100 protein-coding genes, 1 pseudogene and 1 riboswitch (1 of these 102 only partly in view) are annotated in these 114,597 nt (G+C 73.8%); of the genes and pseudogenes, 56 read left to right on the forward strand and 45 right to left on the reverse strand.

Annotated features, from left to right (window positions below):
* Positions 1-252 precede the first annotated feature (252 nt).
* Positions 253-1,068, reverse strand: coding sequence for an MBL fold metallo-hydrolase (locus tag AB0O40_RS04270; protein ID WP_365035449.1), 816 nt, complete (start codon positions 1,066-1,068; stop codon positions 253-255).
* Positions 1,069-1,148: 80 nt separating this feature from the next.
* Between AB0O40_RS04270 and AB0O40_RS04275 the strand changes: the two genes are divergently transcribed.
* Positions 1,149-1,880 (forward strand): PIG-L family deacetylase, encoded by a 732-nt coding sequence (locus tag AB0O40_RS04275; RefSeq protein ID WP_365035451.1) that lies wholly within the window; start codon positions 1,149-1,151, stop codon positions 1,878-1,880.
* Between the two features lie 79 nt (positions 1,881-1,959).
* Positions 1,960-2,793, forward strand: a complete 834-nt coding sequence (locus AB0O40_RS04280) for an enoyl-CoA hydratase/isomerase family protein (protein WP_365035453.1) — start codon at positions 1,960-1,962, stop codon at positions 2,791-2,793.
* Between the two features lie 15 nt (positions 2,794-2,808).
* On the opposite strand, the gene AB0O40_RS04285 is transcribed toward AB0O40_RS04280, so the two are convergent.
* Positions 2,809-3,774: an SDR family oxidoreductase gene (locus AB0O40_RS04285; protein WP_365035455.1), complete on the reverse strand. Its 966-nt coding sequence runs from the start codon at positions 3,772-3,774 to the stop codon at positions 2,809-2,811.
* A 348-nt stretch (positions 3,775-4,122) separates the two neighbouring features.
* Here AB0O40_RS04285 and AB0O40_RS04290 point away from each other — a divergent pair, with 348 nt between their 5' ends.
* From AB0O40_RS04290 to AB0O40_RS04310, 5 genes are all read left to right on the forward strand, one after another.
* Positions 4,123-5,091, forward strand: a complete 969-nt coding sequence (locus AB0O40_RS04290) for an NADPH:quinone oxidoreductase family protein (protein WP_365035457.1) — start codon at positions 4,123-4,125, stop codon at positions 5,089-5,091.
* Positions 5,088-6,272 carry an acyl-CoA dehydrogenase family protein gene (locus tag AB0O40_RS04295; RefSeq protein ID WP_365035459.1) on the forward strand — a complete coding sequence of 395 codons (1,185 nt, stop codon included), beginning with the start codon at positions 5,088-5,090 and terminating at the stop codon, positions 6,270-6,272. Before AB0O40_RS04290 ends, AB0O40_RS04295 begins: the two co-directional genes overlap by 4 nt.
* A complete protein-coding gene (locus AB0O40_RS04300; RefSeq protein ID WP_365035461.1) occupies positions 6,269-7,381 on the forward strand; it encodes an acyl-CoA dehydrogenase family protein in 1,113 nt (370 codons plus the stop codon). Before AB0O40_RS04295 ends, AB0O40_RS04300 begins: the two co-directional genes overlap by 4 nt.
* A 142-nt stretch (positions 7,382-7,523) precedes the next feature.
* Positions 7,524-7,970, forward strand: coding sequence for a tyrosinase family oxidase copper chaperone (locus AB0O40_RS04305; RefSeq protein WP_365035463.1), 447 nt, complete (start codon positions 7,524-7,526; stop codon positions 7,968-7,970).
* 39 nt (positions 7,971-8,009) lie between these two features.
* A complete protein-coding gene (locus AB0O40_RS04310) occupies positions 8,010-8,873 on the forward strand; it encodes a tyrosinase family protein (protein WP_365035464.1) in 864 nt (287 codons plus the stop codon).
* A gap of 69 nt (positions 8,874-8,942) precedes the next feature.
* Here the strand turns inward: AB0O40_RS04310 and AB0O40_RS04315 are convergent, their stop codons facing one another.
* A complete protein-coding gene (locus AB0O40_RS04315) occupies positions 8,943-9,215 on the reverse strand; it encodes a chaplin (protein WP_365035466.1) in 273 nt (90 codons plus the stop codon).
* 92 nt (positions 9,216-9,307) lie between these two features.
* Positions 9,308-9,634, reverse strand: coding sequence for a hypothetical protein (locus AB0O40_RS04320; protein WP_365035468.1), 327 nt, complete (start codon positions 9,632-9,634; stop codon positions 9,308-9,310).
* A 153-nt stretch (positions 9,635-9,787) separates the two neighbouring features.
* Between AB0O40_RS04320 and AB0O40_RS04325 the strand changes: the two genes are divergently transcribed.
* Both AB0O40_RS04325 and AB0O40_RS04330 read left to right on the forward strand, forming a co-directional pair.
* Positions 9,788-10,909 (forward strand): alpha/beta hydrolase-fold protein, encoded by a 1,122-nt coding sequence (locus AB0O40_RS04325; RefSeq protein ID WP_365035470.1) that lies wholly within the window; start codon positions 9,788-9,790, stop codon positions 10,907-10,909.
* Positions 10,910-10,967: 58 nt separating this feature from the next.
* The gene (locus AB0O40_RS04330; RefSeq protein ID WP_365035688.1) at positions 10,968-12,374 is read left to right on the forward strand and encodes a carboxylesterase family protein; all 1,407 of its coding nucleotides are present in this window, start codon (positions 10,968-10,970) and stop codon (positions 12,372-12,374) included.
* A gap of 13 nt (positions 12,375-12,387) precedes the next feature.
* Here AB0O40_RS04330 and AB0O40_RS04335 read toward each other — a convergent pair whose 3' ends face one another.
* The 4 genes from AB0O40_RS04335 to AB0O40_RS04350 are packed head-to-tail and all read right to left on the reverse strand — an operon-like array spanning position 12,388 to position 16,428.
* Positions 12,388-13,188, reverse strand: a complete 801-nt coding sequence (locus AB0O40_RS04335; RefSeq protein WP_365035472.1) for an alpha/beta hydrolase — start codon at positions 13,186-13,188, stop codon at positions 12,388-12,390.
* A 23-nt stretch (positions 13,189-13,211) separates the two neighbouring features.
* Positions 13,212-14,243 carry a TolB-like translocation protein gene (locus AB0O40_RS04340; protein WP_365035474.1) on the reverse strand — a complete coding sequence of 344 codons (1,032 nt, stop codon included), beginning with the start codon at positions 14,241-14,243 and terminating at the stop codon, positions 13,212-13,214.
* A complete protein-coding gene (locus tag AB0O40_RS04345) occupies positions 14,240-15,532 on the reverse strand; it encodes an MFS transporter (RefSeq protein ID WP_365035476.1) in 1,293 nt (430 codons plus the stop codon). Before AB0O40_RS04345 ends, AB0O40_RS04340 begins: the two co-directional genes overlap by 4 nt.
* A 2-nt stretch (positions 15,533-15,534) precedes the next feature.
* A complete protein-coding gene (locus tag AB0O40_RS04350) occupies positions 15,535-16,428 on the reverse strand; it encodes an alkaline phosphatase family protein (protein WP_365035478.1) in 894 nt (297 codons plus the stop codon).
* A gap of 1,155 nt (positions 16,429-17,583) precedes the next feature.
* Between AB0O40_RS04350 and AB0O40_RS04355 the strand changes: the two genes are divergently transcribed.
* From AB0O40_RS04355 to AB0O40_RS04365, 3 genes are all read left to right on the forward strand, one after another.
* Entirely contained in the window at positions 17,584-18,564 is a 981-nt protein-coding gene (locus AB0O40_RS04355) for an alpha/beta hydrolase-fold protein (protein WP_365035690.1), read from the forward strand.
* A gap of 68 nt (positions 18,565-18,632) precedes the next feature.
* Entirely contained in the window at positions 18,633-20,042 is a 1,410-nt protein-coding gene (locus AB0O40_RS04360) for a PLP-dependent aminotransferase family protein (protein ID WP_365035480.1), read from the forward strand.
* Positions 20,043-20,176: 134 nt separating this feature from the next.
* Positions 20,177-21,433, forward strand: a complete 1,257-nt coding sequence (locus AB0O40_RS04365) for an MFS transporter (RefSeq protein ID WP_365035481.1) — start codon at positions 20,177-20,179, stop codon at positions 21,431-21,433.
* Positions 21,434-21,453: 20 nt separating this feature from the next.
* Here the strand turns inward: AB0O40_RS04365 and AB0O40_RS04370 are convergent, their stop codons facing one another.
* Complete coding sequence (locus AB0O40_RS04370) at positions 21,454-22,086, reverse strand: TetR/AcrR family transcriptional regulator (RefSeq protein ID WP_365035483.1); 633 nt, start codon at positions 22,084-22,086, stop codon at positions 21,454-21,456.
* Positions 22,087-22,161: 75 nt separating this feature from the next.
* Between AB0O40_RS04370 and AB0O40_RS04375 the strand changes: the two genes are divergently transcribed.
* The gene (locus tag AB0O40_RS04375; RefSeq protein WP_365035692.1) at positions 22,162-23,814 is read left to right on the forward strand and encodes an ABC-F family ATP-binding cassette domain-containing protein; all 1,653 of its coding nucleotides are present in this window, start codon (positions 22,162-22,164) and stop codon (positions 23,812-23,814) included.
* Positions 23,811-24,713 (forward strand): virginiamycin B lyase, encoded by a 903-nt coding sequence (locus AB0O40_RS04380; RefSeq protein ID WP_365035484.1) that lies wholly within the window; start codon positions 23,811-23,813, stop codon positions 24,711-24,713. Before AB0O40_RS04375 ends, AB0O40_RS04380 begins: the two co-directional genes overlap by 4 nt.
* Positions 24,714-24,732: 19 nt before the next feature.
* On the opposite strand, the gene AB0O40_RS04385 is transcribed toward AB0O40_RS04380, so the two are convergent.
* Complete coding sequence (locus tag AB0O40_RS04385; RefSeq protein WP_365035486.1) at positions 24,733-25,890, reverse strand: helix-turn-helix domain-containing protein; 1,158 nt, start codon at positions 25,888-25,890, stop codon at positions 24,733-24,735.
* Positions 25,891-26,031: 141 nt separating this feature from the next.
* Between AB0O40_RS04385 and AB0O40_RS04390 the strand changes: the two genes are divergently transcribed.
* The gene (locus tag AB0O40_RS04390) at positions 26,032-26,928 is read left to right on the forward strand and encodes an alpha/beta fold hydrolase (protein WP_365035488.1); all 897 of its coding nucleotides are present in this window, start codon (positions 26,032-26,034) and stop codon (positions 26,926-26,928) included.
* Between the two features lie 33 nt (positions 26,929-26,961).
* Here the strand turns inward: AB0O40_RS04390 and AB0O40_RS04395 are convergent, their stop codons facing one another.
* Positions 26,962-27,531: a TetR/AcrR family transcriptional regulator gene (locus AB0O40_RS04395; protein WP_365035490.1), complete on the reverse strand. Its 570-nt coding sequence runs from the start codon at positions 27,529-27,531 to the stop codon at positions 26,962-26,964.
* Positions 27,528-27,890: a DUF1304 domain-containing protein gene (locus AB0O40_RS04400; protein WP_365035492.1), complete on the reverse strand. Its 363-nt coding sequence runs from the start codon at positions 27,888-27,890 to the stop codon at positions 27,528-27,530. The genes AB0O40_RS04395 and AB0O40_RS04400 overlap by 4 nt, the downstream gene beginning before the upstream one ends.
* A 116-nt stretch (positions 27,891-28,006) precedes the next feature.
* On the opposite strand from AB0O40_RS04400, the gene AB0O40_RS04405 reads away from it, so the two are divergent.
* A complete protein-coding gene (locus AB0O40_RS04405) occupies positions 28,007-28,498 on the forward strand; it encodes a VOC family protein (RefSeq protein ID WP_365035493.1) in 492 nt (163 codons plus the stop codon).
* Between the two features lie 8 nt (positions 28,499-28,506).
* Here AB0O40_RS04405 and AB0O40_RS04410 read toward each other — a convergent pair whose 3' ends face one another.
* Positions 28,507-28,749, reverse strand: a complete 243-nt coding sequence (locus tag AB0O40_RS04410; RefSeq protein ID WP_365035495.1) for a DUF6158 family protein — start codon at positions 28,747-28,749, stop codon at positions 28,507-28,509.
* A 125-nt stretch (positions 28,750-28,874) separates the two neighbouring features.
* On the opposite strand from AB0O40_RS04410, the gene AB0O40_RS04415 reads away from it, so the two are divergent.
* A complete protein-coding gene (locus AB0O40_RS04415) occupies positions 28,875-30,038 on the forward strand; it encodes a low temperature requirement protein A (protein ID WP_365035497.1) in 1,164 nt (387 codons plus the stop codon).
* Between the two features lie 22 nt (positions 30,039-30,060).
* Here the strand turns inward: AB0O40_RS04415 and AB0O40_RS04420 are convergent, their stop codons facing one another.
* Complete coding sequence (locus AB0O40_RS04420; protein ID WP_365035499.1) at positions 30,061-31,281, reverse strand: saccharopine dehydrogenase C-terminal domain-containing protein; 1,221 nt, start codon at positions 31,279-31,281, stop codon at positions 30,061-30,063.
* Positions 31,282-31,441: 160 nt separating this feature from the next.
* Between AB0O40_RS04420 and AB0O40_RS04425 the strand changes: the two genes are divergently transcribed.
* From AB0O40_RS04425 to AB0O40_RS04470, 10 genes are all read left to right on the forward strand, one after another.
* Entirely contained in the window at positions 31,442-32,164 is a 723-nt protein-coding gene (locus AB0O40_RS04425) for a TetR/AcrR family transcriptional regulator (protein WP_365035501.1), read from the forward strand.
* 18 nt (positions 32,165-32,182) lie between these two features.
* On the forward strand, positions 32,183-32,947 hold the full coding sequence (locus AB0O40_RS04430) for a MerR family transcriptional regulator (protein WP_365035503.1): 765 nt from the start codon (positions 32,183-32,185) through the stop codon (positions 32,945-32,947).
* 139 nt (positions 32,948-33,086) lie between these two features.
* On the forward strand, positions 33,087-33,740 hold the full coding sequence (locus AB0O40_RS04435) for a DUF6230 family protein (RefSeq protein ID WP_365035505.1): 654 nt from the start codon (positions 33,087-33,089) through the stop codon (positions 33,738-33,740).
* A 1-nt stretch (position 33,741) separates the two neighbouring features.
* Complete coding sequence (locus tag AB0O40_RS04440; RefSeq protein ID WP_365035507.1) at positions 33,742-34,155, forward strand: DUF6114 domain-containing protein; 414 nt, start codon at positions 33,742-33,744, stop codon at positions 34,153-34,155.
* An 81-nt stretch (positions 34,156-34,236) separates the two neighbouring features.
* Entirely contained in the window at positions 34,237-34,899 is a 663-nt protein-coding gene (locus tag AB0O40_RS04445; RefSeq protein ID WP_365035509.1) for a hypothetical protein, read from the forward strand.
* 146 nt (positions 34,900-35,045) lie between these two features.
* Entirely contained in the window at positions 35,046-35,738 is a 693-nt protein-coding gene (locus tag AB0O40_RS04450) for a (2Fe-2S)-binding protein (RefSeq protein WP_365035511.1), read from the forward strand.
* A gap of 237 nt (positions 35,739-35,975) precedes the next feature.
* Positions 35,976-36,380 (forward strand): hypothetical protein, encoded by a 405-nt coding sequence (locus AB0O40_RS04455; RefSeq protein WP_365035513.1) that lies wholly within the window; start codon positions 35,976-35,978, stop codon positions 36,378-36,380.
* Positions 36,377-37,168 (forward strand): transcriptional regulator, encoded by a 792-nt coding sequence (locus AB0O40_RS04460; RefSeq protein ID WP_365035515.1) that lies wholly within the window; start codon positions 36,377-36,379, stop codon positions 37,166-37,168. The genes AB0O40_RS04455 and AB0O40_RS04460 overlap by 4 nt, the downstream gene beginning before the upstream one ends.
* Positions 37,169-37,214: 46 nt before the next feature.
* Positions 37,215-37,661, forward strand: a complete 447-nt coding sequence (locus tag AB0O40_RS04465; protein ID WP_365035517.1) for a roadblock/LC7 domain-containing protein — start codon at positions 37,215-37,217, stop codon at positions 37,659-37,661.
* A gap of 132 nt (positions 37,662-37,793) precedes the next feature.
* Entirely contained in the window at positions 37,794-38,168 is a 375-nt protein-coding gene (locus tag AB0O40_RS04470; RefSeq protein WP_365035519.1) for a hypothetical protein, read from the forward strand.
* A gap of 91 nt (positions 38,169-38,259) precedes the next feature.
* Here AB0O40_RS04470 and AB0O40_RS04475 read toward each other — a convergent pair whose 3' ends face one another.
* Complete coding sequence (locus AB0O40_RS04475; protein ID WP_365035521.1) at positions 38,260-39,930, reverse strand: sigma-70 family RNA polymerase sigma factor; 1,671 nt, start codon at positions 39,928-39,930, stop codon at positions 38,260-38,262.
* A 289-nt stretch (positions 39,931-40,219) separates the two neighbouring features.
* Complete coding sequence (locus AB0O40_RS04480; RefSeq protein ID WP_365035523.1) at positions 40,220-41,617, reverse strand: cation:dicarboxylase symporter family transporter; 1,398 nt, start codon at positions 41,615-41,617, stop codon at positions 40,220-40,222.
* Positions 41,618-41,756: 139 nt separating this feature from the next.
* On the opposite strand from AB0O40_RS04480, the gene AB0O40_RS04485 reads away from it, so the two are divergent.
* From AB0O40_RS04485 to AB0O40_RS04495, 3 genes are all read left to right on the forward strand, one after another.
* Positions 41,757-43,355 (forward strand): sensor histidine kinase, encoded by a 1,599-nt coding sequence (locus AB0O40_RS04485; RefSeq protein WP_365035525.1) that lies wholly within the window; start codon positions 41,757-41,759, stop codon positions 43,353-43,355.
* Positions 43,352-44,044 carry a response regulator gene (locus AB0O40_RS04490; protein WP_365035527.1) on the forward strand — a complete coding sequence of 231 codons (693 nt, stop codon included), beginning with the start codon at positions 43,352-43,354 and terminating at the stop codon, positions 44,042-44,044. Before AB0O40_RS04485 ends, AB0O40_RS04490 begins: the two co-directional genes overlap by 4 nt.
* Positions 44,045-44,191: 147 nt before the next feature.
* On the forward strand, positions 44,192-44,977 hold the full coding sequence (locus tag AB0O40_RS04495; RefSeq protein WP_365035529.1) for a VOC family protein: 786 nt from the start codon (positions 44,192-44,194) through the stop codon (positions 44,975-44,977).
* Between the two features lie 32 nt (positions 44,978-45,009).
* Here the strand turns inward: AB0O40_RS04495 and AB0O40_RS04500 are convergent, their stop codons facing one another.
* Positions 45,010-45,450 carry a hypothetical protein gene (locus tag AB0O40_RS04500; protein WP_365035531.1) on the reverse strand — a complete coding sequence of 147 codons (441 nt, stop codon included), beginning with the start codon at positions 45,448-45,450 and terminating at the stop codon, positions 45,010-45,012.
* Between the two features lie 201 nt (positions 45,451-45,651).
* Between AB0O40_RS04500 and AB0O40_RS04505 the strand changes: the two genes are divergently transcribed.
* The gene (locus AB0O40_RS04505; RefSeq protein ID WP_365035532.1) at positions 45,652-46,254 is read left to right on the forward strand and encodes an ATP-dependent DNA ligase; all 603 of its coding nucleotides are present in this window, start codon (positions 45,652-45,654) and stop codon (positions 46,252-46,254) included.
* 93 nt (positions 46,255-46,347) lie between these two features.
* Positions 46,348-46,713 (forward strand): cupin domain-containing protein, encoded by a 366-nt coding sequence (locus AB0O40_RS04510; protein ID WP_365035534.1) that lies wholly within the window; start codon positions 46,348-46,350, stop codon positions 46,711-46,713.
* Between the two features lie 57 nt (positions 46,714-46,770).
* On the opposite strand, the gene AB0O40_RS04515 is transcribed toward AB0O40_RS04510, so the two are convergent.
* Complete coding sequence (locus AB0O40_RS04515; RefSeq protein WP_365035536.1) at positions 46,771-48,591, reverse strand: S8 family serine peptidase; 1,821 nt, start codon at positions 48,589-48,591, stop codon at positions 46,771-46,773.
* 186 nt (positions 48,592-48,777) lie between these two features.
* Positions 48,778-49,218 (reverse strand): MarR family transcriptional regulator, encoded by a 441-nt coding sequence (locus AB0O40_RS04520; RefSeq protein WP_365035537.1) that lies wholly within the window; start codon positions 49,216-49,218, stop codon positions 48,778-48,780.
* Between the two features lie 55 nt (positions 49,219-49,273).
* Between AB0O40_RS04520 and AB0O40_RS04525 the strand changes: the two genes are divergently transcribed.
* Positions 49,274-49,663, forward strand: a complete 390-nt coding sequence (locus AB0O40_RS04525; protein ID WP_365035539.1) for a VOC family protein — start codon at positions 49,274-49,276, stop codon at positions 49,661-49,663.
* A 13-nt stretch (positions 49,664-49,676) separates the two neighbouring features.
* On the opposite strand, the gene AB0O40_RS04530 is transcribed toward AB0O40_RS04525, so the two are convergent.
* Positions 49,677-50,411, reverse strand: coding sequence for a tyrosine-protein phosphatase (locus tag AB0O40_RS04530; protein WP_365035541.1), 735 nt, complete (start codon positions 50,409-50,411; stop codon positions 49,677-49,679).
* Positions 50,412-50,543: 132 nt separating this feature from the next.
* Between AB0O40_RS04530 and AB0O40_RS04535 the strand changes: the two genes are divergently transcribed.
* The gene (locus AB0O40_RS04535; RefSeq protein ID WP_365035543.1) at positions 50,544-51,314 is read left to right on the forward strand and encodes a 3-hydroxybutyrate dehydrogenase; all 771 of its coding nucleotides are present in this window, start codon (positions 50,544-50,546) and stop codon (positions 51,312-51,314) included.
* A gap of 58 nt (positions 51,315-51,372) precedes the next feature.
* Positions 51,373-52,473: an ABC transporter substrate-binding protein gene (locus AB0O40_RS04540; RefSeq protein WP_365035545.1), complete on the forward strand. Its 1,101-nt coding sequence runs from the start codon at positions 51,373-51,375 to the stop codon at positions 52,471-52,473.
* 26 nt (positions 52,474-52,499) lie between these two features.
* Here the strand turns inward: AB0O40_RS04540 and hemC are convergent, their stop codons facing one another.
* From hemC to lpdA, 5 genes are all read right to left on the reverse strand, one after another.
* Entirely contained in the window at positions 52,500-53,435 is a 936-nt protein-coding gene (gene hemC, locus AB0O40_RS04545; protein ID WP_365035547.1) for a hydroxymethylbilane synthase, read from the reverse strand.
* A 111-nt stretch (positions 53,436-53,546) separates the two neighbouring features.
* Positions 53,547-54,089 carry a hypothetical protein gene (locus AB0O40_RS04550; protein ID WP_365035549.1) on the reverse strand — a complete coding sequence of 181 codons (543 nt, stop codon included), beginning with the start codon at positions 54,087-54,089 and terminating at the stop codon, positions 53,547-53,549.
* Positions 54,090-54,831: 742 nt separating this feature from the next.
* Entirely contained in the window at positions 54,832-56,253 is a 1,422-nt protein-coding gene (locus tag AB0O40_RS04555) for a serine hydrolase domain-containing protein (protein ID WP_365035551.1), read from the reverse strand.
* Between the two features lie 94 nt (positions 56,254-56,347).
* Positions 56,348-56,872 (reverse strand): hypothetical protein, encoded by a 525-nt coding sequence (locus tag AB0O40_RS04560; protein ID WP_365035553.1) that lies wholly within the window; start codon positions 56,870-56,872, stop codon positions 56,348-56,350.
* A gap of 161 nt (positions 56,873-57,033) precedes the next feature.
* A complete protein-coding gene (gene lpdA, locus AB0O40_RS04565; protein WP_365035555.1) occupies positions 57,034-58,443 on the reverse strand; it encodes a dihydrolipoyl dehydrogenase in 1,410 nt (469 codons plus the stop codon).
* Between the two features lie 163 nt (positions 58,444-58,606).
* Between lpdA and AB0O40_RS04570 the strand changes: the two genes are divergently transcribed.
* Positions 58,607-60,625 (forward strand): protein kinase, encoded by a 2,019-nt coding sequence (locus tag AB0O40_RS04570; RefSeq protein WP_365035557.1) that lies wholly within the window; start codon positions 58,607-58,609, stop codon positions 60,623-60,625.
* Positions 60,626-60,722: 97 nt separating this feature from the next.
* On the opposite strand, the gene AB0O40_RS04575 is transcribed toward AB0O40_RS04570, so the two are convergent.
* Positions 60,723-62,768, reverse strand: a complete 2,046-nt coding sequence (locus tag AB0O40_RS04575) for a TerD family protein (RefSeq protein WP_365035559.1) — start codon at positions 62,766-62,768, stop codon at positions 60,723-60,725.
* A 254-nt stretch (positions 62,769-63,022) separates the two neighbouring features.
* Between AB0O40_RS04575 and AB0O40_RS04580 the strand changes: the two genes are divergently transcribed.
* Positions 63,023-63,250 carry a hypothetical protein gene (locus tag AB0O40_RS04580; protein WP_365035561.1) on the forward strand — a complete coding sequence of 76 codons (228 nt, stop codon included), beginning with the start codon at positions 63,023-63,025 and terminating at the stop codon, positions 63,248-63,250.
* A 15-nt stretch (positions 63,251-63,265) separates the two neighbouring features.
* Here AB0O40_RS04580 and AB0O40_RS04585 read toward each other — a convergent pair whose 3' ends face one another.
* Both AB0O40_RS04585 and AB0O40_RS04590 read right to left on the reverse strand, forming a co-directional pair.
* The gene (locus tag AB0O40_RS04585; protein WP_365035563.1) at positions 63,266-63,691 is read right to left on the reverse strand and encodes an acyl-CoA thioesterase; all 426 of its coding nucleotides are present in this window, start codon (positions 63,689-63,691) and stop codon (positions 63,266-63,268) included.
* Between the two features lie 144 nt (positions 63,692-63,835).
* Positions 63,836-63,994: riboswitch (cobalamin riboswitch) on the reverse strand.
* A 68-nt stretch (positions 63,995-64,062) separates the two neighbouring features.
* Positions 64,063-64,917, reverse strand: a complete 855-nt coding sequence (locus tag AB0O40_RS04590) for a helix-turn-helix domain-containing protein (RefSeq protein WP_365035565.1) — start codon at positions 64,915-64,917, stop codon at positions 64,063-64,065.
* A gap of 236 nt (positions 64,918-65,153) precedes the next feature.
* Between AB0O40_RS04590 and AB0O40_RS04595 the strand changes: the two genes are divergently transcribed.
* Positions 65,154-67,193 (forward strand): putative Ig domain-containing protein, encoded by a 2,040-nt coding sequence (locus AB0O40_RS04595; RefSeq protein WP_365035567.1) that lies wholly within the window; start codon positions 65,154-65,156, stop codon positions 67,191-67,193.
* A gap of 301 nt (positions 67,194-67,494) precedes the next feature.
* On the forward strand, positions 67,495-71,097 hold the full coding sequence (locus tag AB0O40_RS04600) for an RICIN domain-containing protein (protein WP_365035568.1): 3,603 nt from the start codon (positions 67,495-67,497) through the stop codon (positions 71,095-71,097).
* Positions 71,098-71,206: 109 nt separating this feature from the next.
* On the opposite strand, the gene ligA is transcribed toward AB0O40_RS04600, so the two are convergent.
* Entirely contained in the window at positions 71,207-73,270 is a 2,064-nt protein-coding gene (gene ligA, locus AB0O40_RS04605; RefSeq protein WP_365035694.1) for an NAD-dependent DNA ligase LigA, read from the reverse strand.
* A 103-nt stretch (positions 73,271-73,373) separates the two neighbouring features.
* Positions 73,374-74,513 carry a helix-turn-helix domain-containing protein gene (locus tag AB0O40_RS04610; protein ID WP_365035570.1) on the reverse strand — a complete coding sequence of 380 codons (1,140 nt, stop codon included), beginning with the start codon at positions 74,511-74,513 and terminating at the stop codon, positions 73,374-73,376.
* 99 nt (positions 74,514-74,612) lie between these two features.
* Between AB0O40_RS04610 and AB0O40_RS04615 the strand changes: the two genes are divergently transcribed.
* Complete coding sequence (locus tag AB0O40_RS04615; RefSeq protein WP_365035572.1) at positions 74,613-75,668, forward strand: ferredoxin reductase; 1,056 nt, start codon at positions 74,613-74,615, stop codon at positions 75,666-75,668.
* A 7-nt stretch (positions 75,669-75,675) separates the two neighbouring features.
* Entirely contained in the window at positions 75,676-76,794 is a 1,119-nt protein-coding gene (locus AB0O40_RS04620) for an acyl-CoA desaturase (RefSeq protein ID WP_365035573.1), read from the forward strand.
* Positions 76,795-76,876: 82 nt separating this feature from the next.
* On the opposite strand, the gene AB0O40_RS04625 is transcribed toward AB0O40_RS04620, so the two are convergent.
* Both AB0O40_RS04625 and AB0O40_RS04630 read right to left on the reverse strand, forming a co-directional pair.
* Positions 76,877-77,107 (reverse strand): hypothetical protein, encoded by a 231-nt coding sequence (locus tag AB0O40_RS04625; protein WP_365035575.1) that lies wholly within the window; start codon positions 77,105-77,107, stop codon positions 76,877-76,879.
* A gap of 2 nt (positions 77,108-77,109) precedes the next feature.
* Positions 77,110-77,916, reverse strand: coding sequence for a TIGR02452 family protein (locus AB0O40_RS04630; protein WP_365035577.1), 807 nt, complete (start codon positions 77,914-77,916; stop codon positions 77,110-77,112).
* A gap of 255 nt (positions 77,917-78,171) precedes the next feature.
* Here AB0O40_RS04630 and AB0O40_RS04635 point away from each other — a divergent pair, with 255 nt between their 5' ends.
* Both AB0O40_RS04635 and AB0O40_RS04640 read left to right on the forward strand, forming a co-directional pair.
* The gene (locus AB0O40_RS04635; RefSeq protein WP_365035579.1) at positions 78,172-80,457 is read left to right on the forward strand and encodes a hypothetical protein; all 2,286 of its coding nucleotides are present in this window, start codon (positions 78,172-78,174) and stop codon (positions 80,455-80,457) included.
* An 80-nt stretch (positions 80,458-80,537) separates the two neighbouring features.
* The gene (locus AB0O40_RS04640; protein WP_365035581.1) at positions 80,538-86,630 is read left to right on the forward strand and encodes a hypothetical protein; all 6,093 of its coding nucleotides are present in this window, start codon (positions 80,538-80,540) and stop codon (positions 86,628-86,630) included.
* A 1,254-nt stretch (positions 86,631-87,884) separates the two neighbouring features.
* Here the strand turns inward: AB0O40_RS04640 and AB0O40_RS04645 are convergent.
* Together AB0O40_RS04645 and sulP are read right to left on the reverse strand one after the other, a co-directional pair.
* The gene (locus AB0O40_RS04645; protein ID WP_365035583.1) at positions 87,885-88,205 is read right to left on the reverse strand and encodes a hypothetical protein; all 321 of its coding nucleotides are present in this window, start codon (positions 88,203-88,205) and stop codon (positions 87,885-87,887) included.
* A 1,089-nt stretch (positions 88,206-89,294) separates the two neighbouring features.
* Positions 89,295-90,986, reverse strand: a complete 1,692-nt coding sequence (gene sulP, locus AB0O40_RS04650; protein ID WP_365035585.1) for a sulfate permease — start codon at positions 90,984-90,986, stop codon at positions 89,295-89,297.
* Between the two features lie 207 nt (positions 90,987-91,193).
* On the opposite strand from sulP, the gene AB0O40_RS04655 reads away from it, so the two are divergent.
* The gene (locus AB0O40_RS04655) at positions 91,194-92,945 is read left to right on the forward strand and encodes a GAF domain-containing protein (RefSeq protein ID WP_365035587.1); all 1,752 of its coding nucleotides are present in this window, start codon (positions 91,194-91,196) and stop codon (positions 92,943-92,945) included.
* Between the two features lie 27 nt (positions 92,946-92,972).
* Here AB0O40_RS04655 and AB0O40_RS04660 read toward each other — a convergent pair whose 3' ends face one another.
* Positions 92,973-93,389, reverse strand: coding sequence for a pyridoxamine 5'-phosphate oxidase family protein (locus AB0O40_RS04660; RefSeq protein ID WP_365035696.1), 417 nt, complete (start codon positions 93,387-93,389; stop codon positions 92,973-92,975).
* Between the two features lie 273 nt (positions 93,390-93,662).
* A complete protein-coding gene (locus tag AB0O40_RS04665) occupies positions 93,663-93,986 on the reverse strand; it encodes an STAS domain-containing protein (protein WP_365035589.1) in 324 nt (107 codons plus the stop codon).
* Between the two features lie 250 nt (positions 93,987-94,236).
* On the opposite strand from AB0O40_RS04665, the gene AB0O40_RS04670 reads away from it, so the two are divergent.
* Complete coding sequence (locus tag AB0O40_RS04670; protein ID WP_365035591.1) at positions 94,237-94,941, forward strand: response regulator transcription factor; 705 nt, start codon at positions 94,237-94,239, stop codon at positions 94,939-94,941.
* Between the two features lie 65 nt (positions 94,942-95,006).
* On the opposite strand, the gene AB0O40_RS04675 is transcribed toward AB0O40_RS04670, so the two are convergent.
* Positions 95,007-95,873, reverse strand: a complete 867-nt coding sequence (locus AB0O40_RS04675) for a universal stress protein (protein WP_365035593.1) — start codon at positions 95,871-95,873, stop codon at positions 95,007-95,009.
* A gap of 205 nt (positions 95,874-96,078) precedes the next feature.
* Here AB0O40_RS04675 and AB0O40_RS04680 point away from each other — a divergent pair, with 205 nt between their 5' ends.
* The gene (locus tag AB0O40_RS04680; RefSeq protein ID WP_365035595.1) at positions 96,079-98,433 is read left to right on the forward strand and encodes a phosphoketolase family protein; all 2,355 of its coding nucleotides are present in this window, start codon (positions 96,079-96,081) and stop codon (positions 98,431-98,433) included.
* Between the two features lie 110 nt (positions 98,434-98,543).
* Positions 98,544-99,008 carry a cyclic nucleotide-binding domain-containing protein gene (locus AB0O40_RS04685; RefSeq protein ID WP_365035597.1) on the forward strand — a complete coding sequence of 155 codons (465 nt, stop codon included), beginning with the start codon at positions 98,544-98,546 and terminating at the stop codon, positions 99,006-99,008.
* Between the two features lie 648 nt (positions 99,009-99,656).
* Here the strand turns inward: AB0O40_RS04685 and AB0O40_RS04690 are convergent.
* The 6 genes from AB0O40_RS04690 to AB0O40_RS04715 form a co-directional block, all read right to left on the reverse strand.
* Positions 99,657-100,478, reverse strand: a complete 822-nt coding sequence (locus AB0O40_RS04690; RefSeq protein ID WP_365035599.1) for a hypothetical protein — start codon at positions 100,476-100,478, stop codon at positions 99,657-99,659.
* Positions 100,475-101,392 (reverse strand): ABC transporter ATP-binding protein, encoded by a 918-nt coding sequence (locus AB0O40_RS04695; RefSeq protein ID WP_365035601.1) that lies wholly within the window; start codon positions 101,390-101,392, stop codon positions 100,475-100,477. Before AB0O40_RS04695 ends, AB0O40_RS04690 begins: the two co-directional genes overlap by 4 nt.
* A gap of 58 nt (positions 101,393-101,450) precedes the next feature.
* The gene (locus AB0O40_RS04700) at positions 101,451-102,311 is read right to left on the reverse strand and encodes a universal stress protein (RefSeq protein WP_365035603.1); all 861 of its coding nucleotides are present in this window, start codon (positions 102,309-102,311) and stop codon (positions 101,451-101,453) included.
* Complete coding sequence (locus tag AB0O40_RS04705; RefSeq protein ID WP_365035605.1) at positions 102,308-103,207, reverse strand: universal stress protein; 900 nt, start codon at positions 103,205-103,207, stop codon at positions 102,308-102,310. Before AB0O40_RS04705 ends, AB0O40_RS04700 begins: the two co-directional genes overlap by 4 nt.
* Positions 103,208-103,309: 102 nt before the next feature.
* Positions 103,310-104,743: a HAMP domain-containing sensor histidine kinase gene (locus tag AB0O40_RS04710; protein ID WP_365035607.1), complete on the reverse strand. Its 1,434-nt coding sequence runs from the start codon at positions 104,741-104,743 to the stop codon at positions 103,310-103,312.
* The gene (locus AB0O40_RS04715) at positions 104,740-105,480 is read right to left on the reverse strand and encodes a response regulator transcription factor (protein WP_365035609.1); all 741 of its coding nucleotides are present in this window, start codon (positions 105,478-105,480) and stop codon (positions 104,740-104,742) included. The genes AB0O40_RS04710 and AB0O40_RS04715 overlap by 4 nt, the downstream gene beginning before the upstream one ends.
* A gap of 170 nt (positions 105,481-105,650) precedes the next feature.
* Between AB0O40_RS04715 and AB0O40_RS04720 the strand changes: the two genes are divergently transcribed.
* From AB0O40_RS04720 to AB0O40_RS04740, 5 genes are all read left to right on the forward strand, one after another.
* On the forward strand, positions 105,651-106,160 hold the full coding sequence (locus AB0O40_RS04720; RefSeq protein WP_365035611.1) for a DUF2231 domain-containing protein: 510 nt from the start codon (positions 105,651-105,653) through the stop codon (positions 106,158-106,160).
* 172 nt (positions 106,161-106,332) lie between these two features.
* The gene (locus AB0O40_RS04725; RefSeq protein ID WP_365035613.1) at positions 106,333-106,992 is read left to right on the forward strand and encodes a CBS domain-containing protein; all 660 of its coding nucleotides are present in this window, start codon (positions 106,333-106,335) and stop codon (positions 106,990-106,992) included.
* 34 nt (positions 106,993-107,026) lie between these two features.
* The gene (locus AB0O40_RS04730) at positions 107,027-107,896 is read left to right on the forward strand and encodes a universal stress protein (protein ID WP_365035615.1); all 870 of its coding nucleotides are present in this window, start codon (positions 107,027-107,029) and stop codon (positions 107,894-107,896) included.
* Positions 107,897-107,984: 88 nt separating this feature from the next.
* A complete protein-coding gene (locus AB0O40_RS04735; protein WP_365035617.1) occupies positions 107,985-108,863 on the forward strand; it encodes a universal stress protein in 879 nt (292 codons plus the stop codon).
* A 24-nt stretch (positions 108,864-108,887) separates the two neighbouring features.
* A complete protein-coding gene (locus AB0O40_RS04740) occupies positions 108,888-109,871 on the forward strand; it encodes a nitroreductase family protein (RefSeq protein ID WP_365035618.1) in 984 nt (327 codons plus the stop codon).
* A 63-nt stretch (positions 109,872-109,934) separates the two neighbouring features.
* Here AB0O40_RS04740 and AB0O40_RS04745 read toward each other — a convergent pair whose 3' ends face one another.
* Both AB0O40_RS04745 and AB0O40_RS04750 read right to left on the reverse strand, forming a co-directional pair.
* Positions 109,935-110,615 carry a pyridoxamine 5'-phosphate oxidase family protein gene (locus tag AB0O40_RS04745; protein WP_365035620.1) on the reverse strand — a complete coding sequence of 227 codons (681 nt, stop codon included), beginning with the start codon at positions 110,613-110,615 and terminating at the stop codon, positions 109,935-109,937.
* 5 nt (positions 110,616-110,620) lie between these two features.
* Complete coding sequence (locus tag AB0O40_RS04750) at positions 110,621-111,697, reverse strand: zinc-dependent alcohol dehydrogenase family protein (RefSeq protein WP_365035622.1); 1,077 nt, start codon at positions 111,695-111,697, stop codon at positions 110,621-110,623.
* A 179-nt stretch (positions 111,698-111,876) separates the two neighbouring features.
* Here AB0O40_RS04750 and AB0O40_RS04755 point away from each other — a divergent pair, with 179 nt between their 5' ends.
* The 4 genes and pseudogenes from AB0O40_RS04755 to AB0O40_RS04770 form a co-directional block, all read left to right on the forward strand.
* Positions 111,877-113,301 carry an MBL fold metallo-hydrolase gene (locus tag AB0O40_RS04755; protein ID WP_365035624.1) on the forward strand — a complete coding sequence of 475 codons (1,425 nt, stop codon included), beginning with the start codon at positions 111,877-111,879 and terminating at the stop codon, positions 113,299-113,301.
* 63 nt (positions 113,302-113,364) lie between these two features.
* Positions 113,365-114,024, forward strand: a complete 660-nt coding sequence (locus tag AB0O40_RS04760; protein ID WP_365035626.1) for a CBS domain-containing protein — start codon at positions 113,365-113,367, stop codon at positions 114,022-114,024.
* 44 nt (positions 114,025-114,068) lie between these two features.
* A pseudogene (locus AB0O40_RS04765) lies at positions 114,069-114,179 on the forward strand (DUF1918 domain-containing protein); the annotation flags it as partial.
* Between the two features lie 131 nt (positions 114,180-114,310).
* Positions 114,311-114,597, forward strand: the beginning of a protein-coding gene (locus AB0O40_RS04770) for a GAF domain-containing protein (RefSeq protein WP_365035628.1). Its footprint extends 1,408 nt past the window's final position; 287 of the gene's 1,695 nt are visible here — the first part of the coding sequence; the start codon lies at positions 114,311-114,313; its stop codon lies off the right edge, out of view.

Here is a 114,597-nt window from a genome sequence, read left to right on the forward strand (position 1 = left end):
GGCGGTCGGGATGTGTGGGTCCCCGCGTCGCTTGACGGGGGCGGCCTGCAGGCCCTGCGGCAGGCCCACCCCTGGGACTTCGCGGCTTCGCCGTGCCCTTCGGGCATCCCAGGCCCGGGCCTGCCTCCGGTCCAGCCTGCCACCCCCGTCAAGCGGCGCTCCCCACACATCCCGGCAACGGGACGTACGGTCGCGAGCCAGCGGCTGCCGCGGCCCTGAAGGTACGGTCGCGAGTCCGTAGCCGACGCCCGCTCAGCCCGCGGTGCCGGGGGCCGCGGCCTCGATGAACGGGGACGTCAGGTGCGGGGTGCCCAGGAGGGCGCCGCGCTGCCGGGCCCGGGCCAGCAGCTGCTCGCGTGAGGTCCGGGCCAGTGCCGGGTCCACCTCCAGGGCGTACGGGACGCCCGGGCTGACCCACTGGACGGCGTGCACCAGCGCGTCCCCGGTCAGGAACACATCCCGCTCCCCGCCCTCCACCAGTACGGACATGTGCCCGGGGGTGTGGCCCGGGGTGGGGAACAGCGTGAGCTGCGAGTTGATCCGGTGCTCGCCGTCCAGTTCCCGGAGCGCGCCGGCTCGGCGCAGCGGCGCCACCACCCGCTCCAGGGCCGGGGCGCCGGCCTCCAGGGGGGCGGTCTCCGCCCGCTGGAGGAGGTACTGCGCCTCGGGGAAGAAGGGCGCCTCGTCGGGGCCCACCGCCCAGCCGATGTGGTCGCCGTGGAGATGGGTGAGGACGACCGTGTCCACGTCCGTCACCGCGATCCCGGCCGCGGTCAGCAGTTCGGGCAGCCGCCCGGGGACCGGCGCCCAGTCCGCGGCCGGTGCGTCGGCCGGGCCGACCCCGGCGTCCACCAGCGTCACCCGCCCGCCGGGCCGGACCACCGCGAAGGCCCGGAACTCCAACAGCCAGGTCCCGTCCGGCCCGAAGGCCCCCGGGTCGGCCCGCCGGGCCAGCTCCCAGTCGGCCGTGGTGGCCTCCGGGAACACCTGCGCGGCCGGGGCGAAGAAACTCCCCGCCGCGTCCGCCAGCGCCACCACCCGCGGCGCACCGCTCTTCGAAGCACTCATCGAAACCCCCGTTTCGGCCCGGCCTCGACCGGACGCCCCGTACCCGGACGAGAGCGTCCGGGTCGCCTATTGTGCTGATCATGACCGAGCAGCTGAAGCCCATGCCCACCGACTGGACGCGCGCGCTCGCCGTCGTCGCCCACCCCGACGACCTGGAGTACGGCTGCGCCGCCGCGATCGCCGACTGGACCGACGGCGGCCGGGAGGTGACCTACCTGCTGGCCACGCGCGGTGAGGCCGGCATCGACACCCTCGACCCGGCCACCTGCGGCCCGCTGCGGGAGGCCGAGCAGCGGGCCAGCGCGGCCGTGGTCGGCGTGCAGAACGTCGAGTTCCTGGACTACCGCGACGGCACCATCGAGTACGGCCTCGGCCTGCGCCGGGACATCGCCGCCGCCATCCGCCGGCACCGCCCCGAGCTGGTGCTGACCCTCAACCACCGGGACACCTGGGGCGGGGTGGCCTGGAACACCCCCGACCACCGGGCCGTCGGCCGGGCCACCCTGGACGCCGCGGCGGACGCGGGCAACCGCTGGATCTTCCCCGAGCTGACCGAGCAGGGCCTCCAGCCGTGGAACGGCGTGCGCTGGGTGGCGGTGGCGGGCTCCTCCTCGCCCACCCACGCGGCCGACGCCACCGCCGGCCTGGAGCGGTCCGTCGCCTCCCTGATGGAGCACCGCGCGTACATCGAGGCACTGACCGACGAGCACCCGGAGACGTACTGCCGGAGCTTCCTGACCGGCAACGCCCAGGCCACGGGCGAGCGGTTCGGCGGCACGCCCGCGGTCGCCTTCGAGATCTTCCCCCGCTGATCCCTTCACTCCGCACCCCCTTCCCCCTACCCTGACGCACCGTCAGGAACGTGCTCCGGTACGGGGAAGGGGTGCCCGGGTGATCGACACCATCGGCACGGAGATCGCCGAGGGCGAGGAGCGGATCCGCCTCGAGGTCGCGGACGGACTGGCGGTGCTCACCCTGTGCCGCCCCGACAAGCTCAACGGCTGGAGCTGGGAGTCCACCCGCCAACTGGGCCTGCTGGCCGACCGGATCCGCTTCGACGACTCGGTGCGCGCGGTGCTGCTGCGGGCCGAGGGCCGGGCCTTCTGCGCGGGCATCGACGTCACCGCGCCGGGCGGGGCCATCACCGGAGCCGCCCCCGCGGAGCGGACCCGCAACTACTACGAGGGCATCCGCTGGGTGCACGAGCGGTTCGCCGTGCTGGCGAAGCTGCCGCAGCCGGTGGTCGCCGCCGTGCAGGGCTACTGCCTGGGCTTCGGCTTCGAACTGGCCCTGATGGCCGACCTGCGGGTGGCGGCCGAGGACGCGGTCTTCGCCCTGCCCGAGGCGCGGTTGGGCGTGGCGGTGGACGCCGGGGGAGACCTGCGGATCGCCCGGGAGGCCGGGGCGGGCTGGGCCAAGTACCTCGCCCTGACCGGCCGGCGCATCGACGCGGCCACCGCCGAACGGCTGAACCTGGTGCAACTGGTCGTACCGGTCGCGGAGTTGGAGACACAGGCCCGGGCCCTGGCGGCGGAGATCGCGGCCAACGCGCCGCTGGCCGTGCAGGGCATCAAGCGCTCGGTGGACTCCTTCGCCGACGACCGGCTCGCGGCCGCACTGGAGCGCACCGCGATGACCGCCGCCCTCACCCTCACCTCCGAGGACTGCCGGGAGGGCTACGCCGCCAAGGCGGCCCGCCGGCCTCCGGAGTTCCACGGGCGGTGACCGGGGGCCGGGCCGTCACCGGCGGGTGGCGTTCGGGTCGAAGGGGCCCCGGCCCAGCTGCTCGCGGACGGGTACCACCTCCGGGTTCACCAGGGACCGCCGCTGCCAGTTCGCGCCGTCCACCACCAGCGTGTGTCCGGTGATGAACCGGGCGTACGGCGAGGCCAGGAAGGTCGCCGCCCAGCCCAGCTCCCGGGGCAGGCCCACCCGCAGGGCCGGCTGCCGGCCGTCCCGGGGGTCGCCCACGGGTCCCGCCGGTCCGTCTGGTCCCGCCGCCCCGGCCGCGGCCAGGCCGCCCCGGATGTCCGCGGTCATGTCCGGGTGCGGCACCAGCCCCGGGACCAGGCCGTTCACCTGGATGCCGTAGGGCCCCCACTCCACGGCCAGGGTCTCCACCAGGCTCTTGACCCCGGCCTTCGCGGCCGCGCTGTGCGCGAAGCCCGGTCCGCCCGTCCAGGCGTACGAGGCGCCGATGTTCACGATCGAGCCGGGGGTGCCGGCGGTCAGGTGTCGGCGGCCGAACTCGCGGGTGACGAACCAGGTGCCGGTCAGGGTGATGTCCACCACCGTGCGCCAGGCCCGCGGGGACATGTCCTCCGCGGGCACCGGGAAGTTGGCCGCCGCGTTGTTGACCAGGACGTCCGGCAGCCCGAAGGCGGCCTCGGCCGCGTCGAAGACCTCGGCGATCCGCTCCGGCTCCCGGATGTCGCAGACCGCGGCGGCCGCCCGGCCGCCGCCGATCGCCGTCAACTCCTCGACCGCGGCCTTCAGTTGCTCGGCCCGACGGCTCGCGATCAGCACGTCCGCGCCCAGCCGGACGAACTCGGCGGCGATCGCCTTGCCCAGCCCCGACCCGCCGCCGGTGACCAGCACCACCTGGCCCTCGTACGTACCGGGTGGGAGGGCGGTGGCGCCCAGTGGGGGCGGGGCGGGGAGGCCGGGGGGTGGGGGTGGCGAGGAGGTGTACGAGGTGGGATCCATGGCGGCATCGATAGCGCGGCGGCGCGTGGATCGCCAGAGGTGTGACGGGGTGGGGGTGTACGGGGTGGGGGTGCAGGGGCCCGGGCGGTCGGGATGTGTGGGTCCCCGCGCCGCTTGACGGGGGCGGCTGTCAGGCCCTGCGGCAGGCCCACCCCGTGGGCTTCGCGGCTTCGCCGTGGCCCTCCGGGCCATCCCAGGCCCAGGCCTGCCTCCGGACCAGCCTGCCACCCCCGTCAAGCGCCTCCCCCGCACACCACGACCGCCCGGGCGGGGAGCCTTTCGCGGAGGCAAGCGACCGCTTAGTATGCGGGGCGAGCGTGGTCCGTAGACGGCGGCTGGAGGCCCCGGATGAAGGCATGGCGAGTACACACCCACGGCGAGCCGAGCGAGGTCATGCGGCTCGAGGAGGTTCCTGAGCCGGAGCCCGCGGCGGGGGAGGTGCGGCTGCGGGTGCTGGCGGCCAACGTGAACTTCCCGGACGTGCTGCTCTGTCGCGGCCAGTACCAGATCCGGCCCCCGCTGCCCTTCACCCCCGGTGTGGAGGTCTGCGCCCTCACCGACGACGGCCGTCGGGTCATCGCCACCCCGAGCCTCCCGCACGGCGGTTTCGCCGAGTACGTCACCGCCGATGCGGCCGCCCTGCTGGCCGCCCCCGACTCCCTCGACGACGCCGAGGCGGCCGCCCTGCACATCGGCTACCAGACCGGATGGTTCGGTCTGCACCGCCGGGCCGCCCTCCAGCCGGGCGAGACCCTGCTGGTGCACGCCGCGGCCGGCGGGGTGGGCAGTGCGGCCGTGCAGCTCGGCAAGGCGGCCGGCGCCACCGTCATCGGCGTGACCGGTGGCAAGGAGAAGGCCCGGACCGCCGAGGAGCTGGGCTGCGACCTGGTGGTCGACCGGCACGCCGAGGACGTCGTGGCCCGGGTCAAGGAGTTCACCGGCGGGCGCGGCGCCGACGTGGTCTACGACCCGGTCGGCGGGGAGGCGTACGCCCAGTCCGCCAAGTGCGTGGCCTTCGAGGGCCGGATCCTGGTCGTGGGCTTCGCGAGCGGCACCGTCCCGGCGCCCGCGCTCAACCACGCCCTGGTCAAGAACTACTCCGTGGTCGGCCTCCACTGGGGCCTGTACAAGGCCAAGGACCCGGCCGCGGTCCTCGCCTGCCACGACGAGCTGACCCGGCTCGCCGCCACCGGTGCCGTCAAGCCGCTGGTCAGCGAACGGCACCCGCTCGAGGGCGCGGCCGAGGCCGTCCAGCGGGTCGGGGACGGCCGCAGCACCGGCCGGGTGGCCGTCCTCCCCGGGGGCGCGGACCGATGACCACCACCGAAGAACTCCAGCGCCGGGTAGCGGAGTTGCTGGCCGCCCACCCGCCCGCGGACACCGCCCCGCTCGATTTCCTGCGGGCCCGTTTCGACGCCGGACTCGCCTGGGTCCACTACCCGCCGGGACTGGGCGGTCTCGGCGCCCCCCGGGCCCTGCAGCCCGTGGTGGACGCGGCCCTCGCCGCGGCCGGCGCGCCGGACAACGACCCCCGCCGGATCGGCATCGGCCTGGGCATGGCCGCCCCGACCATCCTCGCCTACGGCACCGAGGAGCAGAAGCGGCGCTTCCTGCGCCCGCTGTGGACCGGCGAGGAGGTCTGGTGCCAGCTCTTCAGCGAGCCGGGCGCCGGCTCCGACCTGGCCGCCCTCGGTACCCGCGCGGTCCCCGACGCCCACGGCGACTGGCTGGTCAACGGCCAGAAGGTGTGGACCTCCAGCGCCCACCTGGCGCGCTGGGCCATCCTCATCGCCCGGACCGACCCGGACCAGCCCAAGCACCGGGGCATCACCTACTTCCTGTGCGACATGACCGACCCGGGCGTGGAGGTGCGCCCGCTGCGCCAGGTCACCGGCGAGGCGGAGTTCAACGAGGTCTTCCTGACCGACGTGCGCATCCCCGACGCCCACCGGCTCGGCGCCGTCGGCCAGGGCTGGGAGGTTGCCCGCACCACGCTGATGAACGAACGGGTGGCCATCGGCGGCATGCGGCTGCCCCGTGAGGGCGGCATGATCGCCCCGGTGGCCGCGCTCTGGCGGGAACGCCCCGAGCTGCGCACCCCCGCCCTCCACCAACGCCTGCTGGAACTCTGGGTGGAGGCCGAGGTGGCCCGGCTGACCGGCGAACGGCTGCGCCAGCAGCTCGCCGCCGGCGCCCCCGGCCCGGAGGGCTCCGGCCTGAAGCTGACGCTGGCCCGGCTCAACCAGGAGATCAGCGGCCTGGAGGTCGAACTCCTGGGCGAGGAGGGCCTGTCGTACGGCGACTGGACCATGAGCCGCCCCGAACTGGTCGACTTCACCGGCCGTGACGCCGGCTACCGCTACCTGCGCGCCAAGGGCAACTCGATCGAGGGGGGCACCAGCGAGATCCTCCTCAACATCGTCGCCGAGCGGGTGCTCGGCCTGCCGCCCGAGCCGCGCGACGACAAGGACCTCGCCTGGAAGGACCTGGCCCGATGACCCCACCGCCCGACCTCCTGTACTCCGAGACCGAGGACGAACTCCGGTCGGCCGTACGGTCCCTGCTGGTCGACCGGGCCCCGCACGCGGCGGTGCTGGAGCGTGCCGAGGCCGGCCGGCCGCACGATCCGGAGCTCTGGCGGGCACTCGGCGCGGGGATCGGCGCCGCCGGTCTGCTGGTGCCCGAGAAGCTGGGCGGCCAGGGTGCCGGGCCCCGCGAGGCCGCCGTGGTCCTGGAGGAGCTGGGCCGGGCCGTGGTCCAACTGCCCTTCCTGACCACGGCCGTGCTCGCCGCCGAGACGCTGCTCGGCTGCGACACCGAACTCCCCATGGTGGGTGCCCTGTTGGCGGGTCTGGCCGGCGGTACCTCGGTGGTGGTGCCCGCCTGGCCGCTCACCGCGGCCCCCGGCGCCGCAGCGCCCGGCACCGTACGGGACGCCGGCGGGGGCGTGCTCAGCGGTACGGTCACCGCGGTGGCCGACGCGGTCGGCGCCGACGTCCTGCTGGTCCCGGCCGACACCGGGCTGTTCGCCGTCCGCGCGGACGATGCGGGCATCACCCCGCAGAGCCCGCTGGACCTGACCCGGCCGATCGCCACCGTCACCCTCGACGGCGCGCGCGGGGAACTCCTCGCGGACCCCGCCACCGCGGAGCGCGCCCGGCGCCGGGCCCTGCTGACGGGCGCCGGCCTGCTCGCCTCCGAACAGCTCGGGCTGGCCGAGTGGTGCCTGACCGAGACCGTCCGGTACCTGCGCGAGCGGCACCAGTTCAACCGGCCGGTCGGCTCCTTCCAGGCGCTCAAGCACCGGCTGGCACAGCTCTGGCTGGAGCTGGCGCACGCCCGGTCGGCGGCCCGGGCCGCCGCCGACGCCCTCGCCACCGGCGACCCGGAGGCACCGCTGGCCGTCTCGCTGGCCCAGGCCTACTGCTCGGGCGCGGCCGTCCGGGCGGCCGAGGAGTGCGTCCAGCTGCACGGCGGCATCGGGATGACCTGGGAACACCCGGCACACCTGTACCTGAAGCGGGCCAAGGCCGATTCCCTGGCACTGGGGACGGCGGGGTACCACCTTTCGGTGGTCGGGGAGTTGGCGGGGTTGCCGGGGGCTTGAGGAGGGGCGGGGGTGCGTACGTGGGGCGGGGGCCGGTTCGTGGGCCGTTCACCCCCGCCCCGCCGGTCCGGTGACCTCGTCCGCGGCCGAGCGTTAGACCGTCGGAGTCGGTTGACGGATCCGAGGCACGCGAGGAGCACGCATGAGCGCCACCAGCGGAAACATCGGGACGGCGGGGCCGGCCGGCGCCGCGGGGGTGCTCGCGGTCGGGCGCCGGCTGGTGCTGCGGACCGCCTTCGCGGCGGGCGCACTGGCCGCCACCGCGGCGGCCCTGACCCCTCTGGTCAGGGTCGCCCGCACCAGCTGGCGCACCGTCGACGAGCCGCCCGTACCGCTCTTCGAGGAGACGTACCGCGGCCGGCACATCGCGGCCACCGGCCGTCCCGCCGCGGTCCCCGGCGCCCGCGCCCAGGTGGACGTACGCATCGACGGGCGGCCGCTGCCCGTCATGCGGCGGGCCGACGGCAGCTGGCTCAGCGCGGTCAACCACTACGAGTCCTTCGCGACCCCGCTGGAGCTGGCGCGCGCCGCCGTCGACGAGCTCGGCACCGCCGCGCTCGCGCTCCACCCCGCCCACCACGGTGCCTGACCGCGCCCACCCGCCCCAGGCTGAAAGGGCCCGAACCCCGTGTACACCCGCCGGAACCACAAGCACCTCACCCGCGCGCAGAAGCAGGCCTTCGTCGCCGCCGTGCTCGAGCTGAAGCGCAACGGCACCTACGACGACCTGGTGCGCACCCATCAGCGGTACTTCGTCCCGGACGACGACGACGGCCTGCGGGTCGGCCACATGACCCCGTCGTTCTTCCCCTGGCACCGGCGCTACCTGCTGGAGTTCGAGAACGCCCTGCGGGCGCTGGACTCCAGCCTGTCCGTGCCCTATTGGGACTGGACCACCGACAACACCCCGGCCGCCGCCCTGTGGGGCGAGGACTTCCTCGGCGGCACCGGCCGGGCGGGCGACCGGCAGGTCATGACCGGCGCCTTCGCCTACGAGCGGGGCAACTGGCCCATCCGGGTCGGCGTCACCGACGGCCACTACCTCACCCGCAACCTGGGCCGGCCCGACCGGCCCATCGCGCTGCCCACCGCCGCCGAACTCCAGTGGGCCGTCGAGGACCCGGTCTACGACGCCTCGCCCTGGGACTCCACGGCGAGCGGCGGGGGTTTCCGCAACAAGCTGGAGGGCTGGGCCGCGCCCCGCAGCGAGCGCTGGCGCAACCACAACAAGGTGCACCAGTGGATCGGCGGCCACATGACCGGTGCCACCTCCCCCAACGACCCCGCCTTCTGGCTGCACCACTCCTTCGTCGACCTGGTCTGGGACCGCTGGCAGGCCCGGCACCCGGACTCCGGCTACCTGCCGGCCGGCCCGCTGGGCATCGCCGACCGCCAGCGCGGCCGGGTCATCAGCCTCGACGAGGCCATGCCGCCCTGGGACCAGACGCCCCACGAGCTCCTCGGGCACCAGGGCGTCTACCGCTACGAATGACCCGGCCCGCCCCGGACGGCGGAAGGCCCCCCACCGCCAGCGGTGGGGGGCCTTCCGGGTGCTCGGCGGTTACTCGCCGTAGCCACCCTGGGTGTGCGAGCCGGACTCGTTGATGCAGGTGTTGCCGAAGGCCGGGTTCAGGAGCCCGATCACGTTCACGGAGTTGCCGCAGACGTTGACCGGCACGTGGACCGGCACCTGGACGACGTTGCCGGACAGCACACCGGGGGAACCGACCGCGGCGCCGTGCGCTCCGGCATCGGCGGCGGCCATGCCCGCGCCGGCGGCCAGAACGGAACCGGCAGCAGCGGTGATGGCCGCCGCCTTCGCGATACGCGACATCGAGATCTCCTTGAGATTGAAAGCGCCGCAAGATCTACGGCAGTGACATGGCATACAACGCCGCTGCCGTCCTGGGGTCACGGGCAATGCGCCTACCCGGTGACGCCGAACCGCACCGAGCCGAAGCCGCGCGAGGTCGGGGCGCTCTTCCCGGCCGGTACGGCGGCGAGCGCGGTGCCGGTGCACCCGGCGCCGGAGTAGAGCACCGCCGTCCCGCGCGTCTTGTTCACCACCCCGCCGCCGCCGGCCCCCGACACGTCCTTGCAGCCGGCCGGCGCGCGCAGGACGTGGACCTGGTCGTCCGTGCCCAGGTACTGGAACTCCGGGCCGGCCGCCTGGGCCGAGCCCGCCCCGGCCGCCGCGGCGGCCAGGAGAAGGACCGGCGCTGCCGCGGCCCGGAGGGTGCCGTTGATACGCATGAATGCCTCGCGCTGTCGGTGGGAACCTGTCCCCGGCTCAACCACCCCGGGGGGACCCGGTCACGCCATGTCACCCGTAGGGGCAACCCTCTACCGCATTTCTCCCTCTTCACCGGGGAAACACCCCGGACAAACGTGAGAGAGACGACGAACGTGGCACTGACATCCTCCAGCCTGCTCTGGGCGCTCGCCCTGGGCGTCCTCGTGGTGAGCGGGCTCGTCCTGTGGCTGTGGCCGCGGGCCGCCCGGGGCGGGATCGCCGGCTGGAGCGCCCGCATCGGCCTGCTGCTCGTCGCGCAGTTCGCGCTGTTGTCCGTCCTGCTGGTGGGGGCCAACCGCACCTTCGGCTTCTACTCCTCCTGGGCCGAGCTGTTCGGCCGTGCCTCCAGCCAGCAGTCGCTCAACGAGGCCACCGGCGACGGGAAGCGGCCGCCGGCCCTGACCGTCAAGGGCGTCGAGTCCATCGGCCTCAAGGGCACCAAGGAGGTCGCCGGACAGGTCGAGCGGGTCGACATCCGCGGCCCGCTGACCGGCCTGACCATGTCCGGGTACGTCTACCTGCCCCCGCAGTACTACCAGCGGGGCCACGAGCAGGAGAAGTTCCCCGTGGTCGTCGCGGTCACCGGCCAGCCCGGCATCTCGAAGAACCTGATCACCCAGCTCAAGGTCCCCCAGTCGGTCTCCGCCGCCGTCATGGCCAAGAAGATCCGCCCCACCATCTACGTGCTGGTCCGCCCCTCCCTGGTGCCGGGCCGCGACACCAACTGCACCGACGTGCCCGGCGGCCCGCAGGCCCTGACCTTCTTCAACCAGGACCTCCCGCTGGCCGTCGCCGCCCGCTACCGCACCACCGACGCGCCCGGCAGCTGGGGCGCGGTGGGCAACTCCACCGGCGGCTACTGCGCGCTCAAGTTCGCCATGACCAACCCGGCCCGCTACGGCGCGGCCGCCGGCCTGTCCGCCGACTACTTCGCCCGCCAGGACCGCGACACCGGCGACCTGTACGACCGCAGTGCCAAGCTGCGCCGCGAGTCCGACCTGATCTGGCGCCTGAAGAACCGTCCCGCCCCGCCGGTCTCCCTGCTGCTCAGCTCCAGCAAGCAGGGCGAGGCGAACTACAAGCCGACCCTCGACTTCGCCGCCGCGGCCAAGGCCCCCACCCGGGTCGCCCAACTCATACGTGAGGAGGGCGGCCACAACTTCCAGACCTGGCGCGAGGAGTACCCCGAGGTCATCCTCTGGCTCGACCGGGAACTCCAGCGCCCCGCGTCCTGACCCCCGCCGCGTCCTGAGAGGATGGCCGCCGGACGGCGGACGGAGCGGCGCGGTGGACGTGGTGACGGCAGTGGAGGTGCGGACCCGCCAGGGCACGGTCCGCGGCACGACCCGGGACGGCGTGGCCGCCTTCCGGGGCATCCCGTACGCCGCCCCGCCCGTCGGGGACCTGCTCTTCGCCGCCCCGGCGCCGGCCGCACCCTGGGACGGGGTGCGCGAGGCCACGGCCTTCGGGCCCACCGCCCCCAAGGCGCCCTACGAGGAGCCCTTCGCCACCCTGCTGCCCGACCCGGTGGTGCCGGGCGACGGCTGCCTGAACCTCAACGTGTGGACCCCCGACCCGGCCCCCGGCGCCCGGCTGCCCGTCATGGTGTGGATCCACGGCGGCGCCCTGACCCGGGGCTCCTCGGCGGTCCCGGTGTACGACGGCTCGGCCTTCGCCCGGGACGGCGTGGTGCTGGTCTCGCTCAACTACCGGCTGGGCGCGGCCGGCTACGGCCTCTTCCCCGACGCGGTGCCCAACCGCGGGCTGCTGGACCAGATCGCCGCCCTGGAATGGGTCCGCGAGAACATCGAGCGCTTCGGCGGCGACCCGGACCGGGTCACCGTCTTCGGCGAGTCCGCGGGCGCCATCAGCATCGGCGCGCTGCTCGCCGCCCCGCCCGCCCGGGGCCTGTTCCGGCAGGCGGTGCTGCAGAGCGGCGCCCCCGAGGCCACGCCCCGCGACAAGGTGCGGGCGATCACGCGCAGGATGGCCGCCCGGCTGAAGGTCCCGGCGACCGCGGCGGCCTTCGCCCGGCAGCCGGTCGCCCGGCTGATCGAGGCCCAGGCGGCCGTGCTGCGCCGCTCCAGCCCGCTGATCGGCGGGCCCGCCTTCGGCATCGTCGAGGACGGCCACACCGTCCCGGGCGACCCGCTGGAGCGCCTGGTGTCCGGCCGGGCCGCGGCGGACGTCCCGCTGCTGCTGGGCTGGACCACCGAGGAGTACCGGCTCTGGCTCGCCCCCACCGGGCTGCTCGGCCACCTGGACCGGCTGGGCCCGCTCACCCTCGCCCTCGGCGCCGCCCGGGCCCGTACCCCGCTGGCCGCGGTCCGCGCCCGGGCGGCCGCCAGCCCCGGTACGGGCGCCGGCGAGGTGGTGGGCCGGCTGCTCACCGACCACCTGCTGCGGGACCCGCTGCGCCGGCTGGCCGCCGCCCCCGCGCGCACCGCGCCCGCCCACGTCTACTCCTTCGGCTGGCCCTCCGGGATCCCGGGCCTGGGCGCCTGCCACGCCCTGGAGCTGGGCTTCGTCTTCGACACCCTCGGGATGCCCACCGCCGATTCACTCAGCGGCCCCGGCGCACCCCAACCCCTGGCCGACGCCATGCACACGGCCTGGGTCGCCTACGCCACCACGGGCGAGCCGGGCTGGACCCCCTGGCACCGCGCTCCGGCCGCGCACACCTTCACGTACCCGGCCTGACGCGGGTACCGCCTCAGAGCCTGTCCAGGAAGTCCAGCAGGACCGCGTTGAAGGCGGCGGGCTGTTCCAGGGCGGGGAGGTGGCCGGCGCCCTCGATGACGGCCAGGACGGCGTGCGGCATCAGGGACTTCAGGCCCTCGGCCTCGGCGACCGGGGTGAAGACGTCGTCGGCGCCGACCGCGATCAGCACCGGGACGGTGACCGCGGCCAGGGTGGCGCGGTAGTCGGGGCGCTCGGCCCGGCCGCGCAGGGCGGCCGCGGCGCCCTCCGGGGCGGTGCCGTGCATCATCCGCAACACGTGCGCGGCGGTCTCCGGCATCGCGGTGACGTTGTACGGGGCGATCATCTTGTCGATGACCTCCGCCGCGTACCCGGCCATGCCCTCGGCCACCAGCCGGTCGGCCAGCGCGGCCCGGAAGGCCTTGCCCTCCGGCGTCTCGGCCGCCGGGGAGGTGTCGGCGAGCACCAGGGCGCGCACCCGCTCCGGGTACAGCCGCTGGAACTCCATGGTCAGCTGCCCGCCCATGGACACCCCGCCCACCACGGCGGCCGGTACGTCCAGGGCGTCGAGCAGGGCCGCCAGGTCCCCGGCGAAGACGTGGAAGGGGGTGGTTCCCGGGACCACCTCGCTCTCGCCGTAGCCGCGCAGGTCCGGTGTGATGACCCGGTAGCCGGCCGCCGCCAGCGCCTCGGCCTGCGGGGCCCACAGGCTCCGGTCGAAGGGGTGCCCGTGCACCAGCAGGACGGGCGGGCCGTCGGCGGGTCCCGTCTCGGCGTGGGAGAGGGTGACGCCGTCCTCGGTCGTGATCTTCATGCGATCACACTATGGGGGCGCGGTCAGCCGATCCAGGACGGGGCCAGGGCCGAGTCCATCAGCCGGGTCGGGCGGCCCGAGCCGTCGGACGGTACCTGGTACAGGTCCGCGCCGAAGTCCCCGGGGAGGGCGTACGCCAGGGTGTGGTCGTCGGACCAGACGGCCTGGTCGTCGATGTTGCGCTGCTCCGCCGTCGGCCGGTCGGAGAGGTCGGCCAGATCCAGCACGTACAGCCGCCAGGGCGCGTCCGCCGACAGCCCGGGCACCCGCTTCTTGAAGGCGATGCGGGTCTCGTCGGGGGAGAGCGAGGGGCATTCCACGTTCTCGCGCAGCGTGGTGACGGTCCGCTCGGCCAGGTCGCCGCGGACCAGGTAGGTCTTCCCCTTGGTGCCCAGGGTCGCGTAGAAGTGCCGGTCGTCCCGGCTGAAGGTGACGCCCCAGAAGTTCGCGTCCGCCGACCGGTAGTCGCGGCCGTCCTTCTTGATGGTGAACTCCTCGAGGGTGGGCACCAGCTTCCCGGTCCGGGTGTCGAGGACCGAGGCCCGGGTCGAGAAGTTCGTCCCGGCGTACGAGTCGCCGCCGACGAAGACCGTCCAGGCGACGAACCGGCCGCTGGGGGAGACCCGGGCGCGGGTGGGGATGCCGGCCAGCGGGTGGCGAGAACGCTCCTTGAGCTGCGCGTCCAGCACCACGGCCCGGTAGCTCTCCTGGACCCCGCCCTTGACCGACTGCAGGCACACGCCCGTGCCGGCGGCCGCGTAGAAGCGCAGGCAGCGGACGTCCGAGGCGGTCCGGGCGCCCCCCGGCGCGCCGGCCGGCACGCTGGCGAGCTGGTCCCGGTGCGGCCCCCAGGCCATGTTCCGGAACACGATGCGCCGCTGCGGGCCGGCCCCGGGCGACAGGGTCACCTCGCCCGGCCGGACCGCGGGCCCGCCGGCCTGGACCCGGTCCTTGGCGGCCGCCCGGTCCGAGGCCCGCCACACCGCCGCGCCGGCCACGCAGCCCAGGGCGAGGACGGCGGCCAGCAGGACGAGCAGCCGGTTGCGGTGGGTCATGCGGGGGCCTTTCGGGGAGCGGGGGAGTCGCCGGGACCCAGACGGGCGGCGAGCAGGGCGCACAGGGCCAGTCCGGCCGTGGCGGTGATGAGCGCGGGCCGCTCCCCCCAGGCCGTCCAGGCGGCGCCGAAGGCGATCGAGCAGACGAACCTGGCCAGGGCCTGGCCGGTCTGCACCAGCGCCATGCCGCCGGCCCGCAGCTCCTCGGGCACCACCCCGGCCGCGGCGGCCATCAGCACGCCGTCGGTGGCCGCGTAGAAGGTGCCGTGCAGCAGCAGCACGGCGTACGGCAGCCAGGGCCCGTGCCAGGACGTCAGCAGCAGGCCGTACGCCAGGAGCAGCAGCAGGTGGCCGCCGAGGAAGACCCGCCAGCGGCCGATCCGGTCGGCCAGCCGCCCCAGCGGCAGGGCCAGCAGGAAGAAGGCGGCGGCGGTGCCCAGCGGCAGCAGCGCGAACCACCGGTCGGCGAGCCCGGTGCGGTGCTGGAGCAGCAGGAAGACGAAGGCGTCGCTGACCGTGGTGAGCCCGAGGAAGAGCGCGCAGAGCGTGATCCGGCGCAGTTCCGGGCGGCGCAGCAGGCCGAGCGAGGCGCGCAGCGAGACCCGTCCGGCACCCGGGGCGGGGTCCGGCCGGGCGGCCCGGCCGGGGACGAACAGGACCAGCACGACCACGCCGAGGGCGGCCACGCAGGAGCTGACCGCGAAGACCGCGTCGTACCCCTCGGCGGCCTGCCGCAGGATCAGGAAGGCCACCAGTGGGCCGATCATGGCGCCCGCGGTGTCCATGGCCCGGTGCACGCCGAAGGCCCGGCCGCGCTCCTCGGGCTCGGCGGCCAGTGAGATCAGCGCGTCGCGGGGGGCGGTGCGCAGCCCCTTGCCGGTCCGGTCCAGGGCCAGCAGCGCGCCGATCGCCGGCAGCGTGTGCGCGATCAGCAGCAGCGGCTTGACCAGGGCCGAGAGGCCGTAGCCGAGGCCGGCGACGGTCTTGTGCCGGCCGGAGCGGTCGGCGAGGTGGCCGCCGGTGAGCCGGACCAGGGCGCTGACGCCGTTGTACACGCCGTCGAGCAGGCCGAAGCCGAGCGGGGAGAGGCCGAGTCCGGCCACGAGGTAGAGCGGCAGGACGGCCGTCACCATCTCCGAGGAGACGTCGGTGATCAGGGAGACCGTGCCGAGCGCGAGGACCGTGGGGGCGACGGCGGCGGCGCGCCGCCCGGGGCGGGTGCCCCGGGCGGCGGCCGGTTCGGCCGTCACGGTCGGCGCGGGCGTGCCGCGGCTGTCCGCAACGTACATGGTCAGCTGGCCCAGATGCCCGTGATGTCGGTGGCGGTGGCCGCGTTGCCGGCGTGCGTGGTCAGGCCCGCGAGGCCTTCGAGGGTGCGCAGCAGGCTGTAGTGGTTGTACGTGGTCGAGCTGGTGGCGCCGGGGGTCACCGGCTGGCCGTAGAAGACGGTCGGGATGTTGTTCCCGGCCAGTCGGTTGTCCTCGTCGAAGGTGACGACCAGCAGGCTGTTGTGGGTCTTGGCCCAGTCCGCGTAGGCCTTGAGGTTGTTCTTCAGCCAGGTGTCACCGGTGCCGACCGAGCAGTCGTGCATGTCGCTGCACAGGTTCGGCACGACGAAGGAGACCTTCGGCAGCGTGGTGAAGTCGGTGGGGAACTGCGTCATCGTCTTCGCCGAGGAGGTCGGCACGTTGCTGAAGGCGAACCACGGGTTGTGCTTGCGGGCGTACTTGCCGCTGCTGCAGGTGGTCGAGCCCTGGCTGGGCAGGGTCTCGTTGTAGCTGCCCCAGCTCTTGCCCGCGGCGATCAGCTCGGAGGCCAGGTTCGGCGCGGAGCTGAAGCCCGGGGTGTAGCAGCTGTCGTCCGTGACGCCCTGGTTGCTGCCCGAGAAGAGCTGCAGGTAGTTCGGCTGGCTCGGGTGGGTGACGCCGAAGGACTTGGTGAGGTTCGCGCCCCCCGCCTTGAGCGAGTTGATGTACGGCGCGCTGGAGCTGCCGATCACCTGGTTGTAGGCGTGGTTCTCGAAGACCACCACGACGACGTGGTCGGGCGAGGGCAGGGCCGCGGCGTGCGCGGGCTGCGAGGCACCCAGGCCGGTCCAGAGTCCGGCCGCGGCGGCACTGATGCCGAGGGCGGAGGCGAGGGCGGTGAGACTGCGGCGGGGCCGGGAGAGCGATATGCCGAACACGGCATGACCTCCGGTAGAGGAGTGAGGGGGTTGGCGGCGCGCAGCCAAGGTAGGAGGGGCGGGGGTCCGGGGCAGCGCGCCGCGGGTGAAGATCAGGAGAACGCTGGGTGTGCGGGTTCGGACGGGGGGTGTGCGGGTGCCGAGCGCAAGGTACTGACTCGCCCGTGCACTGACCAGGGCCTTAGCGGTGGCTGTCGGAAATCGGGGCAATCTCTACGTCACCGAAAGGTCAAGGAATGGCAAAACGGGCAACGATCCATGCCGGATCGTCATCCTCAGGGCGGAATGACAGTCCGCCCCGCGGGGCAGCACCAGCCGGAGCATGCGATGACCAACGCACCCAACGGGCCGAACACCCCCCGTGACCCGTGGGGTCCCCAGGACGACCGGGACCCCCGGGCCCAGGGGCGCCCGCAGGGACCGGACCGGGTGTCGTGGGGGACGCCGCAGCCGGGCCAGGGGTACGACCAGGGCCAGGGGCACCCCCAGGACCCGGCGTACGGCGGGGCACCGGGCCAGGGCCCGGCCCAGGGGCAGCCGTACGGCCAGGGCCAGGCGTACGGCCGGCCATACGGTCAGGGCCAGGCGTACCCGCAGGGCCAGGGCTACGGCCAGGATCACGCCCAGGGGAACCCGCAGGGCTACGGCCAGTGGGACCCCCGGGCCCCGCAGCAGCCGGGCGCCCGGCCGCACCCGCAGGGCATGGGCCACCCGCAGGGCCAGGCCCACCCGCAGGCCCACCCCCAGGGCTACCCGCAGGCGCAGGGCCGGGCGTACCCGCAGGGCGGGCCGTACGCCCGGGGGCAGCAGTACCCCCAGAACCCGTGGGACCAGGGGGCCGGCTACCCGGGGCACCCCCAGCAGCAGGCCGCACACCAGCAGTACGCGCCGGGCGCCGAGCCGACCCAGCAGCTGCGCCGCCCGGAGGACCTGTACCGGCAGCCGTGGGAGGAGCCGGAGCGCGCCGACCGGAGCGCCGCCCCGGCGCCGGCCGCCGCGCACCACGACCAGGACCGGGACGGGGGCCGCGACGGCGGCCGTGACGGAGGCCGCGACGGGGGCGACGGCCACGGCGGCCGGCGCCGCTCGGGGGCGCGCCGCTGGATCATCGGCGCCACCGTCCTCGCCGTGCTCGGCGTCGCCACCTGGCAGGTGATGAGCCACTACGAGATACCGCCGTTCACGGACAAGGGCGAGCCGGTCTCCTTCGGCCAGCCGCCGGCCGGGGACGGTGCGGGCGGGGACCGGCCCAAGCCCGCGCCCGGTTCCAAGGCCCTGATGCCCACCGGGCCGGCCGCCGCCTTCAAGAACGCCAACACCCTCAGCGACGGCACCAAGATCGGCGTGGTCACCTACGAGGGCAAGAAGTCCGGCTTCAAGGGCCAGGTCTGGGTCTGGGCCCCCAAGGAGTACTCGGACCCCAAGTTCGCCAAGAGCGGCTTCCCGGTGCTGATCGCCCTGCCCGGCGGCCCGGGCTACCCCATGAACTACTGGATGGGCTCCGACCTCAAGCTCCAGTCGAGCATCAGCGAGTGGTACCGCGAGGGCAAGAGCAAGCCCTTCCTGCTGGCCATGCCGGTGCAGAACCCGCAGCCGGACGACGGCGGCCTCTACTGGGACGGCAGCGACATCCCCGGCCAGCCCAAGATGGGCACCTGGCTCACCGAGGACGTCCCGGAGCTGATGAAGGAGAACTTCCGGACCATCAAGTCCCGGGACGGCTGGGCCTTCATGGGCTCCTCCACCGGCGGCTTCAACGGCCTCAAGGCCGTGCTGCAGAAGCCGGACAAGTTCAAGGCCGTGATCGCCTCCGGCCCGGACATCGTCCCCGACTCCCGCCTGTGGAAGGGCCACGACAAGGAGAAGCAGGAGAACAACCCGCAGGTCCTCGCGCAGCGGCTGATCGACCGCAAGGGCCCGGACGTCTACCTCGCCTTCCAGGTCGGCACCGCCGAGAGCAACGCCAAGACCCTGCCCGACGTGCAGAAGTTCATCGCCACCTACGGCAAGGGCCCGATCCACACCAGCCTGCGGATCATCCAGGGCGGCCACCACAACGCCGTCACCTACGTTCCCAACATGGGCATGGGCCCGATCCAGTTCATCAGCGAGCACATGTCGGGCCCGGTGGAGTAGCGGCCGGCCGGCGCCGGGTCGGCCCGGCGGCGGTCGGGAACGGGCGTTCGACCATAGGATCCGGTGTCATGACTGGTTCCTGGTCGGTCGCCGGAGTCGACCTGCACGTCGACCTCGACGCCGCGGGCGGTCGCCGGGCGGCCCTCGAGCACGGCCTGCGCGACGCGATCCGCTCCGGCCGGCTGCAACCGCAGGCGCGGCTGCCCGCCACCCGCCGGCTCGCCGCCGAGCTCGGTCTGTCCCGGGGCACCGTCCAGGCGGCCTACGACCAGCTCACCGCCGAGGGCTACCTGACCGCCCGGCAGGGCGCCGGGACCGTGGTCACCCCGCTGGCCGAGCCGCCGGCCGGTCCCGCCGCCACCGGCGAGGCGCCCGCCGCGCCCGCCCTGGACCTGCGCCCGGGCAGCCCGGACACGGCCACCTTCCCGGTGGCCGCCTGGCTGCGCGCGGTCCGGCGGGCGCTGGCCACCGCCACCGCCGACACGTACGGCTACGGCGACCCGCGCGGCCGGATCGAGCTGCGCACCGCGCTCGCCGAGTACCTGGGCCGCACCCGGGGCGTGCTGGCCCGGCCCGGGCAGATCGTCGTCGTCTCCGGCTACGTCCAGGCCCTGGCGCTGCTCACCCGGGTGCTGGCCGCCGCCGGCGGGCGCACCGCCGCGCTGGAGGACCCGGGGCTGGGCTTCCACCGCGAGGTGGTCCGGCGCGGGGGCCTGTCGGTCGTGCCGCTGCCGGTGGACGACCGGGGCGCGCGGGTGGCGGCGCTGGCCGGCCCGGTGGACGCGGTGGTGGTCACCCCCGCCCACCAGTACCCGACGGGGGTGCCCCTGCACCCGGTCCGGCGCCGGGAGCTGGTCGGGTGGGCCCGCGCGTGCGGGGCGCTGGTCGTCGAGGACGACTACGACGGCGAGTTCCGCTACGACCGGCAGCCCATCGGCGCCCTCCAGGGCACCGCCCCCGGCCAGGTCGCCTACCTGGGCACGGTCTCCAAGTCCCTGGCCCCGGCCCTCCGGCTGGCCTGGATGGTGCTGCCGGAGCACCTGGTCGACCCGGTGGTGGACCTCAAGCTGCACAGCGACCACCACACCGAGACCCTGGGCCAGCTGGCCCTCGCCGAGCTGATCGCGGGGCACGGCTACGACCGGCACGTCCGGGCGGTCCGGATGCGCTACCGGCGCCGCCGGGACCTGCTGGTGGACCGGCTCGCCCCGGCCGGCGGCGATGCCCCGGCCGGCCGCGTCCAGGGCATCGCCGCCGGGCTGCACGCCCTGGTGGAACTCCCCGGGGACGGCCCCGACGAGGCGGAGCTGCGCGGCCGGGCCGCCGCGGCCGGACTGGCGCTGGGCTGGCTCGGGGACCACTGGCACGTGCCCGGCGACCGGCCCCAGGGGCTGGTGGTCGGCTACGGCACCCCGCGCGAGCGCGACTACCCGGCGGCGCTGGACGCCCTGACCGGGCTGCTGTCCAGGCCCCGCTGAGCCCGCAAGTGGCCCACTGCCACGGTCCTCGAATGGACCTGGGGGCTGGGCCATCCGGTGCATAGGGTCGTCCTACCGGCCGGGAACGACCCGCCCGACCGGTCCGCGCACCCCGCCACCGGAAGAGGCCCGCGATGAGGATCCTGCCCGCCCCCGGCCCCGCCCGGCTGCTGGTCGCCGCCCAGCTCGGCAGCTCCGTCGGCGACGGCGCGTACTACGTCACCTCCGCGCTCTACTTCACCGCGGTCGTCGGCCTCTCACCCGCGCAGATCGGCCTCGGCCTCACCCTCGCGTGGGCCGTCGGCTCGCTGGCCGGGGTGCCGCTGGGGGCCCTCGCCGACCGGCGCGGGCCGCGCGGTACCGCGGTGCTGCTCGCCCTGGCCACCGCCGCGGCCGTCGGGGCCTTCCTCTTCGCCCGCTCCTACCCGGCGTTCGTGCTGTCCGCGGTGGCGTACGCGACGGCCCAGTGCGGCCTGGCCGCGGCCCGGCAGGCGCTGCTGGCCGCGCTGGTGGACCCGGCCGAGCGGACCGGTGTACTGGCCCGGCTGCAGGCCACCGCCAACGGCGGGCTGGCGGTGGGTGCGGCGCTCGGCGGGCTGGCCCTGCAGGCGGGCACCCGTGGGGCGTACCTGGCGGTGTTCGCCTTCGACGCGGCGGCCTTCCTGCTCTGCGCGGGCCTGCTGCTCCGGCTCCCGGCACCGGCCGCCGTCCGGGCCGCCGGTGCGCCGGTCCTGCGGGCCGGGTTGCTGCGCGACCGGCCGTACGCCGTGCTGACCCTGCTCAACGCCGTCCTGCTGCTGCGGATGCCGCTGCTGAGCCTGGCGCTGCCGCTGTGGATCGTCCGGCGCACCGACGCGCCCGGCTGGCTGGTCTCGGGGCTGTTCGTGCTCAACACCGTGGCGGTGACGCTCTTCCAGGTGCGCACGGCCCGCGCGGTCACCGGTCCGGACAGCGCGGTCCGGGCGGTGCGCAGCTCCGGCTGGATCATGCTGGCGGCCTGCCTGGTGTACGCCGCCACGGCCGCGGCGCTGCCGGGCCCCGTCGCCGGGGCCGTGCTGGTGGCCGGGGCGGTGCTGCACGTGATCGGCGAGATGCGGCACTCGGCCGGGTCCTGGCAGCTCAGCTTCGACTTGGCGCCGGCCGACCGGATGGGCCAGTACCAGGGGTTCTTCGGCACCGGCCTGGCGGTGGCCCGCACCCTGGGGCCGCTGCTGCTGACCTCGCTGCTGATCGTGTGGGGGATCCCGGGCTGGATCCTGCTGGGCGCGGTCTTCGCGGCCGCCTCCTGGGCGGTCGGCCCGGTCGCCCGCTGGGCCGCCCGCACCCGTCCGGCAGCGGTCCCGGCGACCGTCGCGGCGGATGTCCCCGAACCGGTGCCGGCGGCGGCCTGAGGGAACCCGGCGGCCGGGGATCAGCCCCTCTCCGCAGCCGGTGCCGTGAAGGCCCCGGCTGCGGCCGCCAGCGCGGCGGCCCGGGCCGCCGCGCCCGGCAACGCCGGATCGGGGGCTGAACCGAGCAGCACCAGCTCCTGGTAGAGCGGTGCGGTGGCGGCGACCAGCAGCGGCCGGGGCGCGGTCCCCGGCGGCACCTCGCCCCGGTCGACGGCCCGGGTGACTGCCTCGGCGGAGCGGGCGTACCGGTCCTCCCAGAAGGCGCGCAGGGCCCGGGCGGCCTCGGGCGAGCGGAAGGAGGCCGCGATCAGGGCCGTGGTCAGGGAGGGCTCGGCGGCCACCGCCGCCAGGATCTCCTGGTTCATCGCGGTCAGGTCGCCCTCCAGGGAGCCGGTGTCGGCGGGCCGCCAGGAGTCGTCCGCGGCCGCCTCCAGCAGGTCGGCCAGCAGGCCGCCGACATCCCGCCAGCGCCGGTAGACGGTGGTGCGGTGCACCCCGGCGGCCTCGGCGACGGAGTCGACGGTGAGTGCGTCGTAGCCCTGCTCGACCAGTCGGCGGCCGGTGGCTTCGAGTACCTGGGCCCGGACGCGGGCGCTGCGGCCGCCGGGCCGCGCGGCGCCGGAATTCCCGCTTGCAGGGGTGCTGGAGGTCATGCAACCATCTTAACGCAACGACCGTCGCTTTAAGGAGTCGCTTCGCAGCCCGTCACCGGAACCACCCAGCTCGCCCTGCGCCACGTCACCAAGTCCTACGACGGCCGGACCGTCCTCGACGCCGTCGACTGCTCCTTCACCCCCGGCGCCCGCACCGGGATCGTCGGCGAGAACGGCTCGGGCAAGTCCACCCTGCTCCGCCTGCTCGCCGGCCTCGAACACCCCGACGAGGGCGAGGTCATCGCCCGCGCCCCCGGCGGCATCGGCCACCTCGCCCAGGAGGAGCACCTGCCCGCGCACCTCACGGTCCAGCAGGTCGTCGACCGCTCGCTCGGCGAACTGCGCGCCCTGGAAGCCAGGTTGCGGGTGCTGGAGCAGGCCATGGCGGACGGCTCCGAGACCGCCCCGGCCGAGTACGGCGACCTGCTCACCGTCTTCGAACTGCGCGGCGGCTACCAGGCCGACGCCCGGCTCGAACGCGCCCTGCACGGCCTGGGCCTGGCCCGGCTGCCCCGCGGGCGGCGGGTCGGCGCCCTCTCCGGCGGCGAGCGGGTCCGGCTCCGGCTGGCCGCGCTGCTGAGTGCCGCCCCCGAGGTCCTGCTGCTCGACGAGCCCACCAACCACCTCGACGACAACGCCCTGACCTGGCTGGAGGAGCACCTGCGCAGCCGGCGCGGCACCACCCTCGCCGTCTCCCACGACCGGGTCTTCCTCGAACGGGTGGCCACCGTCCTCGTCGAGACCGACGCGGACACCCGGCGGCCGGTCCGCTACGGCCAGGGCTACGCCGGCTACCTCGCGGAGCGCGCCGCCGAGCGCCTGCGCCGTGCCCAGGCGCACGCCGACTGGCTCGCCGAGACCGCCCGGCTGCGGCAGAGCGCCGAGACCACCGCCCGCCGGGTCGCCCCCGGCCGCCCCGCCACCGACGGCAACAAAATGGCCTACGACCGGGCTGCCGGCCGGGTGCAGCAGTCCCTGGCCGGCCGGGTCCGCAACGCCGAGGAGCGGCTGCGCCGCCTGCTGCGCGAGCCGGTGCCCGCCCCGGCCGAACCGCTGCGCTTCACCCCCGTGCTGCGCACCGCGAACCCGCTGACCGGACCCCTGCTGGCGGCCGAGTCGGTGGCGGTGGCCGGCCGGCTGCGGCCGGTGGACCTGAGCCTCGCGGCCGGCGACCGGCTGCTGGTCACCGGGGGCAACGGCGCCGGCAAGAGCACGCTGGTGCGCGTCCTGTCGGGCGAACTCGCCCCGGACCAGGGCCGGATCACCCGCCGCGGCCGGATCGGCCACCTGGCCCAGCACCCCGACCCGGGCCCGCCCGGCGCCACCGTGCGCGCGGCCTTCGGCGAGGCCGGCACCGAACGCCTCCTGGAACTGGGCCTGTTCGCGGCTGACCGGCTGGACGTCCCGGTGGGCGCCCTCTCCGCCGGCCAGCGCCAACGCCTCGCGCTGGCCCGGCTGGTGGCCGAGCCCTGGGACATACTGCTGCTGGACGAGCCCACCAACCACCTCGCCCTGGGCCTGGCCGAGGAACTGGAGGCGGCCCTGGACTCCTACCCCGGAGCCGTCGTCCTGGTCAGCCACGACCGGCGGCTGCGCGAGCGGTGGCGCGGCGACCGGCTGGAGCTGCCCGCCGCCGGCCCCGGACCGGACCGCCCCCGCACCGGACCACCGCTCGCCGCTGCCGCCGCCCGCGCCGAGCCCGCCCGCACCCTGCAAGGAGCCCGATGACCGAGCCCGACTTCACCCTGTACCCGGTGCCCGACCCGGTCGCCGGTCCCTACGGCATCACCGCCGGGCCGGACGGCGCGCTGTGGGCCACGCTGGTGCACGCGGGCGCCGTGCTGCGGCTCGGCCCCGACGGGCAGCGCGCCGTACACCCCCTGGACGCGCCGGAGTCCGGGCCCTGCGTCATCACCGCCGGACCCGACCGCGCCCTGTGGTTCACCCGGACCCGGGACCACCGGATCGGCCGGATCACCCCCGACGGAGTCCGGTCCGAGATCGCACTCGACCCCGGCTGCGGCCCGTTCGGGATCACCGCCGGCCCCGACGGGGCGCTCTGGTTCACCGAGATGCACACCGGCCGGATCGGCCGGACCACCGTCGACGGCCAGGTCACCGCCTTCGAGCTGCCGGTCGAGGGGGCCTTCCCGTCCTTCATCACGGCCGGTGCCGACGGCGCCCTGTGGTTCACCCTCAACCAGGCCGACGCCCTCGGCCGGATCACCGTCGAGGGCGAGGTCACCCTGACCCCGCTGCCCACCAAGGGCGCGGCACCCGTCGGCATCGCCGCGGGCCCGGACGGCACGCTCTGGTTCGCCGAGATCGGAGCCGGCCGGATCGGCCGCCGCACCCCGGCCGGGGAGCTCGTCGAGTACCCGCTCGACGACCCCGGTTGCCGCCCGCACGCCGTCGTCGCCGATCCCGCCGGCGGCTGCTGGTTCACCGAATGGGGGACCGGCCGGCTGGGCCGGATCACCCCCGACGGACGGGTCACCGGCCGCCCGCTCCCGTCGACCGGCGGCCCCGACGCCCCCGCGCCGGAACCGCACGGCCTCGCCTTCGGACCCGACGGCGCGCTGTACGTCGCCCTGGAGGCGGGCGCGATCGCCCGCTGCGCCGTCTGAGCCGCGGGCGCGGCCCGGGTCAGCCGGTGCGCCGGCCGATGTCGTACGCCGTCACGGCGGCGGCCAGCCGCCGGGCGTCGGCCGGGCGGGTCGCGTCGTACCCGGTGAGGATCTGTACCCGGCCCAGCCGGTAGGTCAGGGTGTTGCGGTGCAGGTTCAACGCCGCGGCCGCCACCGAGCGCCGACCGTCCGCGGCGAGGAAGGCCCGCAGGGCGTCCAGGAGGTGCGGGTGCCCCGCCAGCGGCTCGAGCAGCCCGGCCAGGGCGTCGCGGGCCGGCCCCGGCCGGGCCAGCTGGTACTCCACCGCCAGGTCCGGCAGCCGGTACAGCCCCACCGGATACCCCAACTGCTCTACCAGCGACAGCAGTTCGGCGGCCTCCGCATGGCTTCCCGGCACGGCCTGGTGGTCCTGCGCCCGGGCCGCCGCGGCTGTGCAGCGCAGCCCGGTCGCCGTGTCCAGCCGGGCCAACAGCGCCTCCGCCCCGGGACCCGGCTCCGGGATCAGCAGCGCGCCGCCGTCCCCCTTGAAGGCCACCAACACCTCCGGGCAGCGGTCCAGTTCGGCGTGCAGAACGCGCAGCAGCCGGGTCGCCGCCCGGTCCCCGGCCACGGCCGGCAGCCGGAACGCCACCACCTCGTACCGGTCGGCCAGGGTCCGCCCGTACCGCTCGGCCGAGCGCCGGGCCGGCCGCCCGGCCAGCAGCGCCCCCGCCAGGTGCTGCCGGTGCTCCCGGTGCGCCCAGTCCAACTCGTCCCGCTCCCGCAGGTAGGCCTCCGCCACCCGGGGCATCACCTCGCCCAGGAACTCCAGCAGCCGCGTGACCAGGGCGTCCGGGTCGATCCCGGACTCCGGTTCGGCCGCGACCCGTTGCCAGGCCACCGTCGCACCCAGCGGGTAGATCCGCAGCACCGCGGCCAACGGCACGCCGTCCCGGGCGCGTTCGGCGCCCCAGGCGATCGGGGGCGCCAGCTCCGCCTCGGTGGGGGAGCGCCCCTCGGCCACCGTGCGCAGGAACAGCTCCAGCACCGCCCGGGCGTTGGCCACCAGATCCCGCTCCAGCACCCCGGCCGGCAGCACCCGGTAGGCCGGGATCTCCCGGGTGCACCGGCCGACCGTGGCCTCGGCGATCTCGGTCACCCGGGGCAGCAGGGCGGCGAAACCCTCCTCCGGCTCCATCCCCGTACCCCTTCCGCCGGCCCGTCCTGTCACCGTGCACAAACGCAAGGGGAAGGTATCTGCCCTTCCTGCCAGGCGACAGAGGGCGGGCCGTCGGAGGAACCTCGTCGGGCAGACCAACCACCGGGAAGGGGACGCGCGATGGCACGGACGACCGGCACGGCACGCGGCACGAGGCGCTGGCTCGCCAGGGCCGGCCTGGCACTGGCACTGTCCCTGGGCGCGGCGCTGCCCGCCCAGGCCGCCCAGGACTCGCCGACCGGCGGGATCAACGACTTCTCCTGCCGGCCCGGTGCGGCCCACCCCGAGCCGGTGGTGCTGCTCCACGGCACCTTCGCCACCTGGTACGAGGACCTGAACTACCTCCAGGCCGACCTGGCCGCCCGCGGCTGGTGCACCTTCGCGCTCACCTACGGCGCGTACCCGCAGTTCCCCCTGGTGGGCGGACTCCGGCCGGTGGCCGAGTCCAACCTGGAGATCAAGGAGTACGTGGCGAAGGTCCGCGCGGCCACCGGTGCGGCCAAGGTGTCCGTGGTGGGGCACTCCGAGGGCGGCCTCCAAGCCCTGTACCTGGCCAAGATGCAGGGCATCGCGGGCCAGTTGGGGCGGGTGGTGGCGATCGCCCCGCCCACCCACGGCACCGACGCGGCCGGCCTGATCCGGCTGGCCGACGCGGTGCTGCCCGGCGGCCGGGCCACCCTGGACTCCATCGCCGCCACCCTCGGCATCCCGGTGCTCTCCGACGAGTTCCCCGGCGGACCGGCCATAGAAGCCCTCAATGACGGCCCGGTGGCCCAGCCGGGCGTCGCCTACACCATCATCAGCTCGCGCTACGACGAGCTGGTCACGCCCACCGAGACGGCCTTCGTCCGGGAGCCGGGGGTGGCCAACCGGTACGTGCAGGACTCCTGCCCGCTCGACCCGGTGGGCCACATCGGCGAGGCCTACGACCTCAACGTGTGGCACCTGGTCCGCAACGCCCTGGACCCGGAGCACGCCCGGCCGATCCTGGTCTGCGCGGTGGGCTCCCCGGGCTGAGCCGCCCCGCGCCCGCCGCCCCGCGCCCGCCGCTCAGGGCGCGGCGGGATGCCGGTGCAGGGTGATCAGCAGCCGCCAGACCCGCCCCGCCAGCTCGTCCGGGGACCCCGTCACCAGGCCGTGCAGCCAGTCGGCCAGCACCCCGGCGAAGGCGGCGCTGACCGCCGAGGCGATCAGCTCGGGGGAGTGGCCGCCCGCCAGGGTCCGCTCGGCCAGGCTCCGGGGGCGCAGCTCCCGGTGCAGTGCCTCGCCGAGCGGACCCGCACCGCCCGGCGCCAGCAGTGCCCGGTAGAGGTCGTCATGGGCGGCGACGGTGCGGAAGAACTCCGTCAGCGGGGCCGGCGGCGCCGCCGGGTCGGGCGCGCCCCGCCAGGCGTGCAGGGCCTCCACCGCCTCCCGCGCCACGCCGGCGCAGGTGTCGAGCGCGAGGTCGGGGACGTCGGCGTAGTGCAGGTAGAAGGTGGCCCGCCCGACCTCGGCCCGGCGCACCACCGCGGCCACCGAGATCTCGCCCAGGGGCCGCTCGGCGCACTCCGCCAGCAGCGCCTCGCGGAGCCTGGCCCGGGTGCGCAGCGCCCGCGCGTCCGTGTCCCGGGGGCTCACCCGGCCACCAGTACGGCCGCCAGCGCCACCGCACCGGGCAGCGCCTGGGCCACCAGGATCCGCCGGTTGGCCGTCAGGCCCCCGTAGACCCCCGCGACCAGGACGCAGCTCAGGAAGAAGATCCGTACCCGGAAGCCGGTCGGGTCCGCCGCGACCAGGCCCCAGACCAGTCCGGCGGCCAGGAAGCCGTTGTAGAGGCCCTGATTGGCGGCGAGCGGTGCGGTGGCCCGGGCCATCTCGGGGTCGAAGCCGGACAGCCCCCGGCCCGGGGCCTTCTCCCACAGGAACATCTCCAGCACCAGGATGTAGAGGTGCAGCAGGGCGACCAGGCCCACGAGGACGAGCGCGATGATGGACATGTGTCCACTATAACTGGACAGCTGTCCAGGAGGTGCCCGGGTGGCGGACCGGTCGATGAGTTTGCCGGGCCGGGCCGGTCGGTACACCTAGGAGGCACTTTCGCAAGGAGGCAGTGATGGCCAGCGACGGATTCACCACGTGTCTGTGGTTCGACGGACAGGCCGAGGAGGCGGCCCGGTTCTACCTCTCCGTCTTCGAGGACGGCCGGCTCGGCGAGGTCGGGCGCTACACCGACGCCGGACCGGGCCCCGCGGGCTCGGTGATGGCCGTGGAGTTCGAGGTGCGCGGCCAGAAGTTCGTGGCCCTCAACGGCGGACCCGAGTTCACCTTCAACGAGGCCGTGTCCTTCCAGATCCGCTGCAAGGACCAGGCGGAGGTGGACCACTACTGGGACCGGCTGCTCGCCGACGGCGGCACACCGGTGGCCTGCGGCTGGCTCAAGGACCGCTTCGGGGTCTCCTGGCAGGTCTTCCCCGATGCGCTGATCGAGATGATGGGCGACGCGGAGACGGCGCGCGCCGCCCGGGCCGCCAAGGCGATGCTCGGCATGGTCAAGATCGACCTGGCCGCGATCGAGCGGGCGTACGCGGGCGGGGACGGCTCCTGATCCGCTCCTCAGCCCTCCGCGTGCCGGGCCCGGGCGCCGTCCCGGGTGCGCCCGGCGACCGGCGCCCGCTCCGGGTGCCGGCGCAGGTACTCGCCCTCCAGCTCGCCCATCCGCTGGGTGTGGGTGCGCAGCGCGTCCGGGGAACCGTGCAGCAGCGTCTCGTGTCGGGTGCGGTGGATGGCTTCCAGCTGCTTGAGCAGGGCGCCGTCCGCCAACCGCTCGGCTGAAACGCCGCCGTCGTGCTCGGCCATGTTCGCTCCTCCGGGCCGGTCCGGCCCCTGTCATCAGCGTACGTGCGTCCGGTACGGTCGGCCCGGCCGGCGGGCCCCCCACCGCCCCTTCCCCACGATCCCCCTCTCATCCAGGAACGGCCCGATTGAGCACCGCACCCGCCGCCGCGGACGCCCCCGCCCACCAGCCGCGCCACGCCGGCTGGCTGGAACTCTTCTTCGACCTGGTCTTCGTCGCCTTCGTCTCCCAGCTCTCGCACGGGCTGCACGGCGACCCCGACTGGCACCGGTTCGGCGTCTTCTTCGCCCTCTACTTCCCGCCGTGGTGGATGTGGGCCAACCTGACCGTCTCGGCCAACCTCTTCGAGGACGACGGCCCCCGGCGGCGGCTGGCCCTGCTGACCGCCATGCTCTGCCTGGCCGTGATGGCCGCCGCGGTCCCCGAGGCGGACGGCGACCGGGGCGGGGCCTACGCGCTGGGCTACGCCGGCAGCCGCCTGGTGCTGCTCGCGCTGTGGTGGCCGGCCACCCGCTTCCCGCCGCCGGACCGGGTGCCCCGCTGGCGGCCGCTGAGCTACTGCCTGGGCTCGGCGCTGCTGTGGGCCGGCTCCGCGGCGGTCCCCACGCCCTGGCGCTTCCCCGTCTGGGGCGTGCTGCTCGCCGCCGAGATGATCCTGCTGCTGACCGCCCGGGGCACGGGCATCCCCGGCCGGGTGCACATCGGGCACCTCGTCGAACGGGTCGGGCTGTTCGTGATCATCGTGCTGGGCGAGTCGGTGCTGGCCCTGATCACCTCCACCGACCACGCCTGGAGCGCCGCGGCCGGGGTGGTGGCCGTGCTCGGATTCCTGCTGCTCGCCGCGCTCTGGTGGTCGTACTTCGACTACGCGACCACCGCGGCCGAACTGACCATGGAGGCGGCCTCGCCGCGCCGGGCGTACCTGCTGGCCCGGGACGTCGGCGGCTTCCTGCACTTCTTCGTCACCGCGGCGGTGATCTGCATGGCGGCCGGGCTGGCCACGGCCGTGGACGAGGCCGGCCATCCGCACCTGCCGCACGGCGCGGTGTGGGCCCTGGCCGGCGGCCTCGCCCTCTACCACGCCTCCCACGCGGCCATCGCCCTCCGCCTCGGCGGCTCCCCCAAACTGGTCGCGACCTGGGCGGTCCCCGGCATCGGCATCGCGCTCCTGGTCGTCCTGGGCGCGGCCACCCTGCCCCCGTGGCTGGTGGTGGCCCTCCTCGCCGCGGAGGCGGTGGCGCACCTGGTCTTCGCCAAGCACGTCGCCCGGCGGCGGGCGGCGGTGCTCTGAGACGCGCCCGCCGCCCGACGGGTCACTGGTCCCGCATGCCCCAGGGGGAGCCGTAGGCGGTGAGGAGGTCCAGGAAGGGGGACGGGGGGAAGGCCTCGGGGCCGAGCACGCCCGAGCCCTGCCAGACACCGGTGGCCAGCAGTTCCAGCGCCACGACCGGATTGACCGCGGTCTGCCAGACCACCGCCTGGGAGCCGTACTCCGCCATCGACCACGAGTTGTCGACCACGTGGTACAGGTACACCTCCCGCGCCGCGCTGTCCTTGACGCCCTTCACCCACGTGCCCGCACAGGTCTTGCCGGTCATCCGGTCGCCGAGGGCCGCCGGGTCCGGCAGGCAGGCGGCGACCACGTCCCGGGGGGAGACCGCGACCGGCCCGTCCGGCCCCGGGACCGTCACCGGCGCCGTCGAGTCCAGGCCCAGCGCGTGCAGGGTCTTCAGCTTGCCGATGAAGTCCTCGCCCAGGCCGTACTTGAACGTCACCCGCCGGGCGTCCACCCAGCGCGGGATCAGCAGCACCTCCTCGTGCTCGACGTTCACGCACTCCACCGGGCCGATCCCCGCGGGGAAGTCGAAGACCTCGCCCTCGCTGAACGGCGCGGTGGTGAACCAGCCGCGGTCCGCCTCGTAGACCACCGGCGGGTTCAGGCACTCCTCGATCGTGGTCCAGATGTTGAAGGAGGGGGCGAACTCGTACCCCTCGACGGTGAGGTTGGCCCCGTCGCGGATGCCGATCTCCTCGATCTCGTCGAAGAGCTCGTCGGCCGCGTACCGGGCGAACACGTCCGAGAGGCCCGGCTCCACGCCCATGCCCACCAGCGCGAGGCGTCCCGCCTTGGTCCACTCCCCGGCCCGCTCGAACTGCGCGTCGCCGAGCTTGACCCCGCACTCCTCGTACGGGCGCTCCGGGTGCGGGTACGACAGCGACATGGCCATGTCCAGGTAGTGCGCCCCGCCCGCCAGCGCCGCCTCGAACAGCGGCAGCACGAAGCGCGGGTCGGTGGCGTTGAGCAGGACGTCGCTCTCCGTCGCGTGCAGCAGGGCGGTCACCGCCGCCTCGTCGGAGGCGTCCACCCGGTGCGCGCTGAAGCGGGCGCCGGCCGGGCCCAGCGCCGCCACCGCGGCCTCGGCCCGGGCCAGGTCGTAGTCGGCCACCGCCAGGTGCGAGAAGAAGTCGCGGCGGGCCGCGATCCGGGTGATCGCGGTGCCCACGCCACCGGCGCCGACGAGCAGAACGCGCATGACAGATGCCTCTCTCCTGGGGCCCGCCCCGGGAGAGCCCCGGGCCGCGACCCGGTCGGGTGCTTCCTTGAGGCGTGATGAAACGCGGCCGCCCGGGTTAAGGTCAATGGTGTTGGCATAAGGGCCCCCGAACGGCCCCGGAGCGCACAGGAGGCCGGCCGTGCCCAAGGACGTGGTGCCCGAGACCGCCCGCAGGCGGCGCCGCCCCACCAAGACGGGCACGGTCCTGTCCGAGCGGCTGATCGTCGAGACGGCCCTGCGGATGCTCCGCGAACACGGCAGCCACGGCCTCAGCGCCCGCCGGCTGGGCGCGGCCCTGGGGGCCGACCCCAGCACCCTGTACCGGTACTTCGCCGGGATGGACGACCTGACCCGCGCCATCGGGGAGGAGCTGACCGGCCGCGCCCTGGCGGGCTGGACCCCGGGCGGTGCCTGGCGGGCCGACCTGCGGGCGCTCGGCCTGCGCATCCACGGCGCCTACCTCGCGCACCCGCAGGCGGCCGTGCTCACCGCCAGCCGGGTCACCGGCCGCCCCCGGGAGATCGCGGCCGACGAGGCCATCCTCGGGGTGCTGCGCACCGCCGGCTTCCCGGACCCGGCGGCCGTGCGGATCTACCACGCCTTCGTCGACCAGTCCCTGGCCTTCGCCGCGCTGGACGCCGGCGCGCTGGCCCTGACCGCCGAGACCCGGGCCGTGGACGAGGAGATGTGGGAGTCCACCTACGCCCGGCTGCCGGCCGACCGGTACCCCCATATCGCCGCCACCGCGGGGCTGTTGGCGGCCCGGATGACGGACAGCGCCTACCCGGTCGCCCTGGAGATGCTGTTGGACAGCGCGGAAGCCCAGCTCAGCGCCGTACGGATCGGGCCGACCGGCGGGTAACGCTCTACACTCGCGCGGGTGACCACCCCGTACGAGGACCGCCCGCGCTACCGACGGGAGGAGCTGGCCCGGGCGGCGGGCGTCAAGGTCCGCAACCTGCGCTACTACCAGGAACGCGGACTGCTGCCGCCGCCCCGCCGGGAGGGCCGGCTCGCCTGGTACTCCGACGACCACCTGACCCGGCTGCGGCTCATCAGCGACCTGCTGGGGCGGGGCTACACCGTCAACGCCATAGCCGAACTCTTCGACGCCTGGGAGCGCGGCGGCGGGATCTCCCAACTCCTGGGCCTGGAACGCGCCATGACCCGCGACTGGACCGATGAACGGTCCGTCACCATGCCGTTGGCGCGGCTGGCGGAGCTGCTGGGCCCGGCGGCCACCGCGGAGGACACCCGGCGTGCGGTGGCCCTGGGGTACCTGCGCATCGAGGGGGAGCTCGTCACGCACCGCAGCGCCCGGCTCCTGGAGGCCACGATCGCCCTGATCCGCCGGGGGGTGCCGGTCTCCGAGATCCTGGACGCGGGGGAGTTCCTGCAGGCCGAGGCGGCCGCGGTGGCGGACCGGTTCGTGGGCCTGTTCCGCCGTCACGTGATCGGGGACGCGGGCCTGGAGCGGCTGTCGGCGGGACAGGTGCAGGACGTCACCGACGCCGTGGCCGCCCTGCGGCCGGTGGCGGGGGAGGTGGTGGCGGCGGAGTTCGCCCGGGCCATGGCGGCCCGCGTCACCGCCGAACTGGAGGTGCTGCTGAGGCTGGTGAGCGGTCCTGAGGAGCAGTCCGAGTAGGCCGAAAACCACCGGCACCGCGACCTTGCCAACGGCCATTGGCGCTCATACGTTCAACTCGTCGGTAACCAGGCCGTGTTGACGGCCCGGTACCGGCTGCCAGGCACGTTCACCTCAGCTGACAAGGGGACATGTCGCAATGAAGGACGCCCAATTAACCGCCGAAGGGGAACCGGACGGACCGCCGGGTCCCGGTGACCTCACCGGCAAGGTCGGCTGGAGACGCTTCGCCGTCCTGACCGTCCCGGCCCTCGCGGTCACCGCCGGTCTCGCCATCGCGCTGGCCAACGGAGCGCTCGCCGCCTCGTTCGCCGTCTCGGGCCAGCAGTTCAAGGTCTCCGCCGACAGCCTCACCGGTACCGGCTTCGCGCAGTACGGCGGCATCGACACCAACGCCCGCGACGAGCTGATCCCGGTGGCGGTCACCGCGATCAAGGAAGCGCAGCTGCACAACCTGTGCCAGTCGGTGGTCACCAAGCTGCCGATCATCGGGAACATCTCGCTCAACCTCACCGCCGGCAAGAGCAAGCCGGTCGAGGCCAGCAACCTCTTCGTCGACGCCACCCAGCTCTCCGGCGACGCGCTCTTCCACAACATCGAGATCGGCCGGGACGCCTCCACCATGGACAAGGGCCCCGCCGACGCCCAGGGCATGCAGGACCTCTTCGGCCAGCAGGCCGACGACGTCTCCATCACGGGCCTGCACCAGACCGCGTGGGCCACCAACGCGGGCACGTTCAAGCTGAGCGGGCTGAACATGTCCGTCTCCAAGGGCAAGAAGGAATGCTTCTGACATGGCGAAGGCCTGGCGGCGCTGGCGCCGCAGCCGCCCCTTCTGGGGCGGGCTGTTCACGGTCCTCGCGGGCCTGGAGATCTGCGCCCTGCCGCTGGCACCGCTCAAGGTCATGCTCCACCAGGGCGTCGCGGGGATCCCGTCCGTCCTGATGGGCCTGATCATGATCCTGATGGGCCTCTCGGCCTGGTTCGCGCCCCACTACCGGTCGCTGGCCGGGATCGTGACCACGCTGATCGCCTGTGCCGCCCTGGTCCTGTCGAACCTGGGCGGCTTCCTGATCGGGACCGTCCTCGGGATCCTCGGCGGCGGCCTGATCTTCGCCTGGCGGCCGACCCCACCGGCCGCCCGCGCCGCGGCATCCGCCGCCGCGGCCCCGGCGGCGGATCCCGCCGCCGTCACCACCGAAGGCTGACCCGGCCCGCCCCGGTGCGCCGCCCCCGGGCGGCGTACCGGCGGTCCGGGCTGCCCCCCACCCTCCAGAAGGAGCACCGTCATGACCTCGCGCACCCGCACGCGCACCGCCCTGGCCGCCACCGCGGCCGCGGCCGGCCTCGCCCTCGGCGCCCTCAGCGGCACCACGGCGGCCGCCGCCCCCGCCCTCGCCGGGTCCACCACCGTGACCCCGGCCGGGCACGCCTTCAAGGCCACCCTCACCGGCAAGGCCACCCTCAAGGCCGGTTCGGTGACCGTCACCTGCTCGGTCTCCGTCTCCACCGGCTCCGTCCCGGCCGCCCCCGGCAACCACAACGCCGCGGGCCCGGTCAGCTCCCCCGTCACCCCGCCCACGTACAGCTCCTGCACCACCAGCATCCCCGGGGTCAGCGCCACCGTGACCACCAGTGGGGCCTGGAGCGTGTCGATGCAGAACGGCTCCCCGATCACCGCGACCATGACCGTGCCCACCGGGGGCATGGTCGTGCACACCAGCGGGCTCGCCACCTGCACCGTCACCGCCGCGCCGCTGGCGCCCGCGGGTGCCGCCGGCACCTGGACCAACGGCGCCCCGCCGTCGCTGGCCTTCGCCGGCGCCGTGGTGCCCGTCAAGGTCGTCGGCGGCTTCGGCTGTCCGACCAGCGCCACCACCTCCACCTTCACGGCCACGTACCTCGTGACCGACACCACCAACCCGAGCCAGCAGATCAACGTCACCAGCTGAGCCCGGACCGACGCGGGTCCCGGGAGCCACCCCTCCCCGGCTGCCGCCGGGAGGCGCCCCGAGCGGCTCCCGGGACCCGCACCGCCGTCCCCGCGCGGTACCCCGCCGCCCCGCCCGTCCCCGGCCCGGCGGCATACTGACCTCCCGTGAACGACACCCTGGACCGGCTGGCCGCCGTCGGCCCCTACTTCACCCTCGGCTACGGGCCGCCCCCGGCCGGGTCCGGGCTGCGCCCGCTGACCGAGCTGTACGCCGACCGGCTCGCGGAGCACGTCGCCGAGGTGGCCCGCCGGATGGGCACCGACCGGCTGCGGGTGGCCGGCTCCACCGCCCACCTCGGCCTCGCCGCCCGGCTCTGCTCGGTCGCCCTCGGCGCCGCCGCCCTCACCGGCCGGGTCCCCGACCTCGACCCCGACCGGCTGCTGTGGCGCCAGCCGCCCGGCGCCGCACTCGAACTCTGGCTGCCCGAACCGGTGTCCCGGCCCGAGGAGCCCGCCGAGGCGCTGGCCGCCACCGTGCTCACCGCCAACCTCGGCCCGCTGGACGCCGCGCTGCGCACCGGCTTCGGGCTCTCCCCGCACGTCCTGCGCGGCAACGCCGCCTCCGCCCTGGTCGGCGCCCTGCGGGTACTGGAGAACCGGGGCGGACCCCTGGCACAGCCGCCGGGCCCGCTGGTCGGACGGCTGCTGGCGGACGACGGCCCGCTGGCCGGCACCGCCGCCCTGTTCGTCCACGAGGAGGGGCTGGGCACGGCCTTCGTACGGCGCAGTTGCTGCCTGTACTACAAGATCCCCGGTGGCGGGCTGTGCGGCGACTGCGTGCTGCGCACCCGGAGCTGACCCGGTCCCGGCACGGCCCGCGGAACCGTCCCCGGTCCGGGCATGACCGCCCGCAGGCCGGGCAGCGATCGACTGAGTCCGGGCCGGACCGTTTGGTTCCGGCCCCGGCCGCAGATTTTCGGCATGTTCCGAGTGAATTTGCCAGAACCCCCGAACTCGCCGCGGACGTTCAGTAGCGTCTGTGTCGCCGCCGGTACGCGCCCCACCGCGCGCACGGCGGCTGGGAGGGGAGCCCGCGTGCCCGGAATCGATGAGTGTCTGCTCGAGGTGATGGCGGTACCCGGTGCCCGGGGAGCCGCGCTGGTCGACTGGAGCAGCGGGCTCGCACTGGGCACCATCGGCGAGTCGCCGGTCGGCGACCACGAGACCACGGCGGCCGAGACCGCCGAACTGGCCCGCGCCGCCGCCGAGTACGAGTCCTTCTCGGCCGGCGACCCCGGAGAGGCGGACGCCCCCGGCGGCGCCCCGCCGGTCGAGGACGTGATCGTCAGCACCCGCAGCGGCTACCACGTCCTGCGGTTCGTGGAGACCAGCTTCGACAGCAGCGTCTTCCTCCACCTGTGGCTGGACCGCACCTCGGGCAACCTGGCCCTGGCCCGGATCCGGATGCGCGACCTCGCCGGGCGGCTGGTGCTGGGATGAGTCTGCACACCGCGGGCACCCACGCGGCCGCGATCACCGTCTCCCCGATGCTCCAGAGACTCGCCGACGAGAGAGCCACCGGCGCGCTGCTGCGCGACGGCGGCACCCTCTTCCTCGAGGACGGCCGGATCGTCCACGCCGAGAGCCCCGCCACGCCCGGCATCGACGTGCTGCTCACCGCGGGCGGGCGGCTGCCCAAGGAGGGCTGGCAGGAGGCCGTGGACCGGGCCGGGGCGCGTCGCCAGGTCGGCCGCTTCCTGGTGGAGAGCGGCCGGCTGGCCGACGGCGAGCTGGAGATCTGCCACCTCGGCGCGGTCTTCGACGCCGCCTTCTTCGCCCTGGCCCCCGGCAGCGGGCCGTCCCGCTTCCGGCGCGGCGCCACCCACTGGATCGGCTCCGTCCGCTCCGTCTCGGCCAGCGCCGTCGAGCGGGAGACGGTGCGCCGCCGGGAGCTCCTGGACACCGTCTGGCCCTACCCGGCCCTCGACACCGCGCCCGTGGTGCCCCGGCAGGCGGCCCCCGGCCAGACCGTCACCCCCCGCCAGCGGGCCCTCCTGGACGCGGCCGACGGCGTGCGCACCCCCGCCGCGCTGTCCTGGCTGCTGGGCCGCCCCGCCTTCCACACCCTCCTGGAAGTGCGCCGGCTCGCCGCCACGGGCCTGGTCGAGACGCCGTACGACCCCCAACCCCCACCTCCTTCATCCCTCCCCGGATGGGTAACGCAGGTCGCCTCCCCGGACGTCGCCCTGCTCCGTCGGCTCCGTGACGCCCTGGAGGCAACCCTGTGACCGCCCCTTCGCCCGGCACCGTCGGCCAGGCCCCGTGTTCGCCGTCATGAGGCTCCCGATGCGACAGCGCGCCGAGAGGAGACAGCATGAAAGGAGACAGCTCTTGACGGCAGAGCCAGAAGTGCTCGGTGAACTGCGGCGGTTGCGGGCCCGGCTGCCCCAGCTGACCGGAGCGCTCGCCGCCAGCGTGGACGGACTCGTCCTCGCCCAGGAAACGCCCGCCATCGAGGCCGAGGGAGTCGCCGCGCTGACCGCGGCCGCCCTCGGCGTCGCCCAGCGGCTCACCGACGCCACCGGCCAGGGCGACTTCCGCGAGCTGCTGGTGCGCGGCGCCGACGGGTACGTCGCCACCTACGCGGCGGGCGGCTCGGCGGTCCTCACCCTGCTCGCCGAACCGCGGATCAACGTCGGCCGCCTGCACCTCGAAGCGCGCCGGTCCAGCGCGCGGATAGGCGAACTGGTCGACGGGGCGCTGGCCCGCCGCGACCCCTGAACTCCGCACCGCCCGCAGGACGCAGGACCCGTCCGCACCGGACCCGCAGTGCCCGATCCACCCGATCAAGTCCCACGTCGCGCGGCACGTCACGTGCCGGGGCACGTGTCAATCAAAGGAAGTGCGTAGCTCATGGCGAACACCGAAGCCGCCCTCAAGGAAGCCACCACCACCATCGACGGCGCCATCGGCGCCGCCCTCGTCGACTACACCAGCGGCATGGCCCTGGGCACGATCGGCGGCGGCAAGGACCTCGACCTCTCGGTCGCCGCCGCGGGCAACACCGACGTGATCCGCGCCAAGGTCCGCACCATGGAGATGCTCGGCCTCAAGGACGAGATCGAGGACGTGCTGATCACCCTCGGCGGCCAGTACCACCTGATCCGGCTGCTCAAGAGCCGGGGGCACGACGGCCTCTTCCTCTATCTGGCCCTGGACAAGGAACGCGCGAACCTCGCCATGGCCCGCCACCAGTTGCGGAAGATCGAGGCCGAGCTGGAGGTCTGACCGCCGCCCGGGCCCGTCCGACGGGCGGGGGACGGTCGCGGGGGCCGGCGCCGAGGAGGGCGCCGGCCCCCGCGTCATGCCCGGGGCGCGGTCAGCGGGCCCCGAACACCTGCGTCCAGTAGGGGCCCCCGCCGGAGTGGATGCCGATCCCGATCTCCTTGAAGGAGCAGTTGAGGATGTTCGCCCGGTGGCCGGAGCTGTTCATCCAGGCGTCCATCACGTCCGCGGCGGTCCGCTGGCCCATCGCGATGTTCTCGCCGTACGTCGACCAGCGGTAGCCGGCCGCCGTGATGCGGTCGCCCGGATTCTTGCCGTCCGGGTTGGTGTGGTCGAAGAAGTTCCGCGCCGCCATGTCGTCCGAGTGCCCCTGGGCGGCCTTGGTCAACAGGGAGTTGGAGGTCAGCGGTCCGCAACCGGCCTTGGCGCGCTCGGCGTTGACCAGGTCGATCACCTTGCGGGCGGTACCGGAGCCGGAGCTGGAACCGGAGGTGCCGCCGGAGGACCTGGAGGGCCGGGGCTTGGGGGCGGGGGTGCGCGGGGCGGGCGCCTTGGTGCTCGGCGTGGCCTTCGGCGTGGGGGCGGCGCTGCTCTTCGCGGGGCTCGGGCTGGGCGCGGCGGAGGAGGCGCTGGGCGAGGGGGTGGCGGGAGCCGAGGGCTCCTCGCTGGTGAGGCTGCTGGCCGGGGCCGCCTGGGCGCGGGGGGAGTCCGCCTGGTCCACGGTGTCCTGCCGGGGCCCGGAGGCGAAGTAGAAGACCCCGCCGCCCAGCGCCACCACCGCCACGCCCGCGGCCACCGCGGTCCGCCGGCGGCGTCCGCGGGCCTGCCGGCGCCGCTCGCCGCGGCCGCCCGCGCTCGCCCCCGGGCCGCCGGGCCCGGCACCGTACGAGGACCCGGGCCCGGCACCGTACGACGGCATGGACGCGGTGGCCGGTCCGGAAGGCATCGCGCCCGGGGCGGCGGCGAGGCCGAAGCCCGCGCCGTCCCGCACCCCGGCGAGCAGCAGCGCCGACGGCGGGACCAGCAGCAGCCCGGCGAGCAGTCCCTCGGCGGGAACCAGGCCGTGCCACAGGCCGGAGCAGTGCGCGCAGGCCCGGGCGTGCCGGGCTATTCGCTTGCGCCACAGCGCGGAGGGCCGGCCGTCCCAGACGCCGGTCTCGGCGGCCAGCCTGGGGCACAGCGGGTTCTCCGCGAGCGCCCGGACCACCACGCGGGAGGCGTCCAGCTGTGCCTTCATGCGCTGCACCCGCACGGCGGTGTGCTGCGGGGACAGCTCGAGGGCGGCGGCGACCTCGTGCCGGGTCAGCTCCCCGGCGCACTCCAGCCACCACAGGGACAGCAGGGCGCTGTCCTCGGGCTCCATCCACCGGGTCGCCTCGGCGGTCTCGCGCCGCTGTCCGGAGAGGTTGAGCCGGACGACCGTGAGGTCCACGAAGTCGGCGCCCGGGTCGGCCAGCTCCCGGGCCTCGTCCAGCGGCCCGGAGCCGAAGCCGGCCTGCTGGGTGTGCCAGTGGCTGCGGATGACGTTCATCGCGATGGCCACGAGCCAGGAGCGGAAGCTGTCGGGGGAGCGCAGCGTGCCGAGCCCGTCCAGGGCCCGCAGCATGGTCTCCTGCACCACGTCGTCCACGTCGTGGTGGCCGTTCATGGCACGGCCCACGATGTTGTAGACCAGCGGCAGGTAGGCGGCGATCAGCTCGTCCTGCGCCCGCAGGTCTCCGCTCTGCGCCGATCTGACCAGCTCTGTCCCGATCTTGTCGCTCATATCCCGATCCACCCTGCCTGTCCCGGCCGTTCGTCGATGCCCAACACATGGGAGACGGCCGGGCGCCCGCCCGATAACGGAAACCGCGGAAATTGCCGCTCCGTTTTTCTCCGCCGCACATCCGCCGGCCCCGGCCCGCGACGGGCGCGTCCCGACCGGGCGGCCGACACGCTACCCCGGGCCGGGCCCGGCCCACAGCCCCGGGCCCCTCGTCGCCGAGGGGCCCGGAGGTCCCGTGGGGGGTCCGGGGCGCCGGGCCACGGCCCGGCGCGGTAGGGGAAACCGCAGGTCAGGCGGGCAGCTTCCGCGGTTCGGGGACGGCGGTGTCCGCGGCCTCGGGCGCCGCCGTCCCGTGCTCGTCCAGCAGGGTCCGCTCGTCGAAGGGCAGCCGGCCGGCCAGCACCTCGGCCGCCCGGGCCCGGTCGAACTCCTTGGTCCAGGTGCCGACCAGCACGGTCGCCACGGCATTGCCCGCGAAGTTGGTCAGCGCCCGGGCCTCGCTCATGAAGCGGTCGATGCCGACGATCAGCCCGACCCCGTCGACCAGCTCCGGGCGGTGCGACTGGAGCCCGCCGGCCAGCGTGGCCAGCCCGGCCCCGGTGACCCCGGCCGCGCCCTTGGAGGCGATCACCATGAAGACCAGCAGCGAGAACTGCTCCCCGAGCGAGAGCGGGTCGTCCATCGCCTCGGCCACGAAGAGCGAGGCCATCGTCAGGTAGATCGCGGTGCCGTCCAGGTTGAAGGAGTAGCCGGTGGGCACCGTGATGCCGGTCACCGGCCTGGAGACGCCCAGGTGCTCCATCTTCGCGATCAGCCGCGGCAGCGCAGACTCCGAGGAGGAGGTGGACAGGATCAGCAGGAACTCCCGGCCCAGGTACTTCAGCAGGGCGAAGACGCTGATCCCGGCCACCAGCCGCAGCAGGGTCCCCAGCACCACGAAGACGAAGAGCAGGCAGGTCGTGTAGAAGCCGAACATGATCACGCCCAGCGACTTCAGGGCGTCCACCCCGGTGGCGCCGACCACGGCCGCCATGGCGCCGAAGGCACCCACCGGCGCCGCCCACATGATCATCGCCAGCACCCGGAACACCAGCCGCTGGACGTGCCCGACGCCGCGCAGCACCGGCTCGCCCGCCGGGCCCAGCGCCTGCAGCGCGAACCCGCACAGCAGCGCCACCAGCAGCGTCTGCAGCACCTCGCCCCCGGTGAAGGCCGACACCATCGTCGTCGGGATGATCCCGAGCAGGAACTCCTGCGTCGACTCCGCCCCGCCGGCCTTCGCCTGCGCCTCGCCGGCGCTGCGCACCGCCTCGGTCAGGTGCAGTCCGCTGCCCGGCTCCAGCAGGTTGCCCACCAGCAGGCCGATGGCCAGCGCGACCGTGGACATCACCATGAAGTAGCCGAGGGCCAGCCCGCCGACGGCGCCGACCTTGGCCGCCTTGCGGACCGAGCCCACGCCCAGCACGATCGTGCAGAAGATGATCGGGGAGATCATCATCTTGATCAGGTTCACGAAACCGGTGCCCAGCGGCTTCAGCTCCACCGCCACCCCGGGCGCGGCCAGCCCGGTCACGATGCCCAGCAGGACCGCGCCGATCACCGCCAGGTAGAGGAAGTGGGTACGGTCCCGGCGGGGTCGGTCCCCGCCGGCCCGCTGCTGCGGGGTGTCGTCCGGCTTGACGGCCACGGTCTCTCCTTCGATCGCACATCTGCCGACCGGCCCGCCCGTGGGATCCGGCGGGGGGTCCCGGTGACTATCGCCTCCCGTTGTGACCGCGGTCACCCTTGCGTTCATTTCGTTCACCGGCCGGGGCAGACTGACCGCCATGTTCCGCATCCCGCGCCCGCGCAGCCTCGCCGGCCAGCTGTTCGCCGTGCAGGCGGTGCTGATCGCGGTGGTGGTGGCCGGGTGCGCGGTCTACGCCTACGCCACCGCCCGCCGGCAGGCCGAGGACGCGGCCGGGCTCCAGGCCCGGGCGGTGGCCCGCGCCGTGGCCGACTCGCCCTCCGTGCACGAGGCCGTCCGGGGCCCCGACCCCTCCCGGGCGCTCCAGCCGTACGCCGAGCGGGTCCGGGCCGACTCCGGCGTGGACTTCGTCACGATCATGGACATCACCGGGGTGCGCTGGACCCACCGCGACCCCCGGCGGATCGGCGAGCGCTTCCTCGGCAACACCGGCCCCGCCCTGCACGGCCGGACCTTCAGCGAGACCTACACGGGCACCCTCGGCCCCTCGATCCGGGTGGTCACCCCCATCGAGGACGGCGGGAAGATCACCGGGCTGGTCGCCGCCGGCATCACCGTCGACGCGGTCAGCGACCGGCTCGGCCGCCGGCTCGCCCTGCTCGGCTGGGTCGCGGCCGCCGCCCTCGGTCTCGGCGGTCTGGGCACGTACGTGGTCAACGCCCGGCTGCGGCGCCACACCCACGGCATGAACGCCGCCGAGCTCAGCCGCATGTATGACTACCACGAGGCGGCCCTGCACGCCGTCCGCGAGGGGCTGCTGCTGCTCGACGGACAGCGCCGGATCTCCCTGGTCAACGACGGCGCCCGGGAGCTGCTGGGCCTGGGGCCGGGGCCGGTGCTGGGCCGCAACGTCGCCGAGCTCGGGCTGCCGGCGCCGCTGACCGGCGCCCTGCTGGCCGCCGAACCCCGGGTCGACGAGGTCCACCTGAGCGCCGAGCGGGTGCTGGTGGTCAACACCTCCCCGGTCTCCAGCGCCGGCCGCCGGGGCACCGTGGTCACCCTGCGCGACCACACCGAACTGCAGTCGCTGGCCGGTGAACTGGACCACGAACGCGGCTTCACCCAGGCCCTGCGCTCCCAGGCCCACGAGGCCGCCAACCGGCTGCACACCGTCGTCTCCCTGATCGAACTGGGCCGCACCCAGGAGGCCCTGGACTTCGCCACCGCCGAACTCGAACTCGCCCAGTCCCTCACCGACCAGGTGGTGGCCGCGGTCGGCGAGCCGGTGCTGGCGGCCCTGCTGCTCGGCAAGGCCGCCCAGGCCCACGAACGCGGCGTCGAACTGGTCGTCACACCCGGGTCGGAGGGCGAGGAGCTGACCGGGGGCGCCGGCCCGCTGCCCACCCGGGACCTGGTCACCGTCCTGGGCAACCTGGTCGACAACGCCGTCGACGCCGTGACCGGTACCCCCGGGGCGCGGGTCACGGTCACCGCCCGCACCGCCGGCGACCCGGCCGGCCTCCTGCTGGAGGTCTGCGACAACGGCCCGGGCCTGCCCGCCGGTTCCGAGGTGTTCCGCCGCGGCTGGTCGGGCAAGGGGCCCGGCCGGGGGCTGGGCCTGGCCCTGGTCCGGCAGACCGTGCACCGGCACGGCGGCACCGTGGAGGCCGGTCCGGCGGACGGCGGCGGCGCCCGCTTCACCGTCCGGCTGCCGGCGGCGACCGGAGCGCGGCCGTGACCGGCGCGGCGGAGATCAGGGTGCTGGTCGTCGAGGACGACCCGGTGGCCGCCGACGCCCACGCCCTCTACGTGAGCCGGGTCCCCGGCTTCGCCGTCGCCGGGGTCTGCCACTCCGCCGCCGAGGCCCGGCGCGCCCTGGAGCGCGGCCCGGTCGACCTGCTGCTGCTCGACCTGTACCTGCCCGACGGGCACGGCCTGCGACTGGCCCGGGGGCTGAGGGCGGCCGGCTACCCCGCGGACGTGATGGTGGTGACCTCCGCGCGGGAGCTGGCCGTGGTCCGCGAGAGCGTGGCCCTGGGCGTGGTCCAGTACGTCCTGAAGCCCTTCGTCTTCACCACCCTGCGCGACCGGCTGCTGCGGTACGCGGCCTTCCGCAGCGCCGCGGCGGACGGCGAGGCCGGCGGCCAGGACGACGTGGACCGGGCCTTCTCCGCGCTCCGCGCCCCGCAGCCGGCGGCCCTCCCCAAGGGGCTCAGTGCCCCGACCCTGGAGCGGGTCACCACCTTGCTGCGGGCCGCCGGGGAGGGGCTGACCGCCGCCGCGCTGGCCGAGAGCGCCGGGATCTCCCGGATCACCGCCCGCCGGTACCTGGAACACCTCGTCGAGACGGAGCGGGCCGCCCGCAGCCCCCAGTACGGCCAGGTCGGGCGGCCCGAGCTGCAGTACCGCTGGCGGCCGGCGCGGTAGCGGGCGGACAGCAGGGTTCCGGCCCGCCCCGCCCGGCCCCGGGCGGCGGCGCGAACCGACTGCCCCAGGCGCCTCACGAGTACCGGGGCCGGTCCGGGGTAGCGTTGGCACCAGCAATGTGCCCGTGCCTATTGGGGGTGACCGGTCGTGCCCGCCTCGAGCCGTGATGTGTTCGGTGCGCCGTGCTGGGTCAGTCTGGCGGCCCGGGACCTCCAGGCCGCGCAGGAGTTCTACGGCGCGGTCCTCGGGTGGCGGTTCCGCCCGGCCCGCCTGGGCGACGCCTTCAGCGTGGCCTTCCTCGACGGCGTCCCGGTGGCCGGTCTCGGGGCGCTCACCGAGCGGCTGGCGATCTCCGTGGCCTGGACGCCGTACTTCGCCGTGGAGGACGCCGACGTCACCGCGGCGCGCATTCGCGAACGCGGAGCCACCGTCGCGGTGGGCCCCCTCTCCTACGGCATCGGCCGGGCCGCGCTCGCCGCCGACCAGGACGGCGCGGTCTTCGGGATCTGGCAGGGCGAGGTGATCCGGGACTGGGCGGTGGGCCGCAGCCACGCCCCCGTCTGCCTGGAGCTCTCCACCCGCGACGCGTTCGCCGCGGCGATGTTCTACGGCGAGGTCCTGGAGTGGGCCGGCGACCGCAAGGGCTGCTGCGAGGTGGCCTACGAGCAGGACCAGGTGGTGCTGCGGCACGCCGGCGCGCCGGTGGCCCGGCTGCGCGGCGGCGCCGTGGAGGAGGCCCCCGACCCGCAGGTCCGGCCCCGCTGGCACGTCCACTTCCGGGTCGCGGACGTCGAGGAGGCGGTCGAGGCCGCCACCGCCCTCGGCGGCGGCGCCGTCACGCCCCTGCACACCGACGCGGCCAACCGCTGGACCACCCTCCGAGACCCGGACGGCGGCCTCTTCACGGTCACCACCCCGCGCATCACCGACTGACCGGACCGGATCCGCCCTCTGGGTGCCCGGGGTCAGTGCCCGATCACCCGCTGCCGCCACCAGTGGCGCGCGTACCAGGGCCCCCGGGCCCGGGCACCGGGGTCGTGGCGGGTGCGCCGCCGGAACTCCTCGTCCAGGGGGGCCACCAGCCCCGCCAGCTCGCGGCGCGGCCCGGCCGGCAGGCGCTCGAGCACCAGCGCCAGCCGGTCGCGGAACTCCGCCGGGTGGCAGCACGGGCAGTAGATGGAGCCCAGCTCCAGCATCCCGCCGCCCGGCTGGCGGCGGATGAAGTCGCGGTACTCCGCCAGCGCCTCGGCGGTGGCGCCGGGCCACAGGCACCGGCGCTCAGCGCGTCGCACGGCCAGGTCGGCGAGGGAGGAGAGGGCGGGCAGCAGCGGCGGCAGCGGCCGGGGGAGTGCGCCCCCGCGACGGCGGTCGGCGGCGCGCAGCGCGCCGGGCGGCTTACGCGCCATGGGCCTTTCGGCAGCGGGTCGTCATGCTCCCATGCTGCCACGCGGCGGCCGTTCCGGACCCGCGCCGGGGCGGGTGGATCCGCGGCGGTGGAGCGGTGTGGCGGGGCGGCTGGGCCGACGGGTGTGTGGGGGCAGGGCCGAACGCGCCACCTGCGGGCACGTCGGGGTGGCGCGGGGCGTGAAGATCAGCATGCTGGGCGGGTGGAGATCATTTTGCGGCCCGCCTCGGCCACCACCGTGTCCGCGCTGCCCGACGGCCCCGGCTGGTGGTACGAGCCGGAGTACGCGGGCGAGCGCATCCTGCTGCTGCGGGAGCGCCCGTCCGGAACCGACGGGGCGGGGGTGCGCCTGCTCGACGCCGCCGGGCGGAACGTCACTGCGGCCTGGCCGGAGGTCACCGGCGCCGCCGCCGGGCTGCGGCCCGGCACCGTCCTGGACGGCGCGGCCGTGTTCTGGCGGGCGGGCCGGCTGGACCCGGCCGCCGCCCGGGCCCGGGCGGCCGGGGAGGCACCGGCCCCGGACGGCCCGCCGGCCGGCTACGCCCCCTTCGACCTGCTGGCCCACCCCGACCACGGCGACGTGCGCGATCTCGGCTACGCGGAGCGCCGGCTGCTCCTGCTCGACCTGCTGGAGGACGCCGGGCCCGCGCTGCGCCCGGTACCGGCCACCGACGACCACGGCACGGCGCTGTTCTGGTACGAGTCGCTGCGCGAGCAGGGTGTGCCGGGGGTGCTGGCCAAGCCCGCGGACGCGCCGTACCGTGCCGGCGAGGGCAGCTGGCTGCGGCTGCGGCAGCCGGGCTGAGGAGCGCCGCCGCGCACATGAGGGGCGGGTCCCCCGGGCGTAATCTGGAACTGGACTCGGGGACACTCGGTTGCCCGCCGGGAGGCGGTTGGTATGGCTGCGATAGTGCGCCGGAGTTTCGACTCCCCGGATGAGACCCGCCCCTTCGAGGGCGGCATGGGACGGCTCGATGTGCTCAACAGCGACGCCGGCCAGGTGGGGCGCGCGGTCTTCGAGCCGGGCTGGCAGTGGTCCAAGCACGTCAAGCCCATCGCAGGGACCGACAGTTGCCAGTCCGCGCACACGGGCTACATGGTCCGGGGCCGGATGAAGGTCGTCATGGACGACGGCGCCGAGGAGGACTACGGCCCGGGCGACTTCATGGTCATCGCGCCCGGACACGACGCCTGGGTGGTCGGGGACGAGGCCGCGGAGGCGATCGACTGGACCGGGTACGGCGACTACGCGAAGCGGGCCTGACACGCGCAGCGGGCGCCCGGTCGGCCGGGCGCCCGCTCGCTGTCGCTCCGGAGCCGACTAGAAGGTCAGGTTCCAGGCGTCGATCTTGCCGGTGTCCTGGGAGGCGATGTCCTGCACCCGCAGCTTCCAGGTGCCGTTGGCCACCTCGGACGAGGCGTTGACCGTGTACGTCTTGATGACGTTGTCGGCGGAGTCGCTGTTGGGGAAGTCCTCCAGCAGGTAGACCGAGCCGTCCGGGGCCACCAGCGAGACGACCAGGTCGCCGCGGTAGGTGTGCTTGATGTCCACGCCGACCTTCAGCGTGGCCGGGGCGTTGCCCGTGACGCCCGAGACGGTGATCGGGCTCTCGACCGTGGCGTTGTCGTTGACGGTGACGTCGCCGGTGTTCTCGAAGTACGTGCCGGTGGGCGGGACGGTGCCGCCCACCGCCTTGAGCGCGTCGACCTGTCCCTCGCCGAAGAAGCCGTTCTTCGCCGTGGTGCCGGTGCAGCGGCTGTCCGAGGGGCAGGCGGTGTCGTTGGCCTGGGTGGACAGCGCGGTGCGGATGTCGGCCGGGGTGAAGGCCGGGTTGGCGCTGGCGATCAGCGCGGCCACGCCCGCCACGTGCGGCGAGGCCATCGAGGTACCGCTCTTGGTGCCGTACTTGCCGCCCGGGAGGGTGGAGTAGACGCCGTTGGCACCGTCGCCGCCCGGCGCGGAGACGTCGATGACGTCCTTGCCGAAGTTGGAGTACGAGGCCTTGACGTTGCCGCTGCCCATGGCCGACACCGTGACCACGCCCGGGAGTTCGGTCGGGATGTCGAGGCAGGCGTTGGTGATGGTGCGGGTCACCGGCGTCGAGTCGTTGGGGCTCTCGGTGTCGGTGGTCTTGTTGGCCAGGTCGATGTTCGAGTTGCCGGCCGCCGCGACCTGGAGCGAGCCCTTGCCCTCGGCGTAGGCCTGCGCCCGCCGGACGCCCTCGATGATGGCGGCCTGGTCGATGTTGTCGGGGCAGTTGAACTGCCACGGGTCCGTGTAGTAGCTGTTGTTGGTGACCTTGAAGCCGTGGTCACCGGCCCACATGAAGCCGCAGACGGTGTTCTCGGCGAAGAAGAGCGTGGAGCCCGGCTCCGCGATGCGCACCGAGGCGATCTTCACGCCCGGGGCGACGCCGACCACGCCCTTGCCGTTCTTGGCGGCGGCGATGGTGCCCGCCACGTGGGTGCCGTGGGTGTCCACGTCACGCCAGGCGCCGGTGCGGGCGTCCGCCTTGCCGTAGGCGCAGGAGGCCGAGTCGGCCGCGTCGAAGTTCGGCGCGATGTCCTGGTGCAGGTCGTCCACGCCGGTGTCGAGCACGCCGACCTTGACCGAGGGCGAGCCGGTGGAGACGGCCCAGGCCTGGTCGGCCTTGATCTGGGTCATGTCCCAGCGGTTGGTCTCGGTCAGCGTGGTCGCCGACTGGCTCGGCGTGGTGGGCAGCGCCGGGTTGTAGGCGTCGGCCGGGACGTCAGAGGTACGGGTCGCACCCACCTGCTGGACGCCGGAGACGCCGCGCATGGTCGCGGCGAAGGAGGACGAGGCCGAGTGCGCCACGATGACGCCGATGGCGTCGTACGAGGCGAAGACGGTGCCGCCGTTGTTGGCGACGGCGGTGCGGACCGCCGAGGTGTCGCCCGCGGCGGTGATGACGAGGTAGGCGCGGGTGCCCGCGACCCAGGCCGTACCGGCCTTGGCGGACTTCGCGGTCGTGGTGGAAGGGGCGGACTTTGCCAGGGCGCGCGGAGTGTCCGATGCCTGGGCGGCCTGGGCGACGACCGAGGGGGTCGCGAAGGCGGCGGCACTGAGCGCGGCGACGGCGACCGCGGTGCGGCGCAGTCGACGGGATATGTGGGGAGTCAAAGCGTCCTCCATGGGCCCGTCGGTGCTGGTGGCACCGGGCGGGCGGATCACTAAAGGGGTGGACGCAAGATGTCACGTACATGCCCAGTTAGGGAAGTGCCTTGTTTTCCCGTCGGGTTCGCGCCAAAGTTGATCCTTTAGGGGGCGGCTCGGGGCCCGGTGTCCCGGAGCGCGCCGGTCCGGCCGTCACGGCCGCGGCAGCCCCGCGTGCACCCGCGCCAGCAGCCCGTGCAGGACGGCCCGCTCCGCTTCGGTGAGCGGTGCCAGGACCTCGTCCCGCACCCGCACCGCCTCCCCGGTCAGTTCCGCGAGCTCCGCCCGGCCCTCCTCGGTCAAGGTCACCACCAGCCGCCGCCGGTCGGCCGGATCCCGCTCCCGCGCCACGTACCCGGAACCGGACAGTTCCTCGAGCACCTTGGCGGTGTCGCTCGGGTGGATCCCGAGCCGGTCGGCCAGGTCCCGCTGGGCGTGCGGGCCGAAGTCCGCGAGCGCGGCCAGCACCGCCATGTGCCACAGCCGCAGTCCGCGCGCGGCCAGCCGGGCGCCCAGCAGGCCCCGGGCGCTCTTGCCGGTGCGGGAGAGCAGGTAGGTCGTCAACTCGGTCAGACTCGGCGGGGATTGGCGCATGGGCGGATTGTAGGGTGAGCCCAATCGTTGGTGGACACCTATCTTCGGAGTGCGCATGGACGCCCTGCACCCCCGCCTGATGGCGGACCGGTTCGCCGAGACCTTCCGCTTCTACGACACCCTGCTGCCCGGACTGCTCGGCGCCACCCGCGCCGGGGGGACCGAGGCGGGCCCCTACGCCTCCTGGGACCTGGGCACCGAGGGGCTGCTGGCCCTCTTCGACCGGGCCGCGATGGCCGCCGCCCTCGGGGTCGAACCCCCGGCCGCCGGCGGCGCCCTGCTGGTCAGCCGGGTCGCCGACGTGGACGCGGCGCACGCCCGCTGCCTGGCCGCCGGGGCGCGCCCGGCGGCCGCCCCCGCCGACCGGCCCGACTGGGGCCCCACCCTGCGCACCGCCCACGTCCGCGACCCGGAGGGCAACCTCTGGGAACTCCAGTCGTACTGACCGGCGCCCGGCCTCAGACCGCCGGCTCCAGGAGGCGGTCGCGGAGCCGGGGCAGCAGCGACGGGTCGACGCCGAGGTGCCCGGTGGCGTAGGCCTCGACCGAGCCGTACGTCGTGCGCAGGTCGGCGAGGAAGAGCCGGATGACCTCCTCCGGGGCCCGGCCGTAACCCGGCCAGCGCATGGTGCGGCCGGGGTTGGCGGCCTCCCAGTCGGCGAGCAGCCGTGCGGTGGCCAGCTCGGTGAGGGCGAAGTCCGCCGCCACCGTGTCCTGCGGCACCCCCAGGAGCAGCAGCACCAGCGCGGCCAGCAGTCCCGTGCGGTCCTTGCCCGAGGCGCAGTGGAAGACCTGGGGCCGCTCGCCGTCGGCGATCAGCTCCAGGGCCGTCCGCAACTCCACGGCCCCGTCCAGGGCCACCTCGGCGTACCGGTCGGCCAGGTACCGCCAGGGGTCGAGCTCCGGGTCGATCTCGGCCTGGTCGTACGGGCGGTGCTCGACGCTCAGATTGGCGTACGCGAAGGAATCCGACTCGGGGACCCGGCCCTTCGCGGCGATCTCCCAGGGGTAGCGCAGGTCGATGACGGTGCCGATGCCGAGCCCCAGGAACCGCTCCCAGTCCGCCCCGGCCAGCTTGGCCAGCGAGTCCGACCGGTACAGCCGCCCCCACCGCACGCTGCGCCCGTCCGCGGTCCGGTACCCGCCCAGATCACGGAAGTTGTGCAGCCGCTCGAACCCTATGTGTCTGATCATGGAGCCCACCCTAGGCTCCTGGGCGGCCGGCCCGGGAGGCCGGCGGGCGTGGTACGGGGCCATGGCGGCGGCCCGGACTGTGGGGGCCGGACACATAGGGGCCGGCTCCGGCCGGGCCTAGATTTCCGGTCCATGACGAACGCACCGAACTCCGGCCCGGGCCCGCTGGCCGACCGTACCGCCCTGGTCACCGGGGCCGGCCGCGGCATCGGACGGGCCTGCGCGCTCGCGCTGGCCGCGGCCGGCGCGCACGTGCACGTGGTCGACCTCGACGCGGCGGGTGCCCGGAGCACGGCCGAGGCCGTCGGCGGCACCCCGCACACGGCGGACCTCGCCGACCCGGCGGCGCTCGAGGCCCTGCCCGAACGGATCGACGTCCTCGTCAACAACGCCGGACTCCAGCACGTCGCGCCCCTGCACGCCTTCCCGCCCGAACGCTTCGCCCGGATCCAGCAGGTCATGGTGACCGCGCCGTTCCTGCTGATGCGGCGGGCGCTGCCGCACATGTACGCGCAGCAGTGGGGCCGGGTGGTGAACATCTCCAGCGTGCACGGGCTGCGCGCCAGCGCCTTCAAGTCCGCCTACGTCGCGGCCAAGCACGGCCTGGAGGGGCTGAGCAAGGTGCTCGCCGTCGAGGCCGCCCCGCACGGGGTCACCAGCAACTGCGTCAGCCCCGGCTACGTCCGCACGCCCCTGGTGGAGGGCCAGTTGCAGGACCAGGCCGCGGCCCACGGCCTGCCCGCCGAGGAGGTGCTGACCGAGGTCCTGCTCGCCCGCTCCCCGGTCAAGCGGCTGATCGAGCCGGAAGAGGTGGCCGCCGCGGTGCTGTGGCTGTGCGGCCCGGGCGCCCGGCACGTCACCGGCACCTCCCTGGCGCTGGACGGCGGCTGGACCGCGACCTGAGGCCGCACCGCGCATATCCGGTTGCCCGCCGGGACCGGGGCCCGTACCAATGGGGCCCATGATCGGACACACGGACACCGGCCCGGACGCGACGGCCGGGGCCGCCGCGGCGGTGCGCATCGGGGCGCTCGCGCCGCTGTCGCGACCCGGATGGGTGGCCGCAGGGCGGCAGTTGCTCGCGGGGATGGAGCTGGCCGCGGCGGAGGTCAACGCCGCCGGCGGGATCGGCGGCCGGCCGCTGGAGCTGCTGGTGCGCGACACCGCGGCCGATCCGGAGCGGGCCGCGCGGGCCGTGGCCGAGCTGGCCGCCCTGGGCGTGGCCGCGGTGGCGGGGGAGTACCACAGCGTCGTGGCGCGCGCCGTGGCCGGCCGGGCCGACGCCCTGGGCGTGCCGTTCCTCTGCTCCTCGGCGGTGCTCGACGCGCTCACCGACCGGCCCACGCCGTGGGTGGCGCGGCTGCCCCCGCCGCAGTCCGCCGGCTGGCGGACGTACGCCGAGTACCTGATCGGCGCCGGCCACCGCCGGATCGCCGTGGCCACCCAGCCCAGCGCCTACTGGGCGGCCGGCACCCGCATCCTGCGCGGCCGCCTGGAGGTCGTGGAGATCGACGCCGGCACGCTGGGCCCCGAGGCGGTCTGCGACGCGCTGGCCGCGTCCGGGGCCACTGCCCTGCTGGTGCTGGCCGGGCATCCGGAGCCGGCCGTACCACTGGTCCGGGTCGTCCGCCGGGACCCGCGGCTGGCCGGGACGCTCATCGGGGCGCCCGCCGGGCAGCCGGAGTTCGCCGAGTGGGCGGAGCTGCTGGGCGCCGAGGGGGCCGCGGTGCCCTTCCTGCGCTACCTGCCCGATCGGCTGGGCCCGCTCGGCAGCCGGGTCGAAGAGGCCCTGCGGGAGCGGCTGGCCGGGCCGCCGTCCTTCGTCGCCTTCGAGGGCTACGACACGGTCACCGTGCTCGCCGAGGTGCTGCGCACCCACGGCACCGACCGGGCCGCCGTGGCCGGTGCCTGGCCGCAGGTGGCCGTGGCCGGCACCCGCGGGCCGATCCGCTTCGGCCGCCCGCCCGGCAGCGCCGTCTGGCAGTGGGACCGGCCGCCCGTCCAGGTCGTGGACCGGGACCCGGCGCACCCCGACCGCTTCCGGGTCCTGCACACGGGCTGACCGGCCGGGGTGCGCCCGGACACGCCCTACCGGCGGATCGAGGCCAGGATCTCCCGGGCCCCCTGGCCCAGCAGTTCGGCCGCGAGGACGCCGCCCAGCTTCTCCGGCGAGTCGAGCGGGCCCGAGCCCGTCGCGGTGACCTGGCGGGATCCGTCCACGGCGGTGACCGCCGCCGACAGCAGCAGGTCGCCGTCGGGACCGAGCCGCCCCCAGGCCCCCACCGGTACCGAGCACCCGCCGTGCAGCTCCGCCAGCAGGGCCCGCTCGGCGCGCACGCAGGCGTCCGCCACCGGGTCGCCCAGGCCGGTCAGCAGCTCCTCGGCCCGGCTGCCCGCCCGGACCTGGATCCCCAGCGCCCCCTGCCCGGGGGAGGGCAGGAAGACGGCCGGGTCGAGCACCTGGCGCTCCCCCTCCGGCGGCAGCAGGCCCAGCCGGTCCAGCCCGGCGGCGGCCAGCAGCACGGCGTGGAACCCGCCGCGGCCGACGTGCCGCAACCGCGCCGGGACGTTGCCCCGGATCGGTACCACCTCCAGGTCCGGCCGCAGGTGCAGGAGCTGGGCGATGCGCCGCGGCGCGCCGGTGCCCACCCGGGCGCCCTCGGGCAGCTCCTCCAGGGTGGTGCCGCACAGGACGTCCCGGACGTCCGCGCGGGGGCCGGGCGTGGTCATCAGCCGGGTACCGGGGGCCACCGCGGTCGGCAGGTCCTTGAGCGAGTGCACGACCACGTCCACCCGGCCCTCGACCAGCGCCCGCTCCTGGTCGGAGGAGAAGGCCGAGCCGCCCGCCGTCTTCGCCACCTCGGCCAGGGTGGCCGTCAGCCGGTCCCGGTCGCCGCCCTCGGTCACCAGCAGGCGCTTGACCCGGACCCCGGGCAGCTGCGGGACGGCCTGTGCCAGCCACTCCCTGGCCTGCTGCTTCGCCAGTGCGCTGGCCCGCGACCCGACCGTGAGCACGTCCGTCATCTGCCCGTCAACTCCTCGCCAAGACGCGGCTGTTGTCGTGGATCCTACGGTCCCCGCACCTGCTCGGATTCCGACAGAGTGTCACCAAGCCGCCACCCCCGGGTGCTGCGGTCAGCAGCCGGGCGGGGTCCGGTGGGCCCAGGGCCGGGCCCGCTCGAGCTGTCCGGCCAGCCGGAACAGCTCCGCCTCGCCCCCGGGCCGGCCCAGGAAGTACCCGACGATCCAGGCCATGGCCGCCCCGTAGACCATCCCGATGGCCAGGCCCACCTCCGGCAGGAACGGTCCGCCGGCCGGCGCCGGGTACGGGTCTCCGGGCGCGGGCCCGGCGACCGCGTCCAGCAGGGCGGCCGAGTCCCGGACCCGGGCCAGGTCCCGCTCGGGACCGTCGGCCAGTTCCCGCGCCAGCGCGGCCGGCACCTCGGCGTGCAGCGCCGGAGCGCCGCCGTCCGCCAGTGCGGCCGCCGCCCGCTCCAGCAGGCCGACCAGCTCGTGCCGCGGGTCACCGCTGCGGATGCCGGCCCGGTGCAGTCCGAGCGCCGCGCCCGCCAGCAGCTCGGGATGGGCCCCGGCGGCCGCCGCGACCTCGGAGAACTCGCGGGCGGCCGCGTCCCTGGCCCCCGCGGCAGCTCCGCCCCGGCCAGGGCGAGCCGCCACCGCGGCCGGCCGGGGTCGGTGGCTTCGGTCAGCTGCACGGCCTGCCGCCACCAGCAGGCCTCGTCCTGGTACGCCAGCTCGGCGCGGGCCTCCTCGGCGGCCCGTACCGCGTGCTGCACCGCGGGTGCGGCCGGGCCGAAGGGCAGCGCCTGCGCGTGGTGCCAGGCCGGCTCGGCGGGCCGGCCGGTCCCCGCCAGGGCGCGCGCGGCCGCCAGGTGCGTACCGGCCCGCAGGTCCGGTGCCAGGCCGGCCACCAGCTCCTCGCGGAACAGGTCGTGGGCAGCGGTAGCCGGCCGGGCCGTCGGGGACCGCGATCCGCGCGGCCAGCGCGGGTGCCGGCAGGCCGGGGACCTCGGTGGCCGCCACCCCCGCGACGGCGGCCAGCGGCCCGGTGGTGCCGGCCCGGCCCAGCACCGCGGCGGTGCCCAGCAGGCGGGCCGTGCCGTCCGGCAGCCGGGCCAGCCGCCGGGCCACGGTCCGGCCGGCCACCACCGGGACGGCCCCGGCGTCGGCGCCCGCGGCGCGCAGCCGGGCGAGGCGGGGTCCGCATTGGAGGTCGTCGACCACGGCCACCAGGGGCCCGCCGTCGCGCAGCAGGGCCTCGGTGACCTCCTCGAAGAGGGCGAGCCGGGCGCCCGCCGCGGTGGTGGGGGAGGCGCCCGCCGCGGGCGGCTCCCCGGCCGCCGCCCCGCCGAGCGGCCCCGGGCCGCCGGTGACCGTACGGACGACCTGGAGCCAGGGCCTACCGCAGTCCGGGGGTCGAGGAGCCGGTGGCCGGGGACTCCGAGTCGCCGGCCGACTCGGAGGACGAGGCACTGGGGGAACTGCTCTGGCTCTCGCTCTCCGAGGCGCTGGGGCTGGCCGAGCTCTCCTCGCTCGCCGAGGTGCTCGGACTGGCGGACGTGGAGGGGTTGTTGCCGGCCGGCAGGTTGTACACGTGGTCGGGGGTGAGGACTTGGGTGATGGCCTCGCCGAACAGCGTGCTCGGCTCGTAGACGCCGTCCACCAGGATGTCGGTGTTGAGCATCACCACGACCGTGGCGTCCGCCTCCGGCAGGTACATCGAGATGGTCTCGTACCCCGGCAGTGAGCCGTTGTGGCCGATCCAGCCCTGGACGTCGAAGATGCCCAGTCCGTAGCCCGCGCCCGGGATCGAGGTCGGCGGGGTCTCCAGCCGCTGCTTCTGGGTGGCCTCGCTGATCAGCCGCTTGCCGTCGGGCAGCACGCCGGTCGCCATCACCTTGGCCCAGGTGTGCAGGTCGTCCAGGTTGGAGATCATCGCGCCGGCCGCCCAGCCCCAGGAGGGGTTCCAGTCGGCCGAGTCCTCGACCTTGCCGCTCTCCGTCTGGTTCGTGTAGCCCTGCGCGTGCGGGTCGGGGAAGGCCGCGTCGGTCGGGAAGATGGTGTGGTCCATGCCGGCCGGCTTGGCGACGTCGTCGCGGATGACGTCCTGGAGCGGCCGCCCGGTCAGCTTCTCGACGACCAGGCCGAGCAGGATCAGGTTGGTGTTGCAGTAGTCGAAGCGCTCGCCGGGCTGGAACTGCACCGGGTGCTTGAAGGCGTAGTCCAGCAGCTGCTGCGGGGTGAACGGCCGGTCGGGGTTGCCGAAGAAGGCCTTCTGGAAGCCCGGGTCGAAGGTGTAGCTGTACAGGCCGCTGCGCATGTCGGCGAGGTGCCGGATCGAGATCTTGTCGCCGTTGGGCACGCCGGGGATGTACTTCGAGATCGGGTCGTCCAGCCCGATCTTCTTCTGGTCGACGAGTTCGAGCAGCGCGGTGACGGTGAAGGTCTTGGTCAGGCTGCCGATGCGGGTGTAGAAGTCCGCCTCCATCGGCTTCCCGGAGGGACCGGTGGTGGTACCGGGCGCCTTGTCGGACACCCCGAAGGTCTTGACGTACTCGCCCTTGCCGGGAGACCAGACGCCCACGATCGCGCCCGGGGCCTTGGTGCGGGTCATCGCTCCCTCGATGGCGCGGTCCAGCTCGGCCGCCACGTCGGACGACAGCTGCGGGAACCCGGAGTCGTCGGCGCTCTGCGAGGCCGACACCGAGGGGGACGGGGTATCCGCGGCGAACGCCGCCTGCGCCGACACCGGTCCGACCAGCAGCCCGGCTGTCGCCAGGGCCGCCAAGGTACGGCGCGATCGCCTGTTCCAGCAGCTCACGGCAGGTCTCCTCCCGCCAGGGGTCAGGAATCCACCCACCACCCTAGGCACGGCGGGGCCGCCCCCGCGCGCCGAGCGCGGGGAGGTTGCGCTTTCAACCGGACAGGGCTTCGGTGACCAGTCGGCTGGCGAAGTCGTGGTCCCCGGTGATGCGGTTGATGTGCTCGGCGAGCAGCAGCGCCGTGGCCTCCAGCGGGTTCATCTCCTCGCGGGTCCACTTGCCGAACTGCCGGCGCCACAGGTTGGGGCTCAGGCCGGTGGCGGCGGCGACGACCATGCCGGTCATGGTGGGGATGGTCTCGGGGCGGATGCTCCGGGTCATCATCCGCAGCGAGCCCACGAAGCCCGGCACGACGTACTCGATGACGTCCTTGTCGTGCTCCTCGTAGGCCATCCGCAGCCACTGGGCGAAGAGGTAGACGAGCGTGCACGCCCCGTCGAGCAGGGCGTCGGCCTCGGCCGGGCTCAGCGAGGCGGCGAACTGGTCGCTCAGCCGCTGCTGTTCGGGGTCGGTCTCGTCCTGGGCGGCGTACAGCGCCCGCAGCCGGGAGTCGATCAGCATCAGGGCCCCGTCCACGTCGCCGGCGGGGGCGTGCTCGGGGTCGCAGGGCGAAGACACAGGGGCTTCCTCGGCGGTCGCGGGCGAGCTGGCCGCTTCGACGGTAGCCCGCCGCGGCCGCCGCGGTCCCCCGAACGCCCGCAGAGGGGCCGGTACTTCACCCTTCGGCGGTCCCGGGCGAGGGGGCCGCTCCGGACGGGCCGGAGCGGCCGCCACCGGCCTCAGAAGTTGATCATGTGTCCGGCGATGCCGTGGATCGCCTCCTTGACGGCCTCGCCCAGGGTGGGGTGCGCGTGGACGTTGCGGGCCACCTCGTGGACCGTCAGGTCCCACTGCTGCGCCAGGGTCAGCTCCGGCAGCAGCTCGGTGACGTCCGGGCCGATCAGGTGGGCGCCGATGATCTCGCCGTACTTCGCGTCGGCGACGATCTTCACGAAGCCGGTGGCGTCGCCCAGGCCGTGCGCCTTGCCGTTCGCCGTGAAGGGGAACTTGGCGACCTTGACGTCGAAGCCCTTCTCGCGGGCCTGCGCCTCGGTCCAGCCGAAGCTGGCGATCTGCGGCTGGCAGTAGGTGGCGCGCGGGATCATCGGGTAGTCGAGCTCCATCGTCTCGGCGTCCGCGATGGTCTCGGCGGCCACCACACCCATCGCCTCGGCGGTGTGCGCGAGCATCAGCTTCGCGGTCACGTCGCCGATGGCGTACAGGTTCGGGACCGAGGTGCGGCAGCGGCCGTCCACCTCGATGGCACCCCGCTCGGTCAGCCGTACGCCGGTGTTCTCCAGGCCGTACCCGGTGACGTTCGGCGCGAAGCCGATGGCCTGCAGGACCTTGTCGGCCGCCAGGACCTTCTGGACGCCGTCCTTGCCCGTGACGGTGACCTGCACCTGCGCGCCGGACTCGTCGATCGACTCCACCCGGGTCGAGGTGAGCACGTCGATGCCGAGCTTGCGGTACTGCTTGGCCAGCTCCTTGGAGACGTCCTCGTCCTCGAGCGGGGCGATCCGGTCCAGGAACTCGACGATGGTGACCTTCACGCCGTAGTTGTGCAGCACGTACGCGAACTCGATGCCGATCGCACCGGCACCGGCGATCACGATCGACTGCGGCACGCCCTCGGCGAGGATCTGCTCCTCGTACGTGACCACGCGCTCGCTGCGGGCGGTGCCCGGCAGCAGCCGCGGGGTGGCGCCGGTGGCGATGATGCAGGAGTCGAAGGAGATCGTCTCGACGCCGCCGTCGGCCGCCGCGACCTGGAGGGTGTTCGCGTCGAGGAAGGTGCCCCGGCCGTCGAACTCGGTGATGCCGTTCTTCTTCATCAGGTAGTGGACGCCCTTGACGCGGCCGTCGGCGACCGTGCGGCTGCGGCGGAAGGCCTCGCCGTAGTCGAAGGAGACGGTGCCGTCGACCTTGATGCCGAAGGTCTTCGCCTCGTGCGTGAAGAGGTGGGCGAGCTCGGCGTTGCGCAGCAGCGCCTTGGTCGGGATGCAGCCGACGTTGAGGCAGACCCCGCCCCAGTACTTCTCCTCGACGACCGCGACCCGCTTGCCCAGCTGGGCGGCGCGGATGGCGGCCACGTACCCGCCGGGACCCGCGCCCAGCACGACGACGTCGAAACGGTTGCTGCTGCTCATCATCATTCCTTTGCGTTGGAGGCGACTCGGTACGCGTCAGGCGGGCGTCCCTCGGGTGCGCCAGACGGCCAGGGTAGCCAGAGAGCCGATCATGCTCGGGGAACGGGGTGCCGGAGGCAGCCGCTAGGGTGGCGCGATCAGGACGTGTGCGGAGGGGCGCAGGATGAACAACGGGGCAGCAGCCGGGTACTTCCAGCCACTCGAGGCGGACGACCCGCCGATGGTGGCCGGTTATCGCATCGCCGCCCGGCTCGGATCCGGCGGCATGGGCAAGGTCTACCTCTCGCACACGCCGGGCGGCCGTCCGGTGGCCATCAAGCTGATCCGCCCGGAGTTCGCCGAGGACCCGGAGTTCCGGCGCCGCTTCAAGCAGGAGGTGACCTCCGCGCAGCGGGTCCAGGGGCTGTTCACCGCTCCGGTGATCGACGCCGACGCGGACGGCCCGGTGCCCTGGCTCGCCACGGCGTACGTCCCCGGGCCCACGGTCGCGGCGGCCGTCGCCGAGCACGGCGCGCTGCCCGCCCGGACGGTCCTGATGCTGGTGGCCGGGATCGCCGAAGCCCTCCAGGTCATCCACGGGGCGGGCATCGTGCACCGGGACCTCAAGCCGTCCAACGTCCTGCTGGCCGCCGACGGACCCCGGGTCATCGACTTCGGCATCGCCCGGGCCGCCGACGCCACCTCCCTGACGGCCAGCGGGGTGGCGATCGGCACGCCGTCCTTCATGGCGCCCGAGCAGGCCGCGGGGGGCCGCATCGGCCCGGCCACCGACGTGTTCGCGCTGGGCCAGGTCGCCGCGTACGCCGCCCAGGGCGTGCCGGCGTACGGCGAGGGCCCCTCGCACGGCGTGCTCTACCGGATCGTGCACGAGCAGCCGGACCTGTCGGGCCTGCCCGCGGAGCTGCGGCCGCTGGTGGAGCGCTGCCTGGTGAAGGAGCCGGCGGAGCGCGCCGCGCTGACCGAGGTGCTGGAGCTGTGCCGGGCGGCCGCCGACCAGACGCAGCTGCGGCGGCCGGAGGACTGGCTGCCGAGCGGGGTGGCGGCGGGCATCACCTCGCGGCACGACGTGGTCCCGGGGCCGGTGGCGGCCCCGGGCGGGTACCTGCCGACGGTGGCGGGGGCCGCGGCGCCTCCGCTGCCGGCGGCGGCGCCCACCGCGGGCGTCGCCGGCGCCGGGCCGGCCCCGGTCCTCGCCCCGCCGCAGCCGGCCGGGCCGCCGACCCCGGCGGCCGGAGCGCCCACCCGGGCCGTCGCGCCCGCGCAGCCGACCGCGCCCGCGCAGCCGACGGCACCCGCGCAGCCGACGGTCCCGCCGCGGACCGGTGCGGCGCAGCAGCCGACCCCGCCGCCGGGCGCGCCGGGCTACCCGTCGTTCGCGGCGTCCCAGCCGACCGCGCCGGGCCACGCCGCCGTCCCCGGCACGCCGCCGCCCGGGGCCCCGGGGGCGGGCGGCCCACAGCACCCGGCCTACGGCGCGACGTACCACACGCCCTACCCGTCCTCGGCCACTTACCAAGCCCCGGTGACCGCACCGCAGTTCGCCCTCCCGCCGCACGCCCGGCCGCACCCGCAGGCGCAGCCGAAGAGCCGGCGCACCGCGGTCGTGCTCGGGGCCGTGCTCGGCTCGCTGCTGCTCCTGGCCGGCGGCTGCGCGCTGGTCGTCAACACCCTCGGCAAGGACCAGGACAAGCAGCGCGGCACCGCGAGCGGCGACTCCTCCTCGCGTGGCGGCGGTTCCGGGGCCCAGAGCGGCGGCACGAGCAGCGCCCGGCCGCGCACCGACCCCAAGCCCGCCACCTACACGGGCTTCGAGTTCCCGGCCGGGTACCACATCAAGCTCGGGGACGACCCGCTCACCCCGCGCGACTCGAACTACGACGACCTCTACCTGTCCTGCGGCGGCACGTCCACGGGCTGCACCTTCGGCTCGTACAACACCAAGCTGATACTGCTGGATGCGGCCGAGAAGGGCTCCCTCAAGACCTGCCGCGAGGTCACCCGCTACACCACCCAGATCGCGGTGGAGACCCTGTCCAAGGGCGCCGAGATCTGCCTGCGCACCAAGACGGGCAACGTCGCCCTGGCCGTGTTCCAGGGCATGTCCGGCCAGGACGACCCCAGCGAACACGCCACCCTCGACGTCACCGTCTGGCGCGGCGCCGTCGCCCCCGAAGAGAACTGACCCGCGCCGCGGCCGGCGGGGACCCGAAGAGGACCGCCACCGGCCCGGGGCCGACGGGGCCGCCCGCCCGGGGAACCGGACGGGCGCCCCGCCGGCCTCAGCCGGTCGTGGTCTCCGCCGCGGCCGGGGTGCGGCGGCCCGGGCGGCGGTGCAGCTGGGCGAGGTGGACCACCACCGTTGCGTAGAAGCGGTCGACGGCCTCGTCGATGCTGCGGATGAAGCCCGACTCGGTGTTCCCGCGCGCCCCGCCCATGCCCTTGAACAGCGACAGGCGGAAGCCGGTGACGGGCGCGCCGTCCTTCGGCAGCAGGTCGCCGGGCTCCGGACGCAGCCGCTCCAGCGTGCCGCGCGGGCCGTTGCGGGCCTCGACCAGCGTCTCGACGTGCAGGTCGGCCGGCGCCTCGGCGAGGGCCCGGACCAGCCGCTTGACGGCGGTCAGGGGATAGCCGCCCTCGGGCGCCGGTACGTCCATGGAGGTACGGAGCTTGCCGGTCCGCAGGTCGGCGACCAGCCCGAGCACCCCGGGCGAACCGTCCACCCGGATCTCGCTGGACAGCCGGCCCTCCGCGCACAGCACGTCCGCCGCCTCCGCCCGCCGCGACTGCGGGTCGCTGCCCCGGCGGGCCCGCTGCACCGGCAGCGCCTTCTGGCCGAGCTCGCCGCCGAGCCGCAGGCAGACCTGGCGCACCAGCCGCTCCCAGCTCTCCACCACCTCCACCGCGCGCCCGTCCCCGGCACACAGCGTCTCGCCCTCGATACCGGTGCGCACCGGGACCCAGGAGGGCCCCATGTTCTGGAATCCGTGGCAGCCGGAGTTCTCGTGCTGCAGGTAGTGCAGGAGCTCCTGGAGCAGCCAGGCGTGCGCGGCGTTGCCCACGCCCTCGTGCCGGATGAGGAGTTGAGCGTGGTGCGCGACCTCCGCCCAGGACAGGTGCCACAGGCCGACCTTGTGCTTGCGCCGGCCGTCGAGCTTGACGGTGACCAGCGGGGCGCCGTCGAGGGCCACGTCGTTGGAGAGGGTGATGACCGCCTCGTATCCGCGCCGGGCGGCGATGTCCATGTAGTCCTGGACCTGCTCGTCCTTCAGCGGGTTGCCGTTGGTCTTGGTCTCCACCAGGGCGGTCCACAGCTTCCCGGCCCGCTCGACCCGGATCACCCCGTCCGGCCGCCGGGGGCTCTCGCCGTGCGGCAGCGAGACCTCGGTGAAGGTCTGCATGCGGCCGGCGGGGGCGCCGAAGCCGGCCGTCAGCCGGCGGCCGAACTCCGGCACCTCGGCCATGACGGAGAGCAGCACGGAGGTGGCGCGCGCCTCCCGCTCCCGGTCGCTCTTGGCGTTGGGCACCGGGAAGAGGCGGGCCGGCCGCCAGCTGTCGTTCTCCGCCAGGGACTTCTTCGGCGCCCGCGGGACGGTGATCTTCTTCTTGGCCGTCCGCACCGCGCGCGGGCGGGGCGGTGCGGGTGCCTCGTCCACCGGTCCGGCCTGGGCGGGGACCAGGGGGAGGGCGGCCGCGGCCGGGCCCGGGGCGCCGGCGGCGGTGCCGTCCGGCGCCCCGGCGGCTACCTCCTCGCCGTCACCGTCGCCGTCGCCGTCACCCTCGGCGTCGTCGATCGCGATGCCGAAGTCGGTGGCGAGCCCGCCGAGTCCGGATTCGTACCCCTGGCCCACCGCCCGGAACTTCCACTCCTCCGCGCGCCGGTAGAGCTCACCGAAGATGAACGCCGTCTCCACGCCCGCGTCCGGGATCGAGAAGCCGAGCAGCGGCTCGCCCGAGCCCTCGGACAGGGTCAGCCGCAGGTCGGCGAGGTCCCCGAAGCGCGCCCCGCCGTACCGGCTGGCCGCGACGACGATCCGCGCCACGCCCGGTGCGACGGCGCTGAGGTCCAGACTGATGCGGTCCTCGCTGCCGTCGGGGGTGGGCGTCTTGCCGAGGAGCTGGACGCTGCCGTCCTTCGCCGCGGGGTGGTTGTAGAAGTAGAAGTCGCCGTCGTCGCGGACCTTGCCGTTGTCGTCGAGCAGGATCACCGAGACGTCGGCGTCGCCGTCCCCCGCGGCGCTGCTCCAGCTGAGGCTGACGACCACCGCGCCGGGCTGCTCGGTGAGCGCCGAGAGCGAGGCGTTGGCCCCCTTGGGCATTTCGTGCATGTGGAATCCCCCCGGACCCGCGGCCGCCCGGGGTCGCCTCCCCGGCTGCCGTGTCCAGTCGTTCGGTTCGTGCTGTGACGTGACACACGTTTGTGGCCAGTGAGTGAACCGTAACTGTCCGCATCGGTGGGGCGGGAGGGTGCTTTTCGGCCAGCGCCGGGCGGGTCAGGGGCGGTAGCGGAGGGGGGCGGCGGGGGTTCCGGCGCCCCGGCCCTGCCTGCGGTCCCGGGCCGGCCCCGGCCTAGACTCCGGCCGTGGACAACACCTTCCGCTGCACCCAGTGCGGCACCGTCGGCCTGGAGCCCGGCTTCGTCGAGGACGCCGGCCAGGGCTCCCGCGGCTTCGCCCGCTGGATCGCCGGCGCCCTCGAACGGGGCCCCTTCGGCGGCGCCCGCCGGGCCGGCCGGCCCACCTGGCAGATCGACGCCTTCCGCTGCCCGGCCTGCGCCCATCTGGAACTCTTCGCCGGCACCCGGGCCTGATCCGGCCCGGAGGGGTTACGCGTCCAGCAGGCCCGGCACGGGCCGGGGGCGGCCATCGGCGTCGACGGCCACGAAGGTCAGCCGGGCGGTGGCCACCTCGGTCGGGGGAGTGGTGGCGTTCCAGCGTTCGGCGGTGACGCGGACGGCCACCGCCATCGACGTCCGGCCGGCGCTCTCGAGCACGGCGTGGACCGTGAGCAGGTCCCCCGCGCGCGCCGGGGCGATGAACGTCATCCGGTCGACGGAGACCGTCACGGCCGGGCCGTCGGCGTGCCGGCCCGCCGACGCCGCCGCCGCGTCGTCGATGAGCTTCATGACGACGCCGCCGTGGATGGTGCCGTAGAGGTTGGTGTCGTGCTCGCTCATGATGTGGGCGAGGGTCACGCGGGATTGCGCCGGCGCCTTGTGGGCCCGGGTGCCTGCGGTGGTGTCCGTGGTCACGGAACTCTCCTTCGCGAGTCGTGGTCCGACCCGGCGGCCGGCCGTGGATGCGAGGGAGCGGCGGACCCGTCGGGCCCGCTGCCGCCGGTCCGCCCACGAGACCGCCGAGTCTCCGTACGCGTACCTCGCGCACGGGCAGCGGGCAGGTCTTCGGACTCGCGGGCGCGTCCGCGTACGCGCCGGGCGTACGCGGGCATCTACTGGCCGTCGCTTCCCAGGACCGGTGGTCCCAGTGCGTGTGACGGCGGTCGTTCCCGCTCACCGCTGCGGGGCAGTCCCGGATTCCCACCGGGTTCCCTCTTACGACGCCCCGCTGCGCGCTCCCGCGCCGTTCGGGCCACGGGAAGGCAGGGGGCGAACCAGCTGCCCCCTCACCCTAGGCCAGGGTCCGGGGCCGTCGGGCCGGGGGGCGCCGCGGGGCCCCCGGGCAGGGCCCGGGCCGCGTCCCAGATCGCGAGGAAGGTGATCCGCAGGCAGGCCGCCAGGGCGGGGTGCTCGATGTAGAGGGCGGTGGTGGTGCCGGTGTCCGCCACCGGGTCGGGCATGTCGCACAGCACCTGGGACGCGTCGGCGACCACGAGCTTGAGGGGGAGCGCGGGGGCGAACCGGGACTCCTCGCCGGCCTCGGCGAACCGCCGTACGTTCTCCAGGACTTCGGCGTCGTCCAGGGCGTCGCGGGTGTAGACCGCCCGGGCCGTGCCGCCGTCCCGGCGCAGTCTGCGGACGGCGGCGATGCCCTCGTTGTTGGCCGTCGGGGCGACGAACGGCGGCTTGCAGAGGCTCAGGAGTTCCCGGCCGGCCTGTTCCTGGAGGCCCGCGAAGCGTTCCGCGATCGCGCGGGGGTCGCGCAGCACCTCGATGTAGTCGAGCGGGTCCGAGAGCGCCCGGCCGTCGGCCCAGACCGGGGACAGGGCCCGGGCCAGGGCGGTGGAGGCCTGGTCCAGCCGTTCCAGGGACTCGCGTTGACGGGTCATCAGCCGGGCCAGCGCCAGCTCCGGCGCCACCGCGCTGAAGGCGGTGACCCGGCCCGGGCGCGGTACCGCGAGCTGCCGCCGGACCAGGGAGTCGAGCACGTCGTAGACGCGCTGGCGGGGGACCTGCGCGGCGCGCGCCGCCTCGGCGGCGCTGTAGGACTCCCGCCGGACCAGGGCGAGGTAGACCCGCGCCTCGTAGCGCGAAAGCCCCAGGCCCATCAGGTCGTTGACCGTGCTGTCGTCCAACTCCATGGAAAGAAAGGTATACGCGCCGCACACCGAACCAGAGCCAAGCCTTTGCCTCGGCACGGGTGTCCCCATGACCGGATCCTCCCTACCTTCAGCGGTGAGTCACCACTGGACGTGGTGACAGCTGGCACCGTCCGTGCACCTCGCCGTCCCGTGTCCTTCCGCCAGGCCGACGCGCCCCGGTTTATGTGTCATGGCCCTGTCATGCCTGGAGTTCCCCGACACGGCATTCACCCCCCATGGAGGGCAGTTCCTTGCGCAACGCCCTGTCCCAGCGCGCCGGCCGCACCGTCCGCCGCGGCGCGACCGCCTTACTCTCGGCGGCGGCCCTGATGTCCGGCGGGATGCTCGCGTCCGCCGGCCCGGCCGCCGCGTCACCCGCCCCCGCTCCCGCCGCCGTCACGGCCGCCGCCACCACCGGCGCCACCGCGGTGCACACCCGCAGACTCTGCTCGGAGCCGGCCCGCGCCGGGCGGATGGCCTGCCTGGCCCTGGCCCGTACCGACCTCCAGCAGCACCCGAGCCTGGCCCCGGGCATCCTGCCCTCCGGCTACGGCCCGGCCGACCTCCAGGGCGCGTACGCGCTGCCGGCCTCCGCGGGGGCCGGCGCGACCGTGGCGATCATCGACGCCTACGACGACCCCAAGGCCGAGTCCGACCTGGCCGCCTACCGCACCCAGTACGGCCTGCCGGCCTGCACCACGGCCAACGGCTGCTTCCGCAAGGCCGACCAGAACGGCGGCACCAGCTACCCGACCGCCGACGCCGGCTGGGCCGGTGAGATCTCCCTCGACCTGGACATGGTCAGCGCCGTCTGCCCGCAGTGCCACATCCTGCTCGTCGAGGCGAACCAGCCGTCCATGGAAGACCTCGGCGCCGCGGTGAACCGCGCCGTGACCATGGGCGCCAAGTACGTCTCCAACAGCTACGGCGGTGGCGAGGACTCGACCGACCCGTCCTCCGACGCGTCGTACTTCAACCACCCCGGCGTGGCCATCACCGTCAGCTCCGGCGACAGCGGCTACGGGGTCGAGTACCCCGCGGCCTCCCAGTACGTCACCTCGGTCGGCGGCACCTCGCTCAGCCGGGCCGGCGGCACGACCCGCGGCTGGACCGAGAGCGTCTGGGGCACCAGCGCCGGCGGTGAGGGCGCGGGCTCGGGCTGCTCGGCGTACACCGCCAAGCCGGCCTGGCAGACCGACACCGGCTGCGGCAAGCGGACCGTGGCGGACGTCTCCGCGGTCGCCGACCCGGCCACCGGCCTCGCGGTCTACGACAGCTACCAGGCCAGCGGCTGGAACGTCTACGGCGGCACCAGCGCCTCGGCGCCCATCGTGGCCGCCGTGTACGCCCTGGCCGGCACCCCGGCCGCCGGCTCGTACCCGTCGTCCTTCCCGTACGCCCACACGGGCGCGCTCAACGACGTGACCAGCGGCGCCAACGGCTCCTGCGGCAGCAGCTACCTGTGCACCGCGAAGACCGGCTACGACGGCCCGACCGGCCTCGGCACGCCCAAGGGCGCCACCGCCTTCGCCGGCGGCACCACCGGCGGGAACACCGTCACCGTCACCAACCCCGGCAACCGGTCCACCACCGTCGGCACGGCCGCCTCCCTGCAGGTCCAGGCCTCCGACTCGGACAGCGGGCAGCACCTGACGTACAGCGCCACCGGCCTGCCGCCCGGCCTGTCCATCGACCCGGCCACCGGCCTGATCACCGGTACGCCGACCACCGCGGGCACGTACGACGTCACGGTCAGCGCCAAGGACACCACCGGCGCGAGCGCCAGCGCCTCCTTCACCTGGACCGTCACCCCCACCGGTGGCTGCACCGTGACCCAACTCCTGGGCAACCAGGGCTTCGAGACCGGGACCGCCCCCTGGACCGCCACCGCCGGCGTGATCGACAGCAGCGCCAATGAGCCTGCGCACAGCGGCAGTTGGAAGGCCTGGATGGACGGCTACGGCACCACCCACACCGACACGCTCGCCCAGACGGTGACCATCCCCGCCAACTGCCACGCCACGCTCACCTACTGGCTGCACATCGACACCGCGGAGACCACCGGCACGGTCTCCTACGACAAGCTCACCGTCCAGGCCAACGCCACCACGGTGGCGGGCTACTCCAACCTGAACAAGGCCTCCGGCTACGCCCAGAAGACCGTCGACCTGTCCGCCTTCGCCGGCCAGACCGTGACCCTCAAGTTCACCGCCACCGAAGACTCCAGCCTCCAGACCTCCTTCGTCCTCGACGACACCACCCTCACCACCGGCTGACCCCCGACGCGGGCCCCGTCACCGACGGGGCCCCGCTGAGCGCCGCCCTTCCGCGAGGCCACGGAGGGGCGGCGACGGCGTTCGGTGACCGTCCCCGGGCACGCCGTATAACCGGCCTTCCGGTTGACTCGTCACGTACCGGCCCTCAAGGGAGGTCTCGGCCAGGAGTAGGGCACATACCGGGCAACCTTCATGGTGCATCTATCTTTTACGTTCACTTCCGGACCAACGTTGACGTGTCAGAGCACCGGTCCGACGCACGCAGGACCGTGCTCCGCCTCTTCGCGCGCCGGAAGGAACCATGGCTTCCACTCACTTACCCTCCTCCTCGCACGACGGCCGGCACCGGGCCGCACTCAGAGCTCTCGCACTGTTCCTGACCTGCGGGTTGCTGACCTCCATGGCCACCTTGCTGACCACGGAGCCGGCACGGGCGGCGCCCGTCACCGATCTCCGGGCGGTGACGTGGAACTCCCAGGGCGGGAACAAGTGGGAATCCGTCAGGACGAACCTCTTCAAGGAGGCCGACGTCCTGGCACTCCAGGAGGTGAACACCCCTCCGCTGCCCTTCGTCGCCCATGACGAGCTGACCCGGCTCAGCAACACGAGCGACGCCACGACGACGCCCGGCGGCCTCCCGAGCCTGAAGTACAAGGTCTACTCCGGGCGGTTGGCCTCTTCCGACAGGCCCCGTGGCATCGGCGGCCGGATCATCTACGTGGACATCCTCGACAAGGACAAGTGGGGGACCGGGGGAAGCGGGAACGACGCGGACCCGGACACGCAGCGCAACGCCCAGCGGTCCATGGGCGTGTGGGTGAACGACACGGTCGCCGACAGGTTCGACGCCCTCAAGGACATCAAGCTCGTCACCCCGCACTCGGACCCGGACAAGCGGTGGATCCGCTCCCGTCCGGCGGTGGGCGTACGGATCGGCGGCACCTGGTACTTCGACGTCCACGCGGCGTCCATCCGCGTCGAGCTGACACCCAACCCGCACGCGAAGGCACTCGTGCAGGCGGTCGCCGACGCCGTGGACGGCGAGCCGTGGCGGATCCTGGGCGACTTCAACTCCAACTCCCAGTCCTTCAGGGCCCAGGTCAACGGCAACACCTACTACGCGACCAAGAACGGCAAACCGAACGGGGTACCGGTGCCGACCCATCTGTCCGGGCACCCGCTGGACTTCATGGTCGCCAGCGAGGGCCTGACCAACCTCGCGGTCACCGTCAACCGTGGCGGCGGGGCGGACCACCTCCCCATCCGCTTCGCTCCCGCGGGCTCACGCGAATGCGGGCCGAACTGGGACGCCAAGACGCTGTACGGTCCGGTCGCCCTGGCCGCCCGCGCCGCGGCGGCGGACCCGGAGTCGTGCATCGGCAACGACGCGGTGGTCTCCATGGGCGACAGCTACATCTCCGGTGAGGGCGGGCGCTGGCAGGGCAACGGTGCCCCGGAGCTCTCCTACCGCAGCCGCCAGGGCTCCGCGTACGGCACCGACCGGGCCGCGGTCAACTGCACCGGCGCCGGCAAGGACGAGGTCTGCGAGCACAATCCGGCGAAGGTCTACGGCGACACCGCCGACGGCAAGGAGATGTGCCACCGCTCCGACCTCGCACCGATCAAGAGCATCGGCGACGTGCTCGGCATCCCGGAGCACCGCAGGTTCAACATCGCCTGCTCGGGCGCGACCACGAAGGACGTCACGGACGACACCTTCAAGGGCGAGGAGCCCCAGGTCGTACAGCTCGCCAGGATCGCGTCCTACAACAACGTGAAGTACATCGTGCTCTCGATCGGCGGCAACGACCTGGGCTTCTCCGACATCGGCTTCAACTGCGTCACGGCCTACATCGGCAACAAGCCGTGCAGCACCAACGGCCGGGCCGACATCCAGGAGAAGATGCGGGACGTCAGGGCGAAGGTCACCGCCACGATCGCGAAGATCAGGGCCACGATGACCGAGGCCGGGCAGGAGAACCCGAAGATCATCGTGCAGGCGTACCCGAACCCGCTGGCGTCGGTGGACAACAACCGGTACCCGTCCACGTGGCTGAGCTGGGCGCGCATGATGAGTGGCGGCTGCGCCGTGCTGGACCCGGACACCGACTGGCTGCACTACGAGGTCCTGCCGCGGCTGAACGAGGCCGTCGCCGATGCGGCGCAGGACCAGAAGGCCATCTTCCTCGACACCCAGAGCGCCTTCGCCGGCCACGAGTTGTGCGCCAAGACCTCCTCCCAGGCGTCCGACCAGAACTCGTTGGCCAACCCGCCGCAGGCCAAGGACTCCGAATGGGTCCGCTGGATCCCCGGTCTCGCCGAATGGCTCCCGTACACCCAGGGGGACAAGCAGGAGGCCATCCACCCCAACGCCTTCGGGCAGCAGGCGCTGGCCACCTGCGTGAAGAAGACCATCGCGGCCACCAGTGCGCAGGCGCAGGGCTACTTCACCTGCACCGGATCGGCCGGATCCACCCCGGATCAGCTGGTGGTCACCGAGAAGCCGGACGACTACCTGTGGCCCGACGGCTGGACGGGACCGGTGGACAGGACCCTGCAACTGCGCAACGCGGGCAGCGGCGACCTGCTCGACGCCGACTGGGGCGGTGAAGGAGCCTGGGCCAAGGCGACGGGCGCAGCCGGCTCCGAACGCCAGCAGTGGCGCGTGGACGACTTCCAGCGGCTGGACGGCGAACTGCGCCACCCCGGCGGCGCGGTCCAGCAGGTCCGCGCCGTCGCCACGATCAAGTACGGTGCCACCTTCCTCCAGTCGGATGACGTACCCCGCTGGGTGAAGCTCGTGGCGGGGCAGAACGGCAGGCCCACGTCCTGGGCGGTGGGCCACACCCTGCCCAACGGCTCCTCGCAGCTCTTCGCCTACCGGAGCAACGGCGCGGGCGGGTACGACATCACCGGCTGCCTGACCCAGAACCCGCGCGCGATCGGCAAGGACGACCACCAGAGCTGGCTGAGCGTCGAAGGCTGCACCTACGACCTGAACCAGCAGTGGTGGTTCGAGGACCCGACCGACACGGGCGTACAGCCCTCCGCGGACGGGTGGTCCACCACCGCGTCCGGACAGCTCATGTCGACCGGCACGCGGGCCTGCGTCAGCGCCGACCAGGGCACCCAGGTCGTACTGGCGCAGTGCGCGGACGGCACGGCACAGCAGTGGGCGACCCGCGCGTCGGTGGCCGCCCCCGCGAAGGCCAAGTCCGCGCTGTCCGCCGCGTCCGGTCCGGCCGCAGACCCCCACGGAGCGTTCTTCTTCGTCAGCCGGAGCTCCGGCAAGTGCCTGGACTACGACCTGCAGAACACCCGGGTGGGGCAGTGGGAGTGCAACGGCGGAGAGAACCAGCAGTGGTACCACTACGGCGACACGCTGCGCTCCGTCAGTACCGGTGAATGCCTCAAGCCCGGCGACGACAGCACCGTCATACCGGCCGACTGCGGCACCGCTCCCGCGCAGTGGGAGGGCGGCGACGAGCCCCGGGACAAGGAGCGCGTCTCCTTCGAGTCCGCGACGGGCCTGGCCATGGACCTCACCGCCGGGGACACCTCGGCGGGGACGAAGATCCTCGGCTGGACGCCGTGCCGGTGCAAGGCGAACCAGGACTGGGACCTGCACGCCGACGCCCAGAACATCTGGCGCATGGCCCCGAGCGCGCTCGACTCCCGGCACGTGTCCTACGACGCGCACGACCAGACCGTCACCCTGATGGACGCGGTCAGCGACAACAAGGGCGAGCAGTGGCGCCTCGAACCGGCCGGAGGCGGCTGGTACCGCATCGTCAGCGCCCTGGACGGCAAGAACGTGACGGCCGTGGACCAAGGCGAGCCGCTGGCACTCAAGGAGCCGTCGAACGCCCTGGGGCAGCTCTGGAAGATCACACCGAACAGCTGACGGCCACGGCGCACCCCGTGACGATCAGCACGCGCACGGCGCCGTGACCGCCTGCCGGGTCCCCCTCGCCCCGAGGGGGACCCGGCAGTGCTGTCGGGCCCGGTGGGCGCTACGCCGGCGGCAGGAGCGAGGCGACCAGGGTGGCGAACTCCTCGGGGGTGACGATGCGGATGGCCAGTTCCTCGGCCTTGGCGCGCTTGGAGCCGGCCTTCTCGCCCGCCACCACGAGGGTGGTGCGCTTGGAGATCGAGGAGGAGGCCTTGCCGCCGGCCCGCTCGATCAGTTCGTTCATCTCGTTGCGGGACAGGGCCGCGAGGGGCCCGGTCATGGAGCCGGTCACCACGACGGCCTGACCGGCCAGCGGGCCCTCGGCGGCCGGGGCCTCGGAGTCGTCCGCCCCGGCGGCCGGGCCGGCCGGCGCGGCCGGCTCGGTGACCTGTACGCCCACGCCCTGGGCCTGGAGCCGTTCGAGGAGCGGGGCCAGCTCGGCGAGTTCGGCCGCGATGACGCGGGCCTTCTCGGTGCCGATGCCGGCGACCCCGGCCAGGGTGTCGGCGTCGGCGGCCCGGATCGCGGACATCGAGCCGAAGTGCGCGGCGATCCGGCGCGACATGGTGCGTCCGGTGCCGCGGACGCCGAGCGCGCAGAACACGCGGTTCAACGCGGCCCCGCGGGCGGTCTCGATGGCGGCCAGCAGGTTGTCGGTGCTGGTGTCGCCCATCCGCTCCAGGCCGAGCAACTGCTCGCGGGTCAGCGTGAACAGGTCGGCGATGTCCTTGACCAGGCCGCTCTCCACCAGCTGGACGGCGCGCGTGCCGCCGAGGCCTTCGATGTCGAGCTGGTCCCGGCCGGCCGCGTAGATCACGGAGGCCACGGCCTGGCAGTTCCGGCCGCGCACGCACCGCCACCGCTGCTCGGAGGTGTCGATCTCGTCGCCGCAGCGGGGACACGCCGCAGGGAACTCGATCGGGCTCTCGGCCCCGGTCCGCCGGTCGGCCAGCGGGGCCTCCACCCGGGGGATCACGTCACCGGCCCGGTACACGAAGACCTGGTCGCCGACCATCAGCCCGCGACGGGTGATGTCGGCCGGGTTGTGGAGCGTGGCGTAGGTGACCGTCACCCCGTCGATGACCACGGGCTCCAGGACGGCGCGCGGGGCGATGATGCCGGTGCGGCCGACGTTCCACTCCACCGCCAGCAGGCGGGTGACCTTGTGCTCGGCGGCCAGTTTGCGGGCCACCGCCCATCTCGGGGCGCGCGAGCCGGTGCCCGCCTGCCGCTGGTCCCCGACCGCGTCGGCCTTCACCACGACACCGTCGATGCCGAACGGCAGGGCGGCCCGCAGCCCGGCGATCACGTCGATGCGCTCCTGCACCTGCTCGACGGTCTCGTACCGCGCCGGGGCCGCGGCCGTACTGGCGGCCGTGTTGGCGCCGAGGGCGGCCAGGGTCTCCAGCAGCGCGAGGTGGCCGAGGTCGTCCAGGCCGATCGCGCTGTAGGCGAAGAAGGTCAACTCGATGCGGTACGGCCGGTCCTTGGCCCGCAGGGTGCCGGCCGCGCCGCTGCGCGGGTGCGCGAAGGGCGGCGCCTCGTGGGCGAGCCGGATCCGGTTGGCCTCCTCGAACTGCGCGGTCGTCAGCAGCACCTCCCCGCGCAGCTCGACGTCGATCGGCTCGGTGAGCACCCGCGGCAGCCCGAGGACGGCCTCGGCGGCGTGCGTGATGTCCTCGCCGGCCAGGCCGTCGCCGCGGGTGAGGACCTGTACGAGCCGGCCCTCGCGGTACCGGGCGGCCACCGCGAGACCGTCGAGCTTCGGCTCCACGCACCAGCCGGCCACCGGGCGCCCCAGGCGTCGCTCCAGCCCGGCGGCCCACTCGGCGAGCCCGTCGGCGTCGAAGACGTTGTCCAGGGAGAGCATCGGGACCGAGTGCGGGACGTCGCCCTGCACGGCCCCGCCCGCCACCTTGCCGGTCGGCGACTCGGCCAGCACCTCCTCGGGGTGGGCCTCCTCGTACGCCGCGACGGCGCGCAGCAGCGCGTCGTACTCGTCGTCACCGAGCGGGGTGGTCCCGTCGCCGTAGTACGCGGCCGCCGCCGCCAGGGCGGTGGTCACGGCCTCCGCGTAGGCGGCCGGCGAGGACAGGGAGGTGCTGTTTTCGGTCATGAAGGTCATCATCACGCCCGGCACTGACAACGCCGGCCGCCGACGTCCGGGTCGGCCGGCGAGGTCCGCGTGCACGGGACGGCGGCACGCGTCGGGACCCGCGGGATCCGCGTCACCCCGCCCGGAGGCCGACCGCCAGGGTCAGCTCGAGGACCCGCTGCGGCGAGGCCAGGTCGGGGAACAGCTCCCGCAGCTGCGACATGCGGTACCGGACGGTCTGGGGGTGGACGAACAGCGCCGCCGCCACCTCGTCCCGCCGGCCCTGGTGCAGCAGCCACGCCCGCAGGGTCTCCTCGAGCCGCCGCGCGGTCGCGGCCGGCACGCTCCGCAGCGGTGCGAGGGCCCGGGCCCGCAGGTCGGCGAACGCGTCCGCGTCCGCGCTCAGCACCAGCTCCGGCAGGTGGTCCTCGGTGTCCCGGATGCCGCAGCCGAGGGAGCGCGCACGGACCGCCCGGGCGTACGAGGCGGACGCGCGCGTCCACGGCCGGGCCGGGCCCACCACGGCCGTCTCCTCGGGCAGCTGCCGCAGGAGGTGCGCCCGGTCGGCGTCCGGCACGAGGAGTACGCCGGAGGCGTCCGCCAGGTCGTCGAGGACCAGGGTGCCCGGGTCGAGCGTGCGATAGGCCGGCCGGGCCTGGGCGGCGGGCAGCAGCACCGCCGTCAGCGAGACCGGCGGCGGCCACCCCGCCCGCCCGGCGGCGGCCAGGAGCAGGTCCGGGCTGGCGCCGGCGAGCAGGTCGCGGGCCAGCTGCTCCAGGTGGCGCTCGTGGGCCCGGCCCCGCGCCGCCAGCTCGTCGGCGTGCCCCGCCGCGCTCGCGGCGGAGAGCTCGTCGATGTAGGCGAAGGTCAGCTCGGCGAACTTGGCCACCTGGGCGGCGGGCAGCCCCGCGGGTACGGCCCCTGCGGCCAGGCCCCGCCAGGCCACCCGGGCGCCGACCCGGTAGGCGCTGAGCAGGGCGTCCATCGAGCGGCCGTCGCGGACCTCGCCGCGGCCCAGCTCGTAGGCCGCGGCACCGGTGTCCACGCCCGTGGCGTTCCCGCTCGCGAGGTCGAGGTAGAGGCCCAGGGCGGTGCGGACGGCCCGGCGGATGGTGGCACCCATGCGGCCCGAGAGGGCGTTGGCATAGGGCGGGACCTCGTCGATGATCGCCTGGACGACCTCGTCCGCGGTGGTCCTCAGGACGGCCCGCAGCGCGGTGACCGTCGCGTCATCGAGGACCAGTTCGCTGGCCTTCCGGACTGCATGGCTCACTTTTTGGTCCCTGCTTTTGTTCCCTGCGAACAATTCGACCGATCAGATTCACGTCTTGAGGACAGGACTTTACCCCCTGAAGCGCATCAAGCTGGGGTCATGACGAGTACAGCCCTCCGTAGCAGGGCGTGGAAACTGCTCGAGATGGTCACGACGCCGGTGCTGCCGTCGGACTACCTCGACCTGGTCAGCCCGCTGCGTGCGGGCGCCGACCTGCGGGGGCGCATCGAGGCGGTGCTCCCCGAGACGGCCGACGCCGCGACCATCGTGATCAGGCCCGGCCGGGGCTGGCGCGGCCACAGGGCCGGCCAGTACGTGCGGATCGGGGTGGACGTCGACGGCGTGCGCCTGTGGCGCGCCTACTCGGTCACCTCGCCGACCGACCGCCGCGACGGCCGGATCGCGATCACCGTGAAGGCCATCCCGGACGGCAAGGTCAGCAACCACCTCGTCCGCCGGGTGCGTCCGGGCACGCTGATCCGGCTCGACCAGGCCACCGGTGACTTCGTCCTGCCGCCGGCCACCCCCGCCAAGGTGCTGTACCTGACGGCCGGCAGCGGCATCACCCCGGTGATGGGCATGCTGCGCGAGCACCGGTTCGACGACGTCGTCATGGTCCACTCCGCGCCGCGCCCGCAGGACGTGATCTTCCGCGACGAGCTGCACGACCTGGTCGCGAACACCACGCTGCGCCTCACCGAGCTGCACACCGACACCGACGGGCTGCTCGACGTCGGCCGCCTCGGCGAGCTCGTCCCCGACTGGGCCGAGCGCGAGACCTGGGCGTGCGGCCCCGCCGGCCTGCTCGACACCGCCGAGGACCACTGGTCGATGCACGGCGTCCCGGAGCGCCTGCACACCGAACGCTTCCGCCCCACCGCCGTCGTCACCGGCGACGGCGGCGAGGTCACCTTCGCCACCACCGGCAAGACGGTCGACGCGGACGGCGCCACGCCGCTGCTGGACGTCGGCGAGGAGGCCGGCGTGCTCATGCCGTCCGGCTGCCGGATGGGCATCTGCTTCGGCTGCGTCACGCCGCTCACCTCGGGCGCCGTCCGCGACCTGCGCACCGGCGAGATCACCGAGGCCGGCACCGGCGTCCTCATCCAGACCTGCGTGTCCGCCGCGGCGGGCCCCTGCGACCTCGAACGGTAGGAGCACCGTGACCGCCATCGACCCCACCGCCCACCTCACCGCGGAGCAGATCGAGGAGCTCGGCCGCGAGCTGGACGCGATCCGCGACGAGGTCATCGCGAGCCGCGGAGAGAAGGACGCCGCCTACATCCGCAAGGTCATCACGGCGCAGCGCACCCTCGAGCTGGCCAGCCGGGGCGTCCTGCTCTTCTCGTTCTTCCCGCCCGCCTGGCTGATCGGCACCGCCGGCCTGTCGGTGGCGAAGATCATGGACAACATGGAGATCGGCCACAACATCCTGCACGGCCAGTGGGACTGGATGCGGGACCCGAAGATCCACTCCACCACCTGGGACTGGGACCACGTCTCGCCGGCCGACCAGTGGAAGCACTCGCACAACGAGCTGCACCACACGTACACCAACGTGCTCGGCAAGGACAACGACCTCGGCTACGGCATCATGCGCGTGGACGAGGACCAGAAGTGGCACCCGGTCCACCTCGGCCAGCCGCTGTGGAACTTCCTCAACGCCTGTTTCTTCGAGTACGGCATCGCCGCCTACGACCTGGAGCTCGGCCGGAACCTGGCCAAGGACCGCCGCAAGAACCCGGAGTTCCGCGCGCGGGCCCGGGCGGTGGGCCGCAAGATCCGCAAGCAGGTCCTCAAGGACTACGTGATCCACCCGCTCCTGTCGGGCCCGTCCTTCCTGACCACGCTCGCCGCCACGTTCACCGCGAACCTGGTCCGCAACATCTGGTCCCACTCGGTCATCATGTGCGGCCACTTCCCCGAGGGCGTACAGGTCTTCGAGCGCCGGTCGATCGACGGCGAGACCCGCGGCCAGTGGTACCTGCGCCAGATGATGGGCTCGGCGAACATCAGCGGCAGCAAGGCCATGCACTTCATGACCGGCAACCTGTCGCACCAGATCGAGCACCACCTCTTCCCGGACCTGCCGAGCAACCGCTACGCCGAGGTCGCGGTGAAGGTCCGCGCCCTCTTCGAGAAGTACGAACTGGACTACGTCACCGGCCCCCTCCCCAAGCAGGTCTACTCCGCCTGGCACCGAGTCCTCCGCCTCTCCCTCCCGAACAGGAAGACCCCCCTCCCCACCCCGGACCGCGAACGAGAACTGGTCTCGGTCTGATCCCGGGGCCTGGAGTAGAGGCACGCCCCCCGACAAGACACCGGCGCGGACCGGGAACCGGAGACGGGGCCGTGCCGAGCACCTACCTTCCTTCGACCATGCTCCGCGCGACCTCCAGCAGGCTGCTCATGAGGACGGCAGCCACGTCGCCGGCCTCGGGATCGACGCTCACCATCGCTCGGGACCAGTCGCCTCCGTCCGGAACAACCACCGCGACGAAGGCGGTTCCGGCGGGCAGGTAGCGGAATTCGATCACCCGCTCCTCGGCCGCCACATCACTGAAATCGATGACTTCGACCTCGAAGTCCCCCAATTTCACTTGAACCTCGCGCGGAAGGCCGTGCGGTTGGGGGAGTCTGCCGCGCGGTCCCAGACGGCGAAGGTGATGCGGGTGAAGGGGGCGCCGTGGGTGTGGAGGGCTTCGGCGAAGGCGTCGGCGACCTCGGCCGGGTCGTTGCGGAACACGCCGCAGCCCCAGGCGCCGAGGACGAGTTCGCGGACCCCGTGGTGGGCGGCCGCGCCCAGGACGCGACGGGCGCGCTCGGTGAGGGTGTCCCGGACGTCGACCGTCTCGCCCGGTGAACGCAGCGCCAGCTGGCCGGCGTTGGGGGCGGGGGAGGTAAGGAAGGAGACCCGGTACGGCTGGTCGAGCAGGGCGCGGGCGCCGTCGCGGATCACCGGTACGTGCGGGGAGAAGATCACCCGGTGGCTGTACGCGAGGTCGGCGGACGCCCGGTGGGCCGCGTAGTAGTCGGGGGCCTCGAGCAGGCACGGGTACAGCAGGGCGGTGCGGCAGAGGTCCTCCTCCTGGGCCTTGGCCCCGCGCAGGTACCCGCCGCCGGGGTTGCGGGCCGAGGCGAAGTTGAGGACGGCGAGGTGCGCGACGCCTCCGTCGGTGAGGCGGCGCGCGGCACGCATGCTGTCCTCGTCGGTCACCTCGGCCGCACCGGCGAACGGACCGGTGCCCGCGGGGGCGAAGTCGGGGGAGTGCGAGACGGTGCCGGCCCGGGCGGCGGCGAGCGCCGGCGCTATCGAGACCCGGGCGCCGGCGGCGGTGGTGTAGCTGCCGGCGGTCGCGATGCGCTCGTTCTCGGTGGCGAGATTGCTCAGACGGTTGCTCATGGCTGGCGATGGTAGCGAGTATTTATTGTCAGTGTGACTATTTATGCACGACCCGCCGTGCCGGCGGCCGGCTCAATGACATCTGCCACGACGACGGGCTCACCTGCGGCTCCGGGTGACGGAACGTCAGCCGACCGGCGCCGCGCATTCCGCATCTCGCCCGCCCCGCCCGAAGTAGCCGGTAATAGCTGTAGTTTGGCTGGATCGGCCATAACCCTTCACTTTCTCACCGCGTCGCGCCACCATGGGCCACATATGCGACTGACGAATGACACCGGTACCTCCGATCGGGTCTGGCGGCCGTACGTGGACCCCCCTCTGCTCAACCCCGATCTGATCCGCACGTCGGACGTGCGGACCCACCCGGACTTCGAGCACCTCCGCCAGTACGTCTGCGCGTTCGTCTCGTGCCGGACCGCACCCGTGCACACCGCGGTCGCATTCAACGCGGTCTACTTCGGGTTCGACACCGAGGCCGGCGGCTACGCCGGAGGGCCGCTTGACGTGGGCGACTTCCCGTACGTCGCCCTTGGGGACCGGGCCGAGGCCCTGCCCGTCGGAGCAATGGTCAACATCCGTACCGGGGGCGACCTTTTACCGGCGGAGGTCGTGTACAAGGAAGGCGCCCACCCGGCCGTCGGGAGCACAGGAGACACTCCCGCTTGGCTTTCCGGCGCTCCTGCGGGCGCGCAAGGGCCGGGAGAGCACGAGCCGGCCGACGCGTCGACTCTGCACGAGCGGATGGTCTTCGACACCGAGGCGTTCGGTCAGAGCCTCGCCGCCACCACCGACCGGTTGAACAGACTGAGCCGCCGCGGGACAACGGACACGTTCGGGCACCTGCTCGTCGAATCCCGGTACCCGGGGTCCGAAGCCGACCTGGACGACACGGCGTACTACGTCCGCTACCTGATGACACGCGGACGGAGCCTGCTCACGAGCTCCCTCGCTCCCATGCCACTGCCGCTGATGCTGCCGCCTGCCAGTTCCCCGTCGGAGATGGAAGCCGCTCTGCTCCGGCTGATGTCCGTGGTCCGACAGGCCCTGGCATCTTCGCCGGAGCTTCGGATGTGGGGCGACTACGCCTTCACTCGAACGTCCATGGCCGCCCGCCTCGCTGACCGTGGACCGCTGGGGCGCGACGCACTGGAAGCGCTGGCCCAGTCGGTCGGGCGGTCGGCCGCGCCGATCGGCCGCCGCCGAGCCGCGGCACGGCCGAGCGCGGTCCACACGGCCCTCGGCCACGCGCTCCGGGCGCTGCCGCAGGCCTTCGGGTCTTTGCGGGGCACGGCGTACCCCCTGGCCGTCAGCCACGCCAACGTCCTGCTGGCGGACTACGTACGCGGCGAGACCGACGAGGAGACGGGCCTCCTGCCGAACGGCGTGCACCTGGCCCAGGAAGACCGCTGGCAGAGCGGTGGCCTATGGCGTGCCGAGTACCGGGCCGGTGACACTCCGGCCTGCGCTGGCACCGAGCCGTCCGCGCCCGCTACGCAAGCGGGCACCAGCGGTGCGGCTGAGTACTCGGCCACGTCTGACGAGGGTCAGTGGTGGCCGGACGACCGCGGTCTGGGCGAAGCCGTGCGAGGACCGGCCCGGCCGGACCGCGTCGAGTGGACACAGCCCCTGAGGGCCCATGACCTGTCGAACGGCCGACTTCCGCTGCCCCTCGAAGTCCTGGACGGCCTCGCTTCCGGCCGCTCGACCGCCGAGGAGGACGTGGCGAACCGCGTACGGCTCCTGCTCATCCATGGTGGGGCGGACCTGCCGCCCCACCAGGCCGCCCAGAACGCAGAGTGCGACGGGGAGGGCGCTCTGGCGGGCCTCGAGTGGCCCGACAAATTCTTCCCCGGAATCTTGCTCTTCCTGACCTGGCAACGTGCCGGCCGGGTCATCCAGGCCCGCACCGTGCGGCTGCCCCACCCCCAGACGATCGATGGCGAGCCCGTGGCGCACCGCTACGACCGACGCGTCCGCACCCGGGACGGCGGCGGGGACCCACCGGGCCGGGGACCCGGGCACGGCACCGAAGCGCTCGTCATGACGGCCGTCCGGCGTCTGGGCCTGCTCGACGCCTACGGCCGCGCCTTGCTCGCCCGCGACCGCCTCCACACCGCGGTGCGCCTCGTCATGGCGGACGTACCCCGCCACCCAGCCGCACCCCGGCTGGAAGCCGCCCTCCGAGAGCTGCTCGCCTCGGCCCGGCTCACCCTCACCCGGGGCAGCCGAGGTCCCGACGCTCGCGACCACTACCCGCCGAGGCCCCGCGAGACCACCCTGGAACTGGTCTGCTACACCCCCCTGGTGGTCGAGGGCAGACCGCGGGGCTCCGCTCCCTCGGACGACCCCGTGGGCGCCTGCAGGCCTGTCAATGGCCACCATGTTCCGGGATTCCTCCGCTTCATAGGCCATTTGGGCTACGAAGCGAGCGAAGAACAACGACGCTTGTTCCGGCAGGACTTCCTGACATTCGGCCTGGCCGGCTCGCCCGAGCTGCCCCCGGGCTACACCTACGTACGACCGCACCGCCGAGGTATCTGACCTGATCCGCGCCCAGCGGGACCGGGGAGCCTCGGCACGGAACATGAACCACCAGTACCAACCAGTTCGCAGGAGACCGCGTGACCTCACCCCGCCGGCGGCGTGGCCAGCTGTGCGAAGAACCCGAAACACCCTTCACCGTGGGCGAAGGACCCAACGCCGTGCTGGCACCCGTCCTCGTCGATGCCCTGGAGGCCCAGGCGCAAGCACTCAACTCACTGCCCTCACCCATTGGCTCCGCCGTGAAACTGCTCCAGCAGGCGGACGTGGAACACGCCTTGAACTCGATGTCGGTGCAATGGCGCCGTCACCTGCTCGGCACCCTGCGCATCTCCATTGCTGGCACCAGGGTGAGCCCCGCCTTGTGTCGGGACGTCCTGGCTCGGATGGCGCGCGACCCCGACTCCGCCAAGGCACGTCACGCGGCTGCCCACCTCACCCAGCCGCTCCTCCAGGACCTACTGACGGCCGTCGGGTCGTCGGAGCCCCTCACCCGGCGTTGGAGCCCCGCGCTGCTGCGCCTCGCCGCGTGGTCGCTCCTGCGCGTCAGCACGGAGGACGCGCCGGTGTGGCTCTGGGCCCTGGACCAGCCCTGGATGACCGACGAGTCGTCTCCGATGGACATCGCAGCCGTACGCGAATCAGTCGAGCGCCTGATGGATGTGCTCCAGCAGCCCCGGCGTGAACTCGAGGAAGGAGACGAGGCAGACATGGGATTGAACGAGGCAGCAGCCTTACCCTCCCCGTCTGACGATGCGCCCGCCCCGGACGCAACGCCGGAAGACGATCTGCTCGCCGCCCGCGTGGAGCGGATCGAGCGGGCCCTTGAGGCCGCGACCGCGTCCGTGCGGCGCGTCGCCGGGGCCCTGGCAGAACAGGCCAGGCCGGACGACGCGGACCTCGACGCGCTGCGCGAGGTGGCACTGTCCTTCGACGAACTCCTGACCGCACTGCGCCCGCATGGCCCGGTCCCCGAACGAATCGACCTCCCCGGCCTGCGGGAGCGGACCGCCCACGCGATCGAAGCGATGGGCATGGGACAAGTCCGTACGAGACTGCGGCTCATGTCCTGCCTGACCCGCAGCAGTGGCTCGGCGCTGCCGGCCGATGCGCTGCTCGGGGCACAGGAGAGGGCGGAGGCGCTCCGGGCCCAGGAGGTCTGGGACAAACAGGACCATGCCGATGCTGAAGCTCTCGACATACTCCTCAAGATGGTGGAACTCGCGCAGGGCAGCCAAGACCGGCCTGCGGAGATCCTCGAACTGCTCGGAGCGATGTCGGCCAAGGGACCCACCCCCACACTGGTGATGCTGGCCGCGCAACACGCCGGCCTGGCGCTCACCAGCGGGCGGGAACCCTCAAGTGACACTGAGGAGCGCCTCCCCGGGGACGCGGAACCGGTCACCGACCCCGCGTCCCCGGGCCTGAAGGCCGCCCAGGCCGTGCCCGTCAAACCGGCATCGGTACCCGCACAGACATCGGTGCCGGACCCGACGCCCGTCATCGCCGGGTCTCCGGCCCCGGAGGCGGAGACCCGGCGTGGCGGTCCCACACTGGCCGCTTCCCCGGCTGTGAGCCCCTCCGAGCGGGCGCGGCCGCCAGTGCCGGCGCCGGCGGCGCCCGCTTCGACCGCCGGAGCCGTATCCCCGTACGTGCCACCGCAGCCGACCGGCGAGCCGGATGCCACCCCGGCGTCCACCGCGGACTCCTGCGACGTGCCGGCAATGGCCGGTGCGCGGCGGGCCGCTGAACTCGCGCCCCTGCTGGAAGCCCGGCGCTTCGGCACGGCTGCGGCGCTCGCCGAGCAGAACGGCGAATCCCGCTGTCGTGTCTCCACCCTGCGGATCTCCGCGTACGCCGAAGCGCTGCGATCGGCCAGCGGCGAGTGCGCCTCCCACGTCCGGGCCGAACTCGCCGAGATGGATCTCGATGAGCTGGTGGGCAGCCGGCCGGACGCCGCCCTCGTCACCGCCGCCCTGCTGCGGACCGTCCTGATCACGGGCGACCCCGAGACCAGCGCCCCGTTGGAGCGGGTGGCGTCGGGCCTGCCGCCGAGCCTCGCTTCCATCGCAGGCGAGGTCGCGCTCCGCGCGCTGCGGTCGACGCTGCTCCACTCGCCGCCGCTCGCCGTGGCCCAGGGCGCTGCCGAACTCGAGAAGACCATGCGGGAGGCCCGCGAGGAGTGCCGTCAGGGCCTTGACCAGATACCCCGCATCCGGTTCAACCGCGCGACCGAAATCACCCGTATCTGGCTCGCCCCGGAGGGGCTCGTCGGCCGGCTGCTGCGGAGCGCCGCAGAAGACGACAGGGCCGTTCTCGACGAGATCTCCGAGCGTGTACGGGAGCTGAGCGTCGACTCAACGCTCCAGGACGAGCTCAACGAGATCGACCGCCGGATGATGAAGTCCAGCAGGAGCCCTCTGGAAGGCCCCGCCCGACAGAATCTGCTGCGGCTGGTGCGCGAGCGTCTGCGGTGGGTAGAGAAATGGGTCACCGCCGCCCGTGCCCTCAACGCGGGTACGCAGGACTGGAGCATCGATCAGGTCCAGGAAATGCGTACCAACGTACTGGCGCTCCGGCACAGCGTGCTCTCGGACCTGGCGGAACAGGCCCTCACCGACGACCCGTACACCGCCACTGCCATGCGCTCGGCTGCCGATTCCCTCCGCCTGACGTGCGAGCTCCTCGCCGGTGACGCCCGGCTCGACCCCACGGAGCCGCCGGCCGAGACCGTGCTCGGCGCCGACCTGCTGAAGATGGCGGGCGTGCGGGTGGACGCGACGACCGGGCACGTGGTCCCGCCCCGCCTCACGTCCGCCACCATCGCGAGCGCTGCGGGCAGGACATGGGAGGAGGCCGTCAGCGGTCACGCCACCGCTGAACGGTTCGACGTCGCTACCCACCTGATCGAGCTCTCCGAGCGGGGCCACCTGCCCCGTCTCGATGGCGATGGCAAACCGATCGCCGAGTCCGTGCAGGTGGAGGTGGACGAGGCCGCCAGGCGTACGGTCACCGAGCTTGAGGTGAAGCGGCGGGAGCTGGAGGACGCGCTGCGACGCACCCGGGTCAACGGCGTGTTCAAGGAAGAGGAGGAGCGCGACTTCGAGCACCGGCTCAAGGCCTCCGTCATCACCCCGGCGTCCGACCTCTCCTCGGTGCGCCGGCGACTGGCCGCTCTGTCGGAGGAACTGGAGCGGGCCCACGCGAAGGCGGTGGCCACCTTGCGGACCCGGCTCATGGAGATTCCCGACCTCAAGCCTGAGAACGTCGCCAGGGTCACGCCTATCCTCGACGACGGCGACCTGCTGACGGCGGAGGAGCTGATCTCCCACCTCTCCAACGGCGAGAGTATCCCCGACACACGCCAGGCCGACCATCCGCTGGACGCCTTCTTCCCCGCTGTGCCGGACGCACTGCCTCACGGCATCACAGCGGAACTCATCCAGGCGGTGCAGGAGCGCAGGCGCTTCCTCGACCTCGACGCCCTCGACTTTTCCACGATGTCGGAGGAGTTCACAGAGCAGGCGGCCCAGGGCCTGGCTGGCTGGCATGAGATGGCCAGCCGCCGGGGAGGGCGGAGGCTGGAGGGACTGAGCGAGGAGAACCTGCTCATGCCCGCCCTGCGGCTGATCGGCTACCGTAGTCTGCGCAGGCCGCAGCGGGACCGGCAGCGGAGCACCACACCTGACCACCGGTTCCTTGACCTCGTCGAGGTGGGGTACACGGGCAACGCGCTCGTGCCGGCCTTCGGTTCGGCCCTGCGAGGCCGGCTCCGGGTGATGCTCGCCTGGGGTCAGCCGAAGCCCGAGGCGCTGATGGCCCGCGTCCAGCAGGACCCGAGCCAGGACAGCCTGTTGGTCGCCTACTTCGGAACCCTCTCGGCACAGGACCGGACGGCGCTGGCGGTGCTGAGCGTCGGCCGCCGGCCGATGGTCGTGCTCGACGACGCGGCACTGGCCCACATCGCGGCACGCGGCAACCAGCTGCTGGACCGCGCCATGCAGGTACTCCTGCCTTTCTCGGCGGTGAACCCCTACGTCAGCGAGAAGCGCGGCCGGGTCGCGCAGGAGATGTTCTTCGGCCGGCTGGACGAGCTCGGCTCGGTCCAGGATCCGGCGGGGAACCAGGTCGTCTTCGGCGGCAGGGGTCTCGGCAAATCCGCCCTGCTGAAGGAGGCGGGCAGGAACTTCACCGCCCAGGCGCCCGCCGCGCACGTGAGCTTGGCGCTGAGCCTCGACTCCACGTACAACGGCACCAGCGCGCAGGCCTCCGCTGTCTGGAACATCATCGGGCGTCGGCTGCTGGAGGAGGACGCGCTGATCCTGGCGAAGCGGGTCAGGCCCGACGCAGTCCTGACGGCGGACGCCGTCGTGGCCGGAATCCGGGCATGGCTGAAGCACGACAGCAGCCGACGGATGCTCATCATGCTGGACGAGGCGGACGGCTTCTTCGAGTCGGATTCACCGAGGTTCACCGAGACCCGTCGCCTGCGGGACCTCAGCTCGGAGACGAACGACAGCGTCAAGATCGTGTTCGCCGGACTGCACTCGGTGCAGCGGTACGCGACCCTCGCGGTGAACAACCCGTTCAGCCACCTCTCGCAACACCCGACGGTCATCGGCCCGCTGCAACCCCAGGACGCGGCCAACCTGCTGCTGAAGCCGCTGGCGGCGCTGGGCTACAGGTTCGACGAACCGCCGCTCGTCCACCGGATCCTAGGACACTGCTCCTACCAGCCGTTCCTCCTGCAGATGTTCGCGCACCGGCTCGTGCAGACCATGCACACAGGGCGGGAGAGGGGCCGCGGCCCGCTGTACTCGATCACCCGCGCGGACGTGGAGCGGGTCCAGTCGGACAAGGACCTGCAGCGCAGCATCACGGCAGCCTTCCACGACACCCTGCGGCTCGACTCCCGATACAACATGATCGCCAACGTCGTGGCGCACCACGCCCACCACCAAGGGATCGATGCCAGGATGACCCACGCGGAGCTGCGGGACGAGTGCACGTACTGGTGGGCAGAAGGGTTCCGGGACCTGGACCCGGACCAGTTCCGCGCCTATCTCACCGAGATGGAGGGACTCGGGGTGCTTGCCCCCGATCCCGAGTACCGCGGCTGGCACCTGCGCAGCGCGAACGCCCTGAGCATGATCGGCACGCTGGAGGACGTCGACGCGCAGTTGCAGAACACATCAAGCCGGGAGGTCACCGAGCGGCTCACGGCCATGGAGACCCGGCACCGGTCCGCCCATTCGCACGCGCACTGCCCGCTCACCGCGGCGCAGATCGCGGACCTTCTGCCGGGCCGGCAGGTCGTGGGCAGCGAAGGCGGCCGCCGGAACCTCGCCCGCGTGGTCATCGGGTCACCCGCCACGGGGATCAACCGCGTCGGTTCGGGACTGCGCGAGGTCGCGGAGGCGACGGGCTGGAAGATGCCCGTCATCAACCGGCGCGCCGACTTCGAGCGCGAGCTCGTCGGCGGAGCGGCGGGCACGAGCCGCCTTGTCCTTTCCGACCTGACCGTGAAATCCCCCGGCGAACAGACCTGCCTCGACTCGCTGGACATGGCGGCAACCTGGCTCCCCACGGGCCCGGGCATCACGCGATCCGCTGTGGTGGTGGTCGGGCTCGAACAGATCCGGCTATGGGGGGATCTGCTGTCCGACCAGCAACGACGCGAGTTGAACATTGTCACCCTCCGGCGCTATACCCGCCACGGGCTGCGCACCTGGGCGCTGGACCAGAAGAGCGCCTTCACCTCGGAGTCGGCCCTCACCCAGCTGGGAGCGACCACGGGGGGATGGCCCCTGCTCGTCGACGATCTCGCAGAACAACTGGCCAGGGGCGTCTCCGAGGGCAACGCCCTCCGCTCGCTGCGGGAACGGCTGGACGACTCTGAGGGCGCGCGGGCCTTCCTGGCTCAGGTGGGACTGGTACCGAAGGCGCCCCTGTGGTCGGCGTTCGCGGTGATCGTGGAACTCATGACGGAAGAGGGCCTACCCTTCGAGGACCTCGAGGCCGCAGTGGAGAGCGGACGTTACGATGCGACGGTCAGTGCGGCCGATATGGTCCGCACTCTGAGAGCGCTTCAGGTGTTCGACGTGGACCCGGACGGCCTCCACCGCCCCGAACCCGTTCTGCTCTCCTGCTGGAACCGCGTCACACCTTCCTGACCCGTCGTGGCGACGCCGCCTACGCCCCCAGCCCGCCTGCGCCGCCTTCCCACCCGGGAGGCAGCGCAGGCGGGCTCGGGAATGGCCGACCACGGCGGCCGAGGTCGCAAGGGCAGCGCCCAGTCGGGCGAGGCAGCACCGTGGCGTCGTAATGCACCACGGCAGGCATTGTCGGCGGCGCTGGATTCGGGGCCGGCTGAGTCCCTTTCAGGCACGTTCGGCAGGCGGCATGGTGAGGTGCACGTCCTCCGGGCGGCGACTCTCGCCGGTACCACCGTCGAGTGGTACGACCACTCACTCATCCGACGCTAGGACCTGCGAGTACGGGCTCTGTCGGGGGTCCGAGCCAGCACGGAACCAGTACCGGAACCGGAGGGTGATGTTCTCTCTCTCGGGGGGCGGGAGCCGGAGCGAGCGCTGGCGGGCCCTCAGCGTCGGTCTCGGGCGGTAGCGGGAGCCTCCTCCGTCGACCACAATTGCCTGTCGGCCCGACGATGCCGTGCGCATCGCGAACGACGCGGCGCACCCCGCCGGTTCGAACCCCTCAGCGCCGACGAAGCCCGCAAGTTCCTGCCGCCACCAGCGGGCACCGGTTGCAGTCGCTGCTAGAACTGGCTCTGCACACTCGGCTCCGCAAGGGTGAACTCCTCGGCCTGCGCTGGCAGACCTCTACCTGGCCGGCGGAACCGTCAATATCAGACGCTCTCTCCAGCGCACCACTTCCGGCGGCCTGATCGCCCTCCCGACGAAGACCAAGACCTCGGAGCGTCGCATCGTCCTGCCAGCACCGTGCCAGTGCTCCCTCGACCAGCACGACCGACAACTTAAGGAATGTGAGGCGGTGGGGGCGGGCCGGGAGGGCAGCGGCTACGTTTTCGCCCGCCCCGACGGCGCTCCGATCGAAGGGTCCACCCTCACCCGGCACTTCAACACCCTGCTCCACCAGGCCAGACTCCGCCGCATCCGGTTCCACGGCCTCCGCCACTCAACCGCGATCCTCCATCGGCGTCACCGCCACCGTCTACGCCACGTCCGGCTCCGCCTCCAACGGGATGCCATCTGCCTCCTCGGCCACTCGCTCCGCACTCCCGCCGACACCGGAAAGCGGTCCGACGACAGCAAGGAACCGCGGCTCTGCGCGACCCCCGTCCGCTGACGTTTCCGTCAACTACTGCCGTCACGGCGCGCTGAAGCCCCGCCAGGCAGTGCCTGGTGGGGCTTCATATTTGCGAACGCAGGCTACCTAGAAAATCCTCAAAGATCCTGGAGAACCCAATCGCGGGCGGTCGCAAGACAGGATTCGAGTTCACTGGGCGACTCCAGTCGGCCGCTCCGCGTCCGAACTTGACCCGTCTCCGCATTCACTAGATCTACCTCGAACTCCCCTGTATCCCACAACACGACCTGGGCCATGAAGTTGCCGCCATCAAGGATCCAGCTAACCGACGTCAGCTCACTCTCATCAGGGGATGTCTCAATCGTTGAAGCATCCCGCAGAGCCTCCGCCTTGTGGATTTCCTGCCGAATCCACTCCTGGGCCCGCTCCAGCAGCGCAGCGCCTAGGAACATCCCCATCCTCCCAGCTTGATGTTCTTCGCCTCGGGAAGCTGAGGAACAGGGTTCCCCTTCTTCTGTGCTAGACGAGCAAAGATGGTGTCAGAATCCGACATCTTGAAGTCCCCCGGCCTGCCGCCGGGAATTAGCGATGATTTCGGCACGTCGAATTCTGCGTATACGGATCCCGGACGTGCCGAGATGTAGGCGTCTCTTGCAATGGTCATGATCGGCGCAGACTTTAACTGGATTTTACGTCTAGGTCTAGGCCAGGGCTGCTTCTGGCCTGGACGGATGGCCAGGGCGACCGCAACTAGTGCTTGGGTGCTACAAGTTGGCCGCGCAATGTCTGTGCGTCAGTGAAGACTTGCCCTTTGTGCATCCCGGGGCGCAGCTTTGAGCAGGGGGCATCCGGGTGTCCCAGGGTGCGGCTCGGTTCAAGCCCGTCTACGCAATCGCCGAAGGGAGTCGCCCGGCTGGGGAGGCCTGTAAGGGTGTCTGCAACCTGCTGGCCCTGAGAACCTGTGACGTGGGCGGCATCAAGCGGGTGCTCCCCGTGCCCCGCAGCCAAGAATGCGATGAAGGGCCCAGGCGACAAGCCATGCCGCACGGGGCATATCTGACACATCCTTCGCGGCCTCGCTCGGTGCCCGAGCGCCGCCGGGACGGGCGCCAGTGTGGTGATGGCGAGGATGCCCGTACCCCCAACTGTGGTGGTCCATCACATACGCCGCCGACTCGGCCCTTCCTATGGTGTGGCGACACGACCCCCGTCCCCCGCCCACCCGGAAGTGGTGACCCATGGCCGCCGCAACACCCTTACCCACGCCCCCCAGAGCCCTCGCCCGCATTGTCGGGGTGAGCCTCATAGGGACCACCGTCGAGTGGTACGACAACTCATCCGATCGACGCTAGGACCTGCGCCTTCCCGCCGATCGGACGGCAAGAGTCAGCACCGAACCAGCACCGTCGCAGAGGAGTGCTGACCAGAGTCGCACGTACCGGTTGGGCGTGCTGACCTCCGGTCGCCACATGACCACGATGGACTGCCGCTTCGATCTTGACAGGAGCCGTTGACGACGGTGCGACTTCGCGAATTCCGCTCGGGCGTCAGGGGCGGCGCATCCGTTCCCACGCGCGGTAGGCGGCGACGGCGGTGGGGAGGGTGGGGTAGATGCGGTCCTCGCCGATCGTCGTCGTGAGGCCGTAGGCGTCGAGGGGTTTGCGGAGGTCGTGTTTGACGCGGGCGAGGGCGAAGACGATCTCGCGGTCGGCGAGTTCGGCGCGCAGGGCGTCCACGGCGTCGAGTGCGGTGATGTCCACCTCGACGTTGGCCTCGGCGTTGAGGACGAACCAGTGGACCGGCTCGGACTGGGAGGTCACCGCGGCCAGGGCGCGGCGGTGGAAGTCCTCGGCGTTGGCGAAGAACAGGGGTGAGTCGTAGCGGTAGACGAGCAGGCCGGGGATGGTGCGGGCGGTGGGGTAGTCGTCGACGTCGTGCATGCCGGCCAGGCCGGGGACGATGCCGAGGACCGCGTCGTGGGGGCGGGCGACGCGGCTGAGGAGCTCGGCCACGGAGAGTGCCACCGCCACCAGGACGCCGTACAGGATGCCGAGGGCGAGCACGCCCACCGTGCAGCCCACGGCCAGCAGGAGTTCGCGGCGGCGGAAGGCGGCGAGCCGCCGGAACTCGCCCACCTCGATAAGGCGGGCGGCGGCGTAGACCACGATGGCGCCGAGCGCGGCGGCCGGGGTGTGGGCGAGGAGGGGCCCGAGGAAGAGCAGGACGGCGGCCACGCCGACTGCGCCGGTCAGTGAGTAGGCCTGGGTGCGGGCCCCCGCGGCGTCCGCGAGGGCGGTACGGCTGGCGCTGCTGCTGACGGGGAAGCCGTGCAGGAGGCCCGCGCCGAGGTTGGCGGTGCCGAGGGCCAGCAGCTCCCGGTTGGCCTCCAGCGGATGGGGATCGTCGTGATGGGCGAAGGCCCGCGCGGTGAGGACCACGTCGGAGTAGCCGACGAGGAGGACTCCGAGGGCCGGCAGGACCAGTTGGACGCAGTCCGCCGGGCGTGGCAGCACGAAGCCGGGCAGACCGGTCGGTACGGCTCCGATGACGGCGATGCCGTGGCCCTCGTCGAGGGAGAGGGCCGCGACCGCAGCGGTGGCGAGGACCAGGACCACGAGGGGCCCGGGCAGGGCCCGCGACAGCAGCGGCAGTACGAAGAGCAGCACGAGGCAGCCGGCGGCCAGGGCGGCCGTGGGCCAGTGGATGTCCTTGACGTGGCGGAGGAATCCGAGGAGTTCGGGGAAGAAGTCCGAACCGTGCCTGCTGATGCCGGTGAGGCGGGGCAGCTGGTCCACGACCATGATGCAGGCCACCCCGGCCAGGTAGCCCACCAGGACGGGCCGGGAGAGGAGGTCGGCCAGGAAGCCGAGCCGGACGGCCCACGCGACCAGGCAGAAGAGGCCCACGACGACGGCCAGGGCCGCTGAGAGGGCGGCGTAGCGCGCCGGGTCGCCGCCGGCCAGCGGGCCGACGGCGACGGCGGTCATCAGGGCGGTCGTGGACTCGGGGCCGACGGACAGCAGCCGGGACGAACCGCACAGGGCGTACAGGACCATGGCCGGCAGTGCCGCCCACAGCCCGGCCACCGGCGGCAGCCCGGCCACGCCCGCGTACGCCATCACCTGGGGGACCAGGTACGCGGCGACGGTGATGCCGGCCAGCACGTCACCGCGTAGCCATCGCGTGCGGTAGCCCTGGAACAGGTGGGGCGTGGCGAGGACCCGACCGCGCTTGGGCATGGCACCTCCGTGGCCGCCGATCGCCTGCGTTCCGGCCATCGTGCCAGGGCGCGGGGCGTTCGGGACCCACTGGAACTCTCCGGTCGGTGCCATTGCCCCGGACAGGCGTCGCGGTGCGGCGTCGAGCAGGGCGGAGCATTGCCCTCCGCGCATCCCGCGGCGGCGATACCCTTCAGGTCCGTGAGCGGGAGGGGAGTCGGTACGACCATGGTGGGGGAACCCTTGTCGCACATGCCGCGGATGCGGCTGGACGAGCTGCTCGACGAACTCCAGGCGCGGATCGACGCGGCGCGCGGCACCCGGGACCGGGTGCACAGCCTGCTGGAGGCGGTCGTCTCGGTGGGGCGGGAGCTCGAACTCTCCCACGTACTGCGCCGCATCGTGGAGGCCGGGGCCCTGCTGGTGGACGCCGAGTACGCCGCGCTGGGCGTGATCGGCCCGGACGGCAGGACGCTCTCGCAGTTCCTGACGGTGGGCCTGACGGACGAGGAGATCTCCCGGATCGGGCCCCTGCCGGCCGGCCACGGCCTGCTCGGCGAGGTGATCCGGCACCCGGAGCCGCTGCGGCTGGAAGACCTCGGCAGTCACGCCGCCTCGCACGGGTTCCCCGCGCACCACCCGCCGATGCGCACGTTCCTCGGAGTGCCGGTGCGGGTGCGCGAGGAGGTCTTCGGCAACCTCTACCTGACCGACAAGCGGGGCGGGCTGGAGTTCGACACCGAGGACGAGTCGGTGATCGCGACCCTGTCCGTCGCCGCAGGCGTCGCCATCGACAACGCCCGGCTGTACGAGGGCTCCCAGCGGCAGCAGCGGTGGCTGCGGGCGAACGCCGAGATCACCCGGAGCCTCCTGTCGGGCAGTGCGCGGTCCGAGGTGCTGAGGCTCATCGCGGACCGGGCCCGGGACATCACGGGATCGGCCGTCGCGGAGATCGCCACCGCCCTGCCCGGGGTCGACGGGCTCCTCATAGAGGTCGCCACCGGCGTCGGGACCGCCGGACGGGAGGGGCTGCTGCTGCCGGCCGCGGAGACGCTGGCCGGGGCCGCACACGCCTCGGGCGCCCCGGTCGCCGTACCGAAGGCGGGCTCCGACGCGCGGTACCCCGCCGACGGTCGGCAGTCGGGCGGCCTGGGGCCGGCCGTGGCGGTGCCGTTGGGCACCGAGGGCGGTGGCGGGCGCGGTGTGCTGTTCCTGGCCCGCGGCACCGGAGAACCGCTCTTCTCCGACGGGGAGTTGGAGCCACTGCTGGCATTCGCCGGACAGGCCTCCCTGGCGCTGGAGTTGGCGGACCGGCGGCGGGACGCGGAGCAGATCGCCCTGCTGGAGGAGCGGGACCGGATCGCGAGGGACCTGCACGACCTGGCCATCCAGCGGCTCTTCGCCACGGGCATGACGCTGCAGAGCGCGACCCGTCTGGTACAGCACGAGGACGCCGCCCAGCGGGTGGCCCGCGCGGTGGACGACCTGGACGAGACCATCAAAATCATCAGGTCGACCATCTTCGGGCTGCGGACCAAGGACCGCGATGCGGACACCGGCCTGCGGGCGCGCGCGGCCCAGGCCGTCGGGGCGGCCGCTACGGTGCTGGGTCACCCCCCGCGGCTGAGCATGGCGGGGCTGCTGGACACCGACGTACCGCCCGACGTCGCCGACCACGTCGTGGCGGCACTGAACGAGCTGCTGAGCAACGTGGCCCGGCACGCCCGGGCGACCAGGGTCGCGGTGTCCCTGGAGGCCGTTGCCGGAGAGGTGGTCCTCGTGGTGTCGGACGACGGCGTGGGGATCCCGGAGCAGGGCCGGCGTTCCGGTCTCGCGAACCTGGCCGAGCGGGCCGGTCGGGTCGGGGGCAGCTTCCGTACGGAATCACCGGCCGAGGGGGGCAGCAGGATCACCTGGCGTGCACCGCTCCGGCCCGGCCACGAACAAGTGGCAGCCACCGAGCCCACCCCCGCTTCCTGAGTCGTGGTGGAGGCGTCGCCGGCGGACCTACGCGTCGGCGTCCCCTTCCAGCAGGAAGCCGGTGACCAGGTCGGGCCGGATGCGGACCAGGTGTGGTGCGTCCAGCCCGACCCACGGGACCGGGAGGTGCTCGACAGGCGCGGGCACGAGGTCGTCCGCATCGTCGACGGACCGTGCGTAACCGGTCACCACCACGCTCCAGCCCAGGTGGGTGACCGGGTCTATCTCGTCGGCCTCGTAGGCGACGACCACGCCCGGGGTGCCGGCGGGCGCGGCCAGCGCCGCCAGCGCTCCGCCGTCGTGCACCCGCACCAGGATGTCCTCGCCGTCCAGCACGTGGTTGACCGGGCGGACGGCGGGAAGCGCGTACCGGGTGAACACGACGCGGCCCAGCGAGACGGAACCCAGCAGCCGCAGGGCCTCGGACCGCTCGAGCGGCCTCATGTGCCGGGGCGCGGCGGCGGGGCCGCCCTCGCTCGCGAGGCAGGTGGTGCGACGTTCCTTGGCGTATTCCATGATCCGCATCCCGGTCCGGAGGTTCTCAGTCTGGCGCTCCTCCAGGCAGCCTCGCCCTGGGACAGGTGTTCGCACCAGGGCCGAACGGTCCTGACTCCCGACTCCTGACGCCGTCGTCCGCTTCCCGCACGACGGCAGTCCGCCTGCCACGTGGTGGCGACGTTCCGCACCGGGTCCGACGGCACCATGCCGCCCCTGCCGTCACCCCCACCGGCAGCACAGCTCCCGGTCGGCACCCAGTACCCGCATGGACTTGGCCAGCAGCGGAGGCACCCGGTCGAGCAGCAGCCGGGCGCCCGACCGGGCGCACCGGCGGTTGAGCCGCAGGAACAGGGAGATACCGGAGCTGTCGCAGAAGGCCAGGCCGGACAGGTCCAGGACGAGGTCCGCGCCCCTGTCCGCGACCCGGTTCAGCCGCTGCTCGATCGCGGCCACGGTGTGGACGTCGAGTTCTCCCACCACCGCCACTTCGGGGCCCTGGTCGTCCCACGTGACCGTCCTGAGCGCAATCATCGTCTTGCCCATGCGTCCTCGTTTCTCGATGCCTGCCGGGGCCGCGGCCACCCGGGCCGTGACCTGGCACCTCCCACACCACCAGTCCCGGGGGGTGACCAGAAAGGTCCGCTGGCCCCCAGCAGAGGGCCGAAGGTCCCGACCATCCGTCGGGGAGCGGGCAGGAAGAGGGCCGATCGGCCCTGTCCGTTGGTCCCTGCGGCCGGGCAGGATGCCAGGGCGTCAACGCGCCCGCGCCCGCGCCCCGACCAAGGAGTCCGAGATGACCGACACCGGTGCGACCCTCCCGGCGGAGGAGCCCATCAGCGTCTTCCTCCTCGACGACCACGAGGTCGTCCGGCGGGGCGTGTTCGACCTGCTCGACGCGGAGCCCGGGATCAGCGTGGTGGGCGAGGCGGCCACCGCCGAGCAGGCCCTGGTCCGGGTGCCGGCGCTGCGCCCGCGGGTGGCGGTGCTCGACGTCCGGCTCCAGGACGGGGACGGGGTCTCGGTGTGCCGGGAGCTGCGCTCGCGCATGCCCGAACTGGCCTGTCTCATGCTCACCTCGTTCGACGACGAGGAGGCGCTGCTCGACGCCATCATGGCCGGCGCGTCCGGTTACGTCCTCAAGCAGATCAACGGGACGGACCTGGTGACGGCGGTACGGACCGTTGCGTCCGGCAAGTCGATGCTGGATCCGGGGGCCACCGCCCGGGTGATGGCCCGGATGCGGGGCGACGTTCCCGCGCAGGAGCAGGTGCCGGGGCTTCCCGGCTTCACCGACCGGGAGAAGGAGATCCTGGTTCTGGTGAGCGAGGGGCTCACGAACCGGGAGATCGGCAAGCGGCTGTTCCTCGCCGAGAAGACGGTCAAGAACATCGTCTCGCGCCTGTTCACCAAGTTGGGCGTCGAGCGGCGGGTGCAGGCCGCGGTGATCGCCAGCCACACGCTGGTGCCGCCCAGCAGGCACCCCGGGTCCCCGGCCTGAGCGGCCCCCGGCCGCCCGACTGTCCTTCGCAGCGGGCGGCGCCGGGGGCGGACCGTGCACGATCCTCAGGCGTGCGGCACGACCGCGACCGGGCACGGTGCGTGGTGCAGCACGGCGTGCGCCACCGATCCGATCCTGGGGCCCACCGCCGCCCGGCGGGCCCGGCGGCCGACCACGACCAGGCCCGCGGTGGCCGCGGCCGTCAGGAGCACCTGGCCTCCGCTGCCCATCTCGACGTGCTCCACCACCGGGACGTCGGGGTACTTGGCCCGCCAGGGCTCCAGCGCCTGGCGCAGGGCGGCCACCTCGAAGGGCTCCAGCCCGCCCAACTGGTCGGCGAGGTAGAGCGAGCCGGGGCTGTAGGCGTACAGCGGCGGCAGGGCCCAGGCGCGGACCGCCCGGACGCCCACGCCGCGCGCGGCGGCCGTCTCGAAGGCCAGGGCCAGGACGTCGTGGCTGTCCTCCAGGCCGCCCTGCTGCCCGACGACGACCTCCTTGCCGTCGGCGTCCGGCCCGTCCGCGGCGCGCACCGACACCACCGGGCAACGGGCCTCGGCGATGACCTGCTGGCCGTACGAGCCGAGCAGGAAGCCGGCCAGCACGCCGTGGCCGCGGCTGCCCAGCACCAGCAGTCCGGCCTGTTCCGAGGCCCGCAGCAGCGCGTGCGGCGCGAGGTCCGGGACCACGTCGGCACTGACGTCCAGCTCCGGGTGGCGGGCGGCGAGCTCGTCGGCGGCCTCGCGCAGCACGGCCTCGGCCCGTCGGGTCTCCTCCTCCCGGTCCGGGACCACCGGGAAAGCAGAGGGCTGCCAGAGCCAGGCGTGGACCAGCCGAACGCCCAGCCGGCGGCGCTCCGCCTCCCGGGCCGCCCAGCGGGCCGCCGCCCGGCTCTCGGGGGATCCGTCCACTCCGACCGCGATCACAGGTTTCACGGGACTGTCCTCCAGGTGCCCGGTCCGGGCCGGCGGTCGTGGCGCCGTCGGCCACCTCCACCCTCGCCCTTGCAGTCGTCGCACACGTAGGGCCGACAGTCCCTCTCCGCGGGCCGGTCCGCCCCTGTCTGCCGGGGGACCGCGGGCGCACAGTCGTTCGTACCGGCACCCCGGCACGGGTGCCCGCCACCGTGAAGGAGCGGAGATGGCGATGTACCCGATCCCGGAACTGCACGCCCACTGGAGGGCGGCCAACTACCTGGCCGCCGGCCAGATCTACCTGTGGGACAACCCCCTGCTCCACGAACCGCTCCAGCCCCACCACCTCAAGCCGCGACCGCTCGGCCACTGGGGCACCTCACCCGGCCTCAACCTGGTCCACACCCACCTCAACCGCGTCATCAAGGAGCGGGGGTTGGACGCGATGTGCGTCTGGGGCCCCGGGCACGGGGCTCCCGCGGTCCTGGCCAACTCGTGGCTGGACGGCACCTACTCGCAGACCTATCCGGACGTCTCCCGGGACGCGGAAGGCATGCGCACGCTCTTCCGCCAGTTCTCCTTCCCCGGCGGCGTGCCCAGCCACGTGGCCCCCGAGACCCCCGGATCCATCCACGAAGGCGGCGAACTGGGCTACTCCCTCTCGCACGCGTTCGGCGCCGCCTTGGACAACCCGGACCTGCTGGTCGCCTGCGTCATCGGCGACGGCGAGGCGGAGACCGGCCCGCTGGCGGCCTCCTGGCACTCCACCGCGTTCCTGGACCCGGTCCACGACGGTGCCGTGCTGCCGATCCTGCACCTCAACGGGTACAAGATCGCCAATCCGACCGTCCTGGCCCGGATCCCCGAAGCCAGGTTGGACGCGCTGCTGCGGGGTTACGGCTACGCACCGGCCTTCGTGTCCGGCTCCGACCCGTACACCGTCCACCGGGCCCTGGCCGAGGCGATGGACACGGCCCTGGACCGCATCGCGCGCATCCAGCACGCGGCCCGGGCCGGGACGGCGCGGCGGGCCCTGCCGGCCTGGCCGGTGATCGTGCTGCGCACGCCGAAGGGGTGGACCGGCCCCCGGGAGGTGGACGGCCGCCCGGTGGAGGGCACCTGGCGCGCCCACCAGGTGCCGCTGCCGGACGTGCGGGAGAACCCGGAGCGTCTGGCGGCCCTCGAGGCCTGGCTGCGGTCCTACCGTCCGGCCGAGCTCTTCGATCCCGACGGCCGGCCGCTGCCGCGGGTCCTGGCGTGCGTCCCCGCGGGCGAGAGCCGTCTCGGCGCGAACCCGCACGCCAACGGCGGGCGTCTGTTGCGACCGCTGCCGGTGCCCTCGCTCGACGCGTACGGCGTCCCGGTCGCCAAGCCGGGCACCGAGGTGCACGAGCCGACCCGGGTACTGGGCCGGTTCCTGGCCCGGATCATGGCCGACACGGCCGAGCGCCGGGACTTCCGGGTGGTCGGGCCCGACGAGACCGCCTCCAACCGGCTCGACGACCTGTACGACGTCACCGACAAGGCCTGGCAGGCCGCCGTGGAGCCCACCGACGAACACCTGGCCGGGGACGGGCGGGTGATGGAGATCCTTTCCGAGCACACCTGCCAGGGCTGGCTGGAGGGATACCTGCTGACCGGCCGGCACGGCGTGTTCTCGACGTACGAGGCCTTCGCGCACATCGTCGACTCCATGGTCGGCCAGCACGTCAAATGGCTGCGAACCGCCCGTACGCTGCCGTGGCGGGCGCCGGTCGCCTCGCTCAACTACCTGCTGACCTCGCACGTCTGGCGCCAGGACCACAACGGCTTCTCCCACCAGGACCCCGGGTTCGTGGACCACGTGCTGAACAAGAGCCCCGAGGTCGTCCGGGTCTACCTGCCGCCGGACGCGAACACGCTGCTGGCGGTCACCGGCCACGTGCTGCGCAGCCGGGACCGGGTCAACGTCGTGGTGGCCGGCAAGCAGCCGTGCTTCGACTGGCTGTCGATCGAGGAGGCCCGCGCCCACTGCGCCCGCGGCGCGGGGACCTGGTCGTGGGCGGGCTCGGAGACGCCCGGCCGGGAGCCGGACGTGGTGCTCGGCTGCGCCGGTGACGTCCCGACGCTGGAGGTGATGGCGGCCGCCGCGCTGTTGCGGGAGCACCTGCCGGCGCTGTCGGTGCGGGTGGTCAACGTCGTCGACCTGGCGCGGCTGCTGCCCCCGGAGGAGCACCCGCACGGGATGACCGACGCCGCCTACGAGGAGCTGTTCACGCACGACCGGCCGGTGGTGTTCGCCTACCACGGCTACCCGTGGCTCATCCACCGCCTGGCCTACCGCCGCCCGAACCACGAGCGGCTGCACGTGCGCGGCTACAAGGAGTCCGGCTCGACCACCACGCCGTTCGACATGGTCGTGCGCAACGACCTCGACCGGTACCGGCTGGTCATGGACGTGCTGGACCGGGTTCCCGGACTCGGCCGGGACGCCGCCGAGCTCCGGCAGCGGATGTCTGACCAGCGTCTGCGGCACGGGACGTGGATCCGCGAGCACGGCACCGATCTCCCGGAGGTCGCCGACTGGTCCTGGCCCTTCTGAGGCCCGGCGTGCCGGGGGCCGATCGGCCCCCGGCACGGGGCCACAAGGCCCATGCCCCTGGGGGACGGGCGGCGAAGACTGGGGGACAGGACCAGACCCCGGAGGCCCCCATGAGCACCCCGTCCCCCACCCGCATCGCCGCATCCCTGCCCGCCGCCTACCGGTCGCGCCTGATGGAACTGGCCCGGGAGGTCAATTTCGCGGAGGGGACGCGGCTCTTCCGCGAAGGCGGGCACGCCGACCGGTTCTGGATCGTCCGGTCCGGGACCGTCACCCTCGACGTGCACGTCCCCGGGCGGCGGGCGGCCGTCATCGAGAGCCTGGGCGCCGGCGAGCTGGTCGGCTGCTCCTGGCTCTTCGCCCCGCACGCCTGGCGGCTGGGAGCCGAGGCCATGACCCCGGTCCGCGCCTACGAGTTCGACGCGGAACGCGTCCGGATGCTGATGGACGCCGACCCCGGTTTCGGCTCCGCGCTCGGCCACTGGGTCGGCCAGGTCCTCGCCCACCGGCTCCAGGCGGCCCGGATCCGCCTGCTCGACCTGTACGCGCCGTACGGCAGCGGCAGGTACCTCTGAGTCCCGGGCACGGCCCCGGCACCGGGCGGCCCTCGTCCCCCGGCTCGTTCCTACGGCCCGGCCGACCGGGAGGCCCGCCGGCGGGCGGTCTTCGGCGCGGTCCAGCGCACCGCGCCGAAGACGACCGCACCGGCCAACAACCCGTACAGGGGGTTGGCGAAGGACAGGAGAATGCCGGCATCGCGTAGACGCCGTAACTGAGATTCCAATCCACGATTTCCACCACCTGCAGCTCCGGTCGTCGGTCAGTAGCACCCCTTCGCACCACGCTTCTGACGTTCCGGCTTCAGCGTAGGACCGATCACCTTGAGCTTCACGCAGTTGCCTAGAGCGTTCCGGTCACGATGCCCCAGTTGAACTCCCAGTAGGGGGTGGCCAAAGGGGTTTCGCCGCCCTCCGGTGCAGCTTCGGAAGGCTCCCACAAGGTCCCTTGGGGAAGGTCGCCCGTCGTGGACGGGGCCGGGTAATGCGCCGCCGCAGAACCAAGATCATCTAAGGAATGCCTCAATGCCGGCTCGGCTCAGGGGATGGGGACGTTCGGCGAGGAATGGGAGTCGAAGATCCGCTGAATCGCGGACCTTCGTCCCTTGCGAACAGCCCGGATGCCGGGACGGCCGCACTGGGCGCAGGGGCGGCCAGCGCTTCCCCTCAGGGCGCGAGGTCGCGGTGGCGCAGGGCCAGGTGGGCCGCGAGGATGCCGATGAGGCCGGTGCAGGTCAGGACGAGGAAGGGGCCCCACAGGACCGTGCCTTGGGCGAGGGCGTCGCCGGGGGTGTAGTAGTGGAAGGGGCTGAGGAACCGCAACGGCCGGGCCGGCGCCCAGGCCAGGGCCATGAAGTTGACCGCGAAACCGACTGCCCCGATCGTGATGGTCGCCCCGATGACCTGGGCCCGCCGGCGGCCCGCGGCGGACACGGCGAGCGCGGGGCCGATCAGGCAGAGGGCGAACCCGCATCCCATGAGCCCGGCAGCGAAGACGCCGGGCAGCGAGACGGCGCGGTGGATGTCGGGGGAGAGGGCCACCCCCGCCGCCACCGTGAGCGTGGCCGCCGCGTTCAAGGCCAGTGCCGTCACCAGCAGGGCGGCGGTCCGCTCGGCCAGCAGGCGGGTGCGCGTGACCGGGCGCACCATCACCAGCTCCACCGTGCCCGACTCCACGTCGGCCGCCACCGCGGCGGCCGCGAGCGAGCCGATCGCGGTGAGTTGGAGGGCGATCCAGAAGGGATGGACGAGCCCGGCTCCCAGGAGCCCGGGGTAGCTCGCGATGGACACGTCCCCGCTGGAGCCGCTGAAGGCGCGGTAGGCGGACGGCGGGCCCTTGCCACCGGCGGAGAACAGGTCCTGCGGGCTGATCGTTCCGGCGACCACCACCATGAGCGTCTCGAAGGCGACCATGCCGATCAGCAGGGCGGCCAGCATCCTGCGCCGCCGGTACAGGGCGAGCCACAGCAGCGGCCAGCGGTCCCTCATGGCTCCTCCGTAGGGCTGCCGTTGCGGTAGAGGTCCAGGAAGGCCTCGTCGAGCCCCGCCTCCTCGACGGTGACGTCGGCCACCGCCAGGGCCAGCAGGCCGCGCAAGGCGCCGACGACCTCGCTCGGTGGCACGAACAGCTCCACGCGCTCGCCCTGCCAGTGCGGGTCCCACCGTTCGGCGGCCCCGAGCGGCCGGGCGCCCTGCCCGTCCTCGAAGGTCAGGCGGATCCGCCGGGCGCGGGCCTCGCGCAGGCCGGCCACGGATTCCACCGTCACCAAGCGGCCGTCCCGCACGATCGCCACCCGGCCGCAGGCGCGCTGCACTTCGGGGAGCACGTGACTGGACAGCAGGACCGTCCGCCCGGCGGCCGCCGCCTCGTTCAGGAGGGTGAAGAAGGTCTCCTGCACCAACGGGTCGAGTCCTTCGGTCGGCTCGTCGAGCACCACGAGTGCGGGGTCGTGCTGGAGCGCCTGCACCAGGCCGAGTTTCTGCTTCATGCCGCGCGAGTACGTGCCCACCGGGCGGGCGAGGACCGAGGAGGTCAGGCCGAGGCGTTCGCACAGCTCCCCGCGGCGGGGCACCGGCACGCCCTGGAGGGCGGACAGCAGCTCCAGGGTCCGCGCCCCGGAGAGCTCCGGATACAAGCGCAACTCACCAGGAAGGTAGCCGAGTTGCGGTGCCAACTGCCGGTGGTCCGCGAGCGGGTCGAGCCCGAAGACGCGTACCCGGCCGGCGCTCGGCCGGATCAGCCCGGTCAGGCAGCGCAGGGTGGTGGTCTTGCCGGCGCCGTTGGGGCCCAGGAAGCCGAACACCTCGCCGGTCCGCACCGTCAGGTCCAGTCCGTCGACCCCCACGACCCGTCCGTACCGCTTGGTCAGACCGGTCAGCTCGATCGCCGCTCCGTCGCCCATGAGGCCAGTCTGGCCCGGCCGGTCGGCCGCGTAAACGTCTGCCATCGCGCGACCCGGCTCAGCCGGCGGGCACGATCACGACCGGGCAGTGCGCCCGGTGCAGCAGGCCGTGGACGACGGAGCCGAGGCGCATGCCCGTGTACCCGCCCCGGCCGCGCCGGCCGACGACCACCGCGAGCGCGTGCTCGGTGGCCGGCGACAGCTGCTCCACCGGGTGGCCGACCGGCACCTCGTGGGTGAAGGGGACGTCGGGGTACTTGTCCGACCAGCCGGCGGTGGACTCCGAGAGCAGCGCGCGCTGGGCCTGGAGCACCGCCGCCTCGTCGTGCAGGGCGAACACCGGCGGTTGCCAGACCGAGATGGTGCGCAGCGCGGCGCCGCGGAGCGAGGCCTCCTCGAAGGCGAAGGCCAGCGCCGCCTGGGAGTGCGCGCTGCCGTCCACGCCCACGACGAGGTAGGGCGGCTGCTGGGTGACGTGCTCGGCGTCCCCGACCACCACCACCGGGCACTTCGCCCGGGCGGCGAAGGGCACGACGATCGAGGACTCGCTGAGGAATTCCTCGGTACGGTTCAGGTGGCGGGAACCGAGGACGACCAGCTGCGCCTCGCGCGACAGCAAGCCGAGCACACCGAGGGGAAACCCGTCCACCAGCTCCGTGACGGGGACCAGCCCGGGGTGGCGGCTGCGGGCCCACTCCGAGGCGTCGTGCAGGATCTGCGCTCCGGCGTGGCGTCGCGGCGAGGGCCGTGGAGCCCCGTCCGGTCCGCGCAGGTCCTCGCGCGCGGGCAGGGCGACGACGAGGGAGAGCGGGATCCGGCGGCGGTGGGCTTCGTCGGCGGCCCAGGCGACGGCCAGGTGCCAGTCCCTGGCGGGGTCGAGACCGACGACGACGCCGCGGGTGACCTGCTCGCCGCTCATGACGCGTCCTCCTTCGGTGCAGCCGTCCGGGGGATGAGGAGGACGGGGCAGTGGGCGTGGTGCACGAGCGCGTGGGTGGCCCGGCCGAGCGCGGGTCCGATGGAGCCGGCCCGTCGGCCGCCCATGACGAGCAGGTCGGCGTGGCGGGTGGCCTCGGCGAGCAGGCCCCCGACGGAGACGCCCTGGTCGGCATCGGCCTGGACGGTCAGGGCGGGGAACTCCTCGCGTATCTGGTCGGCGACGGCGGTCAGGCGGCGCGCGTGTTCCCGGGCCACGCCGTCGACGGCGTCGAGCTGGCCGACCATGTTCCCCACGGACTCCAGCAGGCTCCACACGTGGAGCAGCCGCAGGGGCGCCTTGCGCAGTTCGGCCTCACGGGCCGCGTACCGTGCGCAGACGAGGTCGTGCTCGTCACGGACGGCGGCCAGGACGACCCCGGTCTCCGGTCCGTCCACGTTTCCGCGGACCACGACCACAGGTGTCCTGGCGGTCGCCGCGATCCTGAGTCCGATCGATCCGAGCATGAGGGAGTTGAAGCCTCCCAGGCCGCGGTTGCCGACCACGAGCGTGCCGGTCGTCCCGCCGGCGTGGCGCAGGCTCGTCACGGCGTCGGTGCGGCTGAACTCGGTGGTCACCCGGAGCCCGGGGTGCGCGGCGGTCGCCGCCCGGGCGGTGTCCTCCAGGAGCTCCCGGCCGCGGGCTCGTACCTCCTCGATGATCTCGGCCGAGAGGTAGAGCGCCTTGTTGTCGGTGTCGGCCGCGTACAGGACGTGCAGCGGGCGGCCCCGCCGGGCGGCCTCGCCGGCCGCCCACAGGACGGCGGCGCGAGCCGGCTTCGAGCCGTCGACGCCGACGGTGAGCGAGCTGGTGTCCGGGGTGCGGATGGTGCCTTCCACGGTTCCTCCCAACAGAGAGCCGGCTGTGGCACCTCCCACCTTGGCCCGCGGGGGACGGCCCGTGAGAGGGCCGCACAGGTCCCGCCGTGGGGCCGAAGGGCCCTATCCCGCCCGTCTCGGCAGCGTCAGGCGGAAGGCGGTGTGACCGGGGCGGCTGCTGACGGTGGCGGTGCCGCCGTGGGCGGCGGCGACCGCCCGGACGATCGCCAGGCCCAGCCCGGTGCTGCCGGTCGTCCGGGACCGGGAGTGGTCGGCCCGGACGAAGCGGCCGAACACCTCGGCCTGGAGTGCTTCGGGGATGCCGGGGCCGTCGTCGGCCACGGTCAGGACGACCTCGTCCGGCCCGCCGGCGAGCGTGACGGTCACCTCGGTGCCGGGCGGGGTGTGGGTGCGGGCGTTGGCGAGGAGGTTGCCGACGGCCTGCTGGAGCCCCCGGGCGTCCCCGTCGACGCTCACGGGCTCCTCGGGGAGGTCGAGGCGCCACCGGTGGCCCGGGCCCGCCGCCCGGGCGTCGGCCGTCGCGTCGAGGACGAGCAGGGTGAGGTCGACCGGCCCGTGCACGAGGGGCGGCCCGGCGTCCAGCCGCGCGAGCAGCAGCAGGTCGTCGACGAGCGAGGTCATCCGCTGCGACTCGCCTTCGATGCGCTCCAGTGCGTGCCGGACCTCCCCGGGGACGGGGCCGCGGTGGCGGAGCGCGAGCTCGGCGTGCCCGCGGACGTTGGCCACGGGCGTGCGCAGCTCGTGGCTGGCGTCCGCGGCGAAGCGGCGCAGCCGCTCCTCGCTGGCGTGGCGCCGGGCGAGGGCGTTCTCGATGTGGCCCAGCAGGTGGTTCAGGGCGGTGCCGACCTGGCCCACCTCCGTACGGGGGTCGGCGTCCGGCAGCGGCCGCGGCATCGCCACCTCACCGCTCGCCAGAGGAAGCTCGGCGACCTCGGAGGCCCGGGCGGCCACCCGGCGCAGCGGCCGCAGCGAGATCCGTACCCAGGCGGCGCCGGCGAGCCCGGTGACCAGGAGGGCGGCACCGAACATGGCCGCCTCCACCGCCTCGACGCGGTGCACGGTCTCCTCCAGCGGGTGCAGCGGCAGACCGGTCACCAGGACGTCGCCGTCGTCGCCCCGCACGGCCGTGACGCGGTACGCCCCGGGCCCCGACAGGCGGATGGTGTGCCCGCGCCCGTCCGTCGGGAGCGCCGCCAGCGCGCGGCGGTCGTCCCCGGTCAGCGGCGGGGTGCGGTCGGTCGCGTCGTCCACGACGGCGGCCCGCGTGACGGTGCCGTTCAGCAGCCGGGCCCCGAACGTCCCGTCGGCCTGGCCGCGGGTGTCGGGCCGGTTGTCGGCGTCCGGCTCCGCCTCCTGCTCCAGGCTGGCGGCGAAGCGGCCCTGCGAGGCGGTGAGCTGTTCGTCCAGCCGACCGGTCAGGAAGCCCCGCAGCGCCACGGCGGTGGTGATCCCGACGGCCAGGCAGGCCAGCGCGAGGAGCGCGACCAGGCCGGCGGTGAGCTGTCCGCGCAGGGTGCGGGGTACCGGTCGTCTCACGGCGTGCTGCCCGCCTTCAGTACGTAGCCCACCCCGCGGACCGTGTGGATCATCGGGGGCCGTCCGGCGTCGACCTTCTTGCGCAGGTAGCTGATGTACAGCTCGACGACGTGGGCGCGCCCGCCGAAGTCGTAGGCCCATACGCGGTCGAGGATCTGGGCCTTGGACAGCACCCGGCGCGGGTTGCGCATCAGGAAGCGGAGCAGCTCGAACTCGGTCCGGGACAGGTCTACCGGGACCCCGCCGCGGGTCACTTCCCGCGCCTCCTCGTCCATGGTCAGGTCCCCGACCGTCAGCAGGTGGGCCCGGGCGGCGTCGGAGACCGTGCCGGCCCGCCGCAGCAGCCCGCGCAGCCGGGCCAGCACCTCCTCGAGGCTGTACGGCTTGGTGACGTAGTCGTCGCCGCCCGCGGTGATGCCGGCGATCCGGTCCTCGACGGCGTCGCGCGCGGTCAGGAACAGGACGCATATCCCCGGCGCGTCCCGGCGCAGGGCCCGCAGCACCTCCAGGCCGTCGAGGTCGGGGAGCATCCGGTCCAGGACCACGGCGTCGGGCCGGAACTCCCGGCCGGCCGTCACGGCGGCCGCACCGTCGGCCGCCGTCCGCACCGTCCAGCCCTCGCCGCTCATCGCGGCGGCCAGGACGTCCGTCACATCGGGTTCGTCGTCCACGACGAGGATCCGGACGGGGCCGCCGTCGGTGCGGTGCAGGTGCGGGGGCGTACGAGGCTCTTCCATGGCCGTTCCAGCATCTCCCGTCTCGTGGTGCGGTGGGGGGCGCCGCTGCCTCTGAGTTTCCTCTGAAGCGCTGCTCAGCGGGCACGGCGGGGCGGATTCAGAGGGAACGCAGAAGTTGGGCTGTGACGCTGGCCGCCCACCGGCTCACCCCGTCCTTGCGAAGGAGCATCATGGATCTCGGCCTGATCGACGGTCTGCCCGCGCACGTCCTGCTCGTGCACGTCGTCGTGGTCCTCGTCCCCCTGGCCGCGCTGGCGGTGATCACGGTCGCCTGCGCGCCCCGGATCGGCCGCCGGCTCGGGCTCGCCGTGCCGGTCCTCGCCCTGGTGGCGCTCGCCAGCGTGCCGCTGACGACGGAGGCCGGCGAATGGCTGGAGCGCCATGTGGACCCGGACCCGTTCGTCCGCCGGCACACCGCGATCGCCGACGGCCTGCTGCCCTGGGTCCTGGCGCTGTTCGTCCTGGCCACGGCCGTGTGGTGGGTGCAGCGCCGCGCGGCGTCCGAGCCGTCCGCGGCCGGCTGGGTGAGCGCCGTGCCGGTACGCGTCGCGGCCGTCCTGCTGTCCCTGGCGGTGGGCGTGGGGGCCGGCGTACAGGTCTACCGGATCGGTGACTCGGGGGCGCGGGCGGCCTGGCACGACGGCTACTCCGCCGGCGCCGTCCCGCGCTCGGAGGGGTGAGCGCCGGCCCGGCCCGGGTCGGAGGGGGTCCCCCGGCTCTCCGGACGTGACGAGAGGTCCCACTGGTCCCGGAGGAGGGGACCGTTCGGCCCTCGCTCCCGCTGCCGCCGCAGGCTGATGGTGAAGGGCACCACACCCCACACCAGCCAGCCGGGCGGAGCAGGAGGGCCTCATGAAGAGCCTCAAGGTGGCGGACCTGATGACCGACGAAGTCGTCTCCGCGTCACCAGCAAGTGCGCTCAAGGACGTGGCGAAGCTCCTGGCCCAGCACGACATCAGCGGTGTCCCCGTGCTGGACGACGAGGACCGCGTGGTGGGCGTCGTCTCCCAGACGGACGTGCTGGCCCGCGCCGCCCCCGATCCCCGTACGCCACTGTCCGCGCGGGTTCCGGCCCGGCCGCCCACGGCGCACGAGGCCATGTCGGCCCCCGCCGTCACGATCCGAGCCGACGAGAGCGCCGCAGACGCGGCCCGGCTGATGATCCGCCGCAGCATCGGACGGCTTCCCGTGGTGGACGATGAGGACCGGCTGGTGGGCATCGTCACCCGCCGGGACCTGCTGCGCATGTTCCTGCGGCCCGACGCGGAGATACGCCGGCGCGTCCAGGACGTCCTTTCGGACGTCGCAGGGGTGCCGGGAGACGCGGTCGGCATCCACGTCGTGGACGGCATCGTCGCCCTGGACGGCACCGTGCCCCGCACGAGCCAGCTGTCCCTGCTGCTCCGCCTCGTCGAACGGCTCGACGGTGTGGTGGCGGTCGCCTCCCGCATCACGGCCAGCGACGACTCGGGCTCCGACCGGGGCGGCGACCGCCACGCCATGCAGTGGTGACCCACCCGCCCCGACGCATGAAAGAGCTCGCACCATGAAGCACCATCTGACGGTCGGAGTCGACGGCTCCGCCGAGAGCCGGGCCGCGGCGCGCTGGGCCGCGGGGGAGGCCGTGCTCCGGAATGTCCCCCTCCGGCTCGTCCACGCCGTCGACTGGCCCCTGGACCCCGCCTTCCCGGGGCTGGGCCGCCAGGACGTGGACCGCTGGGCCGACGACGCCCTGACCCGGACCGCCCAGGAACTGGGGCGGCGGCACCCGCGACTGGAGATCACGACCCGCTGCCTCGCCGCCCGGCCCGCCGCCGCCCTGGCGGCGGAAGCCGCCGACGCGGCCCTCCTGGTGCTGGGCTCACGGGGCCTCGGGGGCCTGGTGGGCTTCGTCATCGGATCGGTGGCGATGTCCACGGTCGTGGCCACCGACACTCCGGTGGTCCTGGTCCGTGTCCCCGACGACCCCGAAGACCCCGGCACCGAAGGAGCCGGCGAGGTCGTCGTGGGCGTCGACATCCACGAATCCTGCGACCGGGTCCTCGCCTTCGCCTTCGAGGAAGCGGCCCGGCGCGGCCTGCCGCTGCGGGCCGTGCACGGCTGGCAGATGCCCGCCGCGTACACGTACGTCCCCTTCTTCGACCCGGACAACGAGCGCGACATCGGCATCAGCGTCGGACACATGCTGGACGACGTCCTGCTGCCCTGGCGCCACAAGTTCCCCGAAGTGGAGGTCGTCCCGGCGGTGTTCAGAGGGCACGCCGCCGAACGGCTCGTCCTCGCCGGCCAGCGAGCCGGACTGGTCGTGGTCGGACGGCACCTGCGGCGCTCGCCCCTCGGCGCCCACCTGGGCCCGGTCGCCCACGCCGTCCTGCACCACGCGGCCGCCCCGGTCGCCGTCATCGCCCACGACTGAACCGGCCGCCGCGGCCTCGATGTCCGGGCCCGCCCGCGTACCGCCGCCGGGCCGCCCGCGCCCGCGATCCGAAGCAGGAGGAAGTCCCATGTCGAACCTGATCACCGTAGGGCTGGACGGATCCGCCGCCGGCCTCGCCGCAGCCGAATGGGCAGCCGGGGAAGCCCGTCTGAGGAAGGGCGCGGTGGAACTCGTCCACGCCGAGGACTGGCCCGTGGACTCGCCGCTCGCCATCCCGCTCCCCGAAGCCCGCGACAAGTGGGCCGCCGAGCTCTTGGACGGTGCCCGGGACCAGCTGGTGCGCCAGGACCCCTCCCTCGAAGTGCGGACCCGCCGGATCGACGGCCGTGCCACGGCCGGGGCCCTGGCATCGGCCGCCGCGGACGCGGACCTCCTCGTACTCGGCACCCGCTCGCTCGGCGCCGTCGCGGGATTCCTCGTCGGCTCCGTCGGGGCGGCCACGATCGCCGCCACCGACACGCCCGTCGTCCTGGTACGCCCGACGCAGGGCGAGGAGAACCCCGCCGCACCGCCACGAGACGAGGGGCCGGTGGTCCTGGGCCTGGACGTCCGTGGCCACTGCGACCGGCTGCTCGCCTTCGCCTGCGAGGAGGCCGACCGGCGCGGCTGCCCCTTGGTGGTCGTACACGCCTGGTCCCCGCCGCCCGTGTTCTCCTACGCCCCCGCCCTCGACCCCGGTGTCCTGCGCGAGATCTCCGACGGGCTCGGCGCAACCCTCCGGGACGCGCTCGCCCCCTGGGCCGAGAAGTACCCCGCACTGACCATCGACCCGCGCATCGTGATGGGCCAGCCCGCCATTCAGATCCTGGACGCGGCGCACGGCGCACGGCTGGTCGTCGTCGGCCGGCGGATCCGCCGCTCGGCGGTAGGTGCCCGCATCGGGCCCCTGACCCACGCCGTGATGCACCACTGCGCGGCACCGGTCGCCGTCGTGGCACACGACTGAGACCCCACCGACAGGACCAGTGCCATGACCACCACCCACGTGGACGCCGAGACCGCCGCACTGCTGGTCGGCGACGCCGTCACCGCCCCCTCCATGCACAACGCACAGCCCTGGCGGTTCGTCTTCCGCCGGGCCGACGGCGTCATCGAGCTCCACGGCGACCGCGAACGGGCCATGCCGCGCACCGACCCGGACCACCGGGCACTCCACATCGGATGCGCCGCCGCGCTCTTCAACCTGCGGGTGTCCGCGGCCCGGTACGGGATCGGTGCCCGCGTGGAACCGCTGCCGGACCCCGCCGAACCCTGGCTGCTGGCCCGGGTCCTCCTCGGGGGCCCGGCCGGGGCCCACGAGCCGGCCGCCCTGCACGACGTCCTGCGACGCAGGCACACCAGCCGCCATCCGTTCAGCGCCGAGCCGGTGCCGACTGCGCTCCTCGACGGTCTCAAGGCAGCCGCCCGCCTCGAGGGGTGCCGCCTGGCCGTGCCCGGCTCCTGGCATCTGGATACCGTGCTCGAGCTGGTACGGGACGCCGAGCACCGGGAGGCGATCGATCCCCTGGCCCGGGCGGAGACCGCCGTGTGGACCACCGCCACCCCGTCGGGCCTCGAACGCCCGGACGGTGTTCCTGCCGCGGCCTTCGGTCCGCGAAGCTCCGGAGGACCGTCCGTCGTCCGCGACTTCGACCCGGCCGGGCCCGTCGCCGACCGAGGCTGGGCCGTGTTCGAGAAGATGCCCCAACTGGCCCTGCTGGGAACACCCGGTGACAGCCGTGCCGACTGGCTGGACGCGGGGCAGGCCCTGCAACGCGTGCTCCTCCAGGCCACCGCCGACGGTCTCGCGACCTCGATGACCTCCCAGCCCCTGGAGTGGCCGGAGCTCCGGTGGACGACGCGCGACCCGGTCCGGGACACGGGCCACGTACAGATGGTGCTGCGCCTGGGCTACGGCCCGCAGGGCGCTTCGACCCCCCGCCGACCGGTGCCGGACGTACTCCGGATCCGGTGACCCGTCTCGCGTCGGAGCCGGCCGCCTGTCCAGGCGGCCGGCTCCGAGGCGAGGCGGCGGGTCTCAGCCGTGCACCACCCGGCGTCCGGTGAGGCTGCTCGGTACGAGCCTCATCCAGTGGGTGCGGTCGGCGCCGGCCCAGGGCCGGGAGCGGGCCGTCGCGCTCAGGTGCCGGATCTCCTCGGCATCGGTGACGGCCTCGAGACGCCCCACGGCCTGCACGCTCCATCCCCCGGCGGTCACGTCGTCGATGTGGTCGATCTCGAAAGCGGCGTCGGTGCCCGCCGCGCGGGCCACGGCCGACCCGGCACGCGTGCGGAAGGCGATGTGGTGCCCGGCGACCGTGTAGTTGACGGGCACGAGGGACGGACCTTCGGCACCGAAGACGGCGATGCGGCCCACGCCGTGCGTCCCCAGCAGCCTGCGGCACTCGGCCACTGCGAGGGTGAGCAGGGTGGTGTCGCGGTGGGCGGTGGCACGTCCCCGGGACCGGTGGGCGTTCGCCCCGGTCAGGTCGTCGACGGTGACCCCGAGGGCGTGGGCGATGCGGACGAGGGTGCCGGTGGCGGGGCTGGCGGCGTGCTCTTCGAGGTAGGCGATGTACTTGCCGTCGGCTCCGCAGTGCCGGCCCAGCTCCTCACGGCTCAGACCGAGGGCTTCGCGGTGGGCGGCCAGACGGCGGCCCAGATCGGTGCGCCCGGTCGTGCCGTGCGGCGGGCTGGGGGTGCGGGGGAGGCTCTTCACGGCGGTCACCGCTCCTGGGGCGGCAGGGCGACCGCGTCGTGGTGCGGGCCGCCGAGCACGACCTTGAGGGCCCCGGTCTCGCCGGCGCGGGAGAAGACGTCGTACGCCTCTTCCATCCGGTCCAGCTCGAACCGGTGGGTGACCATCGAGGCACCGGGGAGCCGTCCGGCGGCCATCATGCGCAGCAGCATCGGCGTGGACCGCGTGTCGACCAGGCCGGTGGTGAGGGTGACGTCCTTGATCCACAGGTCTTCGAGGTGGAGGACGGCGGGCTTGCCGTGGACCCCGATGTTGGCGACCCGGCCACCCGGGCGCACCATCCGGGTGCACATCTCGAACGCCTCGGGCACGCCGACGGCCTCGATGACGACGTCGGCCCCCAGCTCCCGGGTCAGGTCCGCCACCAGCTTCTCGGGCTCCTCCAGGGCGCTCACGGTCGCGTCGGCGCCGAGGGCGCGGGCCGCGGTGAGCCGGGAGGCGGCCAGGTCGACGGCGATGATCCGGTACGGGCTGTAGAGCGAGGCGGTCGCGATGGCGGCCAGGCCGATCGGGCCGGCGCCGACCACGACGACGGTGTCGCCGGGGCGGACCCTGCCGTTGAGGATCCCGACCTCGTAGGAGGTGGGGAAGATGTCCGCGAGCAGGACCGCCTCGTGACTCGGCAGCGCACTGGGCAGCGGGTGGACGGACAGGTCGGCGAAGGGGACGCGGACGTACTCGGCCTGGGTGCCGTCGATGGTGTGCCCCAGGACCCAGCCGCCGCCCCCGAGGCACTGGCCGTACCGGGCCTCGCGGCAGAAGCGGCAGCGGCCGCAGGCGGAGATGCAGGAGATCAGCACCCGGTCGCCGGGCCGTACGGTACGCACGTCGCCGCCGGTCTCCACGACGGTGCCGACGGCCTCGTGGCCCAGGACGCGTCCGGGCGTCACTTCCGGGACGTCGCCCTTGACGATGTGCAGGTCGGTGCCGCAGATCGTGACGGCGTCGACCCGGACGATCGCGTCGCCGGCGTCCTTGATCGAGGGGTCCGGGACCTCCTGCCAGGAGGTCTGCCCGGGCCCGTGGAAGACGAGTGCCTTCATGACGCGGCCTTCTCTCTGTGTCGCGGTACGGAAGCGGTCACCGTCAGGCTCTGCCCCCGTCCCGCCCCGGCGCTTGGGCCGGTCGGCCCTTCATTGGGGACCTGTAGGACCCTCTCCCGCCCGGTCCGGGCGGTGCGACGGTGGAGGCCGGCACCCGTCCACGAAGGAGGGCCGCTGCCATGACCCGGTCAGCCCCCGCCGCATCACCGTCCGCGCGTCCGGCCCTGCTGTCCTTCCTCGGAGGCGTGCGGACCGTCACCGGCAGCAAGTTCCTCGTCGAGAACGACCACTCGCGGATCCTCGTCGACTGCGGACTCTTCCAGGGCGTCGCGGACCTGCGCCGCCGCAACTGGGACAAACTGCCCTGCGACGCCTCCGACATCCGTGCCGTGGTCGTCACCCACGCCCACCTCGACCACTGCGGCTACCTGCCGCGCCTGGTGCGGCAGGGCTTCCGCGGCCCCGTCCTGACCAGCGCCCGCACCGCCCGGCTCGCCGAGATCGTGCTCCGCGACAGCGCCCGCCTCCAGATGGAGGCCGCCGAACACGCCAACCGCCACGGCTGGTCCAAGCACCGCCCCGCCAAGCCCCTCTACGACGATGACGACGTCGACCACACCGTCAAGTTCTTCGACCCGGTCCCCATCGGCAGCGAGGTCGAGATCATGGCCGGGACCAGACTCACGCTGCACCACGGAGGCCACATCCTCGGCTCCGCCTGGGCCCACCTGACCCTGGAGGACGGCCACACCCTCGCCGCCAGCGGCGACCTCGGCCGACCCGGCCACCCGCTCCTGCTGCCCCCCGAACCGTTCACCGGCGCCGACGTCCTGCTCATGGAGTCGACCTACGGCAACCGACGCCACGACCACGAGAGCGCGCGGCGCGAATTCGCCGCCGTGATCTCCCGCACCCTGTCCCGCGGCGGCACGGTCGTCATCCCGGCCTTCGCCATCGACCGCACCGAGGTCGTCCTCCACGAACTCGCCGCCCTCCGCCAGGACGGCACCCTGCCCCGCCACGTCCCCGTCTACGTCGACAGCCCCATGGCCCTGGCCGCCCTGGACGTCTACCGCGACGCGGTACGTTCCCGCTCGCCGGAGCTGCGCCCCGAGATCATCGCCGCGGGCGAGGCCGCGATCAGCCCGGAGCCCTTCCTGGCCGCCCGCACCGTCCAGGAGTCGATCGACATCAACGACGCCACCGGACCGGCGGTCATCGTCTCCTCCGCAGGCATGGCCACCGGCGGTCGTGTCCTGCACCACCTCCACCGGATCCTGCCCGACCCGCGCAACGCGGTCGTCATCGTCGGTTTCGCGGCTGCCGGGACCCGGGCCCGGGACCTGGTGGACGGGGCGAGGGTGCTGAAGATGTTCGGCGAGTACGTGCCGGTCCGGGCGGAGGTCGCCGACGTCCCGCACTTCTCCGCGCACGCCGACGCCGACCAGATCATCGACTGGCTGCGCGCCGCACCGCCCCCGCACACCACCTACCTGGTCCACGGCGAGGAGGGCGCCGCCGGGACCCTGCGGGACCGGATCGCGGACGAGCTGGGCTGGACGGCCGTCGTGCCCAAGTCCGGGGAGTCCGTCCTGGTCCGCTGAGCGGGGCCGGCCGGCCCCGCGCACGCCCCCGTCCGCTCGCCCACGCCCGCTGAGGAACCCGTCATGACCACCTCCCCGTACACCGTCGCCGACGTGATGACCGCCAGGGTCGTCGCCGTCACCCCCGACACCGCCTTCAAGGAGATCGCCGCCGCCATGGGCCGGTGGAAGGTGACCGCCCTGCCCGTGATCGAGGGCGAGGGCCGGGTCGTCGGCGTCGTCTCCGAGGCCGACCTCCTCCCGAAGGAGGAGTTCCACGAACACCGCCCGGGCCTGATCGAGCAGATGCGCCGGCTCGGCGACACCGCCAAGGCCGGCTCCACCCGCGCCGAGGACCTCATGACCACGCCCGCCGTCACCATCCGCCCCGACGCCACCCTCCCGCAGGCCGCCCGCCTCATGACCGACCGGCACGTCAAGCGCCTGCCGGTCGTCGACGCCGACGGCACCCTCAAGGGCATCGTCAGCCGCGCCGACCTCCTCAAGGTCTTCCTGCGCACCGACGACGACCTCACCGCCGACATACGCCAGAACGTCGTCAGGCGCCTCTTCCCGCTGTCCCACGAAGCCGTACACGTGACCGTCGTCCAGGGGGTCGCCACCCTCACGGGCCAGGTCAGGGACCGCACCCTGATCCCCGCCGCCGAACGCCTCACGCGCTCCGTCGAGGGGATCGTCGACGTCCACTGCACGCTGGACGGCGCGGAGACCGAGGGCTCGTGACGTGGCTCGTGCCGCCCGGTCCACGCCTGGCCTTCGGCGCGTAGGTCGTCGCCCTGCACCACGCGGACGGGACCCCGCCCTACGACGTCCGGTGGTCCGACACGGGCCGCACGACCGTGTTCTTCCCCGGCCCGGACGCCCACGTCCGCCACCTTCACGACGGGCGGGCGCACTGAGGGGGACACCCGCCCGCTGCCGGTATTACCGTGAAAGGCGTGGTCCTCCCACCCATGACACCGGCCGGAGGCGGGCTATGAGCACGGACTCCCCAGCTGCCGGATCACGCATGCCGCGCCTGCGGCTGGACGAGCTGCTCGACGAACTCCAGGTACGGATCGACGAGGTCAGGGGCACCCGGGACCGCCTGAACGGCCTCCTGGAAGCCGTCATGTCCGTGGGCCGGGAGCTGGACCTGCCGCAGGTCCTGCGCGGCATCGTCGAGGCGGCCGTGGTGCTGGTCGACGCGGAGTACGGCGCCCTGGGCGTGATCGGCGACGACAAGCGGCTGGCGCAGTTCCTGCCCGTGGGCATCAGCGCCGATCTGCGCGCGCAGATCGGCGACCTGCCCTCGGG

Origin of the sequence: Streptomyces sp. NPDC089919 (genome assembly GCF_040684615.1) — a bacterium.
In the GTDB taxonomy this organism is placed as follows: Bacteria; Actinomycetota; Actinomycetes; order Streptomycetales; family Streptomycetaceae; genus Streptomyces.

Coding starts and splice junctions, on each gene's coding strand:
- AB0O40_RS04525 (WP_365035539.1), top strand. CDS start 49,274: ATGGACGCCCTGCACCCCCGCCTGATGGCGGACCGGTTCGCCGAGACC.
- AB0O40_RS04320 (WP_365035468.1), bottom strand. CDS start 9,634: ATGCGTATCAACGGCACCCTCCGGGCCGCGGCAGCGCCGGTCCTTCTC.
- AB0O40_RS04615 (WP_365035572.1), top strand. CDS start 74,613: ATGACGAGTACAGCCCTCCGTAGCAGGGCGTGGAAACTGCTCGAGATG.
- AB0O40_RS04590 (WP_365035565.1), bottom strand. CDS start 64,917: ATGGAGTTGGACGACAGCACGGTCAACGACCTGATGGGCCTGGGGCTT.
- AB0O40_RS04300 (WP_365035461.1), top strand. CDS start 6,269: ATGACCCCACCGCCCGACCTCCTGTACTCCGAGACCGAGGACGAACTC.
- AB0O40_RS04285 (WP_365035455.1), bottom strand. CDS start 3,774: ATGGATCCCACCTCGTACACCTCCTCGCCACCCCCACCCCCCGGCCTC.
- AB0O40_RS04535 (WP_365035543.1), top strand. CDS start 50,544: ATGACGAACGCACCGAACTCCGGCCCGGGCCCGCTGGCCGACCGTACC.
- AB0O40_RS04660 (WP_365035696.1), bottom strand. CDS start 93,389: ATGAGGCCGCTCGAGCGGTCCGAGGCCCTGCGGCTGCTGGGTTCCGTC.
- AB0O40_RS04735 (WP_365035617.1), top strand. CDS start 107,985: ATGTCGAACCTGATCACCGTAGGGCTGGACGGATCCGCCGCCGGCCTC.
- AB0O40_RS04380 (WP_365035484.1), top strand. CDS start 23,811: ATGACCGAGCCCGACTTCACCCTGTACCCGGTGCCCGACCCGGTCGCC.
- AB0O40_RS04460 (WP_365035515.1), top strand. CDS start 36,377: ATGAGTCTGCACACCGCGGGCACCCACGCGGCCGCGATCACCGTCTCC.
- AB0O40_RS04510 (WP_365035534.1), top strand. CDS start 46,348: ATGGCTGCGATAGTGCGCCGGAGTTTCGACTCCCCGGATGAGACCCGC.
- AB0O40_RS04290 (WP_365035457.1), top strand. CDS start 4,123: ATGAAGGCATGGCGAGTACACACCCACGGCGAGCCGAGCGAGGTCATG.
- AB0O40_RS04390 (WP_365035488.1), top strand. CDS start 26,032: ATGGCACGGACGACCGGCACGGCACGCGGCACGAGGCGCTGGCTCGCC.
- AB0O40_RS04340 (WP_365035474.1), bottom strand. CDS start 14,243: ATGACCCACCGCAACCGGCTGCTCGTCCTGCTGGCCGCCGTCCTCGCC.
- AB0O40_RS04730 (WP_365035615.1), top strand. CDS start 107,027: ATGAAGCACCATCTGACGGTCGGAGTCGACGGCTCCGCCGAGAGCCGG.
- AB0O40_RS04630 (WP_365035577.1), bottom strand. CDS start 77,916: ATGAGCAACCGTCTGAGCAATCTCGCCACCGAGAACGAGCGCATCGCG.
- lpdA (WP_365035555.1), bottom strand. CDS start 58,443: ATGAGCAGCAGCAACCGTTTCGACGTCGTCGTGCTGGGCGCGGGTCCC.
- AB0O40_RS04725 (WP_365035613.1), top strand. CDS start 106,333: ATGAAGAGCCTCAAGGTGGCGGACCTGATGACCGACGAAGTCGTCTCC.
- AB0O40_RS04680 (WP_365035595.1), top strand. CDS start 96,079: ATGGCGATGTACCCGATCCCGGAACTGCACGCCCACTGGAGGGCGGCC.
- AB0O40_RS04400 (WP_365035492.1), bottom strand. CDS start 27,890: ATGTCCATCATCGCGCTCGTCCTCGTGGGCCTGGTCGCCCTGCTGCAC.
- AB0O40_RS04570 (WP_365035557.1), top strand. CDS start 58,607: ATGAACAACGGGGCAGCAGCCGGGTACTTCCAGCCACTCGAGGCGGAC.
- AB0O40_RS04445 (WP_365035509.1), top strand. CDS start 34,237: ATGACCTCGCGCACCCGCACGCGCACCGCCCTGGCCGCCACCGCGGCC.
- AB0O40_RS04720 (WP_365035611.1), top strand. CDS start 105,651: ATGGATCTCGGCCTGATCGACGGTCTGCCCGCGCACGTCCTGCTCGTG.
- AB0O40_RS04345 (WP_365035476.1), bottom strand. CDS start 15,532: ATGTACGTTGCGGACAGCCGCGGCACGCCCGCGCCGACCGTGACGGCC.
- AB0O40_RS04540 (WP_365035545.1), top strand. CDS start 51,373: ATGATCGGACACACGGACACCGGCCCGGACGCGACGGCCGGGGCCGCC.
- hemC (WP_365035547.1), bottom strand. CDS start 53,435: ATGACGGACGTGCTCACGGTCGGGTCGCGGGCCAGCGCACTGGCGAAG.
- AB0O40_RS04360 (WP_365035480.1), top strand. CDS start 18,633: ATGACTGGTTCCTGGTCGGTCGCCGGAGTCGACCTGCACGTCGACCTC.
- AB0O40_RS04700 (WP_365035603.1), bottom strand. CDS start 102,311: ATGAGCGGCGAGCAGGTCACCCGCGGCGTCGTCGTCGGTCTCGACCCC.
- AB0O40_RS04465 (WP_365035517.1), top strand. CDS start 37,215: ATGAGGCTCCCGATGCGACAGCGCGCCGAGAGGAGACAGCATGAAAGG.
- AB0O40_RS04665 (WP_365035589.1), bottom strand. CDS start 93,986: ATGGGCAAGACGATGATTGCGCTCAGGACGGTCACGTGGGACGACCAG.
- AB0O40_RS04670 (WP_365035591.1), top strand. CDS start 94,237: ATGACCGACACCGGTGCGACCCTCCCGGCGGAGGAGCCCATCAGCGTC.
- AB0O40_RS04715 (WP_365035609.1), bottom strand. CDS start 105,480: ATGGAAGAGCCTCGTACGCCCCCGCACCTGCACCGCACCGACGGCGGC.
- AB0O40_RS04470 (WP_365035519.1), top strand. CDS start 37,794: ATGGCGAACACCGAAGCCGCCCTCAAGGAAGCCACCACCACCATCGAC.
- AB0O40_RS04755 (WP_365035624.1), top strand. CDS start 111,877: ATGACCCGGTCAGCCCCCGCCGCATCACCGTCCGCGCGTCCGGCCCTG.
- AB0O40_RS04595 (WP_365035567.1), top strand. CDS start 65,154: ATGGAGGGCAGTTCCTTGCGCAACGCCCTGTCCCAGCGCGCCGGCCGC.
- AB0O40_RS04475 (WP_365035521.1), bottom strand. CDS start 39,930: ATGAGCGACAAGATCGGGACAGAGCTGGTCAGATCGGCGCAGAGCGGA.
- AB0O40_RS04575 (WP_365035559.1), bottom strand. CDS start 62,768: ATGCACGAAATGCCCAAGGGGGCCAACGCCTCGCTCTCGGCGCTCACC.
- AB0O40_RS04410 (WP_365035495.1), bottom strand. CDS start 28,749: ATGGCCGAGCACGACGGCGGCGTTTCAGCCGAGCGGTTGGCGGACGGC.
- AB0O40_RS04435 (WP_365035505.1), top strand. CDS start 33,087: ATGAAGGACGCCCAATTAACCGCCGAAGGGGAACCGGACGGACCGCCG.
- AB0O40_RS04600 (WP_365035568.1), top strand. CDS start 67,495: ATGGCTTCCACTCACTTACCCTCCTCCTCGCACGACGGCCGGCACCGG.
- AB0O40_RS04370 (WP_365035483.1), bottom strand. CDS start 22,086: ATGACCTCCAGCACCCCTGCAAGCGGGAATTCCGGCGCCGCGCGGCCC.
- AB0O40_RS04695 (WP_365035601.1), bottom strand. CDS start 101,392: ATGGGCGACGGAGCGGCGATCGAGCTGACCGGTCTGACCAAGCGGTAC.
- AB0O40_RS04295 (WP_365035459.1), top strand. CDS start 5,088: ATGACCACCACCGAAGAACTCCAGCGCCGGGTAGCGGAGTTGCTGGCC.
- AB0O40_RS04645 (WP_365035583.1), bottom strand. CDS start 88,205: ATGGGGATGTTCCTAGGCGCTGCGCTGCTGGAGCGGGCCCAGGAGTGG.
- AB0O40_RS04685 (WP_365035597.1), top strand. CDS start 98,544: ATGAGCACCCCGTCCCCCACCCGCATCGCCGCATCCCTGCCCGCCGCC.
- AB0O40_RS04335 (WP_365035472.1), bottom strand. CDS start 13,188: ATGAAGATCACGACCGAGGACGGCGTCACCCTCTCCCACGCCGAGACG.
- AB0O40_RS04315 (WP_365035466.1), bottom strand. CDS start 9,215: ATGTCGCGTATCGCGAAGGCGGCGGCCATCACCGCTGCTGCCGGTTCC.
- ligA (WP_365035694.1), bottom strand. CDS start 73,270: ATGACCTTCATGACCGAAAACAGCACCTCCCTGTCCTCGCCGGCCGCC.
- AB0O40_RS04485 (WP_365035525.1), top strand. CDS start 41,757: ATGTTCCGCATCCCGCGCCCGCGCAGCCTCGCCGGCCAGCTGTTCGCC.
- AB0O40_RS04420 (WP_365035499.1), bottom strand. CDS start 31,281: ATGCGCGTTCTGCTCGTCGGCGCCGGTGGCGTGGGCACCGCGATCACC.
- AB0O40_RS04275 (WP_365035451.1), top strand. CDS start 1,149: ATGACCGAGCAGCTGAAGCCCATGCCCACCGACTGGACGCGCGCGCTC.
- AB0O40_RS04440 (WP_365035507.1), top strand. CDS start 33,742: ATGGCGAAGGCCTGGCGGCGCTGGCGCCGCAGCCGCCCCTTCTGGGGC.
- AB0O40_RS04530 (WP_365035541.1), bottom strand. CDS start 50,411: ATGATCAGACACATAGGGTTCGAGCGGCTGCACAACTTCCGTGATCTG.
- AB0O40_RS04305 (WP_365035463.1), top strand. CDS start 7,524: ATGAGCGCCACCAGCGGAAACATCGGGACGGCGGGGCCGGCCGGCGCC.
- AB0O40_RS04385 (WP_365035486.1), bottom strand. CDS start 25,890: ATGGAGCCGGAGGAGGGTTTCGCCGCCCTGCTGCCCCGGGTGACCGAG.
- AB0O40_RS04355 (WP_365035690.1), top strand. CDS start 17,584: ATGAGCCACTACGAGATACCGCCGTTCACGGACAAGGGCGAGCCGGTC.
- AB0O40_RS04760 (WP_365035626.1), top strand. CDS start 113,365: ATGACCACCTCCCCGTACACCGTCGCCGACGTGATGACCGCCAGGGTC.
- AB0O40_RS04655 (WP_365035587.1), top strand. CDS start 91,194: ATGGTGGGGGAACCCTTGTCGCACATGCCGCGGATGCGGCTGGACGAG.
- AB0O40_RS04750 (WP_365035622.1), bottom strand. CDS start 111,697: ATGAAGGCACTCGTCTTCCACGGGCCCGGGCAGACCTCCTGGCAGGAG.
- AB0O40_RS04635 (WP_365035579.1), top strand. CDS start 78,172: ATGCGACTGACGAATGACACCGGTACCTCCGATCGGGTCTGGCGGCCG.
- AB0O40_RS04405 (WP_365035493.1), top strand. CDS start 28,007: ATGGCCAGCGACGGATTCACCACGTGTCTGTGGTTCGACGGACAGGCC.
- AB0O40_RS04500 (WP_365035531.1), bottom strand. CDS start 45,450: ATGGCGCGTAAGCCGCCCGGCGCGCTGCGCGCCGCCGACCGCCGTCGC.
- AB0O40_RS04270 (WP_365035449.1), bottom strand. CDS start 1,068: ATGAGTGCTTCGAAGAGCGGTGCGCCGCGGGTGGTGGCGCTGGCGGAC.
- AB0O40_RS04690 (WP_365035599.1), bottom strand. CDS start 100,478: ATGAGGGACCGCTGGCCGCTGCTGTGGCTCGCCCTGTACCGGCGGCGC.
- AB0O40_RS04740 (WP_365035618.1), top strand. CDS start 108,888: ATGACCACCACCCACGTGGACGCCGAGACCGCCGCACTGCTGGTCGGC.
- AB0O40_RS04365 (WP_365035481.1), top strand. CDS start 20,177: ATGAGGATCCTGCCCGCCCCCGGCCCCGCCCGGCTGCTGGTCGCCGCC.
- AB0O40_RS04520 (WP_365035537.1), bottom strand. CDS start 49,218: ATGCGCCAATCCCCGCCGAGTCTGACCGAGTTGACGACCTACCTGCTC.
- sulP (WP_365035585.1), bottom strand. CDS start 90,986: ATGCCCAAGCGCGGTCGGGTCCTCGCCACGCCCCACCTGTTCCAGGGC.